Origin of the sequence: Cyanobacterium sp. IPPAS B-1200 (assembly GCF_001747005.2) — a bacterium.
Classification (GTDB): Bacteria; Cyanobacteriota; Cyanobacteriia; order Cyanobacteriales; family Cyanobacteriaceae; genus Cyanobacterium.
Genome location: NZ_CP182899.1, coordinates 57,672 through 173,014 on the forward strand (window position 1 = coordinate 57,672; position 115,343 = coordinate 173,014).

Genomic DNA, 115,343 nt, shown 5'->3' on the forward strand with positions numbered 1-115,343 from the left:
TTTATAATTGTAGTTTTTCTGGAATATACTACTCCACCAGCTTATGTTTTTGGTTATTTTTATACAGGGGCTATATTAATGGTGAATGTTAGCTATGGGGGTAAAGCAACTCTTGTGGCGACAGTTATTGCTGTATTTCTTACTATGCTTAATATTTGGATAAACATTAGCACAGCGGTAGAAATTTCTACCATTGCCAATCGACTCATTGCCACTATGTCTTTAATTGTTACAGGATGGTTAAGTGAGCGTAATCGAGTTTATCAAGAAAGATTAATCGAGCAACAAACAAAGCTAGAAACACAACAAGAGTTAGTTCGTTTACGGCAAGATTTTGCCTCGACTCTTACCCATGATTTAAAAACCCCTTTACTCGGCGCTATTAGTACCATCGATGCTTTCAAAAAAAACCAATTTGGTACCGTTACCCATGGGCAAGTGAGAGTATTAAACACCATGATGAAAGCCCATGAGTCAAGTTTACAGTTAGTGCAAACTTTGCTGGATATTTATCGCAATGATTTAGAGGGTTTACCATTGGATTTAGCACCCTTAGATTTAGGAGTTTTAATTCAAGAAGTCACCAATACTTTAGCCCCTTTGGCTTCTGCCCATGAGGTTTATATTAGCTTTAATTATGGTAATTCAGATTTTCCCATTTCTGTGTGGGTAAACGGAGATGCTTTTCAATTAAGGCGTGTGCTAACTAATTTATTGACCAATGCCATTAATCATTCTCTAAGGGGTGATCGCATCGATATTATTTTATCCTCTCAAACTGTTAGAATCTTAGACTATGGCTCAGGAATAAAAATAGATGATTTACCCCATCTATTTGAGCGTTTTTATCAGTCTAACAGCGATCGCCAAGCCAAGGGTACTGGATTGGGCTTATATCTATCTCGTCAAATTATCGAGGCTCATGGGGGCAGAATTTGGGCAAAAAATCTTGTACCAAGGGGGGCGGAGTTTAGTTTCTCTTTACCTAATTATCGAGATTAATTTTTTTCAATCCCCTAAACTAATTAAGTTGTTACCTTTAGGACTATATGTTAAAAATTCTTTTAGTAGAAGACGATGAATTGTTTCGTCTCGGGCTTTCCATACGACTGCAACAAGAAGCGGATTTGCAAATTGTGGCAGAAGCTGAAGATGGTGAAACTGCCGTTAATCTAACTAATCGCCATCCTTTGGATTTAGTTTTATTAGATATTGGATTACCCCGTATGAGTGGCTTAGAAGCCTGTCAACAAATTCGAGTCAATCATCCCGATTTACCTATCTTGGCTCTGACATCTCGCTCTGAAACCTCCTTAATTAATCGTTTAATTGAGACAGGTATTCAGGGTTACTGTTTAAAGGGTATTCCTGCTGAAAATTTGATTTTAGCTATTCGCTCTGTGGCAGCGGGCGCTTCATGGTGGGATTCTACCGCCACCGAAAAAATTAAATCAGCTTTCGTTTCTCCTCCTAGCCGTAATAGTTCGGTTTTAGATATTCTCACCAAAAGGGAAAAGGAAATTTTAGAATTAATGGCAGAGGGTAAGTCTAATCAGGAAATTGCTCAAATTCTTTATATAACCCCCGGTACTGTAAGGGTGCATACCCATACTATGATTCAAAAGCTGAATGTGAGCGATCGCACTCAGGCTATTTTATTATGGACAAATGATTGATTATTGTAGTTTATCTGATCTTCCGCACCCCACTCTTGTCGTGCAAAAAACTATGGCTCTAAAATCGAGAAAATGAGAGAAAAACAAAGTAGTATAAGAAAACACATAAAATGAGGTTAATTTATACTTTTTGAATCATCTCAGCAAAAGGAGTAAAACATCTGTGACACCAACCATCAACCCAAAGAGCAGGAATCTTAAACCTAGCACCACAATTGGGGCATTCCGATAAAAGTTTTAGTTGATGCCGATCACGCAGTGGCAGGGCTTTGCCCTGATCGCACTTGTAAACCTCTTTATACTGCCATTCCATCCGATGATAAGGGTTTTCACCATAACAAGCCGAACAAAGACGGATGGGAGTCATTTTCATCGGTGCAGAAGGACACATAGTTTGTAACGTTGCCACGTCCACTTGTATGACCGCACTTAATTTTTCCAACTGGTCAAGGGAAGGAGGAGGATTAAAACGGAACTTTTCCCAACGGGCGATCGCCCCGTAGAGTCCAGTTATCTCACCCAAACCAGAAACAGTAAGCACATTTGCTCGCCGAAAACGACCTAAAAAATGACTGATGCTTTCACCCTCATAAGGTGCGATCAGGGCGAAGCCCTGCCACTGCGTGATCGTAAACCACCAAGGCTGAATTTCCATCACTTATACTCCTGTACAACTTCCTTCAAAGTGTCATAATCAATCTTGTTTAGTCCCTTTTTGAGGGAACGAATCGCCGCATCACGCAAAACCATATCTATAATACCGATATAACCTTGCGTCGCCTCCCCAATCAATTTCAACATTCTTTGACTCGTCAAATTAGAAGCCACAGGTAGCTTCAATACTTGTCTTTCCCAAATATTGACCGTACGACTAAATTCCTCCCCTGCCAACTTACCAAACCGATAACAGGCACGAAAACGATTATAAACCTGTTCATCCTTCTTATACTAAGTCCGATTTATAAACTGTAATTTTATTTATTGTCTTTGGCAATGGGCTTAAGCCCATTGTTCGTTTTATTAGCATACTTTTCTCTACGGATTCAGTATGAGTTATTAATTCTGGTACATCGGAAAATTGTTCATCCATCGCCATAACTCTTACATAAATGTTTTATTAATACATAGTAGATTAATACGTATTGTATGACATCTAATTTGTTAATGACCACCTTTGACACAAAAAAGTCGCCTAATTGGAAGGCGACATATAATTCGCTATTTCTAGGGAAAACGACATCTAATTTGTTAATTAATTTTGAAGAATCGTTAAACCTGATTTAAGGTAGTATCATTAGTAATGCTTCATCCACAAAGATTTTCGACGTATTTATTTTCGACGACAATAATTTGTTATAGCGTCATTTAATTTGTTACTGTACAACTTTTTTCGGTGTTGACCTACTACCTCATTCTTTCGGAGAAGTAAACCTTTGAGCCACAGTTTCAGGTTGAATGGAAGATAGTATGATATGGTTAGAGTCTGTGATAATAACAGCCCGTGTCCTTCTCCCGTAGGTAGCATCTATTAGTTGACCTTTATCTTTTGCTTCATTGATAATCCTTTTTATGGGGGCTGATTCTGGGGAAACAATGGCAATAATTCTATTACCAGAAACAATATTCCCAAAACCTATATTCACTAATTTAATATCCATCAATTTTATGATTTGCTATAGATAATGACTAGAGTAATCATATCTTTATTTTTTAACATTAACAATGATTTTTTATGAGCATAAACTGATAATTTTGGTCATAGGATGTTAATTATTTAACTCAAAAATAAGAGTTTTTTTATTTATGGATAAATATGGGTTCATTAAAGGTTATATTTAATTAGCGATCGCCTATAGCCATAACATCAGTAGCCCCAAAAATAGCTTCATAATGACGATAAAACTTAAATTCTAGGATATTATAGGCAAGATCTTGTAAAAAGAAAGTTTTATGCTCAGTTAATTCCCCAGAGAAACGAATGCGAGGAGGTTGATAAAACTCAACCTGTTTATTTTCACAGTTAAAAACCAAATCATCCCAATCAGATTCCTTCGTAAAAACGATACCAAAATGACGAGGATAAATCCCCCGAGGAGGAGTAACATTTTCTTTGCTCGTATGAGCGACTAACTGATGTCCATAAAAATCAAAAATCATGGCATGGTCATTATTTCTACCCAACTTCGCTCCTAAAATATCTCCATAAAATTTTTTAGTATCCTCCCCATTAATCATGGGAATTGCTAAATGAAAAATAATATTATTCATAACAACAAAATAATTAAATATTTCCTCTACCTCCAATATAAATCAATTTTCAATGGTTAGGTTTTCAGTGCGCTCGAATTTCAATTCCCCATGACTACTATTCACCCAGTGTTGTTTTTGTGTACTAAAAACATTTAACTTACGAAAAGTATCCGCATCCCGAATTCTGATACCCCCATCCCCAATGTAAGCCACCTCCGCCACACTATCGGGGGTATTATCAGGCGCCCTAGCTACTAAATCCGCAATTCTCAGTTGAGTTGGATTCATTTTTAAAGACATAATTAAACATTCTCGATTACCCCCTGCCCCTGCGTGGGCAATACCTTTTAGAGTACCCCACACATAAACATCTCCCCCCGCAATGATAGTCGCCCCCGGATTGACATCACCAAGAATAATTACCGTGCCATGGTGAGATATTTGCACCCCCGATCGCAAATTAGTTTTAAGATATAAAGGTTCAGCTAAATTTTGTTGAGGATTTTCTTTAGGTTTAACAAAAAGAGAAATAGAAGGATTTTGCCTAACAGAATAACCCGCACTAGCCGCTGCCACAGCAGTTTGACGACGTTGGGCAATGACTAAATCGAGTTTGAGTTGATTTTGTTCAAGAATTTCATCTAACTCCCTAATTTGTCTCGTATCCAATAACTTATCACCGCTATCTAAGTGGGCTTTTGTGTCAGGAAGCCATGACTTATCCATTTTTTGCAATCGAGTTTTGAAATCCTCTATCATCCTTATCCATTGATTGCTATGGTTGGTTTTGTGGGGGGGTAAAAAAAGATAGACAAAATCCCCTTCTTGTTTTAGTTTAATTTGCTCTTGACTACTGAGGGGAGGGGTTTCGGTGACTTCTTCGGGGAGTGGTAATTCTGGGGGAGAATCATTTTCTTGGGTAGAAGATAATTCTGGGGGCGTATGGTTTTCTGTGGGGAAAAGATTACTTTCTTCGGGGGGGATATTTTCGGATGGATTAATCATTATTTAAGGAAGTAAATGGTTTTTTATGGTCAAGGGCAAAAAAACGAACGGTTTAAATTCTATAATATATTTAATAAGGTGCTTAGGGTTTATTCCTATGGCAACTCAACATGGTAGAGGTACAGTATCATAATGTTTAAGCCTATCTCAGATTTAGTCAAGTCCTTACAGAAGGACTCCCAAGAATTACTAACAAATCGCTACAAAATCGGTAATTTGGTGGGTAAGGGAGCCATGGGGCAGGTTTATAAGGCTTTTGATACTAATAATAATGATACGGTAGTGGCGATCAAATTTCTTTCTCAGGCTTTGTTGGATAGTAAAATGCGCGATCGCTTCCAGAAAGAAGCTAAAATAAGTGCATTATTAGGTGAACAAAGTGATCATATTGTTAGGGTAAAGGATTATGGCGTTGATGATAGTCAAGTGCCATTTTATGTGATGGAATATCTAGAAGGGTATGATTTAGATCAACTAGTTAAGAAAAAGCCCCTTTCTTTCCCCAAATTTCTATCCCTTATCCGTCAAATATGCTTGGGATTAGAGTGCGCTCATAATGGTATTTTAGTCAACAATGAGTTAGCCCCCATTATTCATCGAGATATTAAACCGAGTAATATATTTTTAGCCAAGGATGAAAAAGGAGGTCATTTTGTCAAAATCCTTGACTTTGGTATTGCCCAAATTCATAATCCTGATGAATCTTTAACCCAAAAATCCTTTATGGGTACTCCTGAATATTGCTCTCCTGAACAAATGGCGGAGGATGAATTGAAGGCAACTTCTGATATTTATAGTTTAGGGGTATTGATGTATCAGATGTTAACCCAACAAACTCCCATTAAGGCAGAAGCTCATAATTTTCAGTCGTGGTACAAAGCCCATAATGAATTTCCCCCCAAAAAATTACCTACTTATTTGGAGTTACCCAAGGATTTAGATGACTTGATTATGAGTTGTTTACATAAATCCCCTGCCCGTCGCCCTCAAAATATAAGGGAAATTTTGAAGGTAATTATCCCTTTAGACAGGGAATATAATAGCGATGGGGAAATAAATCAAAAAAGTCAAGAAGCATCTTCGGCACTTCTTCCTATCAATACGGTTTATCGTCAAAGTTTTTGGCCGCAGGATAAACCCCAGAAAAAGATTGTTTTTCCGAATTTGGTTGAAGCCCAAGAGGGTGCTTTTTCTAGTTTATGGAGTATGTTGGAGTCTGATGAGGTGCTACATTTTCAACCTAAATCAACTTTTTGTTTTACCCACTTTATGTTTCAGGCTACTCCCCACCCGATGATTTTGTGGGTTAATTTGCTTTATAATCGGACTTATGAGCCAAAATGGTTGCCTTGTTATTTGGATTTGAAAACAGATATTGGTGCTCAAATTAGTACTAATTTAATTAGTCAGAAGAAGTACCATATTTTACTTTTTGAGTTAGGACATCCTTCTGGTTATAAACAAAAGTTAACTGTTAATGTCGCTTCTGAGAAGTTGAAACAACTACAAAATTTTCTGCTTAAGGCTTCTTCTTGGCAGGGTGAAGGACAACCCGAAGGGAGTAAAATTATTTTGAAAAAACAGTTTGAGTCTGTGAAAAAGACGATTTTGGCGGCGGTGGCAAGGGCTAAATAATGGATAATGGATAATGGATAGTTGATAATTAAATTTTTATGCTCTATTTTTTATTGCCTAATGGTCAATGATCATTGATAATAATATCTGGTATATCTACTAAGGGATTATATTCCAAAAGATTAGAAATAAAGGCAAGTAGAGGAAAGTAAAATTCTGTGTTTGATTTACAAAGCTATTTGAAAGAGAAACAAAAGTTGGTGGAAAAGTCTTTGGATGAGTCTTTGCCCATGGGTAAGCCTGAAAAGATTTATGAATCGATGCGTTATTCTTTGTTGGCAGGGGGCAAGAGATTGCGCCCTATTTTGTGTTTGGCTACTTGTGAGTTGATGGGGGGTAATGATGATATTGCGATTCCTTCTGCTTGTGCTTTGGAAATGATTCATACGATGTCTTTAATCCACGATGATTTACCTGCTATGGATAATGATGATTATCGTCGGGGTAAGTTGACTAATCATAAGGTGTATGGGGAAGATATTGCGGTTTTGGCGGGGGATGGGTTGTTAACCTATGCTTTTGAGTATGTGGCGAGGGAAACTAAGGGGGTGCCTCCTGAGAATGTGTTAGAGGTGATTAAGGTTTTGACTAGGGCGGTGGGCGCCCAAGGTTTGGTTGGGGGGCAGGTGATGGATTTGGAGTGTGAGGGTAAGACTGATGTGACGGCGGAGATGCTTAGTTTTATCCATATTCACAAAACGGGGGCTTTATTAGAAGCCTGTGTGACTTCTGGGGCGATTTTGGCAGGGGCAAACCAAGAGGATTTAGAGCGCCTTTCTATCTATGCAAAAAATATCGGTTTAGCGTTTCAAATTATTGATGATATTTTAGATGTGACGGCTACTAGCGAGGAGTTGGGTAAGACGGCGGGCAAGGATATTTCTGCTGATAAGGCTACCTATCCTAAGTTGTGGGGGTTGGAGGAGTCGAAGGCTAAGGCTGATGAATTGGTGGAAAGTGCGATCGCACAGTTAGCGGTATATGGAGAAAAAGCCCAACCATTACAAGCCCTAGCAGAATTTATCGTTAATAGAAAAAATTAAGGGGGTGTAAACAATGCAGATAATGAATGAAGTTCTAGGCAACAAATTAATTGTAATTCCTCTTTTAGCCTGTATTCTTTCCCAAATCATCAAAGTTACGGTAGATACTGTTCATAACCGCAAATTTAGCTTTCGGTATATCGTTAGTACGGGGGGTATGCCTAGCGCTCACTCTGCCCTTGTGGGCTCTTTAGCCACGGGTGTGGGGCAAACTTTGGGATGGTCGTCCCCCGAATTTGCGATCGCCTCTATTTTTGCAGGAATCGTTATGTATGATGCCGCAGGAGTGCGTCAAGCCGCAGGAAAACAAGCAAAGGTATTAAACCAAATCATGGAAGGAATGATTAACAACGAAGATTTTAACGAAGAAAGACTCAAAGAATTACTGGGGCATACCCCTTTTCAGGTAGTAGTCGGTTTAATTTTGGGAATTTTAAGCTCTGCCATTTTCCTTCCCCTCGTTTAATCTTAGAAATTCAACCAACCAAAAATATCCCCTACCGTTAACCTCAAATCTGAAGCAAAATCTGGCACAGGTAAAACATCATCATCCACATCAAAAGCTTTCACTTTCTGAGGATAATAAGCAAAAATAGTCTTATGTTCAGGATCAATTATCCATGCTAATTGACATCCATCCTCAAGGCAACGCAATATTTTTTTGATAATTAGACTCTGACTTTGTTCAGGGGAAAGTATCTCAATCATCCAATCAGGGGCGATACTCACCACATTCCCAATATCCCCATTATCATCCCGTGGAATATGATCATAAGTCAACACCACAATATCAGGCACAATAGATTTACCCCCAAAAGTACACCTCAACTCAGGAAAAGCAAAACCAATTTTTTTAGGCTTAAGAATTGAATTAATAGCTGTAGCCAATTCAACTTGAATAATACTATGTTTTCCTTGAGGCATCGGTTTACTAATAATTTTATGATCAAAAAATTCCTGTGCAGGTTTAGTCTCAGGCAGTTGTAGAAACTCCTCTAAACTGACAGTTTTATTACCAATGAGAGTAACCATAAATTATACCCTGTAAAATATTTACCATAGAATTATTATAGAACTAATACTATTTTCCCATGGTCAAATATGGCACTCCTAGATAAAAAGTGAAAAATGATCCTCTTTTTCTCTAAAAAAGAAATAAAAGATAAGGGGAAAAAAGTCTCATAACAATTTTTCTAAAATAAACTTATTAAAAACATAGATTAATAGCCATGACAACCCTAACCATTGACTGTCAATCATTAAATATTAGCAACGAACAATTTTATCAACTATGCCTCAATAACCGTAATATTAGATTTGAAAAAAATAATCAAGGAGATTTAGTTATTATGACTCCCGTAGGTGATATTAGTAGTAACAGAAATGCTGGAATTATTGCTCAGTTATGGTTATGGAATAATCAAGAAAATTCAGGCATAGTTTTTGATTCTTCCGCTGGTTTTATATTACCAAATGGCGCCATTAGGTCGCCCGATGCCTCCTGGATTCCCCTTACAAAATGGCAATCAATTCCTGATACAGAAAAAGAAAAATTTGCCCATATTTGCCCTGACTTTGTCATCGAATTAATGTCTCCTAGTGATAGTCTAAAAACTACCCAAGAGAAGATGAAAGAATATATGGAAAATGGAGCAAAATTAGGATGGTTAATTAATCGGAAAGATAGACAAGTAGAAATTTATCGAGAGAATCAAAATACTGAAATATTAGATAATCCTAGTAATTTGTTAGGAGAACATATTTTAATAAACTTTACCTTAAATTTGGAATTAATTTGGTAAATAAAACAGTAGAGAAATTACTAAGAATAAAAGTTATGATGATTTTGTTATAGTTCGATTAGGCTTTAGTCATCAGATACTGCCCATTGCCCAAAACTTCCCCATTACAAGCATCAAAATAAGCAATACACCATATCAAATATAACCGCCACAGTCTGCGAAAACGACTATATTCCATATCATATTTAAGGGTTTTAAGATATTCTTGGTTATTATCAAAGTTACGCAACCATGTTACTAATGTTTTAGAATAATTTGAGCCATTCATAAACCATTTATCAACGGTTTTAAGGTCTTGATTATATAACGGTACATTTTCATAACCCCATACTCTAAAGCGTGGAAAGATGTACTTTTCCAGAAAGACACTCGAGATACTATGGGGAAGTTTAATGGCAATAATATGTAGTAAGAATTGACCTTTATCTGTCAATAAAGATGATACTTTTTTAAAACCATTTGTTAGGTTTCCTATATGTTCAAATACTCCTAAACTAATAATTTTGTCAAATTTGTGTTCAAAATTAATGGTATTAAAATCACCTTCAATTAAGGTAAAACGATCCGAACTAAAATAACTTTGATCATCTTTTATTTTATTACGAATATACTGACAATGTTCTTTACTTAGATTTAATCCTGTTACTTGGCAGTTAGGAAATTTGGAAAGAATGTAATGTAAAGCACTACCAAAACCACAACCTATGTCTAATATATGATCTCCGTCTTTTATTTGGGCTTTAGTAATAAGATCATCTAACATATCTATTTGTGCTTGTTCCAGATTTATGGCTCCTTTTTGCCATAATGCCATGGTGTATTTGGGATACATTAATTGACTTTCCCCTAGCATAACTTTAAATAGTTCTTTGGGTAAGTTATATTGAGTTTCCATCAATTCATGGGATTTTTCAGCTAAGTATTCGCTCTCTTTTAATAACCATTCATAGGGGATTAATAAAAAAGGATACTCTCGATAACAAATAGGAATCATGGTATCTAAGTTTGATTTTACTAAAAAATCAGGTATTTCCAATCCATTAATATAGCTTTCACACGCCGCCATTTGCATGGTGTTAAAACATTGAACTAGAAATTTATTTTTCTGATAGTTAGTCTGGATATTGTTGAATTCAGGAGAAACAAATTGATTGTTTATATCAGCCATAGAAGTCATAAAAAACCCCTCCGATAAATTGGAAAATAATTATTTATTACTCAGAATATAGAGCTGATTTTATGTTTAATAATTTTCTCTTTTTATTTTTTTACGTGGTCTTTTTTATTATGAAGAAATTTTTTAAGTGTTTATATGAAAATGACAAAATGTGTTGGGTAAATTAGTGTATCATAATACCCATGGTAATTTTGATGATTATACGTTATTTAAAACTACTATATTCTGTAAAAATATACGCCGATTCTAACAAAAATTTTAATAAAAAATATAAAATAAATCTAAAGTTTTTTGAGAAGAAAATCAATTTTGTAGTATCGATATTATGAGGTTTAACATAACTACATGTACGCCTAGTTTTATTTTTGATAGGATCAGAGTATTAACGATAACGCCTGTGATACCCATGCCGAATCATCTTCTCCATGCCCAAAGCCTTTACTTGCGCAAACACGCTCATAACCCCATTGATTGGTATTCTTGGGGAGAAGAAGCCCTGAGTAGGGCAAAACAGGAGCAAAAACCTATTTTTCTTTCCATTGGTTACTCTAGTTGTCATTGGTGTACCGTGATGGAGGGTGAGGCTTTTTCTGACAGTGCGATCGCACATTACCTAAACAATAATTTTATCGCCATCAAAGTAGATAGAGAGGAGCGCCCCGACATCGATAGCATCTATATGCAAGCCTTACAAATGATGACAGGGCAAGGAGGATGGCCCCTCAACATCTTTCTTACCCCCGATGACTTAGTACCCTTTTATGGTGGCACATATTTCCCTCTCGAACCCCGTTACGGACGCCCCGGCTTCCTCCAAATCCTCGAATCCATCCACAACTTTTATCATCAACAAACCGAAAAACTCAACGCCCTCAAACAAGAAATAGTCGGCATTCTTGAAAACAATAGTAACCTCAAACCCAATCCAGACAATCACCTTAACCCCAAACTCCTCAGCCAAGGACTAGAAAAAAATAGCAAGATTTTAGCCCGTAACGAATACGGTAGCCCTCGTTTTCCCATGATGCCCTATAGCAATACCACCCTAGTAGGTATCCATACCCTTTCTCCCGAAAATGCCAACAAAGCCCATCAACTTTGCATCCAAAGAGGTATAGACTTAGTAAATGGTGGTATTTATGACCATGTAGGTGGAGGATTTCATCGTTATACCGTGGACTCTACATGGACAGTTCCCCACTTTGAAAAAATGCTCTATGATAATGGTTTAATCATGGAATTCCTTGCCAACCTTTGGAGTAGTGGCACAGAAAAAACCCAATATCGGGTTGCCTGTGAAGGCACACTGGCTTGGTTAGAAAGGGAAATGAGCGCCCCCGAAGGCTACTTTTACAGCGCCCAAGATGCCGATAACTTCCCCAATATTCAAGATGAAGAGCCCGAAGAAGGAGATTTTTATGTCTGGCATTACCTCGACTTGCAACAAATCCTTAGTCATGAAGAATTAATTGCCTTTCAGGAAGTATTCACCATCAGCAATGAAGGCAACTTTGAAGGGAAAAACGTCTTACAAAAACATCCTGACAAACCCATCACCCCCATAGTTAAAACCGCCCTCGATAAACTTTTTACCATGCGCTATGGGCAAAAACCAGATAAATTAACCACCTTTGCCCCTGCCCGTAACAATGACGAGGCCAAATCCCTAGAATGGTTAGGGCGTATTCCCCCCGTCACCGATACAAAAATGATTGTGGCATGGAATAGTTTAATGATTTCAGGATTAGCAAGGGCTTATGGAGTTTTTGGAGATAGTAAATATTTAGATTTAGCGGAAACTGCTGTTAAATTTATCCTCAAAAATCAATGGGAAAATCAAAGATTACACCGTTTAAATTATGGTAACAAAGTTAGTACCTTGGCTCAATCAGAAGACTATGCTTTTTTGATTAAAGCCCTCCTAGATTTACAACAAAATTCTCTCAATGCAGGAAATTATTGGTTAGAAAAAGCTATCAAAGTACAAGAAGAATTTGACCATTATTGTTATGATCAAGAGGATGGTGGATATTATAACAATGCCCATGATAATAGTAACGATTTACTGATCAAAGAAAAGGGTTATATCGATAATGCAACCCCTTCTCCTAACGGTGTCGCTGTAGCTAATCTCGTTAGATTAGGATTAATGACTGATAATTTAGAATATTTTGATAAGGCAGAAAAAACCCTAGAGATATTCTCCGAAAAAATGACTGATTCTTCCGTTAGTTGTCCTAGTTTATTTACAGGTTTAAAATGGTTTTTAGATGGTAGTAGTGTAAAAAGTAGCGTACAACTTTTAGAGGACTTAAATAAATTATATTTACCTAATTTTATTCCTTGTATTAGTAAAGATATTCCTGATAATAGTGTTGGTTTGGTGTGTCGTGGTTTATCATGTTTAGAACCAGCTGTGACGAAGGAACAAATTATCGAGCAAGTAAGTATTACAGGGGGTATATAAAAAATTTATTTTTGTTTTTATGTCTTCACTCAGGGGTTTTATCCCCTTATCATTTAATAAATAAATTCGTAATTTTATCTGAGTGTGCCTTGAATCATAGGGCTAAGGGGTTATTTTTAATAAATTGAAGTAATCATGATTTAAAATATTTATTAAACAAACAAAATTTACCCTGTCGGAATATAGCATAATGGCGATCGCAATTGATTTTGGTACAAGTAATACGGTTATCGCAAAATTTGATCCTGATACCCAAACAATGGAAGTAATCAAATTACCAAAAATTGCCCAACAAACTGCTATTAACCCAGAATTAATTCCTAGTTTAGTATATGTGAAAGATGCCCAAAATCAAGATTTATTAATAGGGCAAAAAGTAAGAGATAATGGTTTAGATATTAGTAATAATCAGCGATTTTTCAAAAATTTCAAAAGGGGTATCGGTTCCAATATTCAAGGATTTTTACCCCAATTAGATGAGCAGAATATTACCTTTGAACAAGTAGGAGAATGGTTTTTATCGGGGATATTAAAAGAGTTGTCAGAAAAGCCAGATTCTTTAATTATTACTGTGCCTGTAGATAGCTTTGAAAGTTATCGTAATTGGTTGACAGAGGTATGTCAGAAGTGGAAAATTGAGCAGGTAAGAATTATTGATGAGCCTACCGCAGCGGCTTTGGGCTATGAAACCCAAGAGGATGATTTTATTTTAGTGGTAGATTTTGGGGGAGGAACTATTGATTTTTCTTTAGTACAATTAGAGTTAGGAAAAAGTAACCAAGCCCAAGGATTTATTTTGAAATGGGGCGAAAAAGTATTAGGTAAGAGCTCGGCCCAAAAAAATAAAGTTGCCAAGGTAATTGCTAAGGCTGGAATGAATTTGGGAGGAGCAGATTTAGATAACTGGTTGATGGATTATTTTCACAAGGAAAAAGATATACCTAAATCAAGTTTAATTAGTCGCTTGGCTGAGAGGGTAAAAATTAAATTATCTGAGGAAGAAACTGCTGAAGAAGTCTATTTTAACGATCGCACTTTAGAAACCTATGAGTTATCTTTAGACAGAAAAACTTTTGAGCAAATATTAAACGAAAATCAATTTTTTGAGCAATTAGATAATCTTATTAATAACCTCCTACAACAAGCCCAACGGAATGGAGTAGTTAGAGAAAATATCGATAAAGTGTTATTGGTGGGGGGTGGTAGCCAAATTCCAGTCCTACAAACTTGGTTACAACAATATTTTAACCCAGAAAAGATAAAGTGCGATCGCCCCTTTTCCGCCATTGCCATAGGTGCATTAAAAATTGAACAAGGTTTACAAGTAAAAGACTTTCTTTACCATAGCTATGGTATCCGTTACTGGAATCGTCGCAAAAGTCGCCATGACTGGCACACCATCATCCCCAGTGGGCAACCCTACCCCATGGGTAATCCTATCCCCTTATACCTTGGGGCATCGGTGGAAAACCAACCTAGTATTGAATTAATTATCGGTGAATTGGGGCAAGAAACCACTAGCACCGAAGTTTATTTTGATGGCGATCGCATTGTAACAAAACAAGTAATCAGTGGTAATACAACAGTGCAACCCCTTAATGATAAAAAAGGAGGAAGAAACATTGCCCCTCTAAATCCCGTTGGTACCCCTGGGAGCGATCGAATTAAGGTATTATTTATCGTAGATGAACAATGTACCCTCAAAATTACCGTGGAAGACTTGTTAACTAACGAAACCCTGCTTGATAACTGTGCAGTTGCCCAACTTAGTTAAACTTCTTGCCCCCAAACCATTACCTACTAACCACTTATAATTATCTCTTTAATTTTATCTGATACCATCTGCAACTGTTCATCCTTAATACCGGGATACATAGGCAAAGAAAGAATATTATCACAAAGACTTTCGGCATTAGGAAAATCTCCTTTTTGATAACCCAAATAACCATAGGCAGGTTGTAAATGACAAGGAATAGGGTAATGGATACCCGTTTGGATACCTATTTTATCTAACTTATCCTGAATTACATTGCGATCATAAACCTCAGAAGGTTTTATATTAGAGTTGTTGCGAAATAGGAGATAATAGAGAAAACTGACTAAGTAAAAAGAAGTAGAATGTTAAATATTGACAAAATACTTAATCAAGATCGACTCCTCAGAGCCACCACAGGATTGAATCGCAAGGCATTTGATGATTTATTAGTCAGTTTTGAGTCGGTTTATCTTTCATTATCACAAAAAAGTGACTCTTCTCGTCAGAGACGCTTTGGCGGAGGTCGAAAATCTCATCTCAAAACCATTGAGCAGAAACTTTTCTATATTCTATTTTATTTAAAATGTTATCCAACATTTGATTTAGCTGCTATTCTCTTTGATTGTGACCGAAGTCAAGCTTATCGATGGAGTCATAAACTACAAGAGGTTTTAGAAAAAACATTAAATGAAAAACAGGTATTGCCAAAAAGGAAAATTAGCACAATTCAAGAGTTCAGGGAATATTTTCCCGATGTGGAAAGAGTGATGATTGACGGGGTGGAAAGACCGATTAATCGACCACAAGACAAGAAAAAACAAAAAGAAAATTACTCAGGAAAAAAGAAAAGACACACCCGTAAAAATCTAGCGGTAGTAAGCCCAGAAAAAAAGATATTACAGTTAACACCCACCTGTAATGGCAAAATTCATGATAAAAAAATCCATGATCAATTTGACTTGATTGGGGGAATACCAGATATGGTGAAAGTACAAGCAGATTCGGGATTTCAAGGAGTGCAAAAAATGTATGATAATGTCTTTTTACCTCAAAAAAAACCGAGAGGGGGAGAGTTGACGGTGGAACAAAAAGAGGAAAATAGAGAATTATCAAGGGAAAGAGTAGGATGTGAGAACGCTTTTGCAGGGGTAAAAAGATACTATGCTGTATCATCAGTTTATAGAAATAGAACGCCAGAATTTGATGACAAACTAATGGTAACAGCTTGTGGATTATGGAATTTATATTTGGAAGTAGCATAAAATAAAATCAGGAATAAGAAAAATCCCATTAACTTTATTTAATATTCAACATTAAAGCTATCTCCTACTATTTCGCAACAACTCTATTAATAACATAAAGATGATAAATATGCCCTTTACCCACCACATTTTTAATGGGAGTGATGCCATATTGCGCCAAGGGTTGTAAAAGTTGATCATATTTTGCCCCCGCTTGATTGCGCCAATCATTCCATTTTTGTAAATGGGGTAATTTAATTTTTAATACTGCCCCCTGCACAGTATTTAAACGGCTATTGGTACCAAATTCCGTGTGATAATATTTTTTAGGCGCACCATAATTTCTAAGACTGCGTACTTTTTGGACAATTTCTTCGTTATCAGTAACCACCATGCCCCCATTACCAAAAGCCCCTAAATTTTTACTAGGATAAAAACTAAAAGCACTGGCGATACCAAGACTTCCTGCGGTTTTTGCTTCCCGTTGGGCAAGATGGGCTTGGGCGCTATCTTCAAAGATGATTAAATTATTACTCTGGGCAAAGTCTTGTAATTTTTGGGGTGATACCATCTGCCCATACAAATGCACTGGTAATATAGCTTTTGTTTTCTTGGTAACGGCTTTTTGCGCCCATTCTAAATCCATGAGGGCGGTGTTAATATCACAATCTACGAAGACAGGTTTTGCCCCTGCCAAGATTACCCCGATAACCGTAGCGATGAAGGTATTAGCTGGAACAAGTATCTCATCTCCCTCCATGATACCACAAGCTCTGAGTCCAAGGGCGATCGCATCTGTACCACTACCAACCCCAATGCCGTAGCCTACACCGCAAGCCTGCGCAAAACTAGCCTCAAACTCCCTTACCTCCTTACCCAAAATAAAATCCCCTCGTCCCATCACATCCCGAATACTTGCATTAATTTGCCCCATCAAAGGTTCATTTTGCCAAGACAAATCAACAAAGGGAATATTTATACTATCCATGAAGCCCATTAAAATATTTTCATTAATTGATCATTAATACTAAAAGATATTACTTGCGGAGAAACCGATAAATTAACATTTATTCTTGCCCCATAAACATTGATACAAAAATAGCAGAACTTATTACCACACATCATCTAAAAAACAACAGTATCGTAACAAAAGTTTATTTATATATACCTAAATAAAGTCAAACTTTTTCAAGACTTTCGTTAAATTGTAACCCTAGATTATCCTGTAGAGGAAAAAGTCAAGATTTCATCAGAAAAATTAAGAGTCATTAAAAATCATTAAGGAAAAGATTAATAAATATCATCATCCTTTATCTTGTCAAACGTACCACCCTTGTTTATGCTTATGTTAGATAAAAATTAAAATTCTGACATCAAAGTAGAATTATCAAACAAAAAAAATTAAACATCCTTAGTTTTTTTTGCTCAACTAGATTGTTTTCCCACAGAAAGGGCTAAACTGTCAAACAAAGTAGTACAAAAGTCCTATTTTAATGGTAATTTTAACAACATACAGAATTAGGAGATAACAAAAACCAAAAATGTCAATTGCAGTAGGAATGATTGAAACCCTAGGGTTTCCAGCAGTGGTAGAAGCCGCTGATGCCATGGTGAAAGCCGCTCGTGTAACCCTTGTGGGTTATGAAAAAATCGGTAGTGGTCGTGTAACCGTCATTATCAGAGGAGACGTATCAGAAGTACAGGCATCTATTGCCGCCGGGATTGAAAGAGCCAATGGTGTCAACGGTGGAGAAGTACTTTCTACCCACATTATCGCTCGTCCCCACGAAAACCTCGAATACGTTTTACCCATTCGCTATACCGAAGAAGTAGAGCAATTCCGTAGCTATTAAAGAAAAACCTTAATTCAACTACCAAAAAAATAAGTAGTTTTAACTTAAATTCATACAACATAGGAACTATTAATTATGTCAATTGCAGTAGGAATGATCGAAACCCTAGGTTTCCCAGCAGTAGTAGAAGCCGCTGACTCCATGGTAAAAGCCGCCCGTGTAACCCTCGTAGGTTATGAAAAAATCGGTAGCGGTCGTGTCACTGTTATCGTTAGAGGAGACGTATCCGAAGTTCAAGCCTCCATCGCTGCAGGTATCGAGGGTGCAAACAGAGTAAACGGCGGTCAAGTGCTTTCTACTCATATTATTGCGCGTCCCCACGAAAACCTCGAATACGTTTTACCTATCCGTTACACCGAAGAAGTAGAACAATTCCGTAGTTATTAATTTTTAATAGCTACCTACAAACATCATAGTGTCAGTCAAAACAACAAAAAGTAACGATTATGTCAATTGCAGTAGGAATGATTGAAACCCTAGGGTTTCCAGCAGTGGTTGAAGCCGCCGATGCCATGGTGAAAGCCGCCCGTGTAACCCTTGTGGGTTATGAAAAAATTGGTAGTGGTCGTGTGACTGTTATCGTCAGAGGAGATGTATCCGAAGTACAAGCGTCAATTTCCGCAGGTATTGACAATGTAAAAAGAGTAAATGGTGGTCAGGTATTATCTCACCACATCATTGCGCGTCCCCATGAAAACCTCGAATATGTATTACCTATTCGTTATACCGAAGAAGTTGAGCAGTTCAGAGAAAGCATCAATCCCCGTCCTTTAGGCGGCAACAGAAGACCATAATTTTAGGTTAATCAAGTGCAAATAGCTCAAGTATGCGGTACGGTCGTTAGTAATCTTAAGTCAAGGAATTTGACTGGGGTAAAGCTCCTCTTGGTTCAGTTAGTGGACGCTGAGGGTAATCTTCTTCCTACCTATGAGGTAGCAGGGGATACCGTTGGTGCGGGGATTCATGAGTGGGTTTTACTAACTAGGGGCAGTGCGGCAAGAAAGGAATCGGGGCAAGAAAATCGTCCTGTCGATGCCATGGTAGTGGGCATTATTGATACAGTTACAGTCGCATCAGGAACGCTCTATAGCAAAAAAGATGAGGAGAGAATGTATTAATAATCTACTGCCTTTTTCCTTTCTCAACACCACGAGGACAAGGAGACTAACGAAGAATAACAGGGGACTTGTTAACCTCTTTTGTCCTTTCATAACAGTTCGTAGTATAAAAAATGGAGGTTTTCATGCGCGTCCCTAGAATGGCAGCGCCCCCTACTCCTTGGTCAAAGAATTTGACTGAGCCGAGGGTAGATGAAACTGCCTATGTTCACTCTTTTTCTAATCTAATCGGTGATGTGACGGTGGGTTCCCATGTGATGGTGGCACCCGGTACTTCTATTCGTGCGGATGAAGGTACACCCTTTTATATTGGTGATGATAGCAATATTCAAGATGGGGTGGTAATTCATGGTTTGGAAAAAGGTCGGGTCAGGGGTGAGGATAGCAAAGACTATTCAGTTTGGATTGGTAAGGAAACTTGTATTACTCATTTATGTTTAATTCATGGACCTGCCTATGTGGGTAATAATTGTTTTATCGGTTTTCGTTCCACAATTTTTAATGCCAGAGTGGGTGATGGTTGTATCGTAATGATGCACGTACTGATTCAGGATGTGGAGATTCCCCCAGGAAAGTATATTCCTTCGGGGTCAATTATTACTAATCAACAACAAGCTGATCGTCTTCCTGATGTTCAACCTGAAGACAAGGAGTTTGCATCTCATGTGGTTAATATCAATGAGGCTTTGGCACAGGGTTATCTTTGTGCTGAAAACGATGCTTGTATAGCAAGTTTCCGCACTGAGGGTGTCTCTGTTTCGTCTAATCATAATAATAATCAAGATAGTAATAGTTATCAATCAGTAACTAATATGAGTTTAAATACAGATATAGTAAATCAAGTTCGTTCTCTGCTCAGACAGGGTTATAAAATTGGGGTGGAGTATGCTAGTGTACGTCGTTTTAGAACTAAGTCTTGGTTGACTGGTTCTCTTAATAATGCGTCTCAAGAAGCCCAAGTATTGGCACAATTAGAAGGTTTTTTGAATGAACACCAAGGGGAATATGTTCGTTTAATTGGGGTGGATACTCAGGCGAAAGCAAGGGTGGCAGAAATCATCATTCAGCGCCCTGATGATACTCCAGGACAACCTTCTCGCTTAAATACTACTTCTGTGGCTCCTGCGGTGGCTCAGGCTAGTAGTAATGGCGGTGGTACTTCTGTGATGGCGGCCAATGGTACTGACATTAGTGGAGAAGTGCGATCGCTCATACAAGGCGGTTTCAATATTGGGGTAGAACATGCAGATATTCGTCGCTTCAAGGCGAAATCTTGGATTACTGCTCCTAGTATCACCACCAATTCTGTGAATGAGGCGGTCAAAACCTTACAGGGTTATCTCAAAGAGTTTGATGGGGAGTATGTCCGTGTTATTGGGGTTGATCCTCAAGCCAAAAAACGAGTATCCCAAACCATCATCCAGCGCCCCGGGGAGTCCGCTTCTGTGAGTAGTAATGGTGGCGGTGGTAGCTATACCCCCAGCAGTAATGGTGGTGGCTCTGTGAGCAGTAGCCTCAGTGCCGATGCGGTGCAACAGGTGCGCTCTTTGTTGAGTCAGGGTTATCAGATTGGTACCGAACACGCTGATATACGTCACTTTAAGGCTAAATCTTGGAAGAGTTGTTCCCCGATCAAAGTTACCAATGAGAGGGATGTTCTCACTGCCCTAGAGGGTTGTATGAAAGATCATGCTGGGGAATATGTTCGCATGATTGGTATTGACGCCGAAGCGAAACGTCGTGTGTTGGAAATGATGATTCAGCGCCCCGGGGACACCCCAGAGCCTCACACCGTAAGAACCGCTCCTAGTGCTAATGGTGCCAGTCGTCCCCCTGCTGCGGTGGCTTCTACTAATGGTCGTAATGGTCATACCGTTAGTAGCCGTTTAGGGGATGATGTACTCAAACAGTTGCGATCGCTCTTATCCCAAGGTTATAAAATTGGTACTGAACACGCCACCGTGCGCCGTTTCAAGGCTAAATCTTGGCAGAGTTGTTCTCCCATCGATAGCACCAACGAATCTGAGGTTATCAGAGCTTTAGAAGGTTGTCTTCAAGACCATGACGGCGAATATGTCCGCATGATTGGTATTGATACCGATGCCAGAAAACGTGTAGCGGAAGCTATTATCCAGCGCCCGTAGTTTTTATTTTCCCCTCTCAATTATTGCTCATGAGTTGATAATAAATGAGGGGGATAAAATCAATTTTTAATTTTTAAAAGCTATTTTTAGGCAACAAATAAAATAAATTTAAATTTAGTTTTTATCAAAAAGATTATTCTTTTAGTCTATTTTAATATATATTAATTATTAATTAATACCTTTTATATCTCATCTTTCCAAGTTAAAAAAATAAATTAGCTCGAATGTCATTACCCATTCTGCAACCAAGCACCGTTAAAAATATTCAAATCAGAGGCGATGTCACCATCGATGATAGTGCGGTAATTGCTGATGGTGTGATCATAAATGCTCCTGATGGGGCAAAAATCGTCATCCATGGGGGTGTGTGTTTGGGCATGGGTTCCATTATTACTGCTTTTCCTGACGCTATCATCGAAATTAAAGCCAATGCTATTTTGGGGGCTGGTTGTCTTATTTTTGGGCAATGTATCATCGGTAATCAAGTTTCTATCGGTTCGGCAGTAACGATTTATAATACAGATATTGAGCCTTTGAGCGTGATTCCTTCTGGTATGGTTAAGGGCGATCGCTCCAGGACTGTTACCATAGAAAGTGAGACTATTCCCGAATCCTCTATCCCTTCAGAAGATATATTAGAGGAAAATCCAGAAATTATCACCACTCCAGAAGATAATCAAGAATCAGACAAAGCCAAAACCGATGCCATGAAACAACAAGAGCATCTCAACAAATATAGAAACAAAATACCATCTATTCCAACGCCCCAAAATCAAATAGATAATAACACTTCCCCAGATAGTCAAGATAACCAAGAAAGCCCTGAAGATAGTCCCAATAAAGAAGAAAATCAACAACCCACCAGAACAGATGACGATCCTTGGGGTATAGTGAAATCAGACTCCCAAGAAGTCGCAGGAAAAGTTTATATCAATAGACTATTTGTCACCCTATTTCCTGAAAAAAATATACCCCCTCAACACACTTAAAAACAAAGGGCTAGAGCGTTTTTCACTCTTACTTAAATGCCCCAATTTTTACCTATATCCCATTATCAATTACTAATAAGAGCCTTTATAAATACGCTCGGCTTGTTCGGCAGAAAGACGATTAGAGCGAGGATAGTTTTCTGCGACAGTGTTAATCTTATTGGTTTCTTGTAATTGTTTGCTCATTGGTGAGGATTTGGGAGTATTTTGACTGCCATGAGAATTATCAGTTTTATCCGCAAGATTGCCAGATACCTTACGATAATAATTAGTGGGTTTTAGATCATATATAAATTCAGGGGGAGCGTTTCTAGTTTCTAAATCAACAAAATCATGGCTAAGGGGATCATAAGCGAGGACATCTCCAGATTCAATGTTATACACCCAAGCATGAAGTGCTAATTTACCTTGATATAGTTTACTTCTGATGACAGGATAAGTGGCTAAATTTTCTAGTTGAGTGAGGACATTTTCGGCGATCGCAATGGGTAAAACTTCTTCATCGGAAAGATCTCCATAATTATCCTTGAGAAGACGACGGGTAGCTTCTGCCTGTTTTAACCATTCATAAACCAAAGGCATTTGGTCTTCTAGCTTAGACATTTTTAACAAACCCTTCATCGCTCCACAATGGGAATGACCACAAACGATTATATGCTCAATACCAAGGGCGGTGATGGCATATTCAATGGATGCCCCTTCTCCTCCATTGGTAGCACCGTAGGGCGGCACTATATTTCCTGCGTTACGAATTACAAACAAGTCACCTACATTGGCTTGGGTGATAAGATTGGGGTCAATACGAGAATCAGAACAAGTGATAAAGAGGATACGGGGATGTTGTCCTTGGGAAAGTTTTTCAAATAATTCTTTGTGGCTTTCAAAATAACCAGCATGGAAGCGGTGTAGTCCTTCGATCAGCTTTTTCATGGTTTCTCTTTAGCTATGCTCTCGTGTCTTTTATCTCGTTCTGATGACCGTGTCCGATTATACCTTACCAAGGGTACATGAACAATTTACGTCTCCTTGGGATAGTGATAAATATTACTTATTTTAGGAGAAGTTAATAAATAAGGTTATCTAACAAAAAAAATGTTTTAAATATAGAATTTATAAACTATTCCTGCCTGATCATTTACTGAAAAATCACCATCCAACTCTTGAGCTTTATTATCTAAATATTCTTTGGCTTTTTCTACGGGTAATTGAGCTTGTAGAGCAAATTTTAGTACAGTTATTTCTCCTTCATTTTCTGCTAGTATCTGCAAGAATATTTGTTCTTTATCAATTTTATTTTTGTCAACATTGTTTCTTTTATTATGTTTTAAGTCCAAGATTAAGTAAGTAGCGATACCTGTGGGAGGTAAACCGAGAATAAAGAAAGCTGCGATCGCCCCTTCTCTGTCATCTTGAGCGGTATTACTATCAATTATTTGAAAAAGAGCTAAGGAAGTTATGGGTAAACCGATGATCAGAAAAAAACCAATTAATATTTTCTTGATTGCATTCATCATAATCAAAGTAGATATTAGTAATTAATGAGACTATTTTAGATGTTTTTATAGTTTTGCCTATATCTATCTTTGTCTTCAAATTAAATTCTCTAAATGTAACAGAACAAAATGCCACAAAAAAAGGTGCAACATAGTTGCACCCCTAATATTAATTTGAATTGTCGTAGTGTTTAACCAATGACACTAAAAGCAATAACAAAGCTCAATACAGCACCAAAAACAATGAGGGCATAAAATTGCGCTCGTCCATTTTCCAGATATTTCAAGCCTTCACCACTGACGATGGTAAATAAACCCGTTAGGTTAACTGCACCATCTACCACTTTGTAATCAACCTCCATGATGCCCCGAGCGATACGGCGACATCCTTTAACAAAAACACTGTCATAAAATTCGTCAAAGTACCATTTATTAAGGGAAAATTGGTATAAAGTGGGGAACTTAGAGGCGATCGCACTGGGGTCAATTTTCTTACTACTATACATCAAAGAAGCAAGAGTAATCCCTATCAAAGCAATGCCCACAGAATTACCAGCCATGATGAGAAACTCAGTCAAATCAAAATGGTGAGCAACTTCCGTCACCGCCTCATTAGGAGAAGCAATAAATTCCTCAAAACGATTATTCCAAGGCATTCCCAAGAAACCAACCAACACAGAAGGAATAGCCAACATCATCAAAGGAAAAGTCATGGTTAGAGGAGATTCGTGGGGTTTTTCTCCATGATGTCCTTCATCAGTGGGAATAATATTCGCCGCCGTCAACAACTCCTCTTGCATTTTATGATCCTTACCTCTAAAGTCACCCTCAAAGGTCATGAAATACATACGGAACATATAAAAAGCGGTCAAACCAGCAGTTAACCAGCCGATTAACCATAGAGCAGGATTTGCCTCAAAAGCCAAACCTAAAATTTCATCCTTCGACCAAAATCCAGCAAAAGGAGGAATACCACAAATGGCCAAAGTACCAATCAAGAAACAACTAGAGGTAATGGGCATATATTTGCGTAAATTACCCATCAAACGCATATCCTGTGCCAACACAGGCTCATGTCCTACCACTTCCTCCATGCCGTGAATCACGGAACCAGAACAGAGGAACAACATGGCTTTAAAATAAGCATGGGTCATTAAATGGAACAAACCAGCACTATAAGCACCGATACCCATAGCCATTACCATATAACCCAACTGGGAAATGGTAGAGTAAGCCAAACCCTTTTTAATGTCATTTTGAGTTAAGGCAATGGTGGCACCCAAGAGGGCAGTAAAACAACCCACCCAAGATACCAAATCCATAGCCACAGGAATCGGCTCAAATACAGGGTACATCCTAGCGATCAAAAATACCCCAGCGGCCACCATGGTAGCCGCATGAATAAGGGCAGATATAGGAGTAGGGCCTTCCATAGCATCAGGAAGCCATACATGGAGAGGGAACTGGGCTGATTTTGCCACCGGACCTAAAAAGACCAAAACCGCCAATAACGCCGCTAACCATCCAGCAAGTTCTCCTGAAACAACCGATTCATGAAGCCTAATGCCCATTTCGCCAAAGTCGAAGCTACCCGTAGCCCAATATAAACCGAGCATTCCCAGTAATAAGCCGAAGTCTCCCACACGGTTGGTAACAAAAGCCTTTTGACAAGCATCAGCGGCTGCTTTGCGATCGTACCAAAAACCGATGAGTAGATAAGAACACATTCCCACCAATTCCCAGAAGATATACACTTGCACTAGGTTGGGGCTAACTACTAAACCCAACATCGAAGCACTAAAGATGCTCAGATAGGCATAAAAACGCACATAACCTTCATCGTGAGCCATGTAACCATCGGTGTAAATCATCACCAATAGTGCCACGGTGGTAACGATAACCAGCATCAATGAGCTAAGGTGATCGATAGTGTAACCCATACTCAGGGAAAAATCTCCCGCTGATGCCCATTCAATCATTTTTGTGTAGGGTTCTGCTCCTTGCCACTGACTCCAAAACAGAGCCACAGAAAGGGTTAAACAAGCTCCCAATGTGGAGATAATAAAGATTGAATTAACCTGTCTTAATTTATTAGTGGCTTGGTTAAAAGAGATTAAGCCAATACCCACTATCATTGCAGAGAGTAGGGGTAAAGTTGGCACTAACCAAGCATATTCATATAATTTTAAACTGTCCATGTGGATTATTTATTTGATTTATCCATAACGCTATCATTGTGACATATCATTACTGTCAATGATCAACTAAGATTTTATTTCGTTCTAAACGATGTCTCAATTTCCCCATGATGAGTGAAAAAAGGGAGATTGATGTGTTATTCACTCCCACGAAACCCGTACCAACCCCACCAGATACACTAGGATTATTAGGTAAGTTGGCACAAACCACCTGCTTGTTAAAAGTTTATCGTAATGCTGTTAATGCTGATCAAATTCGAGACTGTATTGGTAAATTGATTACTGTAATATTCAGGTAAGGGCGATCGCAAAGGTAAAGACACTACTCATAGAATATGCTCATCGAGATAGTGTATGGATTATCTATGGAAATCCATTTGGAGTTGTGGTTTAACGGTAAAATCAGAGGGCGAAACCGCTTCAATGTTTCCTGCCTCAATGCGCCAACAGTAGTCGGCAATGGAGAGTAAATCACTAGCATCATGGGTAACGACCAAAAGTGTCCAATGTTGTTTTAATTTACTCAAAAGATTTACTAATTGATCGCGCATTAACCAATCTAATCCCGCTGTAGGCTCATCTAGTAATAGGATACTGGGTTGGCGAATCAGTTGCACGGCAAGGGATAACCGTCTTTGTTGTCCACCACTGAGGGCATGGGGTGGGGTTTCATAGCTTAGATGTCCTAAACCTACTTCTGTGAGGGCTTCTTTTACCCTGATGGCGCTTAATTCGGGATGTCCGAGGCGTAATTCTTCTAATACGTTAGAGCCACAAAAATGCCTTTCGGGGAATTGAAATACTAATCCGCTTAGTTGTTGCAGTTCGACGGAGGTGATTTCTTCTTCTTCCCAAAAAATTTTTCCGCTGGTGTTTTCGGCTAATCCAGCTAAGATTTCGAGAAGGGTGGTTTTGCCTGAGCCACTTTTGCCAACTATTAATCCTAGTTTTTGGGGTTCGAGGTTGAAGTTAATATTTTCAATGATAGGACTAGGGGTGGCGGCAGGGTGATAACCGACATTTTTTAAGGAAAGCATAGTTTAGGCTACAATCATAAGCAATATTTACCTTTTATGATAAGTGCTAAAGGTATTGTTAACATTTTTCCTTCAAGAGGCAGTATTTTGATCATGCAAAATAAGAGTAATAAGTTTTTTTCTCTTTTTGGGGTTCGTCGTCAAGGGGCTTTTATTTTCTCTACGATCGCCCTTTCGATGTTATCTTGGGGATTTTCTGTGGGTGCTAGTTTGGCCGCAGATCCTTTTAGAACCACTAATCCCCGTGAAATAGGAGATAAAACGGAACAGGCTTTTAAGGCTCTTTTCGAGGAGGGTAATTATCCCCGTGCCAAAAGATTATTGGATGAGGCGAAACAATCGGAAACCAATGATCCTTTAGTTCCTGCTTTACGGGCATCTTTGGCTTATACCGAGGAAGACTGGGCTACGATGAAATCCTACGCCGATGAAACCGTAAGAGTGGCAAGGGCGATCGCCTTTGGAGATCCTCTCAGAAGTAATATTTATCTAGCAGTGGGTAATTTTCTTCAAGGGGCTCACAAGTTCGAGGTTAGTGGACCCATGGCGGCTATCGGTCAGTTACAGTCGGTGTTTCGCTATTTTGAACAGGCGGAAAAAATTGATAGTAATGACCCTGAGTTAAATTTGATTAAGGGTTATTTTAATTTAATTTTGGCAGTAAATCTTCCTTTTTCTAGCCCCTCCCAAGCCATTAGTCAGTTACAACAGTTTGGCAGTCCTCAATATTTAGTGGACAGGGGTATTGCCATCGCCTATAGAGACTTAAAAGACTTTGATCAAGCTCTTACTTTCGCTAATAAAGCGGTGGAAAGTACCCCCAATAATCCCGAAATTCATTACCTCCGTGGTCAAATTTTACGGGAAAAAGGTATGCGAGATAATAACGTGGAAGCCCTCGAAGAAGCCCTCAAAAGTTTCGACATTGCCATGGCCAAGATCGATCAAATGCCCGTGGGTGCTACTCAAGAACCTTTAAGGCGCGATCGCACCAGTACCATTGAAGCCCTCGCTCAGTTCAAAGGAATCAGCCAATAATCCTCCAGACCCTGTGACAGTTAAGAAAGTGTCACAAGGTTATCTCCCGTTGTTCCTAAATGGATTTTAATAGTATTCAAGTGAGGAGTTAAATATGAAAAGCCTTCGGAGTCGAAACATGGAAAGACGCCCGGAGGTTTTTCTTTGGAATCAATTTTCCCTTAATCAGATCATAACCTGAAGAATTATTGATCAAGATATGATGAGTAGAGACTATAACAATCAGTATATAAAGTTACTCCGCAGTAACCCATAACAAAGTATATAGAAACTACCATGACAGAAACAGAAACCATGAGAGAGACAAAAATCGATCTTAGAGATAGTAAATACTATTTCAATAGAGAACTAAGTTGGCTAGAATTTAATCGCAGAGTCCTACACGAAGCCCTAGACGAAAGAACTTTATTACTAGAAAGACTAAAATTCACCGCCATTTTCAGTGCCAACTTAGATGAATTTTTCATGGTTAGGGTTGCAGCTATCAAACGACAAATAGAAGCGGAAGTAACCAAAAAAACCTTTGACGGCTCCACCCCCATAGAGCAAATGGAGAATATCCAAAAATATTTGCGTCCCGTGGTCCAAGAACAGGTAGCCAATTTTGAATACAATTTAAAAAAAGAATTAGTCCACCATGGCATTCACCTAATCAATTTTGTCGATCTCAACCAAGAACAAAGAAAATACTTACACGACTACTACGAAAGTAACATATTTCCCGTTCTTACCCCCCTCGCCGTTGATCCTAGTCACCCTTTTCCCCATATTTCTAACCTGAGTTTAAACTTAGCCGTATTAGTTAGAAATCCCGACACAGGGGCGCAATTGTTTGCTAGGGTAAAAGTACCTAAATCCTTACCCCGTTTTGTAGCTTTCCCCGACCATCTCAGACAAGTGGGAGAGGAAAATCATGATAACCTACTGTGGGTAGGAGTACCCCTAGAACAAGTAATTGCCCACAATTTAGAATCCCTTTTCCCCGGGATGGATGTGCAAGAGTACCATAATTTCCGTCTTACCCGTGATGCGGACTTAGGAGTACAGGAAGATGAAGCCGATGATTTATTGTTGGCCATTCAACAGGAGTTGAGAAAAAGACGTTTTGCAGGTTCTCCCGTTAGGTTAGAAGTTCATGCTTCTATGCCTAGTAACATCAAAAAAATGCTGATGCAGGGGCTAAATTTACAGCCCATTGATGTGTATGAAATTGAAGGTTTATTGGGTTTAAATGATTTGTTTGCCCTCACAGGATTTCCTTTACCAGAATTAAAAGATAATCGCTGGAGTGCTGTAGTACCCCCTCCGTTTGATCATTTCCAAGAGTTACTTTTAGATCAAGACGATGATAGAGATGAGCATATCAGCCCTGAATTTTTTGCCATGATTCGCAAGTCCGATTTGATGGTACATCACCCTTATCATTCTTTTTCTTCCACAGTGCAGGAGTTTATTACCCAGTCTGCCCATGATCCAGATGTGATGGCCATTAAGATGACTCTTTATCGTACTTCGGGGGATTCTCCTATCATTAAGGCTCTCATTGAGGCGGCGGAAAATGGTAAACAGGTAGTGGCTTTGGTGGAGTTAAAGGCTCGTTTTGATGAGGAAAATAATATTCTCTGGGCAAGGAAGTTGGAGAAGGCTGGTGTCCATGTGGTTTACGGGTTAGTAGGTTTAAAAACCCATACTAAGATTGTGCTAGTGGTGCGCAAGGATGAGGATAAAATTCGTCGTTATGTTCACATTGGCACGGGCAATTATAATCCAAAAACGGCAAAACTCTATACTGACATTGGTTTATTTAGTTGTCGGGAAGATTTGGGTGCTGATTTGACTGATTTGTTTAACTATTTGACAGGTTATTCTAAGCAAAAGGCTTTCCGTAAGTTGCTAGTTGCTCCTGTGACTATGCGCGATCGCATGATTGCCATGATTGAAAGGGAAGCAAATCATTGTCGTGATGGTGGCACGGGTAGAATTGTGGCAAAGATGAATTCTTTGGTGGATGTGGCTGTTATCGAAGCGCTTTATCAGGCTTCCCAAGCGGGGGTAAAGATAGATTTGATCATTCGGGGTATTTGTTGTTTACGGCCAGGCATCGAAGGGGTGAGCGAAAATATTAAAGTTATTAGTATTATCGGTCGATTTTTAGAACACTCTCGTATCTTTTATTTCCATAACAACGGTGAGGAGGAAATCTATATCGGTAGTGCCGATTGGATGACCAGAAATTTATCTCGGAGAGTAGAGGCTATTACTCCTGTTGAGGAACCAAAATTGATGAAACAATTGGAGGAATTATTAGGGCTTATGCTTTCGGATAATCGCCAAAGTTGGGAATTACAAACCGATGGCAGTTATATTCAACGTCGCCCCAAAGAAGGAGAAATTGAACATAGTACCCATCAAATTTTGATGGATATGGCACAAAATGGATAACTTAGTTATCAGTTTGCAATGGTTGTAAACACAAAAAAGGTGGGCATTGCCCACCAATTTATTTGAAATAAAAAGCCTATTTAATAAACACCGGCGTTATAGCGTTCGTCACCTTCGTTGAATACTGAAGCAGGGGGGGTGGCGCTGAATTTATCGATGTTAGCTTGTAATCTTTCTTTTTGTCTCTCACTTAGGCCTGGAATGTCTAAAACATCTCCTACTTCTTCGTAAGGGGCATTTTGAATGATCATACTGGCTAATTTAGGATAAAATCCTCTTAGTTCACGAAAGTCTCGGATGTCACTATTATTAACATCAATTTTTTGACCAAATTCAGTGGTTAATAATTCATCGGCGGCGTTACGGCGATCGCCTTCTACAGCAGCTACGATACGGGGGCTTAATTGACTAATAGCATTAAAAGTATGTGCTTGAGCAGGTTGAGCAAATAATAAGGCACAACCAACCACAAGAACACTAAAATATGCGGTAATACTTTGCCATAGTTTCATGAAAATGAACCTCCAAATTTAAGATAATTTTTTAATATGTACTTGAGATTTTGTGATTTTCCCTCGTCTAGGATTACTACCTCGACCAGTTATCAATGAACAATTCTGCCATCTTATGGTGGCTTTTTTTGCTCATTTTTATTTTTAATCTCTAATCCCTAGCATTGAATAATAATGCTATATTTTGGGTAAGATTGCTATGAGTTAATTTTGATTTTATCAGTGAAATACCCCTCATACTTAAAGGTTTGGTAAAGATTTGTAAAGATGAATTAAATAATCTTTCGGTACTTTCGTGAATAATTGTAAAATATGAAACAGTTTCGATTATTGCCTCTAGTATGGGGATGTATTAATTTATCTTTGTTTTAGTTTGTAGGAAAAATTTTATATGACATTACAATTAGGGGATACCGTTCCTAACTTTACTCAAGCCTCTAGCGAGGGAGAAATTAATTTTTATGATTGGGCTGGAGATAGTTGGGTAATTCTTTTTTCTCATCCCGCCGATTATACTCCTGTATGTACCACTGAACTAGGTACTGTGGCTAGTTTACAATCTGAGTTCCAAAAACGCAACGTAAAAACCATCGCCCTTAGTGTGGACGATGTGGAATCCCATAAGGGATGGATTGGTGATATTAACGAAACTCAAAATACCACCGTTAATTATCCTATCTTGGCTGATGGCGATCGCACCGTAGCCGATTTATACGGCATGATTCACCCTAAATCTTTAAACAACTTAACCGTTAGAAGTGTATTTATCATCGACCCTAACAAAAAGTTAAGATTAACCATCACTTACCCTGCTAGTACAGGACGTAACTTTGACGAAATTTTAAGAGTTATCGACTCTCTACAATTAACCGACTATCACCAAGTGGCAACCCCTGCCAACTGGCAAGATGGTGATGATTGTGTAGTTGTACCCTCTATCCCCACCGAAGAAGCTAAACAGAAGTTTCCTAAAGGTGTTACCGAAATCAAACCCTATTTACGCATGACTCCCCAGCCTAACAAATAATTAGTGGGTATTTTCACGACGAGGGAAGGGATGTAATTATATATTACGTCCCTATTTTTTTTCTCACTATTTCTTGGTAACTTCGCTTTTATCTTTTATTTTTTCCACCAATTTCTATATATTATTGAATTAATGCTCATGTATTCAGATTAAAATATTATGGGAACAAATTGCGGTTGCTCACAGGATGATAAAAATCAAGATCAAGGCAAAGAATTTGATTGGAAAAAAGATTCCATACCAATGGTCATTTCTGGAGTTTTATTTTTTATCGGTTTAGTATTTTATGATGAACTTCACGACACCCCTTACTTTGTGGGGGAATATGTGGTTTTACTTACAGCTTATCTTCTCAGTGGCTGGGGTGTTATCACTCGTGCAGGAAAAAATATATTAAAGGGAAGAATCTTTGATGAAAACTTCCTCATGACGGTAGCGAGTCTCAGTGCGATCGCCCTTCACAAAATACCAGAAGCAGTGGCAGTAATGTTATTTTATCAAATCGGTGAAACATTTCAAGACTACGCCGTAGGAAAATCGCGCAACTCCATCAAATCTTTATTAGAAATTCGCCCTGATCAAGCTACCCTAAAAACAAATACAGGTATTGAAATAGTCTCCCCAGAAAATGTAAATATAGGAGATATTATCATCATCAAAGCAGGGGAGAAAATACCCCTTGATGGAAAAATCATTAATGGTAGCTCTCAAATTGATACCTCCGCCTTAACGGGAGAATCCATTCCTCAAATAGTTAAAGAAGGAGACTTTATTCTAGCAGGTTCCATTAATCAATCAGGTACATTAACGGTCAAAGTCACAAAACCCTTCGCCGAATCTTCCATTGCTAAGATATTGGATTTAGTCGAAAATGCTCAAGGAAAGAAAGCAGAAACCGAAAAATTTATTAGTACGTTTGCTCGATACTATACCCCTGTAGTGGTGTTTTTATCCCTTGGAGTGGCAATTATTCCCCCCCTGATTTTTGGCAGTCAAACCCAGCCACTATGGATTTATCGAGCTTTAATTTTATTGATTATTTCCTGTCCTTGTGGTTTAGTTATTAGTATTCCCTTGGGATATTTCGGGGGTGTGGGTAGTGCGGCGAAAAACGGTATTTTGGTAAAAGGCTCGACTTTCCTAGATGCCTTAACCCAAGTGAAAACCGTTGTTTTTGATAAAACAGGTACTTTGACGAAGGGAAATTTTCGAGTGACGGATATAGTTACTCATAATGGGTTATCAAAAGACCAATTACTGGCACTAACTGCGATGGCTGAATCTCAGTCTAATCATCCCGTGGCTAAGTCCATTGTTGAAGAATATGATCAGATTGTTAGTGATATTTTCGTTAGCAACTATCAAGAAATTGCGGGTCATGGTGTCATTGCCCAGATAGATAATAAAACAATATTGGTAGGAAGCGATCGCCTTCTCCACCGAGAAAATATTTTCCATCCTCCAGAAGTCTGTACCCTACAAGGTACAACGGTACATACAGCCATTGATAACGAATATGTCGGTTATATAACCGTAGCAGATCAGTTAAAAGACGATGCCATTATGGCGGTGCAACATTTACAATCTCAAGGGATTGAAGTGGTGATGCTAACAGGGGATAATCAATTAGTGGCAAACTCCATCGCTCAAAGGTTGGGGATAACTAACTATCAAGCTCAATTATTACCAGAAGATAAAGTCAGTGCTTTAGAGGAGATTTTACACCAAGCCAGTAAACAAAAAACCAAAGTAGCATTTATCGGGGATGGTATTAATGATGCCCCCGTCATCGCTTTGGCAGATGTGGGTATGGCTATGGGTGCATTAGGTTCCGATGCCGCCATTGAAACTGCTGATGTGGTAATTATGGCAGATATGCCTTCTAAAGTTTCTCAGGCGATCGCCATTGCCAAAAAAACTCGTCAAATCGTCTGGCAAAATATTGGCTTCGCCCTAAGTATTAAAGGATTATTTATCATTTTGGGAGCCGTAGGATTAGCAAGTCTTTGGGAAGCTATTTTTGCTGATGTAGGAGTGGCCTTAATTGCTATCTTTAACGCAGGAAGAATTATTAAATTTAAGACTTGGTGGAGGTTAAGGTGCGCTGAATAAAACATAAACCCTTTAGGGCATTGCTAATTTTAAATATGGTTTTTCGTTTAGCCGGAGAATAGCCCTCTTTTGTCACTTTCCATTTTTTCTTACTATTAATTAATTTCATAACTCCTTATAAGCAAAAGATTACATATACTACAATTTACTTTTCTTGATTTTGAGTCATCTTTTATTTTAAAGTAACACATAATCGGGCGATCGCATATAGAGAAAGACTTTTAGAGTTTAGCAATTTCAAAGATTATCGGAGACTGACAAAAGAGGGATATATTTTTTTACGAGAGATTTGTCTGGATTTTTTAAAGCAGATATGCTATAATATATTATTGTATCCTGCGGATGTGGCGGAATTGGTATACGCGCACGCTTGAGGGGCGTGTGGCTTCGGCCTTGCGAGTTCGAGTCTCGCCATCCGCATAAATAAACTACCAATAGTTCTTATAATCTGGTGCACATTTGTTGTACATTAACAAATTAGTGTCGTCTTAACAAATTAAATGACATGATAACAGTTTGATGTTACGATACAGGATAACTTTTTCTTGACTAACATCCACGAAAGCAATGGTAACAGGTTGTTGTAAACCCATTGCTACTCCCAAATAGAGGTCTGGATTACCTTGATAAATAGGTTTGCTAGGACGAGGAAAAATATTATCAAGTCGGGCAAGAGTCGTTTGTTTGCGTTGGATAAGAATGTCTTCGATTTCTTCTATACTTTCAAAATATTGGTTGACTAAAGGTTCATCTACTAAACTCCACAATCTTTCAGCGGGTTGTAGTTCTGGAGAGTATGGTGGTAAATATTCTATTTCAATTCCTTCGGGAACCCGTGAAAATGTACTCCTATGCCAACCGGCATTATCTTCTACTAACAAGACTTTTTTATTGTCTACCAGAGCATCCTTGGCAAATGCTTCATACACTAAATTTAACCATTGTGTATTTACTCTTGGTATCAAATACCATAATGTTTCTCCTGTTTTTGGCTTCACAAAACCGTAAATATATAACCACTCATAACGATGATTGACTATTGCAGTTGGTCTTTCTCCTATTTTCCCCCACACTTTCCTTAAAATTGGTTTTAATCCTACTCTGTGTTCATCAAAAAACCACACATCTACTTGTTTTCCACTATGTTTGGCTTCAAGAGCTTTTACTTTCTCTTTAAAATTGTGCTTAAATTCTTGTTGTTCCTGGGCATCTCCTTTTCTATGTTTTGGTCTCGGACTCTGCCAAGAGTATCTGCACTTTTTTAGATAGTCCCACCCCCTTTGATTCCACACTTTTTCTCTTCCTGTTTCTTTTTCTATCCAACGAGCTACTTTGGGTCCTGTCCAAAGTCCCCCATCTTCTGGTTTCGATTCTAATTCTGACTTTAATTTTTGTAATTGCTGGTCTGTTAATAGGCTTTTTTTTCCACCGAAATATTTTTTTCTTGTTTTACGACCATTTAATATTCCTTTTTCTCCCTGATTGTTATACTTTTTAATTATTTGTTTGGCGTAAATATAACTTATTCCTACTGCTAAGGCACTATTTTTTACGCTCCATCCACAAGATATTTTCCACAATAAGTGCCATCGTCTTGATTCCACATTATCTTTACTGGAAAAATATTTTTCTTTTAATTCTTCTCTACTCAAATAATCTGCTAAATGTACTTTTCTTGCCATTGATTTTATCTAACATTATTTTTATTATTAATAGTATATTCTATTTCTCGGATTTAGTATAACAAACAATTTTGGAGCCTGATTATCAAAATCTCTGCTACTTAGTCTGCCCGTGAATATACTTTGTAATGGAAATATGATGGTCAAAATCCTCATGACAGTTCAATGTTTTATGATGAGCTTTCGTTATTTTCTAATCGGTAAAGTCTATTCCTCTTAATTTGATTCGGTAAACCACATCTTGAAAGGAATAGACACTGTGTGACATGATAAAAACTAGCCACAATCAACAGGCTATTATATTTATTCGATAAAAATAAAAAAATATCATCTATGAGCAACGTATTAGAAAAGGGTAATATTTCCATCCATACCGAGAATATATTTCCCATTATCAAAAAATCCCTCTACACTGACCACGAAATTTTCTTAAGGGAATTAATCTCTAACTCCGTAGATGCTATTTCCAAAGCTAAGATGGCATCTTTGGCGGGGGAATTTAGTACAGATTTACCTGAGCCTGAAATTACCCTTGCTATCGATAAGGAGAAAAAAACCCTTTCTATTAGCGACAATGGTATCGGGATGACGGTAGAAGAAGTTAAAAAATATATTAACCAAGTAGCCTTTTCCAGTGCCGAAGATTTTATTACCAAATACGGTAAAGATGCTAATGAATTAATCGGACATTTTGGCTTAGGTTTTTATTCCGCTTTCATGATAGCTAAACAGGTAGAAATCGATACCTTATCATACCGTGAGGGTTCAACCCCCGTCCATTGGAGTTGTGATGGTTCACCCGAATTTGAATTAACGGAGTCTTCCCGCACCACCCCCGGCACCACTATTACCCTAACGGTTTTAGATGAGGAAACGGAATATTTAGAAGAGGCAAGAATTAAAAACCTTGTTAAAAAATATTCTGACTTTGTTCCTGTCGCCATTAAGATGGATGGGGAAACAGTTAACCGTCAAAAAGCCCTTTGGAAGGAATCTCCTCAAAATTTAACCGATGAGGATTATTTAGAATTTTATCGTTATCTTTATCCTTTCCAAGAAGATCCTTTATTATGGGTACATCTAAATACTGATTATCCTTTCTTGCTCAATGGTATTTTATACTTCCCTAAATTAAGACCTGATGTTGATGTTACCAAAGGGCAAATTAAGTTATTCTGTAATCAGGTATTTGTAAGTGATCATTGTGAAGAGGTTATCCCCGAATTTCTCATGCCTTTACGGGGAGTAATTGATAGCCCTGATATTCCCCTTAATGTGTCTCGTAGTGCCTTGACTAACCATCGCACCGTGAGAAGAATTGCTGATTTTATTACCAAGAAAGTGGGCGATCGCCTCAAGTCCTTATATACTGATAACAAGTCAGAATATATCAGTTGTTGGGAAGACGTAGGCACTTTCGTAAAATATGGTGCATTGAGAGACGAAAAATTCAAAAAACAAGTAGAAGACTTAATCATCTATCGCACCACTTACCAAGCCGATAAAAACGCCGATAAACCCAAAGTAGAAATCGACTCAGGGGATGACGCATGGGCGCAAGTAGAAGAAGAAAACAATCAACCCTTTGTCACCCTCAAAGAATATCTTGAGAGAAACAAAGAAAAACACGAAAACAGCGTTTTTTATTGCACCAACCCTCAAACCCAAAGCACCTATGTTGACTTGTATAAAAATCAAGGCATCGAAGTGCTGTTTATGGACTCTTTCATCGATACCAATTACTTTATTCCCTTCCTCGAAAGAGAATACAACGAAGTAAAATTCTCTCGGGTTGACTCGGAATTAGATTCTAGTCTAGTGGAAGAAGATAAAGCCAGTGACATTGTTAATCCCAACACTAACAAGACTCGCTCAGAAGAAATCAAAGAAATATTTGAAACCGCCATCAACAAACCCAAAGTAAATATCAAAACCCAATCCCTCAAAGCTGAAGCCCAAGAAGAAACTCCCCCTGCCATGGTATTGTTACCCGAAGCCATGCGCCGTCTTCAAGAGATGACAGCCATGATGCAACAAAGGGAAATGAAATTCCCCGATGAGCATATGTTGGTGATTAATACCTCCCATCCCCTCATTGAAAATATCTATCAACTCAATAAAGGGGCGATTATTCAAGGTAGCGGAGAATCCAACACCCAAGAAATGGTTAACATGATGTGTCAACACGTGTATGACTTAGCCTTAATGGCACAAAGGGCTTTTGATGCCGAAGGGATGACGGCTTTCGTTGAGCGCTCAAATAACGTCTTAACCAAACTAACCCAGCGTTAATTTGTAGCTATTTATGCAACACAAATATTAATCTTGTAGGGTGGGCAATGCCCACCTTTACTATTGTTTAGAGATATTAAAAATTTTAAAAAAGCATTTTATTCCTATAGATAAATAACCATATAAAATGAATTATAAAAAGTCAGAATTTTAAAAAATTTAGGGATTATTCATCACCAAAAAAATTAGCAAGTAAGGTGCGCTGATTTTCATTCAACCTATCCATTACCTTCAACTGATAACTAGTAACCTTTGGTTTAGCCAACTTCACCATCAAATTTTTTAATTCATCTTGATGGAATATCGTCACCTCCACTTCATCTCCCTCCTGATAATCCCTCAACCTATCTCCTAGAGTCTCCAAAGTTACTTTAAATCCATCCATAGCCAGTAACTCATCCCCCGCCTCAATGCCTACCATACCAGCAGGAGAATTGGCATCCACAAAACTAACCTTATCAATCACCCCCTCCTTTTGTAGTAGTACCCCTAAATAAGGGTGACTATCCTTTGCTGTTTTTTCTTTTAAAATTAATCCAAAAGGCTCTAAAAACTCATTAAAAGGTAGTTCATTAATATTATTTAAATATAAATCCCAAAACTGTGTTAAATCTTCCCCTGCTATCTCCTCAATAACACCTTTTAACTCTTCTTCCGTATAACCAATTTCATCCACCCCAAAACGTTGCCACATTTCCCGCATCACGTCATCAAAAGACTTTTGCCCTTGGCTATTTTTACGAATAATTAAATCTAAAAATAAAGCAATAAACTGGCCTTTGAGATAATAAGAAATCTGATTATTATTGCTATAGGCATCACGGCGATATAACTTAATCCAAGCATCAAAACTAGACTCCCTTAAGGGTTGGATATGTCTGCCAGGGATAGATAAATATTGACTAATATCCTTACTCAGTAAATCCAGCAAAGTTTTGCGGGAATAAACCTTGGCACGATAGGGAATCAAAATATCATAATAGCTGGTGACACCCTCACAAAACCACAGAGAAGCAGTGTAATTTTCTTGACTATAATCAAAAATTTCTAACTCCTTGGGGCGAATTCTTTTCACATTCCACAGATGGAAAAATTCATGGGCAACCAACTGCATAAAGCGGTTATATTTATCTTCTTTACGAAAACCAAAACGAGGATAGTTCAAAACACAACAGTTTTTATGCTCTAAGCCTCCAAAACCACTTCCCGAAAGATGTAATAAAAAGAAATAATCTTCGTAGGGTAAATCCCCAAATAATTCTTCCTCTTTTTCAATAATTGCTTTAGTATCTTTGATTAATTTTTCTTTATCAAGATTACCTTTGCCCCAAGTTACCCATTGATGGGGTTTATCTGATACTACAAAGTTATCAATTTCTTGGGTACCGATTTCAAAGGGGCTATCAACTAAAGTATCAAAACAGTCTGCACAGAAGGTATTATGACTAATTTTTAGTAAAGAAGTTGTCACTTCCCAATCTTGATGGGGTGGCACGATGGAGACAGTATGGGGAATGTACTGATATTCTGGAATATAGAAGAATAAGGCAGCACCGTTAAAATAGCCATGGGTACTATCTAAATGGTTAGTTCTAACGGTTAACTCGTTAGCATATATTTTATAACTTATTTTGATTTCCTTGGTGTTTTTTGCTTCTATTTGCCAATGATTTTTTGATTGTTTGTGCCATGGAATCGGTTGATGTGTGGTTGCGTCCGTGGCTGAAAATTCTTGTAGATTTTTAGAATATTCTCTGACTAAATATGAACCTGGTGTCCATACGGGCATCATTATATCAAGCATTTCTTGTGTCCAATTGGTGATGGTTAGATTCACCTGAAATAGATGTAATTCAGGATTTTCCATGGACACTTGATAGTATATGTCTGGTTGTTGGGTATTCATGTTTATGTGATAAATAGCAGTTTCTTTATTTTAAAGCTATCATCTTGCCTCGTAAAATGCCCCAATTTTATTGAGAAAGTATCGTCAACACAAACTAAATAAGGTGCGCTGAGTAAAACAAAAATTATATCTAAATTCAGCAATGCCATTATTCATTACCCAATTGACCGATAATATGATGAAGTTGTTTGATATTGGGAAGAAACATAATATTAAAGTCGTTATCAAGACTGACTAAATTTTTATGTTCTAACTTACTCATATTTTGTATACATTCCTCTAGGGATAATAATGCTAAATCGGCTAAATCTTGGAGATGGAAATTATAAATCTCGAACCCATTTTCCATGGGTGTACCATATTTATCGGCTAAAGAAATTAAAATTGTTACCAGTCTTACTTTGCTAGTTTGTTGATAAAAACGGTAATATTCTTGAGCCTCTATTACTTTACTCACCATGGATTTTAGGAGGCGATTTTGTATTTGAGCGTCTCGGAATAAAACTTGAATAAATCTTTGGGCGGAAATGGTAAACATTTCTACGTCGGAAATGCTGATAACTTGGCTGTTAAAATCACCGCTACTGAGAATCCCTATTTCTCCCACAAAACCTCCTTTACCAATAATTTCGATGGTGATGGGTTGTCCGCCATAAAAACGTTGTACTTTTACCCAGCCTGAAGCGATTAGATAAAAACAACTACCCCAATCATTTTGGGAAATTATGGTTTCTCCTCTTTCACAGTTTTTGGGTTCTATTAGTTTAATAACTGATTCTAGGGTTTCATCACTGAGGTTATGAAAAAGGGGAAAAAGCTCGGCAAATTCTTGCGTCTCCATGGAGTATTGATTAAAGAATAGTTTTTTCTTTAAGAGTTTAGGATTTCTGCATTTTACTTGATTTTTTACTTTTGGGTCAACTATTCTTGATTATCTACGGGCAAAATCAGGTTTAGTGATGGGGTTATAAGGGTTAGAAAAAATGGTCATTGCTTGATAGGATAAAACGTGACTAAATTTTAACTTTTATTGAAATTCTATGACTAAAATTGAACAAACCATCCCCGCCCATGGTGGTAAATTAATAAATAGATTGGCAACTACGGCCGAAAGAGATGAATTTATGGCTCAAGCTGATAAACTGCCCAGAGTGCAACTTGATGAGAGAGCAACTTCTGATTTGGTCATGATTGCGATCGGTGGTTTTAGCCCCCTCCAAGGGTTTATGGCACAGGATGACTACGAAAATGTAGTAGATAATATGCGCCTCAAAAATGGCTTACCTTGGTCTGTACCTGTCACTTTATCTGTTACCCAAGAAGTCGCAGAACCTTTAAAAGAAGGTGGTTGGGTACGTTTAGATGATGCTAATGGTAGATTTATTGGGGTTTTAGAACTTACTCAAAAATATCGTTATAACAAAACCCATGAAGCGGTTAAGGTTTATGGTACTGATGAGGATAAACATCCCGGGGTAAAGGTGGTTTATGAGCAAGGAGAAATCAATTTAGCTGGACCTATTTGGTTGTTAGAAAGAGATGGTCATCCTCTTTTCCCTAAATATCAAATTGATCCTGCGGAGTCTCGTAAGTTATTTGTAGAAAGAGGCTGGAAAACTGTGGTGGGTTTCCAAACCCGTAATCCTATCCACCGCGCCCATGAATATATCCAAAAATGTGCATTAGAAACCGTTGATGGTTTGTTTCTCCATCCTTTGGTGGGTGCTACCAAGAGTGATGATGTGCCTGCGGATGTGAGAATGCGTTGTTATGAAATTATGATGGATAGATATTTCCCTCAAAACAGGGTGATTCTCGCTATTAATCCTTCTGCGATGCGTTATGCGGGCCCTAGGGAAGCTATTTTCCATGCTTTGATTCGTAAAAATTATGGTTGTACTCATTTTATTGTGGGACGTGACCATGCGGGGGTTGGTGACTATTATGGTACTTATGATGCTCAGTTAATTTTTGATGAGTTTGAACCTGCGGAGTTGGGTATCACTCCTATGAAGTTTGAACACGCTTTCTATTGTAAGCGCACTGAGCAAATGGCAACTTCTAAAACCAGTCCTTCTGCTCCTGAAGAAAGGGTACATCTTTCGGGTACTAAGGTAAGGGAAATGTTGAGACGTGGAGAGTTACCACCTCCTCAATTTTCTCGCCCTGAGGTGGCAGCGGAGTTGGCTAAGGCTATGCACCGTTAATTGTTTTCCTCTTTACCCTTCTCCTGTGGGAGAGGGGTTTTTTTGTTCGGATTCTTCTTCTTGTGGTTCGTCGGAATTTTGGTTATTGGGAATGGCAACCACGATCGCATCTATGACCCGATTTACACTGATAATATCTAAACCTAAGTCACTGGGATAGGTTTGCCCTTTGGGAACGATCGCCCTTTTAAAGCCCAATTTAGCGGCTTCTTTTAGTCTTAATTCCATCTGAGATACTAGACGCACCTGCCCCCCCAAACCAATTTCACCGATTAAGACGGTGCGAGGATCTACGATACGATCTCGAAAACTAGCCACAATGGCGATCGCCATGCCCAAATCTGCCGCAGGTTCTTCTACTCCCAAACCCCCCGCCGAAGCCACATAGGCATCTAATTTTGAGAGAGGAATTCCTACTCTTTTTTCTAATACTGCCAAAATTTGTTGTAAACGGTTGTAATCAACCCCCGTGGTAGAACGGCGAGGGGAAGTATAACTGGTGGGGCTGACAAGGGCCTGTAACTCCACCACAATGGAGCGTGTACCCTCCGAGGATACGATGGTGGCAGTACCGGGGGCTAGTTCATCCCGACTACTCATAAACAACTCCGAAGGGTTTAAAACCTCCACTAAACCATGATCCACCATTTCAAAGATACCGATTTCGTGGGTAGCCCCAAACCTATTTTTTACCGATCTTAACAGACGATGGGATGCGTAGCGATCGCCCTCAAAATATAGTACCGTATCCACCAAATGCTCTAAGACTCGGGGCCCTGCGATCGCCCCTTCCTTCGTCACATGACCCACAATAAATAAAGTAATACTTTCCCGTTTCGCCACCTGCATCAGAGCCGAAGTACACTCCCTCACCTGAGAAACCGAACCAGGGGCAGAATTAAGACTCGAATAATGGAGGGTTTGAATACTATCAATAATCGCCACTTGAGGCTTCAGAGATTCCAACTCCTTCAAAATCTCCTCCAAATCAGTCTCAGGCATCACATAAAGATTTGGAGACGAAGCCAAACTACTCGCCCCTTTTTGCTCAGAATCTTGCTTTTTCTTACTAGCTTTTTTGCCATTGCCATTGTTACCATTGTCCAAACTCTCAGCCTGAGCCGCTTCTTGCGCCCCCACGTGCAACCTAGTCGCCCTTAACTTAATTTGTTGCCCCGACTCCTCCGCCGACACGTAGAGAATACGAGGAAGACGCAAAGACAACTGATTCGCCGTTTGTAATAATAACGTAGATTTACCAATCCCAGGATCACCCCCAATCAAAACCAACGAACCTGGTACGATGCCACCTCCCAAAACCCGATCTAATTCCTGATACCCCGACTCAATTCTCGGTTGCTCCTCTTCCCTAATATCAGAAAACTTTACCGAAGCCCTTGGTTTTGCCTCCGCATCACCAGTGTGAAATTCACGGGTTTGAGACTGCCAACCAGCCCGACTAAAACTTGTCCCCCCATTATTCGTAGGATTGATAATTTGCTCCTCTAAAGTTCCGTATGTATCGCACTGAGGACATTTCCCAAACCACTGGATAGACTCAGTTCCGCAGGCACTACAGATATAAACAGTTTTGGTTTTAGGCATTAGTCTCCTAACCTATCATGTACTTCTCGTTAACTCGATTATGCGCCCAAAAAAAAATTTTTGTTTAAAATAATTAAAAAAAGTTAACAACATTAATCAAGATTAAGGATTAAAAGACGATCAAAATTATTGAGCGGAGATTACATAACAGTACAACTCCCATTGTCAATAACCTTTAAAATTTAAACCTTCTATACCTTTGAGCCTTTACGAAAAATAATAATATCTAATGGGGCAAGGCAACCCTTAACCCCACGAAAAATTAAGCCAAAGCAGGAACTTTTTCCGATTCTTGCGCTTTCACACCATCAAAACTTTGATTGCGGCAGAAAATTTCACAAGAATTATTAGGACTTTCAATGAGTTTAATTTTTTCTAACTCAACCCCTAACTTACTTACAGGCTCTTTTAAAAGAGTAGCAATATAAAAAGCAATATTTTCTGCGGTAGGCACAGTGTCAGCAAAATGAGCTATATCTTTGTTAAGGAAAGTATGATCAAAAGGTTCTACCACATACTCATCAATGACATTTTGCAGCGCCCCTAAATCCACAATCATCCCTGTACGAGCATCCATATTTCCAGTGACAGATACTTCTAAATGATAATTATGTCCATGACCATTAGGACGAGCGCACTTACCATATATTTCTAAATTTTCTTCATAACTCAACTGATTAGAGGCTAAACGATGAGCGGCGCTGAAATGAGTTTGAATACTTAAAGTTGCTTCCATATCTTTTCCTTGATAATTAACCCAAAGTTGAGGATGTTCGTATAATTGAATGTCAGTTAACGGTAAATGAGGAGCTAATCTTTGCCAAATTACCCTTGCAATGTTTTCTGTAGTGGGTAAAGTTTCTTGGAATTCTGCCCATACATCATTCAGATAACCATAGTCTAATTGACCAGTAACTTCATTTTTAATAACTTTTTTCACATTGGAGAGATTTTGCACCATGCCATATTGATCTAATTCTCCAATCAAGGACACAAATAATACATAATTATGTCCATGACCAGGAAAACGGCTATTAAGACCAAAACGCTCTTGGTTTTCTTGCTCCGATAACTCAGGCAACCAATAACGATGACTGGCGCTGAATTTTGCTCGACGATTGACAATACATTTCATTGCAATAGTTATGATTTCGGCTTGCTGATTCTTTCTCTACTTTACCATTTTTTCCTTTACCTAACTTAACAATTCTTTAATTTTTCTAGCTTCGTTAACAAGGGGCTTAAGCCCCTTGCCCCAGAAAAGTCCCTTGTCTCAAAAAAGCCCCTTGCCTCAAAAAATCAAAGTCAATCCTATTTCAACAACAAATAAAATAAATCCCCATCCCAATCCACTAAACCTGCTTGGGCTTTGGGAATATCCCCTGTACCGAAGAAAATATCAACCCTACCAGCGCCCCTAATGGCACTTCCTGTATCTTGATCTAGTACATAACGACTGGTTACAGGAGTAATCATCTGCCCATCACTATTAAGCTGAGGAATGCGGGTATGAATCAATGCCAATGCTCCAGGGGGCATAATAGATTTATCCGTGGCGATGGATCTTTCATCGGTAACAGGTACATTTAAACTACCCATGGGGGGTTGTCCTCCTGTTTCATTAAAGAAAATAAAGCGGTTATTGCGGGGTAAATATACACTCAATTCATCGGGATTACTTTCTAAATATTGCATCAATCGAGGTAAACTCATCTCCTCGGCGGGTACTTTTCCATCATTAATTAATTCCCTGCCCAAACTTACATAGGGATAGTCTGTTGCCCCATTAAAGCCGATAGTCATGGTTTGACCGTCTGTTAGTCGTAATTCTGCTGAACCCTGTACCTGTACTAAATAGGCCTCGAGGCGATCGCCCAGCCACACCAATTCATTCCCTTTGATAACACTATCAGTACCCCGTCCATCCACTCCTTCTAATTGCGCCCTTGTGGGGTGGGGTTTATTCCACGAATCAAAATTACTCGGTTTACGATAAAGAGGATAACGAAACTCATCAGTCCTTTGACGACTAGCACGATATATGGGTTGAAAATAGCCCGTAAAGTGTACCGTACCATCTCCATCATGACCCACAGAACGATAAAAACGAAATTCTCTCTCAATAGCTTGTTGTAACTGTGCCGAAGAATGAGAAGTCGCTACTAATTCTCGGAAACGTCGTAAAGACGCAATTACTCTCTCACGGGTAAAACCAGGCACATTATAATTTTCGTAGGCTTTTCTGGAGCTTTCGATGTTAAGGTATCGTAAACTATGGTCAACGGCACGAATTAATGATTGTCTATCTCGGCTCAAAATTTGTTGATCTAATACCTCCATGGGTAAACTATCAACGGGTTTTAATGGTACATTTTGAGCAAACAAAGAAGGGGCAAAAAATAGTCCTAAACCAATATTTATTAAACTAACTTTTGATAAATTAGATATAGTTTTGTTTAAATTAAGACTATAACTTATTTTATTTTGTTTTTTTGTTTTTTTATTATTATTCTGTAGAAACATCTTTTTAATACTTAAAATTATGACTAAAGTAGCTGTATTTGGTATGGGCTTAATGGGATTACCCATGACCCAAAAACTAGCAGAGGCGAATATTCCCGTCATGGGTTTCAATCGCTCTGCTCAAAAATTAGAACCCTTAAAGGCACAAAATGTTCCTGTCACCACTGATGTAAAAGAAGCTCTGGATTTTGCTGACTGTTTAATTTTGATGTTGTCGGATTTTCCTGCCATTCAAGAGGTTATTTTATCCTGTGATAGTTCCTTTGCCCAAAAAACTGTCATTCAAATGGGTACTATCGCCCCCGATGAAAGTCGGCAGTTATGCTCGGAAATTAGGGCAAGGGGAGGAGATTATTTAGAAGCCCCTGTGTTGGGTAGCATTCCTCAAGTAAAGCAGGGAGAGTTATTGTTGATGGTAGGAGCGACACCACAGCAGTTTGAGCAATGGCAACCTTTATTTAAAAATTATAGTCCTGAGCCTAGTTTAATCGGGGAAGTAGGACAAGCGGCGGCTTTAAAATTGGCGTTAAATCAGATGATTGCAGGGTTAACCAGCACTTTTGCCCTCAGTTTGAGCTTTTTAGAGCAACAGGGAGTATCCACAGATATTTTCATGGATATTTTGCGAGATAGTGCTTTATATGCTCCAACTTTTGATAAAAAGTTAACAAGAATGTCCGATCGCACTTACGACAATCCCAATTTTCCCACCAAACATTTACTTAAGGACATCAACTTATTTTTGGATGCTACCCAAGGAAAAAACATTAATAATGTAACTCTCCAAGCTATTCAAACAGTGGTACAAAGGGCGATCGCCAAGGGCTATGAAGATGGAGATTATTCTGCCTTAATTGAAGGAATAAAAGACTAATTAGAGTTTAGGAAGAAACTAAAAAAGTGTTACCCATTCAGAGTCATCCGTTAAAATCAAAACATATTCAAATAACTCATCAGAGGCAAAAAACAATATGACAACCAACAGTGGAAAATGTCCCGTAATGCACGGTGCTGTAACCACAAACAGTATGTCGAAGATGGAATGGTGGCCCAAGGCACTCAACCTCGATATTTTGAGTCAGCACGATCGCAAAACCAACCCCATGGGAGCGGATTTTAACTATCAAGAAGAACTAAAAAAACTGGACGTAACAGCCCTCAAAGAAGATCTTCACGCATTGATGAAAGATAGTCAAGATTGGTGGCCCGCAGACTGGGGACACTACGGTGGTTTAATGATCCGTTTAAGTTGGCACGCAGCGGGGACTTATCGCATTGCTGATGGTCGAGGTGGTGCTAGTACAGGCAATCAGCGTTTTGCTCCCCTCAACTCTTGGCCCGATAACGTCAATTTAGACAAAGCCCGTCGTTTGCTCTGGCCCATCAAGAAAAAATATGGAAATCATCTCAGTTGGGCTGATTTAATTACCTACGCAGGTACCATCGCCTATGAATCCATGGGCTTAAAAACTTTTGGCTTCGCCTTTGGACGGGAAGATATTTGGCATCCAGAAAAAGATATTTACTGGGGCCCAGAAACCGAATGGCTTGCTACCAGTGATAATCCTCAAAGCCGTTATTCTGGAGAACGAAATCTGGAAAATCCTTTGGCAGCAGTGACCATGGGATTAATTTATGTCAACCCTGAAGGGGTAGATGGCAATCCAGATCCCCTCAAAACTGCCCATGATGTAAGGGTTACGTTTTTGCGTATGGCAATGAATGACGAGGAAACCGTTGCCCTTACCGCAGGGGGTCATACGGTGGGTAAATGTCATGGTAATGGTAAGGAAGAGTTGCTTGGGGCAAAACCAGAAGGAGCGGAACTAGAAGATCAGGGTTTGGGGTGGATGAACAAAACCCAGCGTGGCATTGGTCGTGATACCATGAGTAGTGGCATTGAAGGGGCATGGACAACCCATCCTACCCAGTGGGACAATGGCTATTTTCAGATGTTGCTTAATTATGATTGGGAATTAAAGAAAAGCCCTGCTGGTGCGTGGCAGTGGGAACCCATTAACATCAAGGAAGAAGACAAGCCCGTGGATGTGGAAGATCCCTCTATTCGTCTTAACCCCATCATGACCGATGCTGATATGGCGATGAAGATGGATCCTAAGTATCGGAAAATCTCCGAGCGATTTTATAATGATCCCGAATATTTTGCTGATGTTTTTGCTCGGGCATGGTTCAAACTTACTCACCGAGATATGGGGCCTAAAACTCGTTATATCGGGCCAGATGTACCCCCAGAAGACCTAATCTGGCAAGATCCTATTCCTGCAGGGAACAGGGATTATGATGTTCAATCTGTGAAAGAAAAAATTACCCATAGTGGTTTAAGTATCAGTGAAATGGTATCTACCGCTTGGGACAGTGCCAGAACATTTCGAGGCTCGGACAAACGTGGGGGGGCAAACGGTGCGCGTATTCGTTTAACTCCTCTGAAAGACTGGGAAGGTAATGAGCCTGAGCGTTTAGCCAAGGTCTTGAATATACTTGAGGGGATCGCAGCAGATACAGGGGCTAGTGTGGCTGATGTCATCGTCCTTGCTGGTAATGTTGGCGTTGAACAAGGCATCAAAGCAGCAGGATTTAATATTACCGTACCTTTTTCCCCCGGTCGTGGTGATGCAACGGAGGAGATGACGGATGCTCAATCTTTTAAACCTTTGGAGCCTGTCCATGATGGCTTCCGTAACTGGCTCAAGAAAGATTACACTGTTAGTGCCGAAGAATTAATGCTCGATCGCACCCAATTAATGGGATTAACCGCCCCTGAGATGACTGTCTTGGTAGGTGGAATGCGTGTTTTGGGTACTAACTATGGTGGTACGAAGCACGGTGTATTTACCGACCGTGAAGGGGTATTGACCAATGACTTTTTTGTGAATCTGACGGATATGAAGTATTTATGGAAACCTGCGGGTAAAAATCTTTATGAAATTTGCGATCGCAAAACAGGTCAGGTACAATGGACAGCCACACGGGTAGATATTGTCTTCGGTTCCAACTCAATTCTCCGTTCCTATGCGGAAGTTTATGCACAGGATGACAACCAAGAGAAGTTTGTGCAAGATTTTGTGGCAGCGTGGACTAAGGTGATGAATGCCGATCGCTTTGATTTGGCTTAATCTCATTGGTGTGTCAGAGTAAAATCTGCCATGTCCTCGGTGGGTTAATTACTGTCGGGAAAATATTTATGGGCGATCGCTTACGGGCGATCGTCTGAGGTTAGGGGTTACTAGAATCCCTGCTCCCTTGAGAAAAAAAATTAATCTTTTCTTTACCTTCGGAAAAAGCAGAAAAAAAGGCTGAAATAGTCTATTTTACGTTGTTTAGGGAAACAAAAAGAAACAAGAAAACCAGAGGAGATACTGATTTCCGTACCACATACTGTGTCAGTTAGCACAGACTGACCATATTCCTATGCTAAAATCAACAATAAACAAGGCATAAGGTGAATTAAGGTATATTATGTTTGAACGCTTCACAGAAAAGGCGATCAAGGTGATCATGTTGGCTCAAGAAGAAGCTCGTCGCTTGGGTCATAACTTCGTAGGTACTGAGCAAATTTTGCTTGGGCTAATCGGAGAAGGCACCGGTGTCGCCGCCAAAGTCCTCAAACCCATGGGCGTTAATTTAAAAGACGCTCGTATCGAGGTAGAAAAAATCATCGGTCGTGGTTCAGGATTCGTTGCTGTCGAAATTCCTTTTACTCCCAGAGCAAAAAGAGTGCTGGAATTATCCCTAGAGGAAGCTCGTCAATTAGGTCACAACTACATTGGCACCGAACATTTACTTTTAGGGTTAATTAGAGAAGGGGAAGGAGTCGCCGCTAGGGTTTTAGAAAATCTAGGGGTTGATTTAGGCAAGGTTAGAACTCAAGTCATCAGGATGTTAGGGGAAACCGAATCTGCTCCTGTGGGTGCTGGTGGGGGCAACCGTTCCAATAAAACTCCTACTCTCGATGAGTTTGGCTCTAATTTAACCAATCTCGCCGCCGAAGGAAAATTAGACCCTGTGGTGGGCAGACAAAAGGAAATTGAACGAGTAATTCAAATTCTTGGTCGTCGTACCAAAAATAACCCTGTTTTAATTGGTGAACCGGGGGTAGGTAAAACTGCGATCGCCGAGGGACTCGCCCAAAGAATTGGTAACAAAGACATCCCAGATTTATTAGAAGACAAAAGGGTTGTCACCCTCGATGTAGGTTTATTGGTAGCTGGTACCAAATATCGTGGGGAGTTTGAAGAACGACTCAAAAAAATTATGGAAGAAATTCGTCAAGCAGGGAATGTCATCCTTGTTATTGATGAAGTTCATACCCTCATTGGTGCTGGGGCGGCCGAAGGTGCGATCGATGCGGCTAATATTTTAAAACCAGCCCTCGCCCGTGGTGAGTTGCAGTGTATCGGTGCTACCACCCTTGATGAATACCGTAAACACATCGAAAGAGATGCAGCCCTTGCCCGTCGTTTCCAGCCCGTCATGGTGGGTGAGCCTACCGTAGATGAAACCATCGAAATTCTCTTTGGTTTACGGGAACGTTATGAACAACACCACAAACTAAAAATTAGTGACGAAGCCCTCGAAGCTGCCGCTCAACTATCGGATCGTTACATTAGCGATCGCTACTTACCCGATAAAGCCATTGACCTCGTTGACGAAGCAGGATCCAGAGTTCGTTTACTCAACTCCCAACTCCCCGCCGAAGCCAAGGAACTAGATCAAGAATTACGGGAAGTCCTCAAAGAAAAAGACGAAGCGGTAAGATCCCAAGACTTTGATAAAGCAGGGGAACTGCGCGATCGGGAAATGGAAATCAAAACCGAAATCCGTGGTTTAGCAGACCAGAAAAAGAAAAATCCCGATGTCAGTGATAGCCCCGTTGTTGGCGAAGAAGAAATCGCTCAAATCGTGGCATCTTGGACTGGTGTACCCGTACAAAAACTCACCGAGTCCGAGTCGGAAAAACTACTCCACATGGAAGATACTCTCCACCAGAGAATTATCGGTCAAGAAGACGCAGTAAAAGCGATCTCCCGTGCCATCCGTCGTGCCAGAGTAGGTTTGAAAAATCCTAACCGTCCCATCGCATCCTTCATTTTCTCTGGACCTACAGGGGTAGGAAAAACCGAACTTACCAAAGCATTGGCTACCTACTTCTTCGGCTCAGAAGATTCCATGATTCGCCTAGATATGTCCGAGTACATGGAGCGTCATACCGTATCTAAATTAATCGGCTCACCTCCAGGCTATGTCGGTTATAGCGAAGGGGGACAACTCACCGAAGCAGTACGTCGTCGTCCTTACACCGTAGTATTATTTGATGAAATCGAAAAAGCACACCCCGATGTATTTAACCTCCTCTTACAAATCTTAGAAGATGGACGTTTAACCGATGCTAAAGGGCGCACCGTTGACTTCAAAAATACTCTCTTGATCATGACTTCCAACATTGGTTCCAAAGTCATCGAAAAAGGTGGCGGTGGATTAGGGTTTGAACTTGAAGACGATCAAACTGAGTCTCAGTACAACCGTATTCGCTCCCTTGTGAATGAAGAGTTGAAAAACTACTTCCGTCCCGAATTCCTCAACCGTCTTGATGAAATTATCGTATTCCGTCAACTCAACAAAGAGGAAGTCAAGGAAATCTCCGAACTCTTACTCAAAGAAGTATTTGCTCGTCTTACCGAAAAAGAAATTACTTTACAGGTAACCGACAAATTCAAAGAGCGTTTAGTAGAAGAAGGATATAATCCCGCCTATGGTGCGCGTCCATTACGTCGTGCCATCATGCGTCTATTGGAAGATGTCTTGGCAGAAGAAATCCTCTCTAAACGTCTCAAGGAAGGAGATGCCGCCCTTGTGGATGTAAACGAAGAAGGCAAAGTTATTATTAAAGCTGAAGAAAATACAACTCCATTACTTGCCAAAGCTGGTAGTTAGGTTGAATCGTTTTTTCATCTTGTGTCGAAAAGTTTAATTTGTTTTTGGGTGAGTTTTTTAACTCACCTCTTTTTTTGGAAATTATTAATGTGGTGTAAATAAACTCTTTAACCATCCAAGAAATTTAATTCACAATGTCCACGAGTATGTATGGTTTTGTTGTTTTTTCACAGCCCGACTAGTACCCCCGTCGTCAAGATTAGAATCTGATACCTGCGTTTTCCCATCGTTGTAAGGCTTCCCCGAGGCGATCGCAATCTGCAATTAAACTAACTCTTACATAACCTTCACCCCCTTCCCCGAAGGCATTACCTGGAGTCACTACTACCCCAGTTTTTTGTAATAAGTCAAGGGCAAAATCAGTGGAATTAGAATTGCGAGGGGTGGGAATCCAGAGATACATGGTTGCCTGAGAGGGCTTCACATCCCAGCCCATTTTTTTGATGCCGTCGAGGAAAAAATCACGGCGTTTTTGATACCTTTTTTGTACTTCGTGGATATAGCTATCAGGCAATTCGAGGGCGGTTTGGGCGGCGGCTTGGATAACGCTAAAAATACCGTAATCGAGGTTAGTTTTCAGGGTGCGTAATCCTTGGATGATGTCGCTGTTGCCCACAACAAATCCCACACGCCAACCTGCCATATTATAGGTTTTGGAGAGGGTATGAAATTCCACGCCGATTTCTTTAGCGCCTTTGATTTCGAGTAAGCTGGTGGGCTCGTATCCTTCAAAAGCTAGTTCAGCATAGGCTAAGTCATGGACGAGCATCACTTGATAGTGTCTTGCCCATTCCACCGCTTGTTCATAAAATTCTCTGGGGGCGGTGGCGGTGGTGGGATTATTAGGATAGTTAAAATAAATAATCTTGGTTTTTTGAGCTACTTCTTCGGGTATGCTATCAAAGTCGATGAGCCAGTTATTTTCGGCACTGAGGCGGGGTGCGTAGATGTTTGCCCCTGCGATGGCAGGGCCTCGATAATGGGCAGGGTAAGAGGGGCTAGGAACGATGACAGTGTCCCCTGGGTTGACGTAGGCAAGGGCTAAATGGGATAAACCTTCTTTTGAACCCAAAAGGGGTAAGGCTTCGTTATCAGGGCTTAATTCCACGTCATAGCGTCTTTGGTACCACTGGGCGATCGCATTTCTAAAGTTGGCAGTACCTTCAAAGGGGGGATAGCCATGGTATTGGGCAACGGAAAGGGCTTCTTTGGCGGCTTCGATAATTGGTTCGGGTGCAAAACCATCAGGATTACCCATCCCTAAGTCTATCAAGTCTAATCCTTGCTCTCTGGCCTTGGCTTTTAGTTCATCTAAACGGGCGAAAACATAAGGAGGTAAAGCACTTAAACGATCTGCACGGTGAAGCCAATTATTTTCCATAGGTAGTTATTGATTTGGTGTTGAAAATTTTGTTCTTTGGTGTGGATAAATTGACAATTGACAATGGACAATTGACAATGAATTTTTTTTTCCAGTTTAGTTAGAATTAAGGACGTGGTTTAGTAATTAGATGAAGTATTATTGAATCACAAAAGGCACTTAAATACTCTCCTTATGGTTACCATTCCCCATTGCCTATTCCCCATTCCCCGCCTATGTGATATGAAATATATACAGAACATCTACTATTTAAACCAACAATAATTAACTTTTCAATGAATAGTGTTAATAATTCTATTACAAAAGATACCTTTGCATTAACTACTCCCCTATATTATGTTAATGGTCTTCCCCATGTTGGTAGTGCCTATACTACCATGGCCGCTGATGCGATCGCCCGTTGGCAACGGTTATCAGGTCGTGAAGTGCTACTGTTAACAGGTACAGACGAACATGGTCAAAAAATTCAACGCACCGCCGAGGAAAATGGTGTGGAACCTCAAGCCCATTGCGATCGCATTTCAGCCACATTTCAGGAGCTATGGGAAAAATTAAACATCCAATACGATCTTTTTAGTCGTACCACTGCCCCCAATCACAAAACCATTGTACAGGAGTTTTTAGGGCGGGTATGGGAAAAAGGAGATATATATTTAGACCAACAACAGGGCTGGTATTGTGTCGCCTGTGAGGAATTTAAGGAAGAAAGGGAGCTATTAGAGGACGGTTTTTGCCCTATCCATAGCAACCGCAAAGCCGAATGGCGTGATGAGCAAAATTATTTTTTCCGTCTTTCTGCCTACCAAGAAAAATTAGAAAAATTTTACCAAGAAAACCCCGATTTTATTCAGCCTGTCAGCCGTCGCAATGAAGTTCTAAATTTCGTCAAAGGAGGGTTACAAGATTTTTCCATCTCACGGGTAAACCTTGATTGGGGTATCCCCATCCCCGAAAACCCTGAACATACTATCTATGTCTGGTTTGATGCCCTTTTAGGTTACATTACCCCCCTCGTGGAAGCAGGGGAAGAAGTTACCCTCGCCAATGCCCTCAAAAAGTGGTATCCCTACAGCTTACACCTTATCGGCAAAGATATATTACGTTTCCATGCCATCTACTGGGTAGCTATGTTGATGTCAGCGGATTTACCTTTACCAAAACAGGTATTTGGACATGGTTTTTTAACCAAAGATGGGCAAAAAATGGGTAAGAGTCTAGGTAATACATTAGATCCTGTGGAACTTTTAGATAAGTATGATTCAGATGCCGTGCGTTATTATTTTCTCCGTGCCATCGAGTTTGGTAAGGATGGAGATTTTAATGAAACCCGTTTTGTCAATACCCTTAATGCTGATTTGGCTAACGATTTGGGTAATTTGCTTAACCGCAGTTTGGGAATGTTGAAAAAATACTGTAAGGGTAGTTTGGATGATGATTTGACTATTTCTGAGGATAACCCCATCAAAAAGATTGGTGAAACCCTGTGCGATCGCACGTCCACCGCTTATAATAAATATCAGTTTCATCAAGCCTGTGAAGAAATAATGGAATTAGTAAGGGCTTGTAATAAATATATTGACGAAAGCGCCCCTTGGACATTACACAAACAAGGAGAAAGCCAAAAAGTCCAAGAAATCTTATACTCTGTCCTTGAATCCGTGCGATTATCAGGGCTTCTTCTGTCCCCTATTATCCCCAATATCAGCACCAAAATATATCAACAATTAGGTTTTGATTATGATTTTAATAATAAAAACTTAACTATCCATAGCGAAGCCCTAAAAGACCATTTTAAGTGGGGAATATTAAGTTTAAATAAAGATTTAAACAGAGCCGTTCCCATTTTTGCTAAACTCGAATTAGGAGAGGGCAACTGATTCTCAAGATGAATGCTATTCTCTCATTGTGGAGAATAGATGTACACTTTAATAATTGGGTTAAATTATTGATAATAATTGTGGAAATATAATATAATAAAAAACCGTAAAATCTTTTATAAAAAAAAACTTTAACATTCACAAATCAATAGTAAAAAACCACACATAAACTATATTTAAATATCTTTTTTATCGTTCTATCTTGAGAACATACAAGCACTTTTCTCTTTTATAAAAATAAAACTTTTTTATATACCAATCATCTTAAATTTTATTTTATAAGTAGGTTAGCGAAATTAATTATAGCTCTTATTTTATTAAGACTCTTATGAACAAGGGGTTTAAACCCCTTGCCTAAATTGATTTAATTATGCCTACTTACTTAAACTTTCTTTAAAAAATTTTTAATATAACAAAAAAAGGATACACAAATGTGGGATAACTTCGATAGCGATCCCGTTTTTCCGCCCGAACAGGTGTTGGAAAATCGGGGGCGTGTAGCCATTTTTATCGATGGCTCAAACCTCTTCTATGCTGCCTTACAGCTAGGAGTTGAAATTGATTACACTAAACTTTTATATCGCCTTACCGCTGGGGCAAAACTGCTCAGAGCCTTTTTTTATACAGGGGTTGATCGTACTAATGAAAAGCAACAGGGTTTTTTGTTGTGGATGAGGCGCAATGGTTATCGAGTCATTGCCAAGGATTTAATACAGTTACCTGACGGCTCAAAAAAGGCTAATTTAGATGTGGAAATTGCCGTGGATTTAATGGCTTTGGTGGGTTCTTATGATACCGCCGTTTTAGTCAGTGGTGATGGCGATTTAGCCTATGCAGTGGATGCTGTGAGTTATAGGGGCGCTCGGATTGAAGTGGTCAGTTTACGTTCTATGACTAGCGATAGTCTTATTAATGTAGCAGATCGCTACATCGATTTGGAACAAATTAGGGAAGACATCCAAAAGCATCGCAAATCAAATTTAACTTATGATAGTTTTTCCCCCTATCATTTGACGGAAAATAGAGACGAAGATTAATGGATAATTAAATTGATTTTTCATTTATTAATTAATCCAACATAACTAACTGTGTCATGAATTACATGGTTATTAGGTAATATTCAGTAAATGGAATTTAAATTTATAATTAGATAAATTTTAATAGCTTAATCATGAAAATTGCAACGTGGAATGTTAATTCAATCCGTACCCGTGAAGACCATGTAAAAAAATGGTTAGTAGATCAAGATATTGATATTTTATGTTTACAAGAAACTAAAGTAATTGATAAAGATTTTCCCCGTCAAGGTTTTATAGACTTGGGTTATCATGTTTATGTTTATGGGCAAAAAGCTTATAACGGTGTGGCTATTTTTAGTAAAAAGCCTTTAGAATCTATTGATTATGGATTTAATGATATATTAAATAATCAAGAAAAAGTAGGCATTTTAGATGAACAAAAAAGGGTAATTAGTGGAGTTATAGATAATATTAGAATAGTTAATCTTTATGTGCCTAATGGTAATTCTTTAGGTTCAGAAAAGTATGAGTATAAATTACAATGGTTAGAGCTTTTACAAGAATATTTAACTACTATTAGCCCTGAAAAAACTGATTTATTGGTGTGTGGAGATTTTAATATTGCCCTAGAAGATAAGGATATATATAAACCAGAGGGGCGAGAAAAACACGTTATGGCAACCCCCACAGAAAGGGAAGCTCTAAAAAGTGTTTTACGTTTGGGTTTAACTGATGTTTTTCGTCAGTTTCACCCAGAGGAAGGGCATTTTAGTTGGTGGGATTATCGTCAGGGGGGATTTGCTAAAAATCGAGGTTGGAGAATTGATCATATTTATCTTAGTCCGTCTCTTTTACCTCGGGCAATGGCTTGTAACATAGACGTTGAACCAAGAAAGTTAGTTAAACCTAGTGATCATGCTCCTGTGGTGGTAGAAATATCCCTTTAATGGGGTTGCCTTGTAAAAGTACCTCAGCGAAAGAGGTTCTCAGTGGAAGTGCTTATAATTTCGAGATTGTTGATTTGGTTGACAAACATGAATAAGGAGTTTCTGATAAGTTGCTATGCAAAGGAGAATTAATTATGGACTTTTTTACTATCTATCCTTAATTCATTTTATAGCTTCTAGTTTATTCAGAAAACTCCAATTTGCGTTTATTTGTGCTTACGAAAGGCGAGGGTGACGTTATGACCACCAAAGCCAAAGGAGTTGGATAAAGCTACTTCTACGGGCATTTTACGGCTGGTGTGAGGGGTATAATCTAGGTCACACTCAGGATCTGGGTTGGTAAGGTTGATGGTGGGGGGTACTTGGTTATGGGCGATCGCCATTACCGTTGCCACAGCCTCGATACCACCAGAGCCACCCAAAAGATGCCCTGTCATGGACTTAGTAGAACTAATTACCACGTTACGGGCATTATCTCCAAGGGCATTTTTAATGGCCTTAGTTTCCGTCACATCATTGGCGGGGGTACTGGTACCATGGGCATTAATATAACTAATTTCATCGGGAGAAATTCCGCCATCTTTGAGAGCTAATTCAATAGCTCTTGTGGCTCCTAACCCTTCAGGAACAGGGGCCGTCATGTGGTAAGCATCACAGGTCATGCCATAACCCACTATTTCAGCGTAGATGTTGGCTCCCCTTGCGAGGGCGTGTTCTCTTTCTTCGAGAATCAAAATACCGCAACCTTCCCCCATCACAAAACCACTTCTATCCTTATCAAAAGGACGACTGGCAGTTTGTGGATCATCATTGCGGGTTGACATAGCTTTTGCCGAGGCAAAACCAGCCATGGCCAAAGGAGTTACGGCCGCTTCTGTGCCGCCACAAATCATTGCCTTGGCATAACCACCACGGACGAGGCGAAAAGCATCACCGATGGCATTAGAACCAGCAGCACAGGCCGTTACAGGGCAAGAATTCGGCCCTTTGGCTCCCACGTGGATAGCGGTTAAACCTGCGGCCATATTGGCAATCATGGTGGGAACTAGGAAGGGGGAAACTCGGCCAGGTCCTTTGCTGAGTAATATTTCCTGTTGATCTTCCATTACCTTTAAACCCCCTACCCCAGTGCCGATGACAATACCTATATCATGGGCATTACTATCGTCAATTACTAATCTAGCATTTTCGAGGGCCATTTTACTGGTAGCTACGGCAAACTGAGAAAATCGTGCCATGCGTTTAGCTTCTTTTTTATCCATGAAACTGAGGGGATCAAATTCTTTCACTTCCCCCGCAATTTTACAGGCATGATCCGTGGTATCAAAGAGGGTAACTAAACCGATACCGTTTCGTGCTTGAATTAATCCCTGCCAATATTCTTCTAGGTTATTGCCAATGGGAGTAATAGCCCCTAATCCGGTGACGACAACTCTTTTTAGTTGTTGATTACTCATAATTTTTTACATATAAAACAAAATTATCCGCTGAGGTGAGCAGAGCTAAAAAAAAATAAAATTTTCTTTACAAAGCGCGGAAGTTAAGCTCACAGAAAAAATGTTGTAATTCTGCAACTTAACCTTAACGCTCCTATCTATGGTCGTTGATGGCTAAATGCGATTAAGCAGTTGCTTTGGTTTTGGCTTGGATATGCTTTACGGCAGCACCAACGGTTAAGATTTTCTCTGCTTCTTCGTCAGAAATTTCGATCTCGAAGGCTTCTTCTAGGGCCATGACTAATTCCACTACGTCTAAGGAGTCAGCGTCTAAGTCGTTGGCGAAGTTGGCTTCGGCGGTTACATCGGCCGCATCTACGTCTAATTGTTCTACTACGATTTCTTTTACTTTTTCAAATATTTCTGAGTTCATATTTAATATCTATTTTATTATTTTAGTCCGCCTGTTATTTTTTCTTGATAATTTCAAGGTAAAATACAACTGTGACGGGTTAACCGTTTTTTAGTTTACAATTTTTTGGTCAGCAATTCATCATTATCCCTAAAATAAATGATTTATTTTGCTATTTTGTGATTAAAAACATGATGGGGCTTGAGTCTTCAAGCCCCTTGTTTTATCCACGAATTTTATCTGAAACCTACTGCTGCTTGCCATACGAAGGCTAACAATAGAAAGAATAAAGGAATTACGGGTAAAACATCTACTAAGGGCTTAAACATGGCGTAAGCCTCTGGTAGTTGAGCTATTAACATAGTTGCTTCCATTTATAAATTTTCCTTACTAAACAGATTTTTGTATTTAATATTTTATATTATCATCAACGGTAATTTTATCAATGACCTAAACTTAAAAGAACTTAATGGGATTGATTATTTTTGCCATGGTTTGATAGGTTTCTAGGATGCGATCGCCATGAACGTGTACTTCTTCGGTGGGGTAGTTTTCGATGACTTCGATTAAGCTAATGCGATTATCGTTGAGGGCGGAGGTAACAAGGGCCCCTCGCAAAGATTCTCTGTTGGCTCGATTGGATGGGGTGGTTATCACTTCGCCAAGGGGGTTTAAAAGGACTAATCCGATGGGGTTGTTTAGGGTACGAGAGAGGGTGACTGGGTTCACAGGTACTTCTCTACTTAATGCCGAGCGCATTTTTTGGGAGTCTTGCCCTGTAATTCTAAAATAGGCTTGGAGAGATAAAGACTTTTGCCCTGTGCGACTAAATTCTGATAATTCACTCACACGGATGGGCATTCTATAGTTATGGTAACGAATTACCACTCGCTCTGCGGCGATCGCCCTTGGAATGGGAATAAAGAAAAAGAAGATAAATCCCATGAGCAATGGTCGAAATTTACTAGAAAACATATTTTTTTATCCCTCTGACTCAATTGTTGTTATTAAGATTACAAACCATCTAAAACTTAGACGAAAAATAGCCCCAAAAAGATGCCCCATGAATTACCTAGTAATTTGTGATAAAATCTTAGGAGCTATGACACCGTCCAATAATGGTTATATAAATTAAAACTCAGAGCTTAATTGTTAGCATAGCTTGTCTTTGAATACCCCAAAATGAGGATAAAGCCTATGGTCTGATACTTTAAAGACAGGTTGCCTTGGGAGGTTAAGGGGACTTGTTACCCTAGGAATTTTCAGCAAAAATACAACAGGACTCCATTGCTCACACTTCAAGATAATTTATCCATAATGTTAGATTTACCGGAAAACTTTACTATTTTAGCTATAGGTGCGATCGCCCTTATCATCTTAATATGGGGGTACAATCGAGGCAAACAATTTGGAGAAATAGGCATCCTTGCATGGTTACAATCCGTGTCTTTGATGACTCCTTGGCTACTATTTTTTGCTTTCCTCGCCACAGGTATATACATCAACTTTATCGGTATTACATTCCTCCTCGTACTATCCACAGGCCTTTATATCTATCTTGGCAGACAAATCAGAAAAAAAGCCCTAGAGCAAAATATTACCTCCTTTAACTTAAACAAAATCAGTAATACCGTCTTAAAAGTAGAACAAGAAAACTCCGAAAAATCTAACGACGAAAACAAACCCCTCATACCCAAAACAGACTCATCCTTCAGAAATCAAGTTCCAGAGCCGAATTTTACCCCCATCGACGAAGAAGATATAAAAATAATCAAAGGAATATTTAGTATTGAAACCTTTTTTAGCACCGAAACTATTCCCTACCAAGAAGGAGCTATTTTTAAAGGAAATTTACGAACTGAACCTGACATCGCCCACCAAAAACTGAGCGAAAAACTAAAAGAAAAACTAGGGGAAAAGTATCGTTTATTCTTGGTAGAAACCCCAGAAGGTAAACCCGTGGTAATTATTTTACCCAGCACAAATGATCCTAAACCCCTCACCCTAGTACAAAAAAATCTAGCATTGGTGTTACTGGTAGCCACCGCCTTCACCTCCATCGAAGCCATAAGCGTTTTACTCGGTTTTGATTTGATTAATGATTGGAGTCGTTACCCGGAATCCTTACCCCTTACCCTTGGATTGTGGTTAATTATTTTTGTCCATGAAATGGGACATCGGATTATGGCAGAGAAACATAATGTAAAAGTGAGTTTGCCTTTTCTTTTGCCTAATATTCAGATAGGAACTTTTGGGGCAATTACTCGCTTTGAGAGCCTAATTCCCAATCGCACTGTCCTATTTGATGTTGCCTTTGCCGGCCCTGCTTTGGGAGGTGCTTTATCCCTTGTGATGGTCTTTTTTGGCTTAATCATGTCTGGGGCTAATAATACCCTTGAAATTCCTACCCTCTTTTTTCAGGGTTCAATTTTAGTGGGTGGTTTAGCCAAACTGATTCTTGGCTCTAGTCTTTCTAATTCAACCATTGGTATTCATCCTTTGATGATTTTGGGTTGGTTGGGTTTAGTGATTACTGCCCTCAACTGTTTACCCGCTGGGCAGTTAGACGGCGGTAGAATTATTCAAGCTATCTATGGTAGAAAAATTGCTAGACGGGCGACTATTTTAACGCTTATTGTTTTAGGTATTGTGAGTTTATTTAACACCGTCAACTCCTTACCTTTTTATTGGGCGCTCGTTATTTTGTTCTTACAAAGGGATTTAGAACGCCCAAACTTGAACGAATTAACTGAACCTGATGACAGTCGGGCTGGTTGGGGTTTATTGCTCATTTTTATGGCTTTAATTACCCTCATCCCCATTACTCCTAGTTTAGCCATTCGTTTTGGTATTGGTATTTAATTTAAGAGGTAACAAAAAATGGACAAAGAGCATAAAACCCATTGTCCATAGTTTACTTATTTATGATTTAAAGCCTAATACTTCCCGCACTTAGTTCATGACAAAGTCACTGTTAAAGGTGATATTGAGGTTAGTTTCAGGGCGGATGACTAATAAATCAACTCGGTTTCTGCCCAAAAATTGGGGAATGAGAGTAGCTAAAACCCCCGCTCCTGTGCCGATTAATAGTTCTCCCGTGGTTATGGTGCGATCGCCCGTCACCCCAGAAATAGCCGCAGCAGCAGCAGTACCAAGGGCTGCATTTTTCACCAAATTACCCACATCAGTACCACGAGAAACACTTTCAGTTTCAGTAATGATCTGAGAAGAAGCATCAATATTATATGTAACAGCATTACCATCAAACATTCTGCCATTAGCTAACTGTAAAGTTTGGGCAAAAAATTGAGTACCATTACCGCTAGGACGCAATTCCCCCGTAACCACACTATTACGAGGAATAATCACCTGACCACCACTATTAACAATATCTTCTCGGACAGCTAAAGTAAGAGGTACAGTTTCATTTTGAGTCAAGAGAATTTTTTCCGCTTCATAGGTGACAGGAATTTGGGTACCCGCCGTAATGCGGTTAGTCATGCCCGCAGGTAACTGATTGACAATATAAGGAGAGCTTAAATTGGCTACTTGCCCTTGGGATGATAAGGCCTGATAAATAAAAGCGGCTACCTCTGCTCGGGTAGCATTGCGGGTAGGGTTCAGTTGTCTGGTATTAGGATAATTTACCACGATGCGATTTTCTGTGGCTGCGGCAATGGGCGATTGGGCAAAGCCAGAAATGGCATTAGAATCATTGAAAAAACTAACTACAGTAGCAGCACTATTCCGTGGAGTATAATTTAAACCATTAGCCAAAGATACTAATACTTGCTCACGGGGAATATTTTGTTCGGGAGCAAAAACATTACCAGGATAACCCGATAAAAAGCCCATACGGTAAGCATTATTAATGGCTCCCGTAGCCCAATAGTTACTGGCAACATCATTAAAATTGATACTTCCACGAATGGTATCCTTGGGCAAAGCACTTTGTACCATCGCAGCAAATTGAGCCCTGGTTACAGGAGCTTCGGGGCGAAAAGTTCCATCAGGAAATCCTGCAATGACTCCTCTTTGTACCAATGCACCGATAAACTCAGAAGCCCAATGATTGGGGGATAAATCATTAAACTGAGTGGTGGTTTGAGCCATCACAGGGGCTGGACTTACCAAAGCCGTGGTAACCGGTAATAAAGAAGCGGAACCAAGGGTAAGGCTTAAAAATAAAGCCGTAGTGGTTTTATAAGAATTTAACTTAGACATAATATAAAAAACAGATATTAACGATTGCTTATCTATTCATTATGGACTAAATTATTAGGGATGAGTTCCCGTAGTAGTTTTGTAGCCGTTTATAATTACACCCTAGGCACTCTGGAATAACACTTACACCCTGATCCCGATTTCTCTAATTACTTTCATCAGCAAAGTAAGCAGATAAAACCCTTTGTACAATGGGGGCAGCCACGGCACCACCACCACCCCCAGAATGTTCTACAAAAGCCACCACCACAATAGAAGGATTGTCGTCATAGGGAGCATAAGCCCCAAACCACGCATGGGATTTTCCTGGAGGGGCTTCGGCTGTACCACTTTTTCCCGCTACTGCAATGCCAGGAACCGCAGAACCTCCCCCTGTACCACTGGTAACCACGGCTCGAAGTCCTTGTTTGATGGTACTGATGGTTTCAGGTTTCATTCCTAAAGATTCTCTTTTGGCAAGGTAGGTTTCTGAGTCATTTTCTAAATGGGGGACAATGCGATAACCACCATTAGCTGGTATGGCAAACATCCCCGCCACTTGTAAGGGGGTAGCGAGGGTAAAACCTTGCCCAATGGACATATTAAGGGTATCCCCCGCTGTCCAGTCCATGTTAAAGCGACTTTGTTTCCATTCATTATCAGCTATTAAACCAGGGGTTTCTTCCACTAATTCAATACCTGTTTTACTGCCAAAACCAAATTTTCTCGACCATTCGATCAAATTCTCTCCTCCTACCCCATAGCCGATTTGCCCGTAGAAAGTATTACTACTCCAAGCCATGGAGCGAATGTAGTTCATGGGGCCAAAACCAGCCCGATTCCATTCCCCCAGGGCCATTCCTGCTCTGCGCAAAAAGGCATAGGTAGGTAATACGGTATTGGGGGGATATTTTCCTGTTTCCATACCTGCGGCGGCGGTAACTATTTTGAAGGTGGAGGCGGGGGGAAAACCGACTATAGAGCGGTTAATAAAGGGGTTTCCTTGTCCTTGTACTTCTTGCCAAATTTCGGGGGTGATGTTATCAGAAAAGATATTGGGATCAAACCCTGGATAACTTACCATGGCTAAAACGCCCCCATCACGGGGATCTAGGGCTACTACGGCGCCTTTGCGATCGCCAAGGGCTTCCTCGGCAACTTTTTGTAATTCTAAATCGAGGGTGAGTTGTATATCTTGCCCGGCAACGGCTTCTTGTACCCCCACTCGGCGCACAATTTTTCCAGCGCCATCGGTTTCAAGGACAATTCCCCCCCATTGTCCTCTCAGTTTGGATTCTAAACCCCTCTCAATACCCATTTTGCCGATGACATCCCCAAGGCGATAACCTTCGTTGCGTCGTTGTTCTAATTCTTCGGCATTAATTTCTCTGGTATAACCCAAGACGTGGGAAGCAACTCTATTGTTAGGATAATTACGAATTGTCTCGATGCTTAATTCTACTTCCCCCAATATCTCTCTATTTTCTTCGATGGCGGTTATTTGTTGGGGGGTGAGATTACTACCGACTTTTACGAGGGTAGGACTATCGAGGTTTTCTCCTTTTAATTTTTCTTGTAATTCTTCGGGGTTGGTATTTAAAATTTTTGCCAGTTCAATTTTTACTTCTTCCCAGTTGGGTTGTATTTGTATTCTGGGTAATAAATAGGCAGAGTGGGATAAACGAGTGGATGCCAATACCCTCCCTTTGCGATCGAATAAATTACCCCTAACGGGGGCTTGAGGGATAATTCTGGTACGATTAGAGGCAGCTTTTTCCGCAAACTCCTGTCCTTTGATAATCTGAAAATAAGTTAATCGAGATGCAATACCGCCAAAGAGGAACAAAGTAATCAAAATCATGATCATGATGGGTTGATCTTTTTGTCCTACGGTTAGCCACTTTTTCTTTTTCTGTTGAGAAACATTGGAAAGGGTGGTGTAGGGAGTGGTACTAGGAGAATTTTTCTTCCTTTTAGGAATGGGAGGTACTATTTGCATTTTAGGCGGAGCGGTAATTTTTTTCAGTGGAAAAAGGGGTTAATGAAGAATTTATTATAGAGTAATAAAGTTTTCGAGGACAGAAGGTGAATTATTTTTTTGCACGACAATCTTTTTTGCAAGTTTTTTAAAATAATACATTAGAATTACAAAAATGTGTCCCCATTTTTTGGGCAGGATTATATCTTTGTTTTTAATCTAATTTTCCATTACAAATCGAGGTTAACATATTTTATATTTTCTGGTTTTTGACATTGAAGGTATTATTTCTCTTGGGTTTTACCCAAAAAGTGACCGAGTAAATACAGTGAGCCACAAAGGACGATGGTATTTTCTTCAGGATTAGCCATAACAAGGGCTTGTTCTAGTCCTTTAAATAAGTCTGATTCTATTTTGATTTTATCTAAGTCAGGACAGGTTTGTTGGGCTATATGGGCTAATTCTGTGGGTTCTGCACTACTATGATCGGGTACAGGTACTATCATGAGTTGATCCCCTGATTTTAATAATGTTTTTAGGATTCCTTGATGATCTTTTGTGGATAACATTCCCATTACCCAAGTGGTTTTTTTGTGGAGGGTATCAACATATTTTCTAAGAATTTTGGCTGAGTCAACGTTGTGCGCGCCATCGATGAGCATAGGCTGATTTTGCCATGTTGTCCATTGTAGTCTTCCTTGCCAACGGGTTTTTTTCATCCCTTGGATAATAACTTGGGGATCAATATGCCATCCTTGTTTAATGAGGGTTTGGATAGTGGCGATCGCAATGGCGGAGTTATGAAGTTGTATGTCTCCGTTTAAACTCAAGGGGTATTCTATGCCTTTATAGGTAGCCCAAGATTCTTGATTTTTGGTTATTTTTTGGGCTGGTTCGATTAATGTGTGGGGGCATTGAAGGGTTTTGATTTTTTCCATCACCACTTCATGGGCTTCGGGGGGAAGTTTGCCCACAATGACGGGGCATCCCTGTTTGATAACTCCTGCTTTTTCCGTGGCGATTTTGCCGAGGGTATCTCCTAATCTTTGCCAATGTTCCCTACTAATAGATGTAACTATACTGGCTAAGGGGCGATCGCCCACATTCGTGGCATCCAATCTACCGCCCAAACCCACCTCCATCAAGGCCACATCTACCTGATATTGGGCAAAATAAAGCCAAGCAGCGGCTGTAATAACTTCAAATTGGGTGGGATATTCCTCGGCAGGAGTATTAGCAGGGCGAAGGGCGATCGTTTTTTTGATATGAGATAGAATTTCAATCAAACTATCATCGGTAATGTGTTGATTATTAATACAAATTCGTTCATTCCAACAGATGAGGTGAGGAGAAATGAAACGACCAGTTTTGTAACCAGCTTCCGTCAAAACAGAAGATAAATAAGCACATACCGAACCCTTACCATTAGTACCTGCCACATGGATAAAAGGTACTCTTTCATGGGGATTGCCCAACTCAGCCAAAAGTTTCCTAATTCTCACTAAGCCCAAATTAATGCCAAACCGTTGGAAAGGCTCTAGTAAACCATTAATTTCCCCTTGTCTGTTAGTCATCAATGATATACCCCCATAAAAAAAGAGAGTCCAAAAACTTCCTTAGAAGAATCTGAACTATTTTAGTTTGTTTCTGACTATCGGAGCGGCGGGATTTGAACCCACGACCCCCACTACCCCAAAGTGGTGCGCTACCAAGCTGCGCTACGCCCCGTTTCTCAACAGTATATGATTATAGCGAATAAAACTTATGGTTGTCAAGTCAAAATGATTTCAAAGATTGAGCTACCTTGATTAACTCTGGAATGGCATAGCTTTGCCAACTACCCTCCGCCCCACGATGTTGATGGAGAATAATGCGCAAACGATAATTATTCACATAACCGTCTGCCCCTAGCCATAACAAAGGACTTTCCACCTCACAAGAAATAGTTTCCTCCTCCATCAGATGTTCTGCCATACTGTCCATGGTGTCCCTGATTTGGGCAAGAAGACGACAAAAATCTTCCATTTCAGGGGCTGATAATTCCAATGCCCAGTCATCAGCACCAATTAAACCTTTATATATATCAGGTTTTTCTTGCCAACCGATACGCCAACCTTTTCCTTTTTTTAACACAACTATTATTAATGTTAATTTGAAAAAAACAAGGTGGGCATTGCCCACCCTACGGTTAATTAAGCCTCCACGGGAGTGGCTTCTTCTGGCTCTTCGGTGGTGGTGTTTTCTTCTTTTTCTTCTTCGGTAGCGACTACTTCTTCGGAAGATTCTTCGGTAGCAACGACGGGAGCAGGAGTTTCAACGGTTTCTTCTACTTCAGGAAGTTCGTTTTCCTCAAATTCAATTTCTTTGTCTAGTTTCATGGTTAAGTAACGAATTACTTCTTCACTTAGACGCATATTTCTTTCAAAGGGGGCTACTTGAGAGCCATCCCCTGTGAAGTAGCTTAAGATATAAAATCCTTCTTGAAATCTTTGAACTTCGTAAGCGAGGCGACGTTTGCCCCATACTTCCATGGACACTTTTTGCGCACCTAAGTCTTTGAGAAGATCACGATATTTGTGCATCTGCTGGTTTACTTGCTGTTGGGTTAAGTCGGGACGCAAGATAAACATTAATTCATAGGTGTTGGGTGTAGTCATTTTAAAATTTTTCTCCTTATGGACTATAGTGGCTTCCTTCTTGAGTTTAAGAAGCAAGGTTGTTTTTTTGTTGCCAAACATTTAATTATAACAGTTTTGGGATTAAACCGAAATAATAACTAGATATTTTTCAGGGCAAACGCATACTCAAAATTTATGAGAAAGTGATGTGGTAAATATCATTGAGGTAATTAATTGCCCTGAGTTATCAGAAATCATACTTGTAAAATATTTTGAAAATATTGAAGATTTCTGAATCAGCTACTTAATTGAAAATAAATTCTTTGGCATCTTCTACACTTAAACTGCTCTTAATTTTCACTCCCAGTTTAAGAGCACTCAAGTAAAACCGACTAATTGCGATCGCCCATAATTCTTCCATGGAGCGCAATGCTATAATAACCAGCGCCCCTGAAGATAATAAAAAATTAACTAGGAATCATTTGATTTTCCAAATCCAAAGGAGAATCAAGAGAAGAAGAATCAAAATTATTCAACAAAAGTTTGCCAGAATCAGACTGCTCAATTTGATTAATCATAAATTGAATCATCGGTTTAGCAATAGTACATTCTAACTTGCCATTCTCATCATAAACTCGCTCACTGGAAATAGCCTCTGCAATGGGTAACTGATTACAATACCCATAAAAAGAACAACTATGACAGTTTTCCGAACGACTTTGACGAACAGAAATCGTATGCTTATATTCAGCACTTTGTCTAATTTCGGTCAATGATTGACGAAAAATGTTGCCCATTAAACCATCAGCAGAATAAGCATCTCCATGGCTATAGACATCCCCATTGGTATTGACAATATAAGCCCATTCTTCCGTTTGAGGATTATAAATAGTTTTTTGCCCCCCCGCTAAATAACGAACTGCTGCTTTAAAATAATCCCATAGAGGTAAAACTTTAATATTACTGGGTCGAGCAAATTGAGCCTTCACCACTTCTTGAAGAGCTTTTACGGTTTCCTCATGACTCACCAAAATTGGTTCAACCCGTGGGGGAGGATTGGTGTGGCTAAAAATAGGCAACATTCTATAGCTTATGTGCAAATCATTATAAAACTCATAGGTAGGTAACACATGATTGATATTAGCTCCATGAAGTACCATAATTGCCGCAAAAGGAATATTTCTGTCCATCAGTCTTTGCATATTATCCAAGACTCGATCTTGAGAATCCTTTCCTTTAATATCTATTCTTTGATTGCCAAATACATCGAAAGAGATACCTAAACTAATGTCCAACTCCTCTAGTAAATCTAAAGTGGCATCGGAAATTTGTACCAAATTACTTTGTACTCCATTGGTATATTCCAAACCTGCCGAGTCTAAATATTTCCGTTGCATTTCCCGAAAAGCACGTAAATAACTATGGGGTAATAATAACGCCTCTCCTCCATGTAAAATGAAATTAACTATTCTACTTTCCGCAGGTTGTGATTGTAAATAAGTTGCTAAATTACGGAAGAAAAAATCTAGTCCCTCTAAGGGCATTCTGTCTTTATTGTTTAAGTCTTCGTATTCATAGCAATAATTACAGCGTAAGTTGCAAAGTTTACTCAACTTCATTACAAAGTGCATTTTTATTCTCCTAATTCATAAAATGTATTGGAAATAGGAGAAACTCTGGTGTTTTCTCCTACTGTTTCGTCTTTGCTCTGTTAATTATCTTCCAAAATTATTAGGAGTAGTGGTATTACGAGGCATGGTATTGATCCTTCCAGGTCGAACGGGAGGTTCTACGGGGGTATCCGAATCTATGGGAGTTATAATGCGAGGAGATATTCGATTGTTATCAAGTTGAATTCGGTCAAAGCTATCTCTTACTCTGGGGATGCTAGTACCATTTTCCAGACGACGCATTTGATCATCTCCACTGGCATCTCTTTCCCATGTTCCTCCTTCTCTCCAACCAGATTCTTTCCAAGGACCAGCATCAGGACCTTGTGTCCAAGTTCCTCCCTCTTTCCAACTCTGACTGACAAGATCGCAGTTATTAATACATTCTTTGGCTACTTGTCGATTTGTGATAAGTCCTTCTTGAACTGTTAAAACTTCCCCGTTAGCAAATCGGTAAAATCCATCTTGTAAAGGTTTACGAATTCCACCATTTTCGATTTGATAGGCTCGGTTTCCTTCTAGTTGGATTAGATTTTCTTTGATTTCTTTGATTTGTAAACTACTAGGGGCGATCGCACCGTTTCTCTCAATCAGTTGATTATTTTGTGCGGATGCAGATTTAACTAAATTTTGGTCTAGTACCTGAAATAGTTGACCAGCCAAGCCACTTTGATGGGCAATAGATAAACCTGTCACTGCAATTAAGGCAAGAACTATATTTTGAGAATTGTTATTTGGAACTTTATCCATAATATATAAAATTTATAAAAAACTGGAAATATCATAACATAAATTAAAATTCTGTTTTTTAAGATAGTTAGTTTATTGTATTATGTAATACTCATTCCGTTAAGTTAAGTTACGATGCAGAATAAAATGTAAATTATTATATATTTAGTATATTCAAAATAATTAACTATTTGATCTTACTTGATCTGCATAATCTTTAGGCTTTATTTTTTTATTGGTTTGAAAAATAAACTGATTTATTTGATAAGGTAAATAGGATAAAGTTTTTCCCATAAGACTACGGGAAGACAAACCTAAAACTTTTTCGGCTTCTTGAATTAATGTTCTTCCCTCTTTGTTTTGATTATTTTCAATCATTCTCAAGCCTAAACATAAATTAATATCTGCAAGTTTTTTATATCTAATTTTTTCTATGGCTTCTTGAGTAAAGTTATAGGTTTCTAAACAATATTTTTTAGCTTTGAGAAAGTGTAAATTTTGTTTTAAACTATTTTGCTGTCCATGGAAACGATATTCCATCAAAAATTCGGGCAAAAAATAACCATTTTTTCCAGCTATTGCCATCCTTACCAAAAGATCAAAATCTTCACAACCATCAGCCAGAGGATTCATATAATCCAATTCTTTTAATGGTTCATAACGAAATAAACTAGAGCCAACTTGTAAACTTTGCAAGACAAAAGTTTGATAAATTAAATCATTGATCACACCTTCTTTTAATTTACTTTTTCCCCATTTATCGGAATTTTTTTGAGTAGCGACTTCGTCTCGATTATTATTAGCATCAATAACCCAATGATTGGTGCAAACGAAATCAATATTTTTATTTTGTTCTAAAATTGTAACGGTTTTCTTCAAAAATTCAGGGGTTAAAGCATCATCATCGTCAAACTTAATAAAATATTCCCCTGTGGCATTTTCAAACCCAGAACGCATATTTTTACTACGTCCAATATTTTGTTTATGGCGAATATATTTAATGCGATTATCTTTAAAATTATTAACTATTTCTGCTGTATTATCTGTTGAGCCATCATCACATATAATTAGTTCAAAATCTGAGTAAGTTTGATTTAAAACACTGTTAACAGAATATTGTAAATAATTGGCTCTATTATAGGTTGGGATGCAAACACTAACTTTGGGCATAATTACATTGAGACGATAATTTTATGATTATAATAACCAAAATCTTTTTTATTCTTAATTATTAATATAAGGGCGATCGCCCTTAACCTTACATGAAAATTTTAATAATTTCCAACACCTTTCCCTATCCGCCCAGTCGGGGGGGAACCCAAGTCAGAACATTTAATCTAATCAAATATCTCAAGGCAAATCATAGCCTAACCATGGTTACTCAAATCGATGAAGAAGTACAACCATCAGAAATCGAAGCATTAAAAACCTATGTTGATAACCTAATAACCTTTCCTCGCCAACAAAACAACCATCAAGGAGGATTTATAAAACGTTTTGCCAACTTCCTCATCACAGGCACTCCCCCCAGCGTCATAGCTAATCATAATCATTCGATGCAGGAATGGATTAACAAAACTGTTGAAAATAAAGAATTTGATGCCATTACCTGCGAACATAGTGTCAATGAAATCTACGTAAAACTCCAATGGCAACAACAACTTAAAACCGTATTAAATATCCATAGTTCAGTATATCGCACCTGTAAAAATCAACTGGAAACAGGTACAGCAGAAAAACCTAAGCGCGATCGCATTTACCTTCCCTTACTATATCGTTACGAAAAAAAATACTGTCAAAAATTTAATCAATTAGTCGTCACCACCGCCGACGATGCCCAATCCATCCAACAAATATCAGGAAAATCAGCCATTTCCGTCATTTCCAATGGCGTTGACTTAGATATATTCCCCTTTCGCCCCCAGCCCGTAAATAACCACACATTAATTATCACAGGGGGAATGGATTACTTTGTGAATATTGATGCTGCCTGTTTTTTCACCCGCCAAGTTTTTCCCCTAATTCAAAACCAATATCCCGACGCAACCCTGATGATAGTAGGCTCAAAACCCTCCTTAGAAGTCCAAAACCTAGCCAAAAAGAAAGGAGTAATCGTAACTGGTAGAGTACCATCCATGGCAGAATATTTACACAAAGCCTCAATATGTGTTATTCCCATGCGTACAGGATTTGGCATCAAAAATAAAACCCTTGAAGCCATGGCAACAGGTATTCCCGTCGTCGCCAGTGATAGGGGATTAGAAGGCTTAACCGTAGATAACCCCCTCTGTGCCTTACGGGCAAATAAAATAGAAGACTATGTAAAACAAATCTGTAAATTATTCGATAATCGTGATTTAGGTCAAGAAATAGCTTATAATGCTCATAAAATGATTGAAAATAATTATAGTTGGGAAAAATTCGCTATGGATTATGAAAAAATCATTACCAGCCAATAATATTCATCTCAAAGCTCATCAAATCAATTCTACACCCCACCCCAAAAAATCGTTTACAACCCCTTTTAAATCTTGATAGACTATTATGTGTTATAATTTTGGATAAAAATATCATTTAATAAAAAACAAGGCAATCTATAGCCTTAATAAGGGGAACATAATAATATGGCTATCGAAAAACAAACCTCCAACTATGGAGCAGAGCAAATCCAAGTACTGGAGGGGTTAGAACCTGTTAGAAAGCGGCCGGGGATGTATATCGGTACAACAGGGCCAAGGGGTTTGCATCACTTGGTATATGAAGTTGTAGATAACTCCATTGATGAAGCCTTAGCAGGACATTGTAGCCATATTGAAGTAGATATTAATGAAGATGGCTCAGTCAGCGTTATTGATGATGGGCGGGGTATTCCCACCGATGTCCACCCTAGCACCAATCGATCTGCCCTCGAAACCGTAATGACGGTGCTTCACGCAGGGGGTAAATTTGGCGGCGGTGGTTATAAAGTCTCTGGGGGTTTGCACGGGGTAGGTATTTCCGTGGTAAATGCCCTTTCTGAATGGGTAGAGGTGAAGGTATGGCGTAATGGTAGTCTCCACCAACAACGTTACGAAAGAGGGATTCCCATTACCGAATTAGTTGCCCAACCTGATGCGGAGCATTCTACGGGTACATCCATCAGTTTTATGCCCGATGCTCTTATTTTTAGTGAAACAACGGAATTTAATTATGCTACTCTTTCCAACCGTTTAAGGGAATTGGCTTACCTCAATGCGGGAGTTAAAATTACCTTTGGCGATCGCCGTTTAGAATCTTTAAAAGAAGAAACCTACTGTTATGAAGGGGGTATCAAAGAATACGTCACCTACATGACAAGGGAAAAAGATGTTCTCCATCAAGACATTATCTATGTAGAAGGAGAAAAAAATGGCGTACAAGTAGAAGTAGCCTTCCAGTGGTGTATCGATGCCTATAGCGATACAATCTTAGGCTTTGCCAACAACATCCGCACCGTGGATGGTGGTACTCACCTAGAAGGACTAAAAACAGTACTAACTAGAACTTTAAATAACGTTGCCCGTAAACGCAATAAAATTAAAGAGAATGAACCCAACCTCGCAGGGGAGAACGTCCGAGAAGGTTTAACCGCAGTAATTTCCGTAAAAGTACCCGATCCCGAATTTGAAGGACAAACCAAAACAAAACTAGGTAATTCCGAAGTGCGCGGTATCGTTGATTCCTTAGTAGGGGAAGTATTAAACGAATACTTAGAATTTAATCCCCATGTAGCCGACAGCATCATTGAAAAAGCAGTTCAAGCCTTTAAAGCTGCCGAAGCTGCCCGTCGTGCCAGAGAATTAGTACGCCGTAAATCGGTTTTAGAATCTTCCCCCTTACCCGGAAAACTCGCCGATTGTAGTACAAGAGATCCCTCTGAATCTGAAATTTTCCTCGTGGAAGGCGACAGTGCGGGTGGAAGTGCCAAGCAAGGGCGCGATCGCCGTTTCCAAGCCATCCTACCTCTAAAAGGTAAAATCTTAAACATCGAAAAAACCGATGATGCTAAGATTTACAAAAATAATGAAATTCAATCCCTAATTACTGCATTGGGTTTAGGTATCAAAGGGGATGAATTTGATCCAAGTCAACTCAGGTACCATCATATCGTGATTATGACTGATGCTGACGTAGATGGTGCGCACATCAGAACCCTTTTACTGACTTTCCTTTACCGTTATCAAAGGGAATTGGTAGAGCAGGGATATATCTATATTGCTTGTCCTCCCCTTTATAAACTAGAAAGAGGAAAAAATCATTATTATTGCTATAGCGAAAGGGAATTGCAAGAAAAAATAGCGGAGTTTCCTAGTAATGCTAACTATAGTATCCAAAGATTTAAAGGTTTAGGGGAAATGATGCCCCAACAGTTGTGGGATACCACCATGAATCCTGAAACTCGCATGATGAAAAGGGTTGAAATTGAGGATGCCGCAGAAGCCGATCGCATCTTTACTGTGTTAATGGGTGACAGGGTAGCCCCCAGAAGAGAGTTTATCGAAACCCACGGGCCACGACTAAACCTCACAGAGTTGGACGTATAAGAATCAGATGGTGGGCAATGCCCACCTTTTTTGTCTTATGGTGTGGGGCTTCTTTGGACAGTTTCTTTAATTCTTAACACCTAATTAATATTGAGGTACAGAAGAATCAACTTCTTCACTCCAAGCGGCAATACCGCCTTTCACATTAATTCCCTCAATTCCTGCTTCTTTAAGGATATTAAGAGCCTTAGCAGAGCGCCCACCCAATTTACAATGGGCAATCAGGCGTTTATCTCCTACCAACTCCTTAACTTTTGCTACTCCATCACCATCTTCAATGTCAGGTAAAGGAATCAAAGTAGCATTAGGAATTTTAGCGATTTGATACTCGTTAGGATTACGCACATCGATTAATACATAATCATCAGCATCACTATCCAATAACTCTTTTAACTGGATTACAGTCATCTCCTCCAATGCCCCCTCACCTTCACTGGCTTGGGCTGCTGCTTGGGGAATACCGCAAAATTGTTCATAGTCAATGAGTTTTTCAATGACGGGGCGCACAGGATTAGGACGTAGTTTCAACTCCCTAAACTTCATGCCCATGGCGTCATAAAGTAATAATCTACCGCTGAGGGTTTTGGCAGGATCAACCCCTAAAATAATTTTAATGGCTTCAGTGGCTTGGATTGTACCGATAATACCACATAAAACCCCTAAAACTCCTCCTTCGGCGCAGGAAGGAACCATGCCTGGTGGTGGTGGCTCGGGATATAAGTCACGGTAGTTGGGGCCGCCCTCATAGTTAAATACGGTGGCTTGTCCTTCAAAGCGGAAAATAGAGCCGTAAACGTTGGGTTTATTTAACAATACACAGGCATCGTTAGTGAGGTAACGGGTGGGAAAATTATCTGTACCGTCAATGATTACGTCGTAGGGTTCAAGAATTTTAAGGGCATTTTCTGAGCTAAGACGGGTTTCATATAAGTCAACCTGACAGGTGGGGTTAATTTCTAAAATACGATTTTTTGCGGATTCAATTTTAGGTTTACCTACCCATGAAGTACCGTGAATTACTTGTCTTTGCAGGTTGGAATGATCGACTACGTCAAAATCTACTATACCAATCCGCCCAATACCAGAAGCGGCTAAATATAATAAAAGGGGTGAACCTAATCCCCCCGTGCCTATACAGAGTACACTCGCTGCTTTGAGACGTTTTTGCCCTTCCAATCCGACTTCGGGCAAAATAATGTGTCGCGCATAGCGTTCGTACTCATCTTTATTCAGTTCTATAGAGTCTAAATTAGGATTGAGCATTTTTAAATTTAATGTTAGCAGAAATTTTTTCTGTTATTTTTTCTGTAAGTGATTATTTTAACAAATTTCCAGGTAGGGGGGTTAATGGAGAATGAAGAATGTAGAATTATTTTTTTACTTTACGGATTTTAAACTTTAGATAATGTTTGTCTAGTGACTACTCACCGTTAAGCTGACGCTGTAACGGGAGCTTCTAACTTCATAGGCTCGTGCCTCAAGACAGATTTTCGTCCGCCCGTTGGTCTTACCGTGCCTCCATTAGCAGAGACGGCTAGTCCATCCGTCTTTATCATTCTTATGCCTTCTGCTCTAATATTCTTACTTGCGTTTTCATCTCTGTCATGGTGAGTGCCACAACTTGGACAAGTCCATTCCCTTATATCCAATGACATTTCTGACATTTGATAGAGACAATGAGAGCAAGTTTTAGAGCTTGGAAACCATCGCTCAATCTCTACTAACAACCCTCCTTTTTCCTTGAGTTTGTAGTCTAAAAAATTGACAAATGTTCCCCAACCGACATCTGATATTGCTTTTGCTAACTTGTGATTCCGAACCATACCCTTGATATTCAGTTTTTCAACGACTACTACCTGATTGTTATTCACAATCTTCCTAGAAAGTTTATGTAAAAAGTCGTGACGGGCATTACTTGTACGTTCGTGTACTTTAGCTACTAGCTTCCGTGCTTTTTCTCTATTTTTAGAGCCTTTTTGTTTTCGTGCTAATTTTTGTTGTTTCCTTGCTAAGTTTTTCTCATGTTTCTTGATTTGTCTAGGATTATTATACTTACTGGTTTTTTCTCCGTCATGTACTATGGCAAAATCTTTTATCCCTAAATCAATGCCACACATTTTCCCTGTTACGATAACCACTGGTAATTCTTGTTTAGTATCAAATAGGATACTCGCAAAGTATTTACCCGTAGGAGTTTTACTTACTGTTACCGTCTTAATCTCCTCTTCAAATATCCTATGAATAGACGCTTTTACTAATCCTAATTGTGGGATTTTCAAGCAACTATCCACTATCTTGACATTTTGTGGGTATTGACAAGACTGTTTGCCGTGATAGGATTTGAATCTGGGGTATTTTGCTCTACCTTCAAAAAAGTTTTTGAAAGCCTTAGTTAGATTTAGGGTTACTGACTGAAGAACTTGAGAATAACATTCACCTAGCCACGCTGTTTCTTCGTGTTTTTTGAGTTTTGGTAACTCTTTGTTGATAGCGGTTCTACCTAATCCCTTGCCAGTTTCTTTGTAAGTCTCATTGCAGAGGTTGAGTGCATAATTCCAAAACCAACGAGCAGAACCCATCACTTGAGATAGTTTTTCCGCCTGTTCATTCGTAGGATATAGCCGTACCTTCACTGCTCTAAGCATTTCACACTTTGACTGGTTTAGGATAAATATATTATATTATAAAATCGTTGTTTCGTGTGGAATCCTACGGATGTTTTTTTGTTGGTTGCTTTACATCGCCCGTCAAATTCAATGGGTATTTTTCTTGAAAATTTTGACGGGTGAATTTCAGCAACATTTCAAGTTAAATTGTGATTGTTTATGTCATCACGTTTGATTAATGAACTCTGAATCTAATGCTCATAGTAAAACCACTGATTTAAAAGAGTTAGCCATGGTTTTTTTTCGTTTAGGGGCGATCGCCTTCGGGGGCCCTGCGGCACATATTGCCATGATGGATGAGGAAATTGTTCAGAAAAGAAAATGGATTGCTAGGGAAAGATTATTAGATTTATTAGGAGTTACTAATTTAATCCCCGGCCCTAATTCCACGGAGTTGGCCATTAATATTGGTTTTGATAGGGGAGGTTGGAAAGGTTTGATTGTGGCGGGTTCAGCTTTTATTTTACCTGCCATGGTCATTGTCTGGATTTTGGCTTATATTTATGTGCAGTATCAAGCCCTTCCCCAAGCTCAATGGTTGCTGTATGGCATCAAACCCATAATTGTGGCGATTATTCTTCAGGCATTATGGAAGTTAGGGAAGAAAGCCGTTAAGGATAATGTGACTAAGGTGGCGGGAGTTTTGGCGGTGCTGGCCTTTTTTTTGAATGTCAACGAAATTCTGATTTTATTAATCATTGGTTTGGGGGTAATGGTTTATAAGGAAAGACATCGTTTTAATGTTCGTAATGCTTGGGTAGCACCAATGACGGTTTCCCCTTTCTTCGCCCAAACTAATGTTAGTGAAAGTGTTGCTTCTCCTTCTGGATGGGGGGTGTTTTTATTTTTTCTCAAGGTAGGCTTTTTTTTATATGGCAGTGGCTATGTGTTATTGGCTTTTTTACAAAATCAATTGGTAGAACAAAATCAGTGGCTCACTTCCAAAGAGTTGATAGATGCCATCGCCATTGGGCAATTTACCCCAGGCCCGATTTTAACCACGGCAACTTTTATCGGTTATCTTTTGGCAGGGAATATGGGCGCCATAGCCGCCACTGTGGGCATTTTTTTACCTAGTTTTTTCCTGGTTTTAATCATTAATCCTTGGGTTGACAAATTGAGAAATTCGCCCCTTACTGCTTCTCTCCTAGATGGAGTAAATGTGGCTTCTTTGGGATTGATGGCAGGGGTAACTTATATTTTGGGTACAGAGGCGATCGTTGATGGGATTACTGTTACCATGACAATAACTGCGACTTTCTTGGTATTTCGTTATAAATTTAATTCCCTGTGGTTAATTTTGGCAGGGGCGTTAATAGGATTAGTGGTTAATTTACTCTGAGGGTTGATTGGGCGAGGTAAAATGAGGTTAGAGAAATTATAGTAATTGTTAACAATAAAATGACTCAGACTATAGATAATCAAAAATATCGGGCAATTTTAGCTCCTAATGCCGAAAATATCACTTTTGAGACTAATAGCTTAAATGATTTTTTGCAGGAAACTTTTGCCCTGACTAAGCGTCTTTTCATTCAGTTACAACGCCGCCCTTCTACCCTCGTGGCGGGGGTTATTCAACCTTTTATGTGGTTAATTTTATTTGGTGCTTTGTTTTATAATGCCCCCCAAAGTTTATTTGGTGATGATTTTAGCTATGGGCAGTTTTTAGCCCCTGGCATCATCGTTTTTACGGCTTTTTCTGGGGCTTTGAATGCTGGTTTACCCATTATGTTTGATCGAGAATTTGGCTTTTTAAATCGGCTATTAGTCGCTCCCCTAGCCTCTCGATTTTCCATTGTGGCTGCTTCGACTATCTATATTATTAGTCTTAGTTTGATTCAAACTGCTGTAGTTATTACCGCCAGTGCTTTTATTGGGGCTGGTTTACCTAGTCCTACGGGTTTAAGTGCGATCGCCCTTATCACCTTTTTGATCGTCTTAGGGGTGACAGGATTAAGTCTAGGACTTGCTTTCGCCCTACCCGGACATATCGAACTACTCGCCGTAATATTTGTAATTAATTTACCCCTATTATTTGCCAGTACAGCCCTTGCCCCCATGGCATTCATGGCAAACTGGTTACAAATCATCGCCAGTCTCAACCCCCTAACCTATGCTATCGAACCCATCCGCTATATTTATCAACATGGTGATTGGAATTTGGCTAGTATCGTAATCAGCACCCCTTGGACAGAAATTAACTTCGGCGTTGTACTACTTCTACTATGTGGCTTTGATGCGCTTATTCTTTTGGCAATCAAACCTCTTTTAAGTCGTCGTTTCGCTTAACTTTAAACCTAAATAAAATCAGGAATAATTAACCATGAAAAACAAACTTGTATATACAACCCTTCTCAGTGCTGCTTTAGTAATGGGTTACGGCAATCTAGCCTCCGCCCAAAATGCTAACTCCAATCAAAATGACATCTTCCAATCCAACGAACAAAACTCTCTTTATGGCGACAGCATCAACCCCATGCAGTTGATACACAATGCTAACATGATGAATCGCATGAATGGAGCCGCTTCCCCTGAAGCCACCAATCGAAATATTCAAAATGCGGCTCAAAGTTTTAGGGAAAGACAACTACAAAGAATGAGAGAAATGGAACTACAGAATAACAACTCAGAAGAAATAGAACTAGAAAACGAACTTTAAAAAAAATACCCCTCTTTATAGGAGGGGTTTAAAAATAATATTATCAAAACAGTTAAGGGGTGCTGGAAAAGGCAATTAAATAATCTGGTTTTGGATTTCGATTATTTCAACCCAACACCCTAAAATTTTAATAATGATTAACCGTTGAATTGTTGGTTTTCGCAAAAATCATTCTTCCCGCAGAAGTCTGAAGGGCAGAAGTAACCGTAACCCTTAATTCTTCACCTACATGGTTATTAGCATCCTCTACTACTACCATAGTACCATCATCCAAGTAACCAATTCCCTGACTAGGTTCTTTACCATTTTTCAAGATTTTTAAATCAATGTAATCCCCTGGGAGATAAATGGGGCGGATAGCTTGGGCTAAATCATTAATATTGAGGATGAGAATTTTTTGTAAACTCGCTACCTTACTCAAATTAAAATCATTGGTGATGAGAGTAGCATTAATATCATGGGCAAGGTGTAACAACTTCGCATCTACGGTGGCTACATCTTCGTATTCTTCGGGGTGAATAACGATAATATCGGGGTATCTTTCCTGCATTTGATTGAGAATATCTAAACCCCTGCGCCCCCTAACTCTTTTTTGGTCATTGGTAGCATCAGCTAATTGTTGTAATTCTTGTAAGATAAACTGGGGTACTAAAATTTGCCCTTCAATAAATCCTGTGTCCAATAGCTGTTGAATACGTCCATCAATAATACAGCTAGTATCAAGAATTTTCGTCGCAACGGGTTTTAGTGTACCTTCCGCCACCAACATTGATTCAATACTATTGGGGTTAATTAACCTCAAAAAAGTTCTTCCGTGGGTATCAGCGAGGGATACTCCCAATACAGCAAAAGTGACACTGCCCAAAATTGCCAACATGGGCTTAAGGAAACTAAACTCGCTAGGAATTGGCAGGAGGAATATGGGGGCTAACATCAAGTTTGCCAACAATAAACCTAGTACCAAACCGATCGCCCTTGTTATAATAACTTCAATAGGAGTTTTCCTGATTCTTTGTTCTAAACGGCGATAAGTAGTTTGAGCAACTAAACCCATAGCTAAGCCGATAATAGAAGAAAAACCAGCGGCTAGCCATCTTAGGGCTTGAATATTAGAGACTTGCCCCTGAATGTCGCCGGGTAAAACTTGGACTATGTCAAAGCCTACTCCCGCAAATGCAAGAACGAATATAGAAATAATAATAGCGTCAATCATAATAAATAAGTTGATCCTTGTTTGGATGCAGATAGTTAATTATATCTTTCAATAACGAGTGCAATTAATAATCATGCTAACTCTTAATCTATTTTAACTTTTCAGAGCAGTTTCCGAAGTTCGGTTATCTTTGGGTATTTGTAATAATATAAAAAAACAGTAATGCTAATTTATGAATGAATTAGATAAATATTATCAAATACTTAAAATAGAATCAGGGGCTAGTGTAGAGGAAATAAAGAAGGCATACCGCCAACTAGCGAAAAAATGGCATCCTGACAATTTTAATGATAGTCCTGAAAAAGCAGAATTAGCAGAAAAAAAATTTTTAGAAATTCACGAGGCTTACGAAGTTTTAAAAAAATCAGGTAATTCTCCTAATTTTGACCAACAAAAAACAAAAAATCATGACAATAATTATGTTTTTGTCAGAAGGAATTTGGATACGAAAGAGAAAAAAGCAGAGTTTTACTATGACTTGGGAGTAGAGGAAGCGGAAAATGAGCAATGGGAGGAAGCTATAAGATATTTTACCCATGCGATTAAATTAAACGATAATTTTGCTAATGCTTATTTTTATCGGGGGGCTGTTTTGGATAAATTGGGTTTTGGGTTGAGAGCGCAGTCAGATTGGAATCAAGCTGAATTTTTTAAAAGTTTACAAAATAGCAAGGTTGAATTTAATAACTATAGCGATAATAAAAGAAAAAAAAGTAAGCAAAATACCAAGGTTAATAAATCTTTTCAAAAAAAGGAAGATAATTTTATTAAATGGTTAGGAATTGTTTTTGGGCTTGTTATAGTGGCTTTTGGACTTGCTATGATTAGAGATACTAGAAATACGGAAAATAATAATCAAAGTTTCTATTACTTCTTGAATGATTATAATATTTCTTTGCTAGTTAAATAGTTAAGGTGCGCTGAATAAATCACAAGTTGAGAATGTGAAATCGAAGGTGTAAACTTTAAGGATAGTTGGATTGTACTAAAAAAAGTTTTGATTGGGGATATTTAGATGATGAAGGTTATTTTTCAGAAGTTAGTATTATTTACTTTCTTAATTGTATGTTTGACGGGTTGTGTTCGTTATGATGTGGGGGTTAATTTTTCTCAGGCAAATAGCGGTACTATAATTCAACATATCAAATTAGGCGAACAATTAACCAGTTTTAGTGAATCGGAAGGTAATGCTTGGTTGAATGGTATTCAAAAACAGGCATTAAAGTTACATGGAAAGGTGAAAAGATTATCCCCAGAGGAGTTGGTGGTGACGATTCCTTTTAATAATGGGCAGGATTTAGTAAATAAATTTAATCAGTTTTTTATTTCTGAGGTTGATTCCAAGGTTAATCGCAATTTGACGGAGAAACGGGAAGATAGTCTCTTGGATTTGGAGGCAAATATGGCTATTAAGCAAAGTAATTTAATTTTTGTTGAAAGAAATATTTTAAATTTTTCCGCAGATTTGACTCCTTTGGGAGTAGTTTCTAATCAGGGCAATATTATTATTTCTTCGGGGGATTTGATTAATTTACAGTTGAGTTTTAATTTTCCTTGGGGGGCAAAGTTGATTACTAATGATTTTCCTACTTGGGAAAGGGAAGAAAATAATCAATATAATATTAGTCTCAAGGCGGGGCAAGTTAATGATGTGACGGCTATTTTCTGGGTACCTAATTATATCGGTTTGGGGGCAGGGGCGATCGCCCTTTTCATTTTATTAGGGTTTATTCTCAAATATCCTCAATTTCTCAAAACTATGAAAAAGGTTAGTTAGATTTTTCGCTGATGATTGTGGTGAGGTAACAATAATCGATTTTTCCTTGCGCATTACGGGGAATAGAGTCCATTTCATACCATACTTTTGGTATTTTATAATGGCTAATGTGCGATCGTAATTTATTTTTTATACTATCAATTATATTTTCAGACATAGGAACATATAAAGCACAAATAACTTGTCCCCAATAACTATCTTTTTTACCTAAAATAACTACATCTTTTACTAAACCTGTTTCCCTAATTAATTCCTCTATTTCTGATGGATAAATATTCTCACCGCCCGAAATAATTTTACGGCTATTTCTACCCACAATATGTAAATAATTTTCTTGATCTAAATAACCTAAATCATCGGTTTCAAAGTAACTATAGTGTTGAGAATGGGGATAATATCCTTTAAATAAAGATGTACTTTTTATGGTAATTTTACCAGTTTGTTCTTCTTTCTTTTCTATATTAATTTCAGCGTGGGGCAAAACTTTTCCACTACCTTTTTTACCATTCAAAAAATTATCTGGATGCAAAATTGTCACCCCAGAAGCTGTTTCAGTCATACCATAGGTTAAAGCTAGATTGATTTGATAATTGTGGCAAAGATTTTGTAAATCTTGAGGAGTACTATTTCCGCCTACTAAAACTGTTTTAAATGGTATCAACCAATTAGGATTATTTTCTAAAAAAAACTTTAATTGAGTGGGTACAAGGGAAATAAAAAAATCTTGATAATTATTTAATGGAACTTCTTTTTTGAGTAATGAATAATCATAAATTTCTAATGTTCCTTTTGTCATAAAAGTTCTAATAATTTGCATTAAACCACTAACATGATAGAGAGGAAGACAACAAAAAGAATTAATTGTTTCCTCTTGCCAAAATTCATAAAATCCCATGGCAGAATTAGTTAACGTTAACCATGTATGAATTGCAAATTTAACTTTGCCAGATGTTCCGCCTGTGGGAATCATAATTCTTTCTGAAGGGTGGCAATGATTTTCTATATCTTCATTAGTGGTCAAAATCTTTCCATCTTTAACTCTTTTTAATAAAGGTAAAAATTGTTTATGATTATCTGAGTCTGTAAAAACCAAATTAGGTTTTACTATTTGATATACTTGCTCTAGTTCTCTTTTTTGCCAGTGAGGATTTAGCAAAAAAATAGATGATTTAGTTAAAATTGAAGCGAAAAAGACACTAATAAATTTGTTAGGATTATTAGTTGATAAAAATATTACATTATTTTTAGTTTGATTAATCTGTTTAATATAATAGTTTATATTATTTATAACAGAAATATTATTATTGTTGTGGTAGCAGTTATTATTAAAATATTTAAGCAGTATTAAAAAGTTTTTTTTATCCACAAAAAAGTACCAAATTAAAGATAACAAATGAAGTTATCAAGCCAATATATAGCCCCCATTTTGCAGGGGTGATTCAAAGTAGGGGTAAGATTTATTTAATCTAAAATACTCACTGTAGAATTGATTAAGACTCTTATTCACAAGGAGTTTAAAGCCTTTGCTAAAATCTATTTAATTCTACTTACTTATACGCCTAAGTAAGTTGGCGTTATTAATGATGAGTTTAGTATTACCAAAACCTTTATTAATAAAAGGCTTAAACCTTTTGACTAGATCGATTTAATTACACCTACCTACTTAGGTAAATTCTGTAAATTAATTTACCTCTATTTTTACAAAAACATCACAGTCATTAAGTATAATTAGTTGGTTGATGAATAATAAAATGGCTCAATAACTCGTTATTTATGCCTTTGAGTTAAATTAAATTTTAAGTAAGAATGAATCACTCCTGCTATAAAAAAGGGGGATATTTGAGGATTAAAACTCAGACTATTTAGGAAATAGCAATGGATTGCACAGCGTTTATATCTAAACCCTGTTTAGTTAATTCTTGGGTAAGAATAAGGCTATTTTTAATCCTATCAACAAACAAAACTCCTGTAAGATGATCCATTTCATGTTGTATTACTCTTGCCATCCATCCTGAAGCCTTTATTCTTTGTTTTTTCCCGCTCAAATTTTTAAATTCTACTTCGATTTTTGAGGGGCGAGTAACATCGAGGAAGACGTTAGGGATACTTAAACAACCTTCTTCCAAAATACATACATCTTTGCTATATTTTCTGATAACAGGATTAATCATCACTAAAGGAGGATTGTTTTCGTTATCAGGTTGAAGATCAACTACAATCATTTGTTTATTGACTCCCACTTGGGGGGCTGCTAAACCGATACCATTTTCGGCATACATGGTTTGAAGCATTTTTGTCGCCAACTCTTTAACGGATTCATCAATTTTAGCAATGCGCTTGGCATTTTGTCTGAGAACTTTATCTCCTAGTATATGTAATTTTAACGGTGCATTTACCTTTTCTTTTTCAACAATTAATGTATTGGTCATATTTTACTCTTTAGTAAGTTAACAAATCTCTTTTCTTTGATCATAAAACATTGTTGTATGTCTATTGGGGCGATAGTAGAAATTAGTTACTATATTGGTTTAACCATAATTTTAGTTAATTTTGTCGAGGCGATCGCCCTTAGCCATCAATAAAAAGAGTTGCTTTCGAGATATTATGCTTGATCATTAATCGTTACTATTCTTGTTTCAATAACCAAAAACCTTCAAAGGATTCCGATTCAGGGGAAGATTGGATGGCGAGAAAATGTACACCGTTGGCTTGTTGTTTGGCACTTTCAAATCCTTCTCCTTCGGCAACGGTTTTTTCATCGGTAAGGTTGGCAAGTATCCAACTATCGCTTACTCCTGTTTCTAGGCAAATACGGGGAAATTGGCCTGTTTCTAATCTCAGATAGCCTAATTCTAATCCAGACATCCACGCACCGAGGGGTAAGGCTCTTTTTGAAAAAATTATGAGTCCAGGGATTTTAGTATTTTCCTTGATGTTGGCAAGGGAGAGAGGAAATGCTTCCCCAAATGCGATCGCCCATTCCCTCATATCCTGAAAATCGTCACTATTGAGGGAGACTAAAGCCCATTTATCATTGCGATCGCCCTTAACCGCATCAGGTAAACTAATGGCATTACCTTGGGGATATTGTACCGAAGCGGAAACTTTAGGGGCCTGATAACCGTCTTGATAAGGGTAAAAATCAACCTCTCTTTCCCCCAACCAACGATTGAGGGCATAGGTATGGCGGGAAGCAAATACAGAAATATTGGCATCATCACAGGCTTTGATGATCATATTATTCATCTGACGACGGAAAAATCTAATTTTACTAGGAGTTTCCCCCGCTTTTTCGATGGCAGAGGCGATCGCACTTCCCAAAGTGATAGAATTAACCTCATTATTAGAACAAAACTGGGAATAACGAAACAAAGAATCATAATCACTATCAATGTCCGTTGGACTCTCACAAATCAAAATTTCCCAAAGTTTCTTATTATTCTCATCAAAAATTGGACGTGAATAGAAATCTAACTCCCAAATTTTTCCCATGTTAAAGAATGTTAAGCCTTAATATAAAATGAACAATATTATCAACCTTGTATCATATCATCCCCACTCCATCGCCATTATTTAACTCTCTAACTTTTTATCAACTGGTAAAATAAGCATTGCTCACCATCTTCGGTTAAAAAGTTAAAAATTGTTGAGAACTAAAGCGGTTTATATTAATCCCATGGACAATAGGAAAAACTTACTTAAAGTAAATTACCCTTAACATTAATGGTACATTTCTTAGGAAGAGGTACTATTTACAATGATTTAACTTATAATTACCCCTAGAAAACTTCAAAGTGTCATAGATTGTATATTTATTCAACAAATTAATTTAATCTCGACAATCTAACTGAAATATATAAAATTAATTGCTCACAACTATCAGTAAATCATGGTATATACTCTAGGTTCAGTAGAAGAATTTATCGCTACTGTAGCACCCTTTGATCGCCTATCCACCAATGAAATAAAACAACTAGCCCAAGAATTTAACCCCCTCAAATATGAGATGGGGCAAATCATGCTAGTCAAAGACAAAATTCCTCCCTACATTTCCATCATATACGAAGGACAAGCCCGTTACATTGGTTATGATCCTCGTACCAGTTTACCCCTGAGTCTAAAACTCGTTAGTCATGGTAATGTAATTGGTTGGCAAAGTTTACTAAGGGGATTTGCCTGTGAAACTGCGATCGCCTCTACCCCCGTGGTAGCCCTTACCCTATCTCGGGAAAAATTTTTAAATCTCCTTGAGCAAAAACAAAATATCAAGGAATACTACCAAAATACTCCTGGATTAATAGAAATTTTTGACAGCCTCGGCTACCAACTCAGCCACCGTGCCACGGGGGAAGGAAACCTCAAAATGTTGAGCCAAGAGGCCCTCAAAACATCCCAAGTAACCCATCTAAACAAAGGGAAAATTACCAAAATTCCCCCCGCACCCCAAGGACATATTTGGTGCTTTAGTGGCGGTAAAATCAAAGATTTGACCATTGGGGCAAATATCAATCAACAGGAAACCATCGAAGCAGAGACAGAAATTCGCCTTTTATCCCTCGATTTGATGCTGATTGAATCAGCCCATAGTAACAGCACTCCCACTCCCCCTCCTGTTGACCAAAAAGATGATCCTTGGCAGGAACATCAACAACCTCCATCCCCAGAAGAAATCCCCACTGTTACGCCCAAAGTTTTGATGGATGGAGACGGAATACCCCAAGCCGACAATAGCGTTTTACAAGAACAACCCCAAAACCTTTTCCAAGAGCCAAAACAATCCCTAAAAAGTTATCCCTACTTTTCTGGAAGAAGCGAAACTGACATTGGCATTGCTTGTTTTAGGATGCTGTGTAAACACTTCAATATTCCCTATAAAGGAGATATTCTCACTCGAGTTATCAAACAACAAGTTGAAAATAGTGGACGATTATCCCTCGAAGTGTGCGGGGCGATCGGGGAACTTTTAGGGTTAAATAGTCAATTAGTAGAAGTACCAGCAGGAGCATTTGCACGACTAGAAGCCCCCATCCTTGTCAAACTAGAAGATTCCCTCGTGGTGATTTACTCCACCAGTGATAAAACTATCATCGTGGCAGATCCTACCCTCGGTAGAATCAAGGAAATGAAAACCATCAATTTCTTAGAAAGATGGGGACAAAAAGGCAAAGCCTTACTATTAAAAAAGAATAAAGGAACCGCCCAACAAAAATTTGGTTTAAATTGGTTTGTACCATCCCTAATAAAATATAAGTGGATGTTGGTGGAAGTATTTGTCGCCTCCTTCTTCGTCCAACTTTTTGCCCTAGCCAATCCCCTGATGATTCAAGTAATCATCGATAAAGTAATCGTACAAAATAGCCCCGATACCCTGCAAGTATTAGGAATTTTCCTCGTTGTCTTAGCTGTTTTTGAAGCGATCCTCAGCACCCTGCGGACCTATTCCTTTGTGGATACCACCAACCGCATTGACATGGCACTAGGTTCAGAAATCATTGACCACCTATTAAGGCTACCTCTGAGGTACTTTGAAAAGCGTCCTGTGGGGGAAATATCCACCCGTATCAACGAATTAGAGAATATTAGGTCATTTTTGACAGGAACTGCCCTTACAGTGGTCTTAGATGCGATTTTCTCCGTTATTTACATTGTGGTGATGGTGATTTATAGTCCCATGCTAACCCTTGTATCCATGGCGATTATCCCTATATTTATTGTTCTTACCATTGTCTTTTCTCCTCTCATTCGTCGTCAACTGAGAGAAAAAGCTGAGCGTAACGCTGAAACTCAATCTCACCTTGTGGAAGTCATGTCAGGTATTCAAACCGTCAAGGCTCAAAACATCGAGTTGAGATCCCGTTGGGAATGGCAAGAACGTTACGCCAGTTATGTAGGAACTGGTTTTAGGACTGTAATTACTCAAACCCTCGCAGGTTCTGCTAGTAATTTTCTTAACCAACTCTCTCAGTTATTAGTGTTGTGGGTGGGGGCTTATTTAGTATTACAAGGGGAGTTAACCCTAGGACAGTTAATTGCTTTCCGTATTATCGCGGGTTATGTAACTTCTCCTATTCTCAGATTGGCTCAGTTATGGCAAAACTTCCAGCAAACTGCTTTATCCTTAGAGCGTTTGGCGGATATTGTGGATCATCCCCAAGAAGGTGAAGAAGATCGGGATAATATTCCCATGCCTGCCATTGAGGGTAATTTGAAATATGAAAATGTATGTTTTCGCTTCAAGCCTAATACTCCTTTACAGCTTAATAATGTCAGTATTGAAATTCCTGCGGGTACTTTTGTGGGTATTGTCGGGGAAAGTGGTGCGGGTAAGAGTACCCTAACTAAGTTGGTGGCAAGGCTTTATGAGCCTGAATCTGGACGAATTATGATCGATGGTTATGATGTTAACCGAGTGGAGTTGTATTCGTTGCGGCGCCAAATTGGAGTTGTTCCCCAAGAGAGTCTCTTGTTTGAGGGGAGCGTTATGGATAATATTGCCCTGACAAACCCTGATGCCACTACAGAGGAAATCATTGAGGCGGCTAAGGTCGCCGTAGCCCATGAGTTCATCATGAATCTTCCTAACGGTTATAATACAAGGGTTGGGGAAAGAGGTGCTTCTTTGTCTGGGGGTCAAAGGCAGAGAATTGCGATCGCCCGTTCTGTCCTCCAAAATCCTCGGATGTTAATTTTAGACGAAGCCACCAGCGCCCTTGACTACAATACAGAAGCTCAAGTCTGTCAAAATTTAATTACCGCTTTTGGCGATCGCACCGTTTTATTTATTACCCACCGTTTAGGAACAATTAAAGGTGCTGATACCATCGTAGTAATGGACAAAGGAACCATCGTAGAAGTAGGTACCCACGCAGAATTGATGGAGCTACACGCCCGTTACTACTACCTCTATCAACAACAACTTAAAACCGAAGTATAACCAATTCAATTATCAGCCCGACTTTTTCCCCAAAGGCTGATTTACCAATCCACCTTACCTAAAAACAACCATGCAATCCACAGATAATAGAAATTCTGGTCAAGAAAATCTCCTCAAACGAGATGGACAACCTGAAACCCCTCAAACTCAAAAAGACAAAGTAAACCTAGACGCTTCTGGGTTTGAAAAAGGAGTCATCCTAAAACAATCCCCCGTCTGGTCTAGGGCTATGACTTGGACTATCATGGGTGTTACTGTATTTGCAGTATCATGGGCATATTTTGCCAGAATTGAGCAGGTAGTAGCCGCCAGAGGACAACTCAGACCAACCAATGCAGTACAAGAAATTCAAGCCCCCATCAACGGGGTGGTTAGTACCGTCAATGTAGAAGATGGTCAAAGAATCGCCGCAGGGGATGCTCTCCTGATATTTGACTCAGAAGCATCAGAAGCCCAACTCGCATCTCTCTTAACTATCCGAGAATCCCTAGTCAAAGAAAACCGCTTTTATAGAGGACTCACCAACTCCCGTTTTAGTACCGCCCTCGTGGAACAAAATGTCATTGATTTGGAATTATCTCCCGAAATTCAGGCCCTCGCCCTTAACCGTGCTTCCATTGTGGAAGAAATACAGTTTTATGAATCTCAAATTGGCACCAGAAACGGTAATAACCTTAGCCCAGATCAAGCCTCCCGTCTGAGTGCCGCCAACAATGAACTGGATTCTCGCTCTCAGGTGGCACAATTGAAAATTAGTCAACTAGAAAGACAAAGAAGTCAAAATAGTAGTCAACTATCCGATGCCCAAAGACAACTAATTAACGATCGCACCGTACTAGAACAAATCAGGAATAGAAATAGGGATGCCATCGCCCGGGCCGAAGAAAGTCTCAAAATTGACGAAGATATTTTGGCTAATTTTGCCCCCCTATCAGAAGAAGGTGCTGTATCGAGGGTACAAACTGATTTACAAAGGCAAAAAGTTCAAGATCGTCAAGCTAGTATCATTCAACAAAGAAGTAACGGCAGAATAGAAGAAGAGAGACAACAACAGCAAGTTCAATCACGCCTAGCTCAAATTGAACAACTTCAAGAAGAGCAAACAAGGATTAATTTGGAAATCACCCAAGCCCAACAAGAATTGCGCAATACCATGGCTGTTAGTGAAAAAGATGTGCGCGATCGCATGGCTGGAAATAACCAAAGACTATCAGAAATTGATAGCCAACTCAACCGCATCATTATTGATAACGAAAAAAGAATCGCTGAACTAGACAGTCAAATTAGCTCAGCCCAACAAACTATCCGTTATCAAGAACTAAAAGCCCCCGTATCAGGAACAGTATTTGACCTCCAAGCTAGTCCTGGGTTTGTTCCCCGTAGTGGTATCTCGGAACCTTTGTTAAAAATAGTACCCGATCCAGGTCCTGATAATCCCCTCATTGCCGAAGGATACATCACCAACGAAGACATCGGTTTTGTGCAAATCGGACAAGAAGTAGATGTGAGGATTGACACTTTTTCCTACAGTGAATTTGGAGATATAAAAGGCACCGTGGAATTTATCGGCTCGGATGCTCTTCCCCCCGATCAAATTTATAACTTTTATCGTTTCCCCGTCAAAGTAGAATTGGCGGCCCAAGATTTAGTAGTTCGTGGTAATCCTGTGGATTTACAACCAGGAATGTCTGTGAGCTTAAATATTAAAGTTAGAGAAAATAGAAGTGTTCTTAGCTTATTTACTGAATTATTTACCAAAAAAGTCGATAGTCTCAGAGAAGTACGTTAACATTTGCGAGGAGTTAGGTTCAAATAGTTGAAATTTACTCAATGCCCAGCTCCTGAAGAGGTCTGATAATGGTGGACTCAGGGGCTTTCTCTGGGTCAAAAACCCCGTCAATGGCTTCTTGAAGACTGTTAGCCATGACAATCCTGTTATCATAAACCACAATCACCCTAGTAAGGGCTGGAATACTATTTTGATCCGCTTCTAAATAAACAGGTTCAACATATAATAAAGACTGTTCGATGGGAATTACTAATAAGTTTCCTTGGATAGCTTTCGAGCCTTGGCGATTCCAAAGGGAGATTTGCCCCGAAATTAGAGGATCTTGGTTAATTAAAGCCTCAATTTGATCTGGCCCAAATACTAATTCTTGTTTGGGAAATTGGTATAAAAGTAATTTGCCATAGTTTGCCCCGTCACTACGAGCCGCCAACCAAGCGATGAGGTTAGGACGAGATACAGGGGTATAGGGATGTAAGAGGATAAATTCTTCTTCATCGGCGATGGGCAACTTCATAATGAGATAATAGGGATTAATGGATAAAGGCTCATCTCCATAAATTTCTTGGGGTACTTGCCATTGATCTTCCCTGTTATAAAATACTTGGGTGTTTTCTACATGATAGGTGAGTAGTCTTTCTGATTGGGTTTTAAATAAGTCAATGGGGTAACGAATATGTCTCAAAATATCTGGAGGCATACTGCTCAAAGGTTTAAAAAGTTCGGGAAATACTTTTTTCCAAGAACGAATTAGGGGATCATTTTCTTCGCTGATATAAAAGGTTGTTTTACCATCATAAGCATTGACTAAAACTTTTACTGAATTACGAATGTAGTTAAACTGATTCTCCCCTGGATCTGAGTAGGGATAATAATTAGAAATGGTATAGGCATCCACTAACCAATAGAGGTGATTTAAGTCATTGGGTTCTCCATCGGCCACTACAAGATAAGGATCTTGATCGTAATAAAGGAAAGGGGCGATCGCCTTTATCCGTTCATTAATGTTACGACGAAATATAATACGAGTATCAGGGGTAAAATTATCCGTCAATAACATTCGCCAATCCCGCAGATGAACAGCAAAGACCAATTTGCGCCAAACATCAGCAATATTAATTCCCCCCGAACCATCATAGCTAGTATTAAAATTCTCCTCTCCACTGGGAAAATCAAACTCAGGAAACCTTGTATTAGTCATCACATAAGTATTTGCCAACTCCCCAAAATAAATACGAGGGCGCACAATGGGAATACTATCCCGAATAGCAGGGGAAGAAACACTCAACCCCCCCGGATCTAAATCTGAGCCAATATCACTGATAAAATAAAAAGGTAATCCTCCCTGCTGTACCCGATTCACTGGAGACATGGTAAAACCATACCCATGGGTATAAATGAGATGTTTATTAACCCAAGTTTTTGCCTGTTCAGGTACCAATTCATAATCTAACTCTCGGGGAGCCACAATTACCTGAGTATAATTACTATCACCCTCATCATTTTTAATGTTATAACGATCAATATCTGCATCAGGAAAAACATAGTAAGGCCTGATTTGTTGCAATTGACGATTTGCCTGAAGGATGGGGCGAGTATCCCAAAGACGAATATTATCAATGGTTAAGTTATTGTTTTTAATATCTTCTAGGGTAAGGGAGCCTTCGGGATTAAAGGTTTGCACTTCAATTTGATCTAAATTAAAAGCGGATCTAGTTTGTTTAATGTTACGTTCGATGTAAGGTTCTTCTAGGCTTAATTCATTGGGCTGTACGATGGTATTTTGGAAAACTTCTATAACTCCCAAACCACCACCGTAAAAAACAATATAAAAAATAAAGGGCAAAAGAGAAAAGGATAAACCCTTTTTACGTTGATTCTCTCTTCCATAACCCGTGATGGATTTGATCAATAACCAAATACCAATGGCGGATGCTATCAATCCCGCAATGGTTTCTAGTGGCAAATTAATGATAATGTCGGTATAACCAGCACCATAAACTACTCCTCTGGTGGAGAAAACTAAACCATAGCGGTTTAACCAGTGAATGATGGCAATGGTAAACATTAAACCACTTAAAAGTCCGTATATGTGTCGTAATTGTTGACGAGATAAACCCTTAAATTCCCCTTCGCTAAGGCTATTATTACTTATTAAATAAATTATTAAACTCGCACTAATACCATATAAAAATAGTCCTTGTATCCAAACATCTAATATTTGTAAGAAAGGTATTTTAAAAATATAAAAGCTAATTTCATGATTAAATAAAGGTTCAGTTTTATCAAAATCAACACTATTAAAAAATCTTAAAAATCTAATCCAATAACCAGAAATTATTAAAGCAAAAACTGCACTAATATAAACACCAATAAAATTCAACCAAAATCTTGGTTTAAATAATACTAAAATAGTAGCAGTAAACACTATTAAAATTTCCCAAATATTTGCTGATATGCCAAGAACGAGATGAGCTATTCCCCTGAGATGAAAGGGTGATTCCACTCTGGGAGTTACGTTGGGTAAATTAATATTTAGTTGCCAAGCCTCATGGGCTGTTTGAGTATAAAAAATGAGGGCTAGTCCGATACTGATACTGAAGAAAAATAAGAAAAGTAAAAGGGATTTTAACTTTAAAGGAGATGACTGAGGCGCAAATTCTTCTAATTTCTTTTTATAATACAGGTGCTGATGATTACTTTGTTTGTAAGCAATAAAGATGTTACTAAAAATAAAAAGTGATGAGATAAAAAAAGTAACTAATCCTAATAATAATTTAGTTTTAAATTGAGTTAAAAAAGTTTGTAAATAACCTAATTCCTCAAACCAAAGAACTTCTACCCCTAAACGGCTTAAACCTATCACCGATAACCAGCCCAACATTATTAACGACAAAAGGGCAATAATAATCTTATGGTTAAAAATAATTAATTTGACGGGATTTTTATAAACCTGTGTCATAGGGAAAACAATTGACAATGAGCAATGGACAAAGGACAATTAATTTCTTGATTATCAATTATTTTAGAGACAAAATACAGAATCCCCCCTAGGCTTATTAGCAAAGGGGGAAATTAATAATTGAGAGGGTCAGAAATTACAAATGATCAACTCCGAGTTGTATGGTACAAGCCAGAAAACATTAATTTATCATAATTATTGATTCTCAATTCTCAATTATCCTATTTCTATATTAACAGCATCAACATCCCAGATTTCTTTGCAATACTCTCTGATGGTGCGATCGCTCGAAAACTTAGCCATACGGGCGCTATTGAGGATAGACATTTTTGTCCATTTGTCTTGATCTTTATAAGCCTGAGCTACCTTATCTTGACAATCAGCATAGGCGGCAAAATCAGCCATGAGCATATATTGGTCATTGTAAAGTAAATAATCAACGATGGGCTTAAACAAGTCCTTATTACCATGGCTAAAATACCCATCCCGAATGCGATTAACCACTTGGGCTAGTTCAGAATTTTCCTCATAATAGTCCATGGGATTATAACCATTTGCCCTATACTCAGATACCTCTTCAGCGGTTAAACCAAACAAGAAGAAATTTTCTGCCCCTGCTTCTTGGCGAATTTCGATGTTTGCCCCGTCCAAAGTCCCAATGGTTAAAGAGCCATTCATGGCAAACTTCATGTTACCAGTACCAGAGGCTTCTTTTCCTGCGGTGGAAATTTGTTCTGATAAATCAGCGGCAGGATAAATCTTTTGTCCGAGGGATACATTAAAGTTAGCTAAGAATACCACCTTAATTCTGCCCCGTACATCAGGATCTTTATTTACCACATCTGCCACACTGTTAATTAACTTGATGACTAATTTTGCCATAAAGTAACCGGGGGCTGCTTTACCACCAAAGATGAAGGTACGGGGTACAACTTCCACATCAGGATTTTCTTTGATTTTGTTGTACAGAGCGATGATATTTAGTACCGCTAAATGCTGACGTTTATATTCATGAATACGTTTAACTTGTACGTCAAAGATAGAGTCAACGTTAACTTCGATGCCTTGTTTTTTGAAGATATACTCAGCTAATCTTTGTTTGTTGGCTTTTTTGATAGCCTGCCAGCGATCGCAAAATTTCTGATCATCAACATATTTTTCTAACCCTTTCATAATGGTTAAATCTTTTAACCAACCATCACCCACTTTTTCTGTAATTAATTTAGATAATTCGGGGTTACTGAGCAAAATCCAACGACGGGGAGTAACACCATTGGTTTTGTTGTAGAATTTTTCGGGCCAGAGGAAAGCAAAGGCTCGGAGGGTTTCTTTTTGTAGTAACTCAGTATGGAGGGCGGCAACACCATTAATGGCATGACTACCCACACAGGCGAGATGTGCCATGCGTACTTTTTGTTCTGAACCTTCTTCGATGAGGGATACTTGCTCTAATAATTCCTCATTGTCGGGGTACCATGTGCGCACATCTTCGAGGAAACGATGGTTAATTTCAAAGATAATTTCGAGGTGACGGGGTAGAAGTTTTTTGAATAGGCTTACTGACCATTTTTCCAAAGCCTCGGGTAAGAGGGTATGGTTAGTATAAGCGAGGGTTTTTTGGGTGATATACCAAGATTTATCCCAATCCATGGCGTGTTCATCTACCAATAGACGCATTAATTCGGCAACGGCAACGGCGGGGTGAGTGTCGTTGAGTTGGATGGCGACTTTGTCATGGAAATTGTCTAGGCTAGGGTTACGGCTTAGGTGTTGTTTGACTAAGTCTTGGAGGGATGCGGCCACAAAGAAGTATTGTTGAGCCAGTCTTAATTCTCTTCCTGCGGGGGTGTTATCGTTAGGGTATAAAACTTTGGAAATGGTTTCGGAGTTAATTTTCTCCTCCACGGCACGGTCATAATTTCCAGCGTTGAAAGCCTCAAAGTTAAACTCTTCACTAGCTTCTGCTTTCCATAGGCGCAGAGGGTTTACGGTGTTAGTTTTAAAACCGGGTACGGGGGTATCATGGGGAATTGCCAATACGGTGCGATCGGGTATCCAAGATACTCTACAATTACCTTTAGAGTCGCAGTAGGGCTGGGTATAGCCCCCTAGTTTAACTTCGATGGTTTCGTTGGGTCGAGGAATTTCCCAAGGGTTGCCAAATCTAAGCCAGTTGTCAGGTACTTCTGCTTGCCAACCGTCTCTAATGAGTTGGTGGAAAATACCGAATTCATAGCGAATACCGTAGCCAATGGCGGGTATTTCTAAACTAGCGAGGGAGTCGAGGAAACAAGCGGCTAGTCTGCCTAAGCCACCGTTACCCAAACCTGGATCTGGTTCTTCTTCTAGTAATTCTTCTAAATCTAGATCTAATTCTTTAACTACTTGCTCTACTTCGTGGTAGATGTCTAGGTTAACGAGGTTGTTGCCTAGATGTCTGCCCATGAGAAATTCGGCGGACAGGTAACATACTCTTTTGGTGTTGCTTTCTCTGTAGGTTTCGATGGTTTTGAGAAAACGATGAAGAATTCTATCTCGGATGGTGTAGGCGAGGGCTACGTAATAATCTTGTTTAGATGCTTTATTTTGGTTTACCCCTTGAATATAGAAGAGGTTATCTAAAAACGCCTGTTTGAGCGTTTGTGGACTCATACCAGTGCGATCGTCTTCTACTGTAATATTATTATTGTGTTTAGGGATTGTTGTCTCTACCATAGTATTTTTCTATACTTCTATATTGTTAAGGTTATACGATCTTTTAAGAATATTGCTATTTTTCTGGAAAACCCTGCAATGGTTTCTACTCAAAGGGTTAAAATAGTATTAACTTTTATGAAGTTTATTAATAAAACTGTTTATTTTTGTCGGTGATGCCTTTTTTTAAACCCAAACAACCTATTCTGCAAAGAAAGCCGTTATCTGTGGAGGATGATTATTTTAATGCCATGCGCCCTTGGCGGTTTAATCCTCATCCTTGGCTTCCTCTTTGTGGTGTCTATACTTGCATTGATCAAAGTATGGTGTTGTGGGGGTTGATTTCTGGGTTTATTTTTCTGGTGGCTCAGTTTTGTCCTTTTAGTTGGGTTGATCAGGCGATCGCATGGTCTATTTTAACCATCATTGGCAGCGGTATTATGATAGCTCTAACCTATGGATGGACTGTCATAGAGCGATTATCTTGGCTTTTATATACTTGGGTTGGCTTAATGGTTTTTGGTGTCATCATGACGGACTTGGCGATCGCCCTTGGTTGGGGTTGGCTACTCATCCACCTATGCAGTTTATGGTTATTGATAAGCGCCATGGGCTACCTCGTCACAGGCTTTGCCATGCGCTCACGGGCTTTTTTCCTCGCCACAGTTATCCATGGGGTAGCCATATTCTTTTTACCTCACGTTATTGGTTGGCAATTTCTTTTCACTGGTCTAGTGATGATGAGTAACTTATTAATTTTTGCCGAAGGACATTGGGATATGATTTTACCCAATGAAAGATTTACTTTACTTAAAGAAAAAACTAAAAACCTTAAAATTATTTCTAATTTTATTCTCGATAATTAATTTATTTTTGAATTCTTTCCACCACAAAATTTAGTTATTTTTGCCAGACGGTTTTGATGTTGACAAATTCTCTGATGCCTTCAATGCTTAATTCTCTGCCATAACCAGAACGTTTTATACCCCCAAAAGGTAAATGAACATCGGATTTTACTAAGCCATTGATAAATACGCTTCCTGCTTCGATGTCTCTGATGCAACGTTCTATATTTTTCTCATCTTTTGTCCACACACAAGCCCCTAAACCCAAGGAGGTATTGTTGGCAAGGGCGATCGCACTTTGGACATCTTTTACTGTAAAAAGTAAAGCCACAGGACCAAAAAATTCTTCTGTCATGGCGGGGGAATTCTCAGGAATATTCGTCAAAAGGGTGGGAGGGTAAAAATTTCCTTTCCCCTGTAAAGGCTTTCCACCAATCAAGGCTTTTGCCCCCATGGATAGGGTTTTTTGTACTTGGTTATCTATTTCCTCTAAAATTGCGGGGGTGGCAAGGGGGCCGATGTCGGTATCCTCCTCCATGGGATCTCCTATTTTCAAGGCTTGGAACTTGTCTAACAATAGTTTCTCAAACCTAGGGGCGATCGCCTCTACCACGATAAATCTTTTAGAAGCAATACAAGATTGACCATTGTTGCGCATCCTCGCCTCTACCGCCACCGTGGCAGCCTCCTCCAAATCAGCATCCTCGAGGACGATAAAAGGATCACTACCTCCCAACTCCAACACCGATTTTTTTAACTCCTCTCCAGCCACCGAAGCTACCTTCTGCCCTGCCAACTCACTGCCCGTAATCGTGACAGCCTTTATTCTTGGATCTCTGATGACCTGCTCTACTTGCCCTGATTCAATTAACAGAGATTGAAATGCACCCTTAGGAAATCCTGCCCCTTTAAAAATAGTGGCGATCGCCAAAGAACACTGAGGCACATTAGAAGCGTGTTTTAACAAGGCCACATTCCCCGCCATTAGGGTAGGAGCAGCAAACCGAAAAACTTGCCAAAAGGGAAAATTCCAAGGCATTACCGCTAAGATAGCCCCCAATGGTTGATAAGTTACATAGCTATGGGAGGCATCGGTTTCTACCATTCTATTTTGTAAAAAATCTGCTCCATGCTCTGCATAATATCGGCAGACGAGCGCACACTTGTTCACCTCTGCGATCGCACTCTGAAAAGGTTTTCCCATTTCCAAAGTCATCAACTTTGCCCACTCCGAAGCATCATCTTCGAGGATAGTCGCCGTCTTCAATAGCTTATCTGCCCTAGACTCAAAAGAACTTTTGCGGTAATTGTCAAAAGTAGAATCCGCCAACTGTAACTTAGTTTCAATTTCGGCCGTAGTTAGGGGAGTAAAGGTTTGGATGATTTCTTCGGTCGTGGGGTTAATGGTAGCGATCATGATACTATACAGTCCTCAAAACTGGTTGGTAGTCCTAATCAAATCTTAGCAACAAAGCCCCCGTTATTCCCACTTCAGCACAGCTTTTTCTATTCCTTCCTCTCGTCTGACTTTGCTATCTTTTTCCATCCAAGCAATAATTTGTTGTGGGGTTAAATCATTTATGTCCATTTGTAAATCTTCAGCAATCACCTTCAATAACCTTAAGGAAGAAATAGTTAAACGAGTCAAGAATTTTTCCTGAGAAGTTAACAAAGCCATTTCCACCGCCATAGATTCTTCTTGGCTTAAATACTGTTGATTATTAATCATTTAAAACACCTGAATTTATTCCTTTCCCTTCATCTTAAAAGAATCAGGAAACAAATCACTATCCATTCGTTATTAAATAACCACAACGATGTTCCCCATCATAAATCCAGTTAGTTCTTTCTACCTTACAATCAGGAAAAAGAGAAGCAAACATCTCTAACTCATGACCACAAACTTGAGGATAAGATTGAGCAACATCAGAAATAGCACAATTATGCTCACTTAAAAAAAACTTCTCGCAGTCCGTATCATTCAAACAATATAACTCCGCCATATATCCTTCTCGACGACGCATTTCGGCCAATTGTTGAATTCTTTGCTCTAGGTTTTTACCCTTCATATACTGACGATACAAAGAGGCTTTTTTTTGCCATTGTTTTGCCAAAATTTCGGTAACTTTTTTTTCACCCACGGTTTCCGCCATGGTATCTAAGAAAGAAACGGCAAAATCACCGTAATTTTGCGGAAAAAGATCTCGCCCTTGCTGACTAAGATAATATGAATGTTGGGGGCGCCCTGATTTTAGGGGCATTATTTCATAGTCAATCAAGTTTTGACTTTCTAAGTCTTTGAGATGGCGCCGAATGGCTTGGGGGCTAATATCTATGGCTTTGGCTATTTCTTGAGCCGTGGCTTTATTATTTTTTAAGAGATATTGTAAAATACTCTCTTTACTGGATTGATGCAGGGAAATGTTCATTGTCTCCCTCTGTATTAATTATTTACTTTATTATTACTTGTATAACTTATCATTTATTAAAACAACTTTTTTGTTGTTTTATTTTTAGTGTAACAAATTTTTGAGGGTTGATAGCTATGAGTTCTCTTTCTATTAGCGTGGTTATTTGTACTTATAATCGAGAAGCATATTTAAAACTTGCATTGGATAGCCTCTTAAAACAAGATATAAAAGACTATCAAATAGTAGTGGTTGATAATGCTTCCACTGATGGTACAGCGGCAATAGTTCAAGAATTATTACAAGATAATGCCCAGTTATCATATGTATATGAGCCACAATTAGGATTATCCGTGGCGAGAAACACTGGTGTAAAATCAACCAATGGCGACATTGTTGCATATTTGGATGATGACGCGATTGCACCTCCCCATTGGCTTAGAACTCTTTTAGAAGTGTATGAAAATGATTCTCAAGTGGCGATCGCCGGGGGTAAAGTCAATCTCATCTTGCCTGAAGGGGTATCACACTTGCCTTCATGGTTATCAGATGACATGGCTATCGCTTTGGGATTTTATGACTTAGGGAATGAAGTTAAGCAAATCAATGATGCTGGTTTAACTCCAAGAGGATTAAACTATTCTTTCCGTAGAAGTTTTTGGGAAGAAGTGGGGGGATTTGATGTAAAGTTTGATCGAGTCGGAAATAATTTATTATCTAACGGTGATCTTGTATTTACAGAAATAGCCATTAAAAATGGTAAAAAAGTGCTGTACATACCTATGGCAGAAGTTGGACATAATGTACAACCAGAAAGGTTAACCAAGAATTGGTTTTTACGTCGTAGCTGGTGGCAGGGAGTGAGCGAATACTATCGAGCGAAGGATAAGAATACTAAAAAATCCAAGCAGTTTTTCAAGGCATCTGAGAGGATTGCTCGAGGGGTTTATAAGAGTATAAAATATTATCAAAATCCTGCCGTACGTTTTGAAAATGTACTTTATGCCTATGGACAATTTGGTTATTTAAAACATTTAATAACTAAGTGAAATTGAATAATATTTGGTTGATTGCATATGGAATGATTAAAAAATAGAAGGATGAAAGACATAGAGTAAGTAATATAAAATCAGTGAAGGATTAATTGCTAATTATTAATTGTTATGATGGTGAAAGTTTTTATTTTCTTTTGGTCATGAACTTTCAAGTATGAAGAAATACCGTTGGTTAGTTGTTGCTATTGCTTTAATTTCGATCTTCTGTCAAATGATTTTTTCTACTCCTGCACTAGGGGCTAATGATGCTTATTGTAGATTTAATCAAAGTGAGGTAAACCTCAAAACTGAATTGAGAAATCAGGCTTTTGGCAGCAATAATACTCAGGCCCAAAGAGAATATCAACAGGTTATTCAACGACACTCTCAAATGTTGCGGGATTGTCGTAATAGAAATTGGTTGAAGGAGCAGGGGATTTGGTTGCGGATTTACCCCTGTGATGTGTTGGATGGCTCGGTGGAGAAAGTTTTGGATCAAATTGTCAATTTGGGTTACAACACCGTATATTTAGAAGTTTTTTTTGATGGTCGGGTATTATTACCGAAAAATGGTAATAACACTGTTTGGAGAAGTGTCATTGAGCAACCAGGTTATGAAAATAGAGATTTATATGCGGAAACTTTGGAAAAAGGGCGATCGCGCGGGTTAAAGATGTATGCCTGGTTATTTTCTCTCAATTATGGTTATTCTTATAGTATTAGAAGCGATCGCCAAAATGTTTTAGCATTGAATGGTAAGGGAGAAAATAGTATCGGTTATGTAGATGATCTTTCTCAAACCTTTGTAGATCCCTATAATCCACTGGCTAGACAAGATTATCAACGTTTGCTTCAAGCCGTATTACAAAGGCGCCCTGATGGAGTTTTATTTGATTATATCCGTTATCCTAGGGGCAGTGGTACTTATTCAGTAGCCTCCAAAGTCAAAGATTTATGGATTTATGGCAATGCTTCCCGTCAAGCACTCTTGGCAAGGGCTGTAAACAATCAGGGTAGGTGGATTTTACAGAAATACATCGATCAGGGTTTTATTAATGGCAATGACATAGAACAAATGCGGCAACTTTTCCCCAATGAAACCATGCCCCTCTGGCAGGGAAGAAATCCAAATTCCGCCAATAATTTATCAGCCTTACAGCTTGATTTATGGTATTTTACCGTTGCCCATGCAGCCCAAGGGGTAATCGACTTCCTCAACTTTGCAGTGAATCAGGTACAACAAATGGGTATTTCTTCCGGGGCTGTGTTTTTCCCCGAAGGTAATCAACCCGTAGGAGAAATCGGTTTTGATTCTCGGGTACAACCTTGGGATAATTTTTCTCACCGTTTACCAGAGTTTCATCCCATGTCCTATGCCCTTTGTGGTAATGCCAGTTGTATTACTCAACAGATACAAAGGGTTGTGGATGAGATACCTAATGTCAATAATGTTAAGCCAGTCTTGGCAGGTTTTTGGGGCAGAAGTGAGGGGCAACGTCCTTCCTTAGAAATACAAATGGAAGGCATTAGACGGGCAAATAGAGGTATTACTTCTATTAGTCACTTTGCCTATTCTTGGCTTGAACCTGAGCATACCAGAGAGCGCCGCCGTAGTTGTAATTTCAATTAATTAAAGTCCGCTGAAAAAGTCTTCTACTTAATAAATTTATTGCGAAATACAAAGTATAGATGAGTAGTTTGCTGATAACCTGGGCTTAGTATCATTGACTTTCACTTTTCTAACTACCCATAAAGCATTAATAGATTTTCCCCAAACAAAAAAACTGTAAGTTAAACTAAAAGATGCAATATATTTTCCGTTAATTTTAAATATGAGTGCTCCATCGCCAAAACCAGAAACCAATAAAGCTGTTAAAAAAGAAGAAAATCCTATCATAGAAATAGTCAAGACAGTTGTAATGGCTGGTATTCTATCTTTTGGCATTCGTACTTTTGTCGCAGAAGCTAGATACATTCCTTCTTCTTCTATGGAACCTACTCTACAAATTAATGATAGATTAATTATCGAAAAAATGACCTATCGTTTTCGGCAGCCAGAGAGAGGAGAAATAATTGTTTTTGATGCCACCGAAGCTATTCAGCAGTTGGGTTGGAATGGGGCTTTTATTAAGAGAGTAATTGGCTTACCAGGGGATGAGGTTATGGTGAGAAATGGCGATGTACAAGTTAATGGTCAAATTTTAAAAGAGCCTTATATCAAGGATGCCCCTAAATATGATTTTGGGCCTGTGGTAGTGCCTGAAAATAGCTATTTGGTATTGGGAGATAACCGTAATAATAGCTCTGATTCCCATGTTTGGGGCTATGTACCAGATGAAAATATTATTGGGAGAGCTACAGTACGTTTTTGGCCTTTTAATCGTCTGGGGGGTATCGATGAAAATTCTGCCCTTGCGGATACTTTAATCGAATCTCCTCAATAATATTTAGGGTGCGCTAAAAAAGCAAAGTGCGGAGGATGGGTTAGAGGCTATATTTAAATGTCGATTGATTGTTGTCCTATCTGTAATACCAAATCCGATTTGTAAGGTTTACTATTATCCACCGTGTAACAATTGATAATAAACAATTATTATCTTTTGCCTGTTCCCCGTTCCCTGTTCTCCACCCTAATTAGTATATTATTGAAACAAGATTTAGTATGATTTTGTACTTTTGACTGAATTTTTGGCAATTAATGATTTTAATGGTCATTATTTTCTTGTGATGCACCACAATTGATGCAGTAGGACAGGTGTTTATAGGTTAAATTGCCGCAGTTATGACATTCTTGGTATTGATAATATCCACAATGGGGACAATAAAGACTGTCGGGGGGCAACTTTCTGGCACATCGCAGACATTTTGAGTTTTGAATTCTTTTACTCGCTTGGTTTTTTGTGTTGAAGATTAATTTTTGACTTAATTTAATCAGAGCAAAGGTTATTAAGGGAATTATGAAGATGTAAAGGTAGGCTAAAACAAATAGTAGTCCAGTAAACAATACGGCGACTATATCCGCAAAAACCGATAGTAGGGCGCCAACTTGTAAAAATTGGAATATCTTGGCGATTAAAGGGATGGAAAAAATAACTAATAAATGCCATGTGATTAGGGCTAGTTGTCCATTTCCGTCTTTGTCTGCTTTGATATGTAACCAAGTGGCGATCGCAATTAGAGGAGCTAAAAATAAAACCTGGAAGATAATTTGAATACTAGGATACCAAAAGGAAGCTCTCTCAAAACTGTTTTCTACATTAGTAAACTCGTCATCAGAATTAAGTAAACTTAAGAATTGCTCAACGGGAGTTAAAACCAAAATTTCTTCCTTAAGGGTGTTTATCTCCCCATTAAGAGTTTGTATTCTGGCATTATTTTCGTCTAAGGTTTCTTTGGCCTCCCTAGCCCGTAACTCATTGATAGATAACTCCCCTGGTTGCCCTGCAATTTCTTCTAATAAACTAGAATCATATTGTTCTCTGATTCTTACATTTTCGGCTTGAATGGTAGAGATAGTATTTTCTTTGTTATTAATGGTTTCTACTCTAGTCTTAAATTCGGGTATTTGTAACTCATCAAAAGATGAAGCATAACCATAGCACACAGTTGAAACACTCCCCAAATGTCCATCTTCTAAGTTTTGATAATTTTCTCGCAGAGTCCAATCCGCATTGTATAGATAACTATGGACAGTCCCCGTAAAAAAAGCATAATCTTTATTTTCACTGGTATCATTGCGATAATCTCGCCACGGAGAATAACAAGGATGACTATTAGAAGGGCTAATATACCAGTTACCAATATCGTCTAAACCGATAAAAACATTACTAAGAATAAATAAATCCATAATAATAATCAGAATTAAACTTACTTTATTGATCGGCTCATCATCAATTTTTCTGGATTTTCTAAAAAAAAATCTAACAAATCTTTTTAACTTTTGCCACATATATTTATACTTTATTAGTTATTTTTGTTGTTTTTTATTATTGGTATATATTTTGTCTCATTAGACTTAATTAAGTTTGATTTAAGGAATCTGCCCATATTTATGTTGTGATATATGTCAAGAATATATCTATTATCATTATTTGCTTGTTACAATTGAGGCGATATATTATTTTAGTTCGCAAAATTTAACAATAGTGTTATATCGTAATTGGTTATTGTCTGTTTTAGTGCTTTTAGGAGTAACTTTTAACCCCGGGAGGGTAAAGGCTCAAGCTGTGATTCCCTATAGTCCAGATGTAGATTCTGAGGTTCTTGCCCCCTATGGCTCTCAGTTGTTACAGGATGCGGTGCAATTGATTCGTTTTCAGGAGTATGATTTGGCTTTGTCGAGGGCAAAGTTAGCGGCTCGTTTAGTGCCTAATCAGTATGAAACTTGGTTTATTTTGGGTACTTTACACCTTCAACAAGGACATTCTCAGGCTGGAGTTGATGCTTTTGTGAAAGCGAGGGAGTTGGCACCTGATGAGGCAGAGGTTTTGTTTGCTTTGGGTAATTCTTATTTTCAGCTAGGTGATTATGAATCCGCTGTTACTACCCTTCAGGATGGTTTAGCCCTTGACAGTGGTAATACTCAAGTATTTTTTGATCTTGGTAATTCCTATTTACAGTTACAACAATTTCCTGATGCGATCGCATCTTATCAAAAATCTTTCGAGCTTGATGAAGAATTTTGGCCAGCGAAGAATAATATTGGCTTAGCGGAATACGAAGCAGGAAATAAGGACAGGGCGATCGCCCTTTGGCGTGATACCCTTGCCATAGATGAATCTCAGGCCGAACCTACCCTTGCCATTGCCGTGGCTTTGTATAATCAAGGACAACAAGGGGAAGCCATTCGTATGGTCACTCAAGCCTTAAGATTAGATGGAAAATACGGTAATCTTGACTATTTAATTATGAATTTATGGGGTGAAAATCTCATGGCTGATACTAAAGTGTTTTTTGAAAATCCCACGGTGAAAAGGATAGTAGAAGACAATTTAGTACCTTTAGAAGAATAAGCTAAAAAATTATTTTCCTAAAATTCTAAATCTTAAAAGACTATCTGTTATAAATTAGCACTTAGCGATTAATGGTTAGCTCCTCAACATGAGAGACAATTTCTTTCTCTGACTTATTCTTTTTAGCGACAGACCATTGACCATGGATACTAACAAAATAAGGAACAGAGTAACTTAAAATTCCGCTCAACCACCGTTGGGGGGTCATTTTTCCTTGGGTTAAGGCCGCACCGTGATTAATTAGAAAAATAACAGTACCAACAAATAGAGCCACTTTAAAACCCTTTTTCGCATATTTGGGGGTAACTAAATATTGCCCATAACTGGTTAAACTATTATTCATCGTTAAAGAAAAAAATTATATTTTTATAGATGGCTAAAAGTAATTCTATGGTAATTAGAGTCCCTGCAACCACTGCAAATATTGGTCCGGGGTTTGATTGTTTGGGGGCGGCCTTAAGTCTTTATAACGAATTTGAATTTACCCGAAGCTCTAACGGTACTTCCTTCAAGGTTTCTGGCATGGAAGGAGAAAAAATTAGTCTTGGGGAAGATAATTTGTTATACCAATCTTTTGTCAAGGTTTACGAACATATTGGGGAAGAAATTCCCCCTGTAAATATCAATATAAAAGTGGGTGTACCCCTTGCTAGAGGATTGGGAAGTTCTGCCACTGCCATTGTGGGGGGATTATTAGGGGCTAATTATTTTGCTCAAAAGCCTTTATCTTCTTCAGAGTTAATGCACTTGGCGATCGCCATTGAAGGTCATCCTGATAATGTAATTCCAGCATTTATGGGAAACTGTATCCTTTCGGTGGGTAATGGAGATAGTTGGCATTTTGTACCTATCCCAGTTAATGATGACATTGCCTTTGTGTTGGGCATTCCCGATTTTGAGTTATCTACCGAAGAAGCGAGGGGGGTTTTACCCAAAAGTTTAAGTTATGGGGATGCGGTATTTAATATTGGTCATTTAGGTTTACTTTTGAGGGGTTTGGAAACGGGTAATGGTGCATGGTTATCTGAAGCCTTACAGGATAAATTACACCAGCCCTATCGCCGTAGTTTAATAAACGGTTATGGTGAAGTAGAACAGGCGGTATTAAGCCATGGTGGTTATGGTATGGTGATTAGTGGGGCGGGACCTACATTATTGGCTTTGTGTCCCCAGAATGAAGCTCAGGGGGTGGCTGAAGCCATGGAAAAGGCTTGGTTACAAGTTGGGATAACAGCTAAAGTGCGATCGCTCTTAATTGACACAAAAGGAGCGGAAGTAATTGAGAATTGACAATTAAAAATTCTTCGTTGTTAACACTATTCCCCGTCAAAACTAAAACGTTTATTGATCCAAACCAAATCGATATGACACAAGAAAATAATCCCCAATTACCACCTACCACAGATATTGAGGTTGATCACAGTTTGAGGGCGACCATCGAAAAATGGTTTGAATATCCCATCACCGTCCATCCTCACCACACCGACTATGCAGGAATAGTATGGCACGGCAATTACATCCCTTGGCTAGAAGAAGCCAGAATTGAATATCTGCGTAGCATTGGCATCGAATACGCCGATTTAGTCAGTGCTGGTTGTGAATTACCCGTGGTGGAAATTAATCTTCGCTATCATCAACCCCTAAAAATGGGAGAAAGTGCGATCGTCAAAACCCGTGTCAACGAAATCCAAAAAGTGAGAATGCACTGGGATTATGAAATAGTTTCCTTCTCCTCTCAGAATCTTTACCTTTCAGGTAGAGTCACCCTCGTGGGCATAGATACCCAAAAAGGCAAGGTTTTGAGGCAACTACCCCCCATATTACAACAAGCCTTAGTCAAGATGTCATGACCATTTTTCTGGGATTGAGTGTAACAATTCTTTACGTTTATTCAGTTCCGTAGCCCTTGTCGATTATGCTATTGATTGAAGAAAAAATATTTTAAAATACAAAAAATACGGAGGTAAAATCCTTGACTCTTCCTCTTCTTAATTACACTCCCAGCTCTCAGAATTCTCGTGTAGAAGGATTCGAGGTTGGCGGAGATGAGCAACCAAAAATCTATAATGCGGAAAACTTACTTTTCGCATCCGACATGGACAACCTCATTGAGGCTGCCTATCGTCAAATTTTCTTTCATGCCTTCAAATCTGACCGTGAAGTCGCCCTAGAATCTCAACTACGTAATCGCCAAATCACCGTTCGTGATTTCATTCGTGGCTTATTATTATCAGAAACTTTTAGAAACAGTTTTTACGAAAAAAATAGTAACTATCGCTTTGTAGAGCATTGCGTACAAAAGGTTTTAGGTCGTGATGTCTTTAACGAAAGAGAAAAGATTGCTTGGTCTATCGTCATTGCCACCAAAGGTTACAAAGGATTCATCGATGAGTTATTAAACTCCGACGAATATCTTGAAAGTTTTGGTTATGACATCGTACCCTATCAACGTCGTCGTAACTTACCTTCCCGTGAACTAGGTGAAAGACCTTTCAACATCAAATCTCCTCGTTACAACGAGTATCATCGCAATCAGCTTGGTTTCCCTCAAGTTATTTGGCAAAATCAAGTTCGTCGTTTTACTCCCCAAGAAAAACAAGTCAAAGCAGGAGATCCCTCTGGTTATCTCAATCTAGCTCGTAGCATTGGTAGTAAGCCTACTCCTGCTCCCCGTGTATCGGCTATGAATATCAGCTTAGACAGAGTTCCTTATCGTAAATCATAAGGTGATCTGCCCTCGATTAAAATGACAAGCAATGGGGTTTTGCCCCGTTGCCTTTTTTTTTAATAAAGCTCGTACTTCAACAGAGTACAAGGAATTCCCCCGTTATCCACAGGAATCCGTTGAGAAGTCCTTAGACCAATTTTCTTAGTTAGTTCTTTATTTCCACTGAGAATATAACCAGTCCATCCCTTAAATCTTTGCTTGAGAACATCCCCCAACAATTTATAAAGGGGAAATAACTGCTCTGTTTCTGACAGTCTTTTACCATAGGGAGGATTACAAATGAGGACACCATGATCCGCAGGGGCTTCCACATCAATCAACCTTTGATGATAAAACTTCACCTTATCGGCAAATCCACAGGCACGAGCATTACTTCTGGCTTGGATAATCACATCTTCCTCCGCATCACTGCCCGTAATTATGGGCATAGTATCTTTTTCACTAGCCTCTGCCTCCGCAAACACTTTCTCCCATAAATCAGGGTCAAAATCTGCCCATTTTTGGAAAGCAAAATCCTTTCGATATAGTCCAGGAGCAATGTTCAGAGCCATTAAAGTAGCCTCGATAGGTAAACTACCAGAGCCACAAAGAGGATCTACTAAAGGTAAATCAGGAGTCCAATCGGTCATATATAACAAAGCCGCTGCCAAGGTTTCTTTAAGGGGCGCTCGTCCCATAGCAGGGCGATAACCTCGACGATGGAGGCTTTCTCCAGAACTGTCCAAGCTCAGGGTACATTTATTATGACGAATATGGGCATTGATAATCACGTCTGGATTTTCTGTATCCACATCAGATCTTATGCCGTACTTTTCTTGTTGTTGATCAACGATCGCACTTTTAACCTGTAAAGCAGTAAAATGACTATGATTAAGGCGAGGACTCTTGCCCGTACAATGAACCGCCAAGGTTTGAGAAGGATTAACATAACTAGACCAATCAAAACTTTTTACGCTCTCATAAAGTTGGTCTGAATCACGACTAGGCACTGTTTCTAAGGTTAATAAAACCCGAAATATCGTCCTACTCCATAAATTTACCCGATAAAGTAACTCTGTATCCCCCTCAAAATGAACCCCCGTAAAATCTGTTTCAACATTTGTCCCCCCCAAACTTATAATCTCTTGGGCGGCAATATCTTCCAAACCTCTGCCTACAGTGGCAAAATATTGATAGGTCATTAATAATTAATTATTTTTTACTCTATCTACTAATTATTCACCAAATTAACCGAATAAATCCAGATATAAAAATAATACAAAAAAGGATGCTCCGAAAAGCACCCTTAAATATAGATTCCAAAGAGCAGATTAACGATCCACAGATCCCATAATTACATCAATACTACCGAGAATTGCCATCACATCAGCAACCTTAACCCCTTTTAGTAAATGAGGAAGAATCTGTAAATTATTAAAATCAGGAGCTCTAATTTTCCAACGCCAAGGGAACACATCATTATTACCCACAATAAAGATGCCCAACTCACCCTTGCCACTTTCCATGCGAACATAATGCTCACCTTCAGGAATTTTGAACGTAGGGGCTACCTTTTTCGCAATGTACTGATACTCAAAATCATTCCACTCAGACTTTTTACCCTCAGCCATTCTTTTAGCTTCCAAATTTTCATAAGGGCCACCAGGTAAACCTTTTAGGGCTTGACGAATAATCTTAATAGACTCACGCATTTCCCGAATGCGAATCAAATATCGAGAAAAACAATCCCCAGCAGTTTCCCACTGAACATCCCAATCAAAATCATCATAACATTCGTAGTGGTCAACCTTTCTAAGATCCCACTTTACCCCAGAACCACGCAACATAGGGCCAGATAAACCCCAGTTAATAGCCTGTTCACGGGTAATAGTACCAATACCCTCAACCCTTTTACGGAAAATAGGATTATTAGTAATTAACTTTTCGTACTCATCAACCTTGGGTAAGAAATAGTCACAAAAATCTTCACACTTATCTACCCAACCATAGGGTAAATCAACCGCTACCCCACCAATGCGGAAATAGTTATTGTTGATTAAGCGCATTCCCGAAGCCGACTCCCATAAATCATAGATCATTTCCCGTTCACGGAAAATATAGAAAAAGGGAGTTTGGGCACCTACATCAGCCAAGAAAGGGCCAAGCCAGAGAAGATGATTAGCGATGCGATTAAGCTCAAGCATAATTACCCTAATATATTGAGCCCTTTTCGGAACATCAATATCTGCCAACTTTTCAGGAGCATTAACCGTAATAGCCTCATTAAACATTCCTGCTGCATAATCCCAACGGCTAACGTAGGGGACATACATTACATTGGTACGGCTTTCCGCAATCTTTTCCATACCTCGGTGTAAATAACCGATGACAGGCTCACAATCGACTACGTCTTCACCATCGAGGGTAAGAATTAACCTTAACACCCCGTGCATGGAGGGGTGATGGGGTCCCATGTTTAATACCATGGGTTCTGTTCTAGTTTCAATTTTAGGCATATAGCAAATTTATATTTTGTTAATATTTCAACCTGTGAAACAATTTAGTGGAGAAATTCGACAATGATTTAGTCTCTAATCTCTATTATTAATTATTATTCTTATATTTTATAGGTTATTAGCCTTTTGTTTCCCATGGGGTTAGGTAAATACATCTTTACTTTTCTTAATAAATAACATAACATGTAAATCTAAGTTACAATCAGTTACTTAACTTTAATAAAATCAACAATAATAAACTTTTTATAATTATGGCTACTCAATCTCAATCTAAAGACTCTAAAATAGAACAGTTACAAAGAGCCTACAACGCTGACCAACAAGTAAAATACATTCACCTAGAAGCCGAAATAGACTTATTGTTACATCAAGTTCAAGCCCAACAAAATAAAATCAAATAGTTCAGAGACTAGCCAAATTTATTATTTGTTAGGAAATTTAACTGTTAATGGTTGACCGTTGAATTTCCCTTTTATCAAAAAAAGCATTTCGGACATCAAATTTTTTTCACAAGTCTAACAAAAGGAGTAGTAGATAAAATTGTTAACCCTTGGTGTAAATATTGACCACGTGGCGACCATTCGCCAAGCTAGACGTACCGTAGAACCTGATCCCATTGGGGCCGCCGTGTTAGCCGAATTAGCAGGGGCTGATGGCATTACAGCGCACCTTAGAGAAGATAGACGACACATTCAAGATCGAGATATTAAGCTACTAAGGCAAATAGTACGCACTCATTTAAATTTAGAAATGGCTCCCACAGAGGAGATGATCAATATTGCCCTAGATATTAAACCTGATTATGTCACTCTTGTACCTGAAAAAAGAGAGGAAGTAACCACGGAAGGGGGTATTGATATTGTAAAAAATTTAAGTCGTTTTACTGATGTGGTTGAGAGGTTACAGGGCGCTGGTATTCCTGTAAGTTGGTTTATTGATGCTGATGAAGCTCAAATAGAGGCATCTTTCAAAACTAAGGCTTTGTTTATTGAGTTGCACACAGGAAAATATGCTGATGCTCCAAATAAGGACATTGAGGGGAAGGAGTTAGAAGCCCTGAAGGTGGGTACAAAACAAGCCCTTGATTTAGGTTTGAGGGTGAATGCTGGTCATGGTTTGACTTATTGGAATGTTTACCCTGTGGCTTGTATTGAGGGCATGGAGGAGTTAAATATTGGTCATAGTATTATTAGCCGTGCTGTTTTGGTTGGTTTAGAAAGGGCTGTAAGGGAGATGAAGTTGGCTATGAGGGGAGAACTTTAATTGATTAGGTTTAGTGAATTGAATTAAATGTTTTAAGCCGTGTATTTGGTTAGGTTACACGGTTTGAATATAAGCATCGGAAAATAGATGTAACTGTGGCTCTTCGCAATATTTTTTAATTACGTTCAAAAAGTGCAAAAGTCTCTATTAATGAGAAGTTACTTTATGTTTTGCTCTACAAAACTAAACATTTTCCTCTGATTCTGAGATAATAACATAAGTAGCAATTTCGCAAGGTTTAATAGATTTGCAATCAATGTCATTGAGGGCATTTTCTAAAATATTGACTTTTTTGTGAACTCTTAAATTTAAAGTGTTTTTTAAGAGAAAATTAGCAGGTTTATTCTCTGCTTCATAACAACGTATAATAATTTGATTATGGTCATCATAACTTTGTTTTAAGGCTGTCAAAATTAAATTATTTGAACCTAAATTTAAAAACTCTTGGGCTGAGGGTAATATATCAGCATTATGCTCATTTTCCTCTAAAACTATTACTTGTAAAGGTACATTTAACTCATAGCCTTTATGAACAGTTTTTGCATCTTGCCAACTATCTTGATGGGGATATATAGCATAGGTAAAGTTATGTATCATCATATCAGAAGTAGGGTCAGGCCATTTAGGACTACGCAACAAACTTAGTCGAATTTGATTTGGTTTAAAATCATGACCGTATTTACAATTGTTTAGTAAACTTACTCCATATTTATCATTGCTTAAGTCAACCCAATGATGGGCGCAAATTTCCCATTTTGCTTTTTGTAATGCAGTTTTTGGTGTGGTAGGATATTCCATCACTGCACAGGGAGTTTCATAATAAGCTTTGGGGCTAGTAAAGTTTAGGGGGAAGTTAACTTTTAAAAGGGTATATTCTTCTCGCCAATCGATGCTATTCTCAACATAAATAATAGGACTATTACAATTTAAGATATATTTCTGAGTGAAGGTTGATTTATTATATTTTTTAACTATTTTTATGGTTTGTCTTAATTTTCCATTTTCTAGCCACTGAATCTCTATTAATTTAGGATTGTTTAGGGGATATTTTTCATAATTAGGGTCAATGTTCCAAGCATCCCAATATTGACCATTGTCTTGAAATAGTTGTAATTCATTCCCTTGACCATTAATTATTTCTTTGCCTATGTTGTAATCATAAATGCTGATTAAGTTTCCTGTTTTAGGATCAATTTTTGCTTTTATAAATTCATTTTGTAAAATAAATTCGGTTTCTAATTTTAAAGGTTTTAATTTATCTATTTCTTGGGCAGGAGTTAATATTAATTGAGTATAGCCAACGCCATAAATATTATTAACAAAAACTAATAGCTTATTCTCTTCAGAAATTTGAGTTTCTAATATATTACCCTGACAGTCTTTTGCTTGATACTGTTTTCCATCAACATCTATCTCCACTATTTCTGAGCGTTTCCAATTTAAGCTATTGAAAATTATTACTCTTTTTGCTCCTTTTGGTAACTCTTTTTCTGTATTATCAATATTAAAGGCGATCGCCTTTAAACAATCTTGTAAAATTAATTCTCCTTCTTCTATTACCTCTTGCCAAAGTTGATTAGCTTCTGTAAAAACTGGAGTAATAGAAGTACCTGGAAGAATATCATGAAATTGATTTAATAGTACTTTTTGCCATAAATCATCAATTTTAAACTGTATCTCATTAACTTGTTTAACACACATCTGATAGTTATGATTTAAAACATTAATAATTGTAGAGAATAACTCAGCCTGAAAAAGTAACTTCTCACAATATCTATTAAAATATTTTTGATCTCCATGGGTAGTATAACAACCCCGATGTAACTCTAAATAAATATCTTCATTCCATATGG

General features: G+C 38.7%; 95 protein-coding genes, 2 tRNA genes and 2 pseudogenes (2 of these 99 cut by a window edge). 49 read left to right on the plus strand and 50 right to left on the minus strand.

Going from position 1 to position 115,343, the window contains the following annotated elements:
• Positions 1-1,002, plus strand: partial view of a sensor histidine kinase gene (locus A5482_RS00290; RefSeq protein ID WP_069791255.1) — the 3' portion only. It extends 75 nt beyond the left edge of the window; only the last 1,002 of its 1,077 coding nucleotides appear in the window; the start codon falls outside the window, past its left edge; its stop codon occupies positions 1,000-1,002.
• 47 nt (positions 1,003-1,049) lie between these two features.
• Positions 1,050-1,676, plus strand: a complete 627-nt coding sequence (locus A5482_RS00295; RefSeq protein ID WP_069791256.1) for a response regulator transcription factor — start codon at positions 1,050-1,052, stop codon at positions 1,674-1,676.
• 121 nt (positions 1,677-1,797) lie between these two features.
• On the opposite strand, the gene A5482_RS00300 is transcribed toward A5482_RS00295, so the two are convergent.
• The 5 genes from A5482_RS00300 to minC form a co-directional block, all read right to left on the minus strand.
• Positions 1,798-2,331: a TniQ family protein gene (locus A5482_RS00300; protein WP_069791257.1), complete on the minus strand. Its 534-nt coding sequence runs from the start codon at positions 2,329-2,331 to the stop codon at positions 1,798-1,800.
• Positions 2,331-2,567, minus strand: coding sequence for a hypothetical protein (locus A5482_RS00305; protein ID WP_069791258.1), 237 nt, complete (start codon positions 2,565-2,567; stop codon positions 2,331-2,333). The genes A5482_RS00300 and A5482_RS00305 overlap by 1 nt, the downstream gene beginning before the upstream one ends.
• Before the next feature lie 518 nt (positions 2,568-3,085).
• Complete coding sequence (gene remA / locus A5482_RS00310; protein WP_069791259.1) at positions 3,086-3,334, minus strand: extracellular matrix/biofilm regulator RemA; 249 nt, start codon at positions 3,332-3,334, stop codon at positions 3,086-3,088.
• A gap of 181 nt (positions 3,335-3,515) precedes the next feature.
• On the minus strand, positions 3,516-3,944 hold the full coding sequence (locus tag A5482_RS00315; protein ID WP_069791260.1) for a VOC family protein: 429 nt from the start codon (positions 3,942-3,944) through the stop codon (positions 3,516-3,518).
• A 42-nt stretch (positions 3,945-3,986) separates the two neighbouring features.
• Entirely contained in the window at positions 3,987-4,931 is a 945-nt protein-coding gene (gene minC / locus A5482_RS00320; RefSeq protein WP_069791261.1) for a septum site-determining protein MinC, read from the minus strand.
• A 132-nt stretch (positions 4,932-5,063) separates the two neighbouring features.
• Between minC and A5482_RS00325 the strand changes: the two genes are divergently transcribed.
• The 3 genes from A5482_RS00325 (at position 5,064) to A5482_RS00335 (ending at position 8,075) form a co-directional block, all read left to right on the plus strand.
• Positions 5,064-6,566, plus strand: coding sequence for a serine/threonine-protein kinase (locus tag A5482_RS00325; protein WP_069791262.1), 1,503 nt, complete (start codon positions 5,064-5,066; stop codon positions 6,564-6,566).
• Between the two features lie 158 nt (positions 6,567-6,724).
• Positions 6,725-7,609: a geranylgeranyl diphosphate synthase CrtE gene (crtE, locus tag A5482_RS00330; RefSeq protein ID WP_069791263.1), complete on the plus strand. Its 885-nt coding sequence runs from the start codon at positions 6,725-6,727 to the stop codon at positions 7,607-7,609.
• A 13-nt stretch (positions 7,610-7,622) separates the two neighbouring features.
• Complete coding sequence (locus tag A5482_RS00335) at positions 7,623-8,075, plus strand: divergent PAP2 family protein (protein ID WP_069791264.1); 453 nt, start codon at positions 7,623-7,625, stop codon at positions 8,073-8,075.
• Positions 8,076-8,077: 2 nt separating this feature from the next.
• Here A5482_RS00335 and A5482_RS00340 read toward each other — a convergent pair whose 3' ends face one another.
• Complete coding sequence (locus tag A5482_RS00340) at positions 8,078-8,641, minus strand: Uma2 family endonuclease (protein WP_069791265.1); 564 nt, start codon at positions 8,639-8,641, stop codon at positions 8,078-8,080.
• 197 nt (positions 8,642-8,838) lie between these two features.
• Between A5482_RS00340 and A5482_RS00345 the strand changes: the two genes are divergently transcribed.
• Positions 8,839-9,411 carry a Uma2 family endonuclease gene (locus A5482_RS00345; RefSeq protein ID WP_069791266.1) on the plus strand — a complete coding sequence of 191 codons (573 nt, stop codon included), beginning with the start codon at positions 8,839-8,841 and terminating at the stop codon, positions 9,409-9,411.
• A 58-nt stretch (positions 9,412-9,469) separates the two neighbouring features.
• On the opposite strand, the gene A5482_RS00350 is transcribed toward A5482_RS00345, so the two are convergent.
• Entirely contained in the window at positions 9,470-10,588 is a 1,119-nt protein-coding gene (locus tag A5482_RS00350; protein WP_069791267.1) for an SAM-dependent methyltransferase, read from the minus strand.
• Positions 10,589-10,994: 406 nt separating this feature from the next.
• Between A5482_RS00350 and A5482_RS00355 the strand changes: the two genes are divergently transcribed.
• Together A5482_RS00355 and A5482_RS00360 are read left to right on the plus strand one after the other, a co-directional pair.
• Complete coding sequence (locus tag A5482_RS00355) at positions 10,995-13,055, plus strand: thioredoxin domain-containing protein (protein WP_069791268.1); 2,061 nt, start codon at positions 10,995-10,997, stop codon at positions 13,053-13,055.
• A gap of 190 nt (positions 13,056-13,245) precedes the next feature.
• Positions 13,246-14,829 carry an Hsp70 family protein gene (locus tag A5482_RS00360; RefSeq protein ID WP_069791269.1) on the plus strand — a complete coding sequence of 528 codons (1,584 nt, stop codon included), beginning with the start codon at positions 13,246-13,248 and terminating at the stop codon, positions 14,827-14,829.
• Between the two features lie 26 nt (positions 14,830-14,855).
• On the opposite strand, the pseudogene A5482_RS00365 reads toward A5482_RS00360, so the two are convergent.
• Positions 14,856-15,113, minus strand: a pseudogene (locus tag A5482_RS00365) (DegT/DnrJ/EryC1/StrS family aminotransferase); the annotation flags it as partial.
• 60 nt (positions 15,114-15,173) lie between these two features.
• Between A5482_RS00365 and A5482_RS00370 the strand changes: the two are divergent.
• Positions 15,174-16,073 carry an IS5/IS1182 family transposase gene (locus A5482_RS00370; RefSeq protein WP_069790049.1) on the plus strand — a complete coding sequence of 300 codons (900 nt, stop codon included), beginning with the start codon at positions 15,174-15,176 and terminating at the stop codon, positions 16,071-16,073.
• Positions 16,074-16,161: 88 nt separating this feature from the next.
• Here A5482_RS00370 and A5482_RS00375 read toward each other — a convergent pair.
• Positions 16,162-17,040, minus strand: a pseudogene (locus A5482_RS00375) (DegT/DnrJ/EryC1/StrS family aminotransferase); the annotation flags it as partial.
• Between the two features lie 553 nt (positions 17,041-17,593).
• Between A5482_RS00375 and A5482_RS00380 the strand changes: the two are divergent.
• The 6 genes from A5482_RS00380 (at position 17,594) to A5482_RS00405 (ending at position 22,156) form a co-directional block, all read left to right on the plus strand.
• Positions 17,594-17,905 (plus strand): carbon dioxide-concentrating mechanism protein CcmK, encoded by a 312-nt coding sequence (locus A5482_RS00380; RefSeq protein WP_069790048.1) that lies wholly within the window; start codon positions 17,594-17,596, stop codon positions 17,903-17,905.
• A gap of 75 nt (positions 17,906-17,980) precedes the next feature.
• Positions 17,981-18,292 (plus strand): carbon dioxide-concentrating mechanism protein CcmK, encoded by a 312-nt coding sequence (locus A5482_RS00385; RefSeq protein ID WP_015221526.1) that lies wholly within the window; start codon positions 17,981-17,983, stop codon positions 18,290-18,292.
• A 59-nt stretch (positions 18,293-18,351) separates the two neighbouring features.
• A complete protein-coding gene (locus A5482_RS00390; protein ID WP_069790047.1) occupies positions 18,352-18,699 on the plus strand; it encodes a carbon dioxide-concentrating mechanism protein CcmK in 348 nt (115 codons plus the stop codon).
• 15 nt (positions 18,700-18,714) lie between these two features.
• A complete protein-coding gene (locus tag A5482_RS00395; RefSeq protein WP_069790046.1) occupies positions 18,715-19,023 on the plus strand; it encodes a EutN/CcmL family microcompartment protein in 309 nt (102 codons plus the stop codon).
• A 125-nt stretch (positions 19,024-19,148) separates the two neighbouring features.
• Entirely contained in the window at positions 19,149-21,167 is a 2,019-nt protein-coding gene (locus tag A5482_RS00400) for a ribulose bisphosphate carboxylase small subunit (protein WP_069790154.1), read from the plus strand.
• A 224-nt stretch (positions 21,168-21,391) separates the two neighbouring features.
• Entirely contained in the window at positions 21,392-22,156 is a 765-nt protein-coding gene (locus A5482_RS00405; RefSeq protein ID WP_069790045.1) for a hypothetical protein, read from the plus strand.
• A gap of 72 nt (positions 22,157-22,228) precedes the next feature.
• On the opposite strand, the gene A5482_RS00410 is transcribed toward A5482_RS00405, so the two are convergent.
• The 3 genes from A5482_RS00410 to A5482_RS00420 all read right to left on the minus strand — a co-directional run bounded on the left by A5482_RS00410 (position 22,229) and on the right by A5482_RS00420 (position 25,847).
• Positions 22,229-23,086, minus strand: a complete 858-nt coding sequence (locus tag A5482_RS00410) for a carbonic anhydrase (protein ID WP_069790044.1) — start codon at positions 23,084-23,086, stop codon at positions 22,229-22,231.
• 167 nt (positions 23,087-23,253) lie between these two features.
• Entirely contained in the window at positions 23,254-23,670 is a 417-nt protein-coding gene (locus A5482_RS00415; protein WP_069790043.1) for a hypothetical protein, read from the minus strand.
• 170 nt (positions 23,671-23,840) lie between these two features.
• Positions 23,841-25,847, minus strand: a complete 2,007-nt coding sequence (locus A5482_RS00420) for an NAD(P)H-quinone oxidoreductase subunit 5 (protein ID WP_069790042.1) — start codon at positions 25,845-25,847, stop codon at positions 23,841-23,843.
• A gap of 107 nt (positions 25,848-25,954) precedes the next feature.
• On the opposite strand from A5482_RS00420, the gene A5482_RS00425 reads away from it, so the two are divergent.
• Complete coding sequence (locus A5482_RS00425) at positions 25,955-26,146, plus strand: hypothetical protein (protein ID WP_141712659.1); 192 nt, start codon at positions 25,955-25,957, stop codon at positions 26,144-26,146.
• 60 nt (positions 26,147-26,206) lie between these two features.
• Here A5482_RS00425 and A5482_RS00430 read toward each other — a convergent pair whose 3' ends face one another.
• A complete protein-coding gene (locus A5482_RS00430) occupies positions 26,207-26,884 on the minus strand; it encodes an ABC transporter ATP-binding protein (RefSeq protein WP_069790041.1) in 678 nt (225 codons plus the stop codon).
• Positions 26,885-26,977: 93 nt separating this feature from the next.
• Here A5482_RS00430 and A5482_RS00435 point away from each other — a divergent pair, with 93 nt between their 5' ends.
• Entirely contained in the window at positions 26,978-27,922 is a 945-nt protein-coding gene (locus A5482_RS00435; RefSeq protein ID WP_069790153.1) for a Sll0314/Alr1548 family TPR repeat-containing protein, read from the plus strand.
• Positions 27,923-28,198: 276 nt separating this feature from the next.
• On the plus strand, positions 28,199-30,364 hold the full coding sequence (ppk1, locus tag A5482_RS00440; protein ID WP_069790040.1) for a polyphosphate kinase 1: 2,166 nt from the start codon (positions 28,199-28,201) through the stop codon (positions 30,362-30,364).
• A gap of 80 nt (positions 30,365-30,444) precedes the next feature.
• Here the strand turns inward: ppk1 and psbU are convergent, their stop codons facing one another.
• A complete protein-coding gene (gene psbU / locus A5482_RS00445) occupies positions 30,445-30,876 on the minus strand; it encodes a photosystem II complex extrinsic protein PsbU (protein WP_069790039.1) in 432 nt (143 codons plus the stop codon).
• A gap of 391 nt (positions 30,877-31,267) precedes the next feature.
• On the opposite strand from psbU, the gene A5482_RS00450 reads away from it, so the two are divergent.
• From A5482_RS00450 to A5482_RS00460, 3 genes are all read left to right on the plus strand, one after another.
• Complete coding sequence (locus A5482_RS00450; protein ID WP_069790038.1) at positions 31,268-31,903, plus strand: peroxiredoxin; 636 nt, start codon at positions 31,268-31,270, stop codon at positions 31,901-31,903.
• 159 nt (positions 31,904-32,062) lie between these two features.
• Entirely contained in the window at positions 32,063-34,015 is a 1,953-nt protein-coding gene (locus A5482_RS00455; protein WP_069790037.1) for a heavy metal translocating P-type ATPase, read from the plus strand.
• 338 nt (positions 34,016-34,353) lie between these two features.
• Positions 34,354-34,435: transfer RNA gene (locus A5482_RS00460), tRNA-Leu, on the plus strand.
• A gap of 68 nt (positions 34,436-34,503) precedes the next feature.
• Here the strand turns inward: A5482_RS00460 and A5482_RS00465 are convergent.
• Positions 34,504-35,697: an IS630 family transposase gene (locus A5482_RS00465; protein WP_069790036.1), complete on the minus strand. Its 1,194-nt coding sequence runs from the start codon at positions 35,695-35,697 to the stop codon at positions 34,504-34,506.
• 333 nt (positions 35,698-36,030) lie between these two features.
• On the opposite strand from A5482_RS00465, the gene htpG reads away from it, so the two are divergent.
• Positions 36,031-37,989, plus strand: coding sequence for a molecular chaperone HtpG (htpG, locus tag A5482_RS00470; RefSeq protein ID WP_069790035.1), 1,959 nt, complete (start codon positions 36,031-36,033; stop codon positions 37,987-37,989).
• 166 nt (positions 37,990-38,155) lie between these two features.
• Here the strand turns inward: htpG and A5482_RS00475 are convergent, their stop codons facing one another.
• Entirely contained in the window at positions 38,156-39,895 is a 1,740-nt protein-coding gene (locus A5482_RS00475; RefSeq protein ID WP_069790034.1) for a M61 family metallopeptidase, read from the minus strand.
• A 148-nt stretch (positions 39,896-40,043) separates the two neighbouring features.
• Positions 40,044-40,736: a Crp/Fnr family transcriptional regulator gene (locus tag A5482_RS00480; protein WP_069790033.1), complete on the minus strand. Its 693-nt coding sequence runs from the start codon at positions 40,734-40,736 to the stop codon at positions 40,044-40,046.
• Positions 40,737-40,935: 199 nt separating this feature from the next.
• Between A5482_RS00480 and sat the strand changes: the two genes are divergently transcribed.
• On the plus strand, positions 40,936-42,102 hold the full coding sequence (gene sat, locus A5482_RS00485; RefSeq protein WP_069790032.1) for a sulfate adenylyltransferase: 1,167 nt from the start codon (positions 40,936-40,938) through the stop codon (positions 42,100-42,102).
• Between the two features lie 12 nt (positions 42,103-42,114).
• Here the strand turns inward: sat and radA are convergent, their stop codons facing one another.
• The 3 genes from radA to mltA form a co-directional block, all read right to left on the minus strand.
• The gene (gene radA, locus A5482_RS00490) at positions 42,115-43,707 is read right to left on the minus strand and encodes a DNA repair protein RadA (protein ID WP_446684786.1); all 1,593 of its coding nucleotides are present in this window, start codon (positions 43,705-43,707) and stop codon (positions 42,115-42,117) included.
• A gap of 262 nt (positions 43,708-43,969) precedes the next feature.
• The gene (locus A5482_RS00495) at positions 43,970-44,842 is read right to left on the minus strand and encodes a 6-carboxytetrahydropterin synthase (RefSeq protein WP_069790031.1); all 873 of its coding nucleotides are present in this window, start codon (positions 44,840-44,842) and stop codon (positions 43,970-43,972) included.
• 176 nt (positions 44,843-45,018) lie between these two features.
• The gene (gene mltA / locus A5482_RS00500; RefSeq protein WP_369816715.1) at positions 45,019-46,230 is read right to left on the minus strand and encodes a murein transglycosylase A; all 1,212 of its coding nucleotides are present in this window, start codon (positions 46,228-46,230) and stop codon (positions 45,019-45,021) included.
• 19 nt (positions 46,231-46,249) lie between these two features.
• Between mltA and A5482_RS00505 the strand changes: the two genes are divergently transcribed.
• The 3 genes from A5482_RS00505 (at position 46,250) to A5482_RS00515 (ending at position 52,182) form a co-directional block, all read left to right on the plus strand.
• On the plus strand, positions 46,250-47,104 hold the full coding sequence (locus A5482_RS00505; protein WP_069790030.1) for an NAD(P)-dependent oxidoreductase: 855 nt from the start codon (positions 46,250-46,252) through the stop codon (positions 47,102-47,104).
• A 97-nt stretch (positions 47,105-47,201) separates the two neighbouring features.
• Positions 47,202-49,364: a catalase/peroxidase HPI gene (katG, locus tag A5482_RS00510; protein ID WP_069790029.1), complete on the plus strand. Its 2,163-nt coding sequence runs from the start codon at positions 47,202-47,204 to the stop codon at positions 49,362-49,364.
• A gap of 343 nt (positions 49,365-49,707) precedes the next feature.
• Positions 49,708-52,182: an ATP-dependent Clp protease ATP-binding subunit gene (locus A5482_RS00515; RefSeq protein ID WP_069790028.1), complete on the plus strand. Its 2,475-nt coding sequence runs from the start codon at positions 49,708-49,710 to the stop codon at positions 52,180-52,182.
• Positions 52,183-52,381: 199 nt separating this feature from the next.
• On the opposite strand, the gene A5482_RS00520 is transcribed toward A5482_RS00515, so the two are convergent.
• Positions 52,382-53,563 carry an aspartate aminotransferase gene (locus A5482_RS00520; protein ID WP_069790027.1) on the minus strand — a complete coding sequence of 394 codons (1,182 nt, stop codon included), beginning with the start codon at positions 53,561-53,563 and terminating at the stop codon, positions 52,382-52,384.
• A gap of 275 nt (positions 53,564-53,838) precedes the next feature.
• Here A5482_RS00520 and metG point away from each other — a divergent pair, with 275 nt between their 5' ends.
• The 3 genes from metG (at position 53,839) to xth (ending at position 57,406) form a co-directional block, all read left to right on the plus strand.
• Positions 53,839-55,440: a methionine--tRNA ligase gene (metG, locus tag A5482_RS00525; RefSeq protein WP_069790026.1), complete on the plus strand. Its 1,602-nt coding sequence runs from the start codon at positions 53,839-53,841 to the stop codon at positions 55,438-55,440.
• A gap of 431 nt (positions 55,441-55,871) precedes the next feature.
• Positions 55,872-56,477, plus strand: coding sequence for a LabA-like NYN domain-containing protein (locus tag A5482_RS00530; protein WP_069790025.1), 606 nt, complete (start codon positions 55,872-55,874; stop codon positions 56,475-56,477).
• 134 nt (positions 56,478-56,611) lie between these two features.
• Entirely contained in the window at positions 56,612-57,406 is a 795-nt protein-coding gene (xth, locus tag A5482_RS00535; protein WP_069790024.1) for an exodeoxyribonuclease III, read from the plus strand.
• 206 nt (positions 57,407-57,612) lie between these two features.
• Here the strand turns inward: xth and fabF are convergent, their stop codons facing one another.
• The 4 genes from fabF to A5482_RS00555 form a co-directional block, all read right to left on the minus strand.
• Positions 57,613-58,863, minus strand: coding sequence for a beta-ketoacyl-ACP synthase II (gene fabF / locus A5482_RS00540; protein ID WP_069790023.1), 1,251 nt, complete (start codon positions 58,861-58,863; stop codon positions 57,613-57,615).
• 163 nt (positions 58,864-59,026) lie between these two features.
• Positions 59,027-59,275, minus strand: a complete 249-nt coding sequence (acpP, locus tag A5482_RS00545) for an acyl carrier protein (RefSeq protein WP_069790022.1) — start codon at positions 59,273-59,275, stop codon at positions 59,027-59,029.
• A gap of 215 nt (positions 59,276-59,490) precedes the next feature.
• A complete protein-coding gene (locus A5482_RS00550) occupies positions 59,491-59,628 on the minus strand; it encodes a photosystem II reaction center protein K (protein ID WP_069790021.1) in 138 nt (45 codons plus the stop codon).
• A gap of 82 nt (positions 59,629-59,710) precedes the next feature.
• Positions 59,711-60,229 carry an alpha/beta hydrolase gene (locus A5482_RS00555; protein ID WP_141712658.1) on the minus strand — a complete coding sequence of 173 codons (519 nt, stop codon included), beginning with the start codon at positions 60,227-60,229 and terminating at the stop codon, positions 59,711-59,713.
• 342 nt (positions 60,230-60,571) lie between these two features.
• On the opposite strand from A5482_RS00555, the gene A5482_RS00560 reads away from it, so the two are divergent.
• Positions 60,572-62,116 (plus strand): site-2 protease family protein, encoded by a 1,545-nt coding sequence (locus tag A5482_RS00560; RefSeq protein WP_069790019.1) that lies wholly within the window; start codon positions 60,572-60,574, stop codon positions 62,114-62,116.
• 90 nt (positions 62,117-62,206) lie between these two features.
• Here the strand turns inward: A5482_RS00560 and A5482_RS00565 are convergent, their stop codons facing one another.
• The 9 genes from A5482_RS00565 to A5482_RS00605 all read right to left on the minus strand — a co-directional run bounded on the left by A5482_RS00565 (position 62,207) and on the right by A5482_RS00605 (position 71,622).
• Positions 62,207-63,478 carry an S-layer homology domain-containing protein gene (locus tag A5482_RS00565; RefSeq protein WP_069790018.1) on the minus strand — a complete coding sequence of 424 codons (1,272 nt, stop codon included), beginning with the start codon at positions 63,476-63,478 and terminating at the stop codon, positions 62,207-62,209.
• 145 nt (positions 63,479-63,623) lie between these two features.
• Positions 63,624-65,456 carry a penicillin-binding protein 2 gene (mrdA, locus tag A5482_RS00570; RefSeq protein ID WP_069790017.1) on the minus strand — a complete coding sequence of 611 codons (1,833 nt, stop codon included), beginning with the start codon at positions 65,454-65,456 and terminating at the stop codon, positions 63,624-63,626.
• Between the two features lie 263 nt (positions 65,457-65,719).
• Entirely contained in the window at positions 65,720-67,009 is a 1,290-nt protein-coding gene (locus tag A5482_RS00575) for a bifunctional folylpolyglutamate synthase/dihydrofolate synthase (RefSeq protein WP_069790016.1), read from the minus strand.
• 80 nt (positions 67,010-67,089) lie between these two features.
• Positions 67,090-67,163: transfer RNA gene (locus A5482_RS00580), tRNA-Pro, on the minus strand.
• A gap of 48 nt (positions 67,164-67,211) precedes the next feature.
• A complete protein-coding gene (locus A5482_RS00585) occupies positions 67,212-67,568 on the minus strand; it encodes a DUF1818 family protein (RefSeq protein WP_369816714.1) in 357 nt (118 codons plus the stop codon).
• A 59-nt stretch (positions 67,569-67,627) separates the two neighbouring features.
• Positions 67,628-68,092 (minus strand): 30S ribosomal protein S6, encoded by a 465-nt coding sequence (rpsF, locus tag A5482_RS00590; protein WP_069790015.1) that lies wholly within the window; start codon positions 68,090-68,092, stop codon positions 67,628-67,630.
• 428 nt (positions 68,093-68,520) lie between these two features.
• On the minus strand, positions 68,521-69,684 hold the full coding sequence (locus tag A5482_RS00595) for a radical SAM protein (protein ID WP_069790014.1): 1,164 nt from the start codon (positions 69,682-69,684) through the stop codon (positions 68,521-68,523).
• Positions 69,685-69,768: 84 nt separating this feature from the next.
• A complete protein-coding gene (locus A5482_RS00600; protein WP_069790013.1) occupies positions 69,769-70,473 on the minus strand; it encodes a hypothetical protein in 705 nt (234 codons plus the stop codon).
• A 162-nt stretch (positions 70,474-70,635) separates the two neighbouring features.
• Positions 70,636-71,622 carry a glycosyltransferase family 2 protein gene (locus A5482_RS00605; protein WP_069790012.1) on the minus strand — a complete coding sequence of 329 codons (987 nt, stop codon included), beginning with the start codon at positions 71,620-71,622 and terminating at the stop codon, positions 70,636-70,638.
• Between the two features lie 92 nt (positions 71,623-71,714).
• Between A5482_RS00605 and A5482_RS00610 the strand changes: the two genes are divergently transcribed.
• Together A5482_RS00610 and gyrB are read left to right on the plus strand one after the other, a co-directional pair.
• Positions 71,715-72,911 (plus strand): glycosyltransferase family 4 protein, encoded by a 1,197-nt coding sequence (locus tag A5482_RS00610; RefSeq protein WP_069790011.1) that lies wholly within the window; start codon positions 71,715-71,717, stop codon positions 72,909-72,911.
• A 165-nt stretch (positions 72,912-73,076) separates the two neighbouring features.
• The gene (gene gyrB, locus A5482_RS00615; RefSeq protein WP_069790010.1) at positions 73,077-75,014 is read left to right on the plus strand and encodes a DNA topoisomerase (ATP-hydrolyzing) subunit B; all 1,938 of its coding nucleotides are present in this window, start codon (positions 73,077-73,079) and stop codon (positions 75,012-75,014) included.
• Positions 75,015-75,098: 84 nt separating this feature from the next.
• Here the strand turns inward: gyrB and moeB are convergent, their stop codons facing one another.
• Both moeB and A5482_RS00625 read right to left on the minus strand, forming a co-directional pair.
• Positions 75,099-76,277 (minus strand): molybdopterin-synthase adenylyltransferase MoeB, encoded by a 1,179-nt coding sequence (gene moeB, locus A5482_RS00620; protein WP_069790009.1) that lies wholly within the window; start codon positions 76,275-76,277, stop codon positions 75,099-75,101.
• Between the two features lie 167 nt (positions 76,278-76,444).
• A complete protein-coding gene (locus A5482_RS00625; protein ID WP_069790008.1) occupies positions 76,445-77,659 on the minus strand; it encodes an RNA-guided endonuclease InsQ/TnpB family protein in 1,215 nt (404 codons plus the stop codon).
• 199 nt (positions 77,660-77,858) lie between these two features.
• Between A5482_RS00625 and A5482_RS00630 the strand changes: the two genes are divergently transcribed.
• The 3 genes from A5482_RS00630 to A5482_RS00640 are packed head-to-tail and all read left to right on the plus strand — an operon-like array spanning position 77,859 to position 80,339.
• Positions 77,859-79,022, plus strand: coding sequence for a chromate transporter (locus tag A5482_RS00630; protein WP_069790007.1), 1,164 nt, complete (start codon positions 77,859-77,861; stop codon positions 79,020-79,022).
• Positions 79,023-79,081: 59 nt separating this feature from the next.
• The gene (locus A5482_RS00635) at positions 79,082-79,969 is read left to right on the plus strand and encodes an ABC transporter permease (protein WP_069790006.1); all 888 of its coding nucleotides are present in this window, start codon (positions 79,082-79,084) and stop codon (positions 79,967-79,969) included.
• A 34-nt stretch (positions 79,970-80,003) separates the two neighbouring features.
• Positions 80,004-80,339: a hypothetical protein gene (locus tag A5482_RS00640; RefSeq protein ID WP_069790005.1), complete on the plus strand. Its 336-nt coding sequence runs from the start codon at positions 80,004-80,006 to the stop codon at positions 80,337-80,339.
• A gap of 127 nt (positions 80,340-80,466) precedes the next feature.
• Here A5482_RS00640 and A5482_RS00645 read toward each other — a convergent pair whose 3' ends face one another.
• The gene (locus A5482_RS00645; protein WP_069790004.1) at positions 80,467-81,552 is read right to left on the minus strand and encodes a PIN/TRAM domain-containing protein; all 1,086 of its coding nucleotides are present in this window, start codon (positions 81,550-81,552) and stop codon (positions 80,467-80,469) included.
• Positions 81,553-81,724: 172 nt separating this feature from the next.
• On the opposite strand from A5482_RS00645, the gene A5482_RS00650 reads away from it, so the two are divergent.
• On the plus strand, positions 81,725-82,462 hold the full coding sequence (locus A5482_RS00650; protein WP_069790003.1) for a DnaJ domain-containing protein: 738 nt from the start codon (positions 81,725-81,727) through the stop codon (positions 82,460-82,462).
• A gap of 105 nt (positions 82,463-82,567) precedes the next feature.
• Complete coding sequence (locus A5482_RS00655; protein WP_069790002.1) at positions 82,568-83,329, plus strand: DUF3153 domain-containing protein; 762 nt, start codon at positions 82,568-82,570, stop codon at positions 83,327-83,329.
• On the opposite strand, the gene A5482_RS00660 is transcribed toward A5482_RS00655, so the two are convergent.
• From A5482_RS00660 to A5482_RS00670, 3 genes are all read right to left on the minus strand, one after another.
• Positions 83,322-84,695 (minus strand): AMP-binding protein, encoded by a 1,374-nt coding sequence (locus tag A5482_RS00660; RefSeq protein WP_369816713.1) that lies wholly within the window; start codon positions 84,693-84,695, stop codon positions 83,322-83,324. The two genes, A5482_RS00655 and A5482_RS00660, sit on opposite strands and share 8 nt — an antisense overlap.
• A gap of 496 nt (positions 84,696-85,191) precedes the next feature.
• Positions 85,192-85,758 (minus strand): peptide deformylase, encoded by a 567-nt coding sequence (gene def, locus A5482_RS00665; protein ID WP_069790001.1) that lies wholly within the window; start codon positions 85,756-85,758, stop codon positions 85,192-85,194.
• A gap of 196 nt (positions 85,759-85,954) precedes the next feature.
• On the minus strand, positions 85,955-86,821 hold the full coding sequence (locus A5482_RS00670; protein ID WP_069790000.1) for a Tab2/Atab2 family RNA-binding protein: 867 nt from the start codon (positions 86,819-86,821) through the stop codon (positions 85,955-85,957).
• Positions 86,822-87,218: 397 nt separating this feature from the next.
• Between A5482_RS00670 and A5482_RS00675 the strand changes: the two genes are divergently transcribed.
• Both A5482_RS00675 and A5482_RS00680 read left to right on the plus strand, forming a co-directional pair.
• Entirely contained in the window at positions 87,219-90,263 is a 3,045-nt protein-coding gene (locus tag A5482_RS00675) for a peptidase domain-containing ABC transporter (protein WP_069789999.1), read from the plus strand.
• A gap of 70 nt (positions 90,264-90,333) precedes the next feature.
• Positions 90,334-92,052: an HlyD family efflux transporter periplasmic adaptor subunit gene (locus tag A5482_RS00680; protein ID WP_069789998.1), complete on the plus strand. Its 1,719-nt coding sequence runs from the start codon at positions 90,334-90,336 to the stop codon at positions 92,050-92,052.
• A 34-nt stretch (positions 92,053-92,086) separates the two neighbouring features.
• On the opposite strand, the gene A5482_RS00685 is transcribed toward A5482_RS00680, so the two are convergent.
• Both A5482_RS00685 and A5482_RS00690 read right to left on the minus strand, forming a co-directional pair.
• Positions 92,087-95,011, minus strand: a complete 2,925-nt coding sequence (locus A5482_RS00685; RefSeq protein WP_069789997.1) for a UPF0182 family protein — start codon at positions 95,009-95,011, stop codon at positions 92,087-92,089.
• A 216-nt stretch (positions 95,012-95,227) separates the two neighbouring features.
• On the minus strand, positions 95,228-97,726 hold the full coding sequence (locus A5482_RS00690; RefSeq protein ID WP_069789996.1) for a glycogen/starch/alpha-glucan phosphorylase: 2,499 nt from the start codon (positions 97,724-97,726) through the stop codon (positions 95,228-95,230).
• A 155-nt stretch (positions 97,727-97,881) separates the two neighbouring features.
• Between A5482_RS00690 and A5482_RS00695 the strand changes: the two genes are divergently transcribed.
• A complete protein-coding gene (locus tag A5482_RS00695; RefSeq protein WP_069789995.1) occupies positions 97,882-98,571 on the plus strand; it encodes a hypothetical protein in 690 nt (229 codons plus the stop codon).
• Between the two features lie 34 nt (positions 98,572-98,605).
• Here A5482_RS00695 and A5482_RS00700 read toward each other — a convergent pair whose 3' ends face one another.
• From A5482_RS00700 to sufR, 3 genes are read right to left on the minus strand one after another with little or no spacing between them, the layout of a single operon-like run.
• Positions 98,606-99,970, minus strand: coding sequence for an NAD-dependent succinate-semialdehyde dehydrogenase (locus A5482_RS00700; protein WP_069789994.1), 1,365 nt, complete (start codon positions 99,968-99,970; stop codon positions 98,606-98,608).
• A 60-nt stretch (positions 99,971-100,030) separates the two neighbouring features.
• Positions 100,031-100,279 (minus strand): hypothetical protein, encoded by a 249-nt coding sequence (locus A5482_RS00705; protein WP_069789993.1) that lies wholly within the window; start codon positions 100,277-100,279, stop codon positions 100,031-100,033.
• A 58-nt stretch (positions 100,280-100,337) separates the two neighbouring features.
• Positions 100,338-100,979: an iron-sulfur cluster biosynthesis transcriptional regulator SufR gene (gene sufR / locus A5482_RS00710; RefSeq protein WP_069789992.1), complete on the minus strand. Its 642-nt coding sequence runs from the start codon at positions 100,977-100,979 to the stop codon at positions 100,338-100,340.
• A 116-nt stretch (positions 100,980-101,095) separates the two neighbouring features.
• On the opposite strand from sufR, the gene A5482_RS00715 reads away from it, so the two are divergent.
• From A5482_RS00715 to lepB, 3 genes are all read left to right on the plus strand, one after another.
• The gene (locus tag A5482_RS00715; RefSeq protein ID WP_069789991.1) at positions 101,096-102,007 is read left to right on the plus strand and encodes a glycosyltransferase family 2 protein; all 912 of its coding nucleotides are present in this window, start codon (positions 101,096-101,098) and stop codon (positions 102,005-102,007) included.
• 160 nt (positions 102,008-102,167) lie between these two features.
• On the plus strand, positions 102,168-103,622 hold the full coding sequence (locus tag A5482_RS00720; RefSeq protein WP_069789990.1) for a family 10 glycosylhydrolase: 1,455 nt from the start codon (positions 102,168-102,170) through the stop codon (positions 103,620-103,622).
• 202 nt (positions 103,623-103,824) lie between these two features.
• Positions 103,825-104,436 (plus strand): signal peptidase I, encoded by a 612-nt coding sequence (gene lepB / locus A5482_RS00725; RefSeq protein WP_069789989.1) that lies wholly within the window; start codon positions 103,825-103,827, stop codon positions 104,434-104,436.
• Between the two features lie 260 nt (positions 104,437-104,696).
• On the opposite strand, the gene A5482_RS00730 is transcribed toward lepB, so the two are convergent.
• A complete protein-coding gene (locus A5482_RS00730) occupies positions 104,697-105,839 on the minus strand; it encodes a zinc ribbon domain-containing protein (protein WP_242411903.1) in 1,143 nt (380 codons plus the stop codon).
• A 298-nt stretch (positions 105,840-106,137) separates the two neighbouring features.
• Here A5482_RS00730 and A5482_RS00735 point away from each other — a divergent pair, with 298 nt between their 5' ends.
• On the plus strand, positions 106,138-107,004 hold the full coding sequence (locus tag A5482_RS00735) for a tetratricopeptide repeat protein (RefSeq protein ID WP_069789987.1): 867 nt from the start codon (positions 106,138-106,140) through the stop codon (positions 107,002-107,004).
• A 61-nt stretch (positions 107,005-107,065) separates the two neighbouring features.
• Here A5482_RS00735 and nrtS read toward each other — a convergent pair whose 3' ends face one another.
• Positions 107,066-107,347 carry a nitrate/nitrite transporter NrtS gene (gene nrtS, locus A5482_RS00740; RefSeq protein WP_069789986.1) on the minus strand — a complete coding sequence of 94 codons (282 nt, stop codon included), beginning with the start codon at positions 107,345-107,347 and terminating at the stop codon, positions 107,066-107,068.
• A gap of 29 nt (positions 107,348-107,376) precedes the next feature.
• Here nrtS and thrB point away from each other — a divergent pair, with 29 nt between their 5' ends.
• From thrB to A5482_RS00755, 3 genes are all read left to right on the plus strand, one after another.
• Positions 107,377-108,294: a homoserine kinase gene (thrB, locus tag A5482_RS00745; protein WP_069789985.1), complete on the plus strand. Its 918-nt coding sequence runs from the start codon at positions 107,377-107,379 to the stop codon at positions 108,292-108,294.
• Between the two features lie 74 nt (positions 108,295-108,368).
• Positions 108,369-108,854, plus strand: a complete 486-nt coding sequence (locus A5482_RS00750; protein WP_069789984.1) for an acyl-CoA thioesterase — start codon at positions 108,369-108,371, stop codon at positions 108,852-108,854.
• A 122-nt stretch (positions 108,855-108,976) separates the two neighbouring features.
• A complete protein-coding gene (locus A5482_RS00755) occupies positions 108,977-109,729 on the plus strand; it encodes a phycobilisome rod-core linker polypeptide (RefSeq protein ID WP_069789983.1) in 753 nt (250 codons plus the stop codon).
• A gap of 59 nt (positions 109,730-109,788) precedes the next feature.
• Here A5482_RS00755 and A5482_RS00760 read toward each other — a convergent pair whose 3' ends face one another.
• Positions 109,789-110,913, minus strand: coding sequence for a THUMP domain-containing class I SAM-dependent RNA methyltransferase (locus A5482_RS00760; protein WP_069789982.1), 1,125 nt, complete (start codon positions 110,911-110,913; stop codon positions 109,789-109,791).
• 129 nt (positions 110,914-111,042) lie between these two features.
• Positions 111,043-112,227, minus strand: a complete 1,185-nt coding sequence (locus A5482_RS00765) for an NAD(P)H-quinone oxidoreductase subunit H (protein ID WP_069789981.1) — start codon at positions 112,225-112,227, stop codon at positions 111,043-111,045.
• A 251-nt stretch (positions 112,228-112,478) separates the two neighbouring features.
• Between A5482_RS00765 and A5482_RS00770 the strand changes: the two genes are divergently transcribed.
• Positions 112,479-112,628: a hypothetical protein gene (locus A5482_RS00770; RefSeq protein WP_201150042.1), complete on the plus strand. Its 150-nt coding sequence runs from the start codon at positions 112,479-112,481 to the stop codon at positions 112,626-112,628.
• A gap of 139 nt (positions 112,629-112,767) precedes the next feature.
• Positions 112,768-113,490, plus strand: coding sequence for a pyridoxine 5'-phosphate synthase (locus tag A5482_RS00775; RefSeq protein WP_069789980.1), 723 nt, complete (start codon positions 112,768-112,770; stop codon positions 113,488-113,490).
• A 183-nt stretch (positions 113,491-113,673) separates the two neighbouring features.
• Here A5482_RS00775 and A5482_RS00780 read toward each other — a convergent pair whose 3' ends face one another.
• On the minus strand, positions 113,674-115,343 hold the 3' portion of the coding sequence (locus A5482_RS00780; RefSeq protein WP_069789979.1) for an alpha-mannosidase. The gene runs 1,441 nt beyond the window's last position; only the last 1,670 of its 3,111 coding nucleotides appear in the window; its start codon lies off the right edge, out of view; it ends in the stop codon at positions 113,674-113,676.

What these genes read in the sequence shown, in the direction of transcription:
- A5482_RS00750 (WP_069789984.1), top strand. Translation starts at nt 108,369, where the DNA reads ATGACACAAGAAAATAATCCCCAATTACCACCTACCACAGATATTGAG.
- metG (WP_069790026.1), top strand. Translation starts at nt 53,839, where the DNA reads ATGAATAGTGTTAATAATTCTATTACAAAAGATACCTTTGCATTAACT.
- A5482_RS00635 (WP_069790006.1), top strand. Translation starts at nt 79,082, where the DNA reads ATGACTCAGACTATAGATAATCAAAAATATCGGGCAATTTTAGCTCCT.
- A5482_RS00730 (WP_242411903.1), bottom strand. Translation starts at nt 105,839, where the DNA reads ATGGATTTATTTATTCTTAGTAATGTTTTTATCGGTTTAGACGATATT.
- mltA (WP_369816715.1), bottom strand. Translation starts at nt 46,230, where the DNA reads ATGTTTCTACAGAATAATAATAAAAAAACAAAAAAACAAAATAAAATA.
- thrB (WP_069789985.1), top strand. Translation starts at nt 107,377, where the DNA reads ATGGCTAAAAGTAATTCTATGGTAATTAGAGTCCCTGCAACCACTGCA.
- A5482_RS00680 (WP_069789998.1), top strand. Translation starts at nt 90,334, where the DNA reads ATGCAATCCACAGATAATAGAAATTCTGGTCAAGAAAATCTCCTCAAA.
- katG (WP_069790029.1), top strand. Translation starts at nt 47,202, where the DNA reads ATGACAACCAACAGTGGAAAATGTCCCGTAATGCACGGTGCTGTAACC.
- A5482_RS00515 (WP_069790028.1), top strand. Translation starts at nt 49,708, where the DNA reads ATGTTTGAACGCTTCACAGAAAAGGCGATCAAGGTGATCATGTTGGCT.
- A5482_RS00565 (WP_069790018.1), bottom strand. Translation starts at nt 63,478, where the DNA reads ATGTCTAAGTTAAATTCTTATAAAACCACTACGGCTTTATTTTTAAGC.
- A5482_RS00655 (WP_069790002.1), top strand. Translation starts at nt 82,568, where the DNA reads ATGATGAAGGTTATTTTTCAGAAGTTAGTATTATTTACTTTCTTAATT.
- A5482_RS00695 (WP_069789995.1), top strand. Translation starts at nt 97,882, where the DNA reads ATGCCTTTTTTTAAACCCAAACAACCTATTCTGCAAAGAAAGCCGTTA.
- A5482_RS00335 (WP_069791264.1), top strand. Translation starts at nt 7,623, where the DNA reads ATGCAGATAATGAATGAAGTTCTAGGCAACAAATTAATTGTAATTCCT.
- A5482_RS00465 (WP_069790036.1), bottom strand. Translation starts at nt 35,697, where the DNA reads ATGGCAAGAAAAGTACATTTAGCAGATTATTTGAGTAGAGAAGAATTA.
- A5482_RS00575 (WP_069790016.1), bottom strand. Translation starts at nt 67,009, where the DNA reads ATGACTAACAGACAAGGGGAAATTAATGGTTTACTAGAGCCTTTCCAA.
- mrdA (WP_069790017.1), bottom strand. Translation starts at nt 65,456, where the DNA reads ATGCAAATAGTACCTCCCATTCCTAAAAGGAAGAAAAATTCTCCTAGT.
- A5482_RS00595 (WP_069790014.1), bottom strand. Translation starts at nt 69,684, where the DNA reads ATGCACTTTGTAATGAAGTTGAGTAAACTTTGCAACTTACGCTGTAAT.
- minC (WP_069791261.1), bottom strand. Translation starts at nt 4,931, where the DNA reads ATGATTAATCCATCCGAAAATATCCCCCCCGAAGAAAGTAATCTTTTC.
- A5482_RS00715 (WP_069789991.1), top strand. Translation starts at nt 101,096, where the DNA reads ATGAGTTCTCTTTCTATTAGCGTGGTTATTTGTACTTATAATCGAGAA.
- A5482_RS00530 (WP_069790025.1), top strand. Translation starts at nt 55,872, where the DNA reads ATGTGGGATAACTTCGATAGCGATCCCGTTTTTCCGCCCGAACAGGTG.
- A5482_RS00430 (WP_069790041.1), bottom strand. Translation starts at nt 26,884, where the DNA reads ATGCTTTCCTTAAAAAATGTCGGTTATCACCCTGCCGCCACCCCTAGT.
- acpP (WP_069790022.1), bottom strand. Translation starts at nt 59,275, where the DNA reads ATGAACTCAGAAATATTTGAAAAAGTAAAAGAAATCGTAGTAGAACAA.
- A5482_RS00400 (WP_069790154.1), top strand. Translation starts at nt 19,149, where the DNA reads ATGCGCGTCCCTAGAATGGCAGCGCCCCCTACTCCTTGGTCAAAGAAT.
- rpsF (WP_069790015.1), bottom strand. Translation starts at nt 68,092, where the DNA reads ATGACTACACCCAACACCTATGAATTAATGTTTATCTTGCGTCCCGAC.
- A5482_RS00765 (WP_069789981.1), bottom strand. Translation starts at nt 112,227, where the DNA reads ATGCCTAAAATTGAAACTAGAACAGAACCCATGGTATTAAACATGGGA.
- A5482_RS00360 (WP_069791269.1), top strand. Translation starts at nt 13,246, where the DNA reads ATGGCGATCGCAATTGATTTTGGTACAAGTAATACGGTTATCGCAAAA.
- A5482_RS00390 (WP_069790047.1), top strand. Translation starts at nt 18,352, where the DNA reads ATGTCAATTGCAGTAGGAATGATTGAAACCCTAGGGTTTCCAGCAGTG.
- A5482_RS00495 (WP_069790031.1), bottom strand. Translation starts at nt 44,842, where the DNA reads ATGAAATGTATTGTCAATCGTCGAGCAAAATTCAGCGCCAGTCATCGT.
- A5482_RS00355 (WP_069791268.1), top strand. Translation starts at nt 10,995, where the DNA reads ATGCCGAATCATCTTCTCCATGCCCAAAGCCTTTACTTGCGCAAACAC.
- moeB (WP_069790009.1), bottom strand. Translation starts at nt 76,277, where the DNA reads ATGCTCAATCCTAATTTAGACTCTATAGAACTGAATAAAGATGAGTAC.
- sufR (WP_069789992.1), bottom strand. Translation starts at nt 100,979, where the DNA reads ATGAACATTTCCCTGCATCAATCCAGTAAAGAGAGTATTTTACAATAT.
- A5482_RS00640 (WP_069790005.1), top strand. Translation starts at nt 80,004, where the DNA reads ATGAAAAACAAACTTGTATATACAACCCTTCTCAGTGCTGCTTTAGTA.
- A5482_RS00605 (WP_069790012.1), bottom strand. Translation starts at nt 71,622, where the DNA reads ATGCCCAAAGTTAGTGTTTGCATCCCAACCTATAATAGAGCCAATTAT.
- A5482_RS00295 (WP_069791256.1), top strand. Translation starts at nt 1,050, where the DNA reads ATGTTAAAAATTCTTTTAGTAGAAGACGATGAATTGTTTCGTCTCGGG.
- A5482_RS00455 (WP_069790037.1), top strand. Translation starts at nt 32,063, where the DNA reads ATGGGAACAAATTGCGGTTGCTCACAGGATGATAAAAATCAAGATCAA.
- A5482_RS00325 (WP_069791262.1), top strand. Translation starts at nt 5,064, where the DNA reads ATGTTTAAGCCTATCTCAGATTTAGTCAAGTCCTTACAGAAGGACTCC.
- A5482_RS00550 (WP_069790021.1), bottom strand. Translation starts at nt 59,628, where the DNA reads ATGGAAGCAACTATGTTAATAGCTCAACTACCAGAGGCTTACGCCATG.
- A5482_RS00770 (WP_201150042.1), top strand. Translation starts at nt 112,479, where the DNA reads ATGGCTACTCAATCTCAATCTAAAGACTCTAAAATAGAACAGTTACAA.
- A5482_RS00650 (WP_069790003.1), top strand. Translation starts at nt 81,725, where the DNA reads ATGAATGAATTAGATAAATATTATCAAATACTTAAAATAGAATCAGGG.
- sat (WP_069790032.1), top strand. Translation starts at nt 40,936, where the DNA reads ATGACTAAAATTGAACAAACCATCCCCGCCCATGGTGGTAAATTAATA.
- htpG (WP_069790035.1), top strand. Translation starts at nt 36,031, where the DNA reads ATGAGCAACGTATTAGAAAAGGGTAATATTTCCATCCATACCGAGAAT.
- A5482_RS00690 (WP_069789996.1), bottom strand. Translation starts at nt 97,726, where the DNA reads ATGGTAGAGACAACAATCCCTAAACACAATAATAATATTACAGTAGAA.
- nrtS (WP_069789986.1), bottom strand. Translation starts at nt 107,347, where the DNA reads ATGAATAATAGTTTAACCAGTTATGGGCAATATTTAGTTACCCCCAAA.
- A5482_RS00720 (WP_069789990.1), top strand. Translation starts at nt 102,168, where the DNA reads ATGAAGAAATACCGTTGGTTAGTTGTTGCTATTGCTTTAATTTCGATC.
- A5482_RS00370 (WP_069790049.1), top strand. Translation starts at nt 15,174, where the DNA reads ATGTTAAATATTGACAAAATACTTAATCAAGATCGACTCCTCAGAGCC.
- A5482_RS00340 (WP_069791265.1), bottom strand. Translation starts at nt 8,641, where the DNA reads ATGGTTACTCTCATTGGTAATAAAACTGTCAGTTTAGAGGAGTTTCTA.
- A5482_RS00705 (WP_069789993.1), bottom strand. Translation starts at nt 100,279, where the DNA reads ATGATTAATAATCAACAGTATTTAAGCCAAGAAGAATCTATGGCGGTG.
- A5482_RS00380 (WP_069790048.1), top strand. Translation starts at nt 17,594, where the DNA reads ATGTCAATTGCAGTAGGAATGATTGAAACCCTAGGGTTTCCAGCAGTG.
- lepB (WP_069789989.1), top strand. Translation starts at nt 103,825, where the DNA reads ATGAGTGCTCCATCGCCAAAACCAGAAACCAATAAAGCTGTTAAAAAA.
- A5482_RS00600 (WP_069790013.1), bottom strand. Translation starts at nt 70,473, where the DNA reads ATGGATAAAGTTCCAAATAACAATTCTCAAAATATAGTTCTTGCCTTA.
- A5482_RS00345 (WP_069791266.1), top strand. Translation starts at nt 8,839, where the DNA reads ATGACAACCCTAACCATTGACTGTCAATCATTAAATATTAGCAACGAA.
- A5482_RS00480 (WP_069790033.1), bottom strand. Translation starts at nt 40,736, where the DNA reads ATGGAGACGCAAGAATTTGCCGAGCTTTTTCCCCTTTTTCATAACCTC.
- A5482_RS00760 (WP_069789982.1), bottom strand. Translation starts at nt 110,913, where the DNA reads ATGACCTATCAATATTTTGCCACTGTAGGCAGAGGTTTGGAAGATATT.
- A5482_RS00685 (WP_069789997.1), bottom strand. Translation starts at nt 95,011, where the DNA reads ATGACACAGGTTTATAAAAATCCCGTCAAATTAATTATTTTTAACCAT.
- A5482_RS00505 (WP_069790030.1), top strand. Translation starts at nt 46,250, where the DNA reads ATGACTAAAGTAGCTGTATTTGGTATGGGCTTAATGGGATTACCCATG.
- A5482_RS00415 (WP_069790043.1), bottom strand. Translation starts at nt 23,670, where the DNA reads ATGATGAATGCAATCAAGAAAATATTAATTGGTTTTTTTCTGATCATC.
- remA (WP_069791259.1), bottom strand. Translation starts at nt 3,334, where the DNA reads ATGGATATTAAATTAGTGAATATAGGTTTTGGGAATATTGTTTCTGGT.
- A5482_RS00385 (WP_015221526.1), top strand. Translation starts at nt 17,981, where the DNA reads ATGTCAATTGCAGTAGGAATGATCGAAACCCTAGGTTTCCCAGCAGTA.
- A5482_RS00300 (WP_069791257.1), bottom strand. Translation starts at nt 2,331, where the DNA reads ATGGAAATTCAGCCTTGGTGGTTTACGATCACGCAGTGGCAGGGCTTC.
- A5482_RS00555 (WP_141712658.1), bottom strand. Translation starts at nt 60,229, where the DNA reads ATGTTTTCTAGTAAATTTCGACCATTGCTCATGGGATTTATCTTCTTT.
- fabF (WP_069790023.1), bottom strand. Translation starts at nt 58,863, where the DNA reads ATGAGTAATCAACAACTAAAAAGAGTTGTCGTCACCGGATTAGGGGCT.
- A5482_RS00315 (WP_069791260.1), bottom strand. Translation starts at nt 3,944, where the DNA reads ATGAATAATATTATTTTTCATTTAGCAATTCCCATGATTAATGGGGAG.
- A5482_RS00675 (WP_069789999.1), top strand. Translation starts at nt 87,219, where the DNA reads ATGGTATATACTCTAGGTTCAGTAGAAGAATTTATCGCTACTGTAGCA.
- A5482_RS00435 (WP_069790153.1), top strand. Translation starts at nt 26,978, where the DNA reads ATGCAAAATAAGAGTAATAAGTTTTTTTCTCTTTTTGGGGTTCGTCGT.
- A5482_RS00670 (WP_069790000.1), bottom strand. Translation starts at nt 86,821, where the DNA reads ATGGGAAAAATTTGGGAGTTAGATTTCTATTCACGTCCAATTTTTGAT.
- A5482_RS00410 (WP_069790044.1), bottom strand. Translation starts at nt 23,086, where the DNA reads ATGAAAAAGCTGATCGAAGGACTACACCGCTTCCATGCTGGTTATTTT.
- A5482_RS00350 (WP_069791267.1), bottom strand. Translation starts at nt 10,588, where the DNA reads ATGACTTCTATGGCTGATATAAACAATCAATTTGTTTCTCCTGAATTC.
- psbU (WP_069790039.1), bottom strand. Translation starts at nt 30,876, where the DNA reads ATGAAACTATGGCAAAGTATTACCGCATATTTTAGTGTTCTTGTGGTT.
- A5482_RS00560 (WP_069790019.1), top strand. Translation starts at nt 60,572, where the DNA reads ATGTTAGATTTACCGGAAAACTTTACTATTTTAGCTATAGGTGCGATC.
- A5482_RS00425 (WP_141712659.1), top strand. Translation starts at nt 25,955, where the DNA reads ATGATGAGTGAAAAAAGGGAGATTGATGTGTTATTCACTCCCACGAAA.
- A5482_RS00405 (WP_069790045.1), top strand. Translation starts at nt 21,392, where the DNA reads ATGTCATTACCCATTCTGCAACCAAGCACCGTTAAAAATATTCAAATC.
- xth (WP_069790024.1), top strand. Translation starts at nt 56,612, where the DNA reads ATGAAAATTGCAACGTGGAATGTTAATTCAATCCGTACCCGTGAAGAC.
- A5482_RS00520 (WP_069790027.1), bottom strand. Translation starts at nt 53,563, where the DNA reads ATGGAAAATAATTGGCTTCACCGTGCAGATCGTTTAAGTGCTTTACCT.
- A5482_RS00610 (WP_069790011.1), top strand. Translation starts at nt 71,715, where the DNA reads ATGAAAATTTTAATAATTTCCAACACCTTTCCCTATCCGCCCAGTCGG.
- A5482_RS00450 (WP_069790038.1), top strand. Translation starts at nt 31,268, where the DNA reads ATGACATTACAATTAGGGGATACCGTTCCTAACTTTACTCAAGCCTCT.
- radA (WP_446684786.1), bottom strand. Translation starts at nt 43,707, where the DNA reads ATGCCTAAAACCAAAACTGTTTATATCTGTAGTGCCTGCGGAACTGAG.
- A5482_RS00630 (WP_069790007.1), top strand. Translation starts at nt 77,859, where the DNA reads ATGAACTCTGAATCTAATGCTCATAGTAAAACCACTGATTTAAAAGAG.
- A5482_RS00475 (WP_069790034.1), bottom strand. Translation starts at nt 39,895, where the DNA reads ATGAATACCCAACAACCAGACATATACTATCAAGTGTCCATGGAAAAT.
- gyrB (WP_069790010.1), top strand. Translation starts at nt 73,077, where the DNA reads ATGGCTATCGAAAAACAAACCTCCAACTATGGAGCAGAGCAAATCCAA.
- A5482_RS00625 (WP_069790008.1), bottom strand. Translation starts at nt 77,659, where the DNA reads ATGCTTAGAGCAGTGAAGGTACGGCTATATCCTACGAATGAACAGGCG.
- ppk1 (WP_069790040.1), top strand. Translation starts at nt 28,199, where the DNA reads ATGACAGAAACAGAAACCATGAGAGAGACAAAAATCGATCTTAGAGAT.
- A5482_RS00645 (WP_069790004.1), bottom strand. Translation starts at nt 81,552, where the DNA reads ATGATTGACGCTATTATTATTTCTATATTCGTTCTTGCATTTGCGGGA.
- def (WP_069790001.1), bottom strand. Translation starts at nt 85,758, where the DNA reads ATGACCAATACATTAATTGTTGAAAAAGAAAAGGTAAATGCACCGTTA.
- A5482_RS00420 (WP_069790042.1), bottom strand. Translation starts at nt 25,847, where the DNA reads ATGGACAGTTTAAAATTATATGAATATGCTTGGTTAGTGCCAACTTTA.